Annotated in this window: 82 protein-coding genes and 1 pseudogene (2 of these 83 running past the window's edge); 41 read left to right on the plus strand and 42 right to left on the minus strand. The window is 59.4% G+C overall.

Annotated elements, in window-relative coordinates:
• Positions 1-3,946, plus strand: partial view of a two-component regulator propeller domain-containing protein gene (locus BHV64_RS00380; RefSeq protein ID WP_288115449.1) — the 3' portion only. 77 nt of this gene lie to the left of the window's left edge; 3,946 of the gene's 4,023 nt are visible here — the last part of the coding sequence; the start codon falls outside the window, past its left edge; its stop codon occupies positions 3,944-3,946.
• Between the two features lie 68 nt (positions 3,947-4,014).
• Here the strand turns inward: BHV64_RS00380 and BHV64_RS00385 are convergent, their stop codons facing one another.
• Entirely contained in the window at positions 4,015-5,088 is a 1,074-nt protein-coding gene (locus BHV64_RS00385; protein ID WP_022061283.1) for a mannose-1-phosphate guanylyltransferase, read from the minus strand.
• An 88-nt stretch (positions 5,089-5,176) separates the two neighbouring features.
• On the opposite strand from BHV64_RS00385, the gene pssA reads away from it, so the two are divergent.
• From pssA to BHV64_RS00405, 5 genes and pseudogenes are all read left to right on the plus strand, one after another.
• Positions 5,177-5,896 carry a CDP-diacylglycerol--serine O-phosphatidyltransferase gene (gene pssA / locus BHV64_RS00390; protein ID WP_217727262.1) on the plus strand — a complete coding sequence of 240 codons (720 nt, stop codon included), beginning with the start codon at positions 5,177-5,179 and terminating at the stop codon, positions 5,894-5,896.
• A gap of 57 nt (positions 5,897-5,953) precedes the next feature.
• Complete coding sequence (locus BHV64_RS00395; RefSeq protein WP_195285448.1) at positions 5,954-8,098, plus strand: putative porin; 2,145 nt, start codon at positions 5,954-5,956, stop codon at positions 8,096-8,098.
• Between the two features lie 44 nt (positions 8,099-8,142).
• Complete coding sequence (locus BHV64_RS00400) at positions 8,143-8,835, plus strand: transglycosylase SLT domain-containing protein (protein WP_168949038.1); 693 nt, start codon at positions 8,143-8,145, stop codon at positions 8,833-8,835.
• 170 nt (positions 8,836-9,005) lie between these two features.
• A pseudogene (locus tag BHV64_RS13235) lies at positions 9,006-9,266 on the plus strand (sigma factor); the annotation flags it as partial.
• Positions 9,253-9,576: a sigma-70 family RNA polymerase sigma factor gene (locus tag BHV64_RS00405; protein ID WP_138265984.1), complete on the plus strand. Its 324-nt coding sequence runs from the start codon at positions 9,253-9,255 to the stop codon at positions 9,574-9,576. The pseudogene BHV64_RS13235 and the gene BHV64_RS00405, both read left to right, overlap by 14 nt.
• 55 nt (positions 9,577-9,631) lie before the next feature.
• Here the strand turns inward: BHV64_RS00405 and BHV64_RS00410 are convergent, their stop codons facing one another.
• The 14 genes from BHV64_RS00410 to BHV64_RS00475 form a co-directional block, all read right to left on the minus strand.
• Positions 9,632-10,801 (minus strand): FN3 domain-containing metallophosphoesterase family protein, encoded by a 1,170-nt coding sequence (locus BHV64_RS00410; protein WP_256169020.1) that lies wholly within the window; start codon positions 10,799-10,801, stop codon positions 9,632-9,634.
• A gap of 12 nt (positions 10,802-10,813) precedes the next feature.
• Entirely contained in the window at positions 10,814-11,695 is an 882-nt protein-coding gene (locus BHV64_RS00415) for an endonuclease/exonuclease/phosphatase family protein (RefSeq protein WP_015547934.1), read from the minus strand.
• 35 nt (positions 11,696-11,730) lie between these two features.
• Positions 11,731-12,723: a BT_3987 domain-containing protein gene (locus BHV64_RS00420; protein ID WP_015547933.1), complete on the minus strand. Its 993-nt coding sequence runs from the start codon at positions 12,721-12,723 to the stop codon at positions 11,731-11,733.
• Between the two features lie 21 nt (positions 12,724-12,744).
• The gene (locus BHV64_RS00425; RefSeq protein ID WP_138265952.1) at positions 12,745-14,553 is read right to left on the minus strand and encodes a RagB/SusD family nutrient uptake outer membrane protein; all 1,809 of its coding nucleotides are present in this window, start codon (positions 14,551-14,553) and stop codon (positions 12,745-12,747) included.
• 15 nt (positions 14,554-14,568) lie between these two features.
• The gene (locus BHV64_RS00430; protein WP_288115451.1) at positions 14,569-17,835 is read right to left on the minus strand and encodes a TonB-dependent receptor; all 3,267 of its coding nucleotides are present in this window, start codon (positions 17,833-17,835) and stop codon (positions 14,569-14,571) included.
• Between the two features lie 197 nt (positions 17,836-18,032).
• Positions 18,033-19,229, minus strand: coding sequence for a FecR family protein (locus BHV64_RS00435; RefSeq protein WP_288115453.1), 1,197 nt, complete (start codon positions 19,227-19,229; stop codon positions 18,033-18,035).
• Between the two features lie 128 nt (positions 19,230-19,357).
• The gene (locus BHV64_RS00440; RefSeq protein ID WP_288115454.1) at positions 19,358-21,031 is read right to left on the minus strand and encodes a PCMD domain-containing protein; all 1,674 of its coding nucleotides are present in this window, start codon (positions 21,029-21,031) and stop codon (positions 19,358-19,360) included.
• A 3-nt stretch (positions 21,032-21,034) separates the two neighbouring features.
• Complete coding sequence (locus BHV64_RS00445) at positions 21,035-22,048, minus strand: hypothetical protein (RefSeq protein ID WP_217727267.1); 1,014 nt, start codon at positions 22,046-22,048, stop codon at positions 21,035-21,037.
• A 12-nt stretch (positions 22,049-22,060) separates the two neighbouring features.
• A complete protein-coding gene (locus BHV64_RS00450) occupies positions 22,061-22,873 on the minus strand; it encodes a hypothetical protein (RefSeq protein WP_195285452.1) in 813 nt (270 codons plus the stop codon).
• A gap of 17 nt (positions 22,874-22,890) precedes the next feature.
• A complete protein-coding gene (locus tag BHV64_RS00455; RefSeq protein WP_217727268.1) occupies positions 22,891-25,017 on the minus strand; it encodes a DUF4493 domain-containing protein in 2,127 nt (708 codons plus the stop codon).
• 12 nt (positions 25,018-25,029) lie between these two features.
• Positions 25,030-26,799 (minus strand): DUF4493 domain-containing protein, encoded by a 1,770-nt coding sequence (locus BHV64_RS00460; RefSeq protein WP_217727269.1) that lies wholly within the window; start codon positions 26,797-26,799, stop codon positions 25,030-25,032.
• 21 nt (positions 26,800-26,820) lie between these two features.
• On the minus strand, positions 26,821-27,627 hold the full coding sequence (locus BHV64_RS00465) for a DUF4493 domain-containing protein (RefSeq protein WP_217727270.1): 807 nt from the start codon (positions 27,625-27,627) through the stop codon (positions 26,821-26,823).
• 5 nt (positions 27,628-27,632) lie between these two features.
• Positions 27,633-29,495 carry a fimbrillin family protein gene (locus BHV64_RS00470; protein WP_288115455.1) on the minus strand — a complete coding sequence of 621 codons (1,863 nt, stop codon included), beginning with the start codon at positions 29,493-29,495 and terminating at the stop codon, positions 27,633-27,635.
• Between the two features lie 234 nt (positions 29,496-29,729).
• Entirely contained in the window at positions 29,730-31,871 is a 2,142-nt protein-coding gene (locus BHV64_RS00475) for a S9 family peptidase (RefSeq protein ID WP_288115456.1), read from the minus strand.
• Between the two features lie 48 nt (positions 31,872-31,919).
• Between BHV64_RS00475 and BHV64_RS00480 the strand changes: the two genes are divergently transcribed.
• The gene (locus BHV64_RS00480) at positions 31,920-32,525 is read left to right on the plus strand and encodes an NUDIX hydrolase (protein WP_022061042.1); all 606 of its coding nucleotides are present in this window, start codon (positions 31,920-31,922) and stop codon (positions 32,523-32,525) included.
• Here BHV64_RS00480 and BHV64_RS00485 read toward each other — a convergent pair.
• Complete coding sequence (locus BHV64_RS00485) at positions 32,522-33,229, minus strand: LytR/AlgR family response regulator transcription factor (protein ID WP_138265941.1); 708 nt, start codon at positions 33,227-33,229, stop codon at positions 32,522-32,524. The two genes, BHV64_RS00480 and BHV64_RS00485, sit on opposite strands and share 4 nt — an antisense overlap.
• 205 nt (positions 33,230-33,434) lie before the next feature.
• Between BHV64_RS00485 and BHV64_RS00490 the strand changes: the two genes are divergently transcribed.
• Positions 33,435-33,746, plus strand: a complete 312-nt coding sequence (locus tag BHV64_RS00490) for a hypothetical protein (protein ID WP_015547921.1) — start codon at positions 33,435-33,437, stop codon at positions 33,744-33,746.
• A 113-nt stretch (positions 33,747-33,859) separates the two neighbouring features.
• Here the strand turns inward: BHV64_RS00490 and BHV64_RS00495 are convergent, their stop codons facing one another.
• The 5 genes from BHV64_RS00495 to BHV64_RS00515 form a co-directional block, all read right to left on the minus strand.
• On the minus strand, positions 33,860-35,440 hold the full coding sequence (locus BHV64_RS00495; RefSeq protein WP_288115457.1) for a MutS-related protein: 1,581 nt from the start codon (positions 35,438-35,440) through the stop codon (positions 33,860-33,862).
• A gap of 163 nt (positions 35,441-35,603) precedes the next feature.
• Positions 35,604-36,014, minus strand: coding sequence for a hypothetical protein (locus BHV64_RS00500; RefSeq protein WP_015547919.1), 411 nt, complete (start codon positions 36,012-36,014; stop codon positions 35,604-35,606).
• Between the two features lie 44 nt (positions 36,015-36,058).
• Positions 36,059-36,949, minus strand: a complete 891-nt coding sequence (locus BHV64_RS00505; RefSeq protein ID WP_015547918.1) for a transglutaminase domain-containing protein — start codon at positions 36,947-36,949, stop codon at positions 36,059-36,061.
• A gap of 249 nt (positions 36,950-37,198) precedes the next feature.
• On the minus strand, positions 37,199-37,615 hold the full coding sequence (gene tsaE / locus BHV64_RS00510; RefSeq protein ID WP_015547917.1) for a tRNA (adenosine(37)-N6)-threonylcarbamoyltransferase complex ATPase subunit type 1 TsaE: 417 nt from the start codon (positions 37,613-37,615) through the stop codon (positions 37,199-37,201).
• Positions 37,616-39,166, minus strand: coding sequence for a response regulator (locus BHV64_RS00515; protein WP_288115458.1), 1,551 nt, complete (start codon positions 39,164-39,166; stop codon positions 37,616-37,618).
• Positions 39,167-39,291: 125 nt separating this feature from the next.
• On the opposite strand from BHV64_RS00515, the gene BHV64_RS00520 reads away from it, so the two are divergent.
• From BHV64_RS00520 to BHV64_RS00570, 11 genes are all read left to right on the plus strand, one after another.
• Complete coding sequence (locus tag BHV64_RS00520; RefSeq protein ID WP_240046558.1) at positions 39,292-40,455, plus strand: DUF418 domain-containing protein; 1,164 nt, start codon at positions 39,292-39,294, stop codon at positions 40,453-40,455.
• A 260-nt stretch (positions 40,456-40,715) separates the two neighbouring features.
• A complete protein-coding gene (locus BHV64_RS00525; protein ID WP_015547910.1) occupies positions 40,716-40,988 on the plus strand; it encodes an HU family DNA-binding protein in 273 nt (90 codons plus the stop codon).
• A gap of 386 nt (positions 40,989-41,374) precedes the next feature.
• Positions 41,375-42,931 (plus strand): Rne/Rng family ribonuclease, encoded by a 1,557-nt coding sequence (locus tag BHV64_RS00530; RefSeq protein WP_044054590.1) that lies wholly within the window; start codon positions 41,375-41,377, stop codon positions 42,929-42,931.
• A 3-nt stretch (positions 42,932-42,934) separates the two neighbouring features.
• Positions 42,935-46,273, plus strand: coding sequence for a transcription-repair coupling factor (gene mfd, locus BHV64_RS00535; RefSeq protein WP_217727275.1), 3,339 nt, complete (start codon positions 42,935-42,937; stop codon positions 46,271-46,273).
• The gene (locus BHV64_RS00540) at positions 46,270-47,010 is read left to right on the plus strand and encodes a type III pantothenate kinase (RefSeq protein ID WP_138265936.1); all 741 of its coding nucleotides are present in this window, start codon (positions 46,270-46,272) and stop codon (positions 47,008-47,010) included. Before mfd ends, BHV64_RS00540 begins: the two co-directional genes overlap by 4 nt.
• A complete protein-coding gene (locus BHV64_RS00545; RefSeq protein WP_229094850.1) occupies positions 46,985-48,367 on the plus strand; it encodes an OmpP1/FadL family transporter in 1,383 nt (460 codons plus the stop codon). Before BHV64_RS00540 ends, BHV64_RS00545 begins: the two co-directional genes overlap by 26 nt.
• A gap of 52 nt (positions 48,368-48,419) precedes the next feature.
• Positions 48,420-49,757, plus strand: a complete 1,338-nt coding sequence (locus tag BHV64_RS00550; protein WP_172633824.1) for a tetratricopeptide repeat protein — start codon at positions 48,420-48,422, stop codon at positions 49,755-49,757.
• 36 nt (positions 49,758-49,793) lie between these two features.
• The gene (gene lptC / locus BHV64_RS00555; RefSeq protein WP_276744051.1) at positions 49,794-50,651 is read left to right on the plus strand and encodes an LPS export ABC transporter periplasmic protein LptC; all 858 of its coding nucleotides are present in this window, start codon (positions 49,794-49,796) and stop codon (positions 50,649-50,651) included.
• A gap of 5 nt (positions 50,652-50,656) precedes the next feature.
• Positions 50,657-51,919 carry a hemolysin family protein gene (locus BHV64_RS00560; RefSeq protein WP_149885743.1) on the plus strand — a complete coding sequence of 421 codons (1,263 nt, stop codon included), beginning with the start codon at positions 50,657-50,659 and terminating at the stop codon, positions 51,917-51,919.
• Between the two features lie 160 nt (positions 51,920-52,079).
• Complete coding sequence (locus BHV64_RS00565; protein WP_288115461.1) at positions 52,080-54,110, plus strand: peptidylprolyl isomerase; 2,031 nt, start codon at positions 52,080-52,082, stop codon at positions 54,108-54,110.
• A 286-nt stretch (positions 54,111-54,396) separates the two neighbouring features.
• Positions 54,397-55,539 carry an iron-containing alcohol dehydrogenase gene (locus BHV64_RS00570; RefSeq protein WP_217727277.1) on the plus strand — a complete coding sequence of 381 codons (1,143 nt, stop codon included), beginning with the start codon at positions 54,397-54,399 and terminating at the stop codon, positions 55,537-55,539.
• Between the two features lie 73 nt (positions 55,540-55,612).
• Here BHV64_RS00570 and BHV64_RS00575 read toward each other — a convergent pair whose 3' ends face one another.
• The 3 genes from BHV64_RS00575 to BHV64_RS00585 form a co-directional block, all read right to left on the minus strand.
• Complete coding sequence (locus BHV64_RS00575; protein WP_022061054.1) at positions 55,613-56,215, minus strand: hypothetical protein; 603 nt, start codon at positions 56,213-56,215, stop codon at positions 55,613-55,615.
• Positions 56,216-56,383: 168 nt separating this feature from the next.
• Entirely contained in the window at positions 56,384-58,522 is a 2,139-nt protein-coding gene (scpA, locus tag BHV64_RS00580; protein ID WP_147620573.1) for a methylmalonyl-CoA mutase, read from the minus strand.
• 2 nt (positions 58,523-58,524) lie between these two features.
• A complete protein-coding gene (locus BHV64_RS00585; RefSeq protein ID WP_288115463.1) occupies positions 58,525-60,372 on the minus strand; it encodes a methylmalonyl-CoA mutase family protein in 1,848 nt (615 codons plus the stop codon).
• A gap of 617 nt (positions 60,373-60,989) precedes the next feature.
• On the opposite strand from BHV64_RS00585, the gene BHV64_RS00590 reads away from it, so the two are divergent.
• Positions 60,990-63,146, plus strand: coding sequence for a glutamine synthetase III family protein (locus BHV64_RS00590; protein ID WP_022061144.1), 2,157 nt, complete (start codon positions 60,990-60,992; stop codon positions 63,144-63,146).
• Positions 63,147-63,225: 79 nt separating this feature from the next.
• On the opposite strand, the gene rpsU is transcribed toward BHV64_RS00590, so the two are convergent.
• The 4 genes from rpsU to BHV64_RS00610 all read right to left on the minus strand — a co-directional run bounded on the left by rpsU (position 63,226) and on the right by BHV64_RS00610 (position 66,361).
• Entirely contained in the window at positions 63,226-63,417 is a 192-nt protein-coding gene (gene rpsU / locus BHV64_RS00595) for a 30S ribosomal protein S21 (protein WP_015547895.1), read from the minus strand.
• Between the two features lie 95 nt (positions 63,418-63,512).
• Entirely contained in the window at positions 63,513-64,574 is a 1,062-nt protein-coding gene (locus BHV64_RS00600; protein WP_022061143.1) for a helix-hairpin-helix domain-containing protein, read from the minus strand.
• Positions 64,575-64,740: 166 nt separating this feature from the next.
• On the minus strand, positions 64,741-65,550 hold the full coding sequence (gene murQ, locus BHV64_RS00605) for an N-acetylmuramic acid 6-phosphate etherase (protein WP_195285460.1): 810 nt from the start codon (positions 65,548-65,550) through the stop codon (positions 64,741-64,743).
• The gene (locus BHV64_RS00610; protein ID WP_217727278.1) at positions 65,540-66,361 is read right to left on the minus strand and encodes an ATPase; all 822 of its coding nucleotides are present in this window, start codon (positions 66,359-66,361) and stop codon (positions 65,540-65,542) included. The genes murQ and BHV64_RS00610 overlap by 11 nt, the downstream gene beginning before the upstream one ends.
• 342 nt (positions 66,362-66,703) lie before the next feature.
• Here BHV64_RS00610 and BHV64_RS00615 point away from each other — a divergent pair, with 342 nt between their 5' ends.
• Both BHV64_RS00615 and BHV64_RS00620 read left to right on the plus strand, forming a co-directional pair.
• Positions 66,704-67,078: a BlaI/MecI/CopY family transcriptional regulator gene (locus BHV64_RS00615; RefSeq protein ID WP_015547891.1), complete on the plus strand. Its 375-nt coding sequence runs from the start codon at positions 66,704-66,706 to the stop codon at positions 67,076-67,078.
• Between the two features lie 4 nt (positions 67,079-67,082).
• On the plus strand, positions 67,083-69,050 hold the full coding sequence (locus BHV64_RS00620; RefSeq protein ID WP_217727279.1) for a M56 family metallopeptidase: 1,968 nt from the start codon (positions 67,083-67,085) through the stop codon (positions 69,048-69,050).
• An 83-nt stretch (positions 69,051-69,133) separates the two neighbouring features.
• Here the strand turns inward: BHV64_RS00620 and BHV64_RS00625 are convergent, their stop codons facing one another.
• The 9 genes from BHV64_RS00625 to BHV64_RS00665 all read right to left on the minus strand — a co-directional run bounded on the left by BHV64_RS00625 (position 69,134) and on the right by BHV64_RS00665 (position 84,273).
• Positions 69,134-70,969, minus strand: coding sequence for a hypothetical protein (locus tag BHV64_RS00625; RefSeq protein WP_217727280.1), 1,836 nt, complete (start codon positions 70,967-70,969; stop codon positions 69,134-69,136).
• Positions 70,970-71,221: 252 nt separating this feature from the next.
• Positions 71,222-71,602: a TraR/DksA family transcriptional regulator gene (locus tag BHV64_RS00630; RefSeq protein ID WP_015547888.1), complete on the minus strand. Its 381-nt coding sequence runs from the start codon at positions 71,600-71,602 to the stop codon at positions 71,222-71,224.
• 84 nt (positions 71,603-71,686) lie between these two features.
• Complete coding sequence (gene ileS / locus BHV64_RS00635; RefSeq protein WP_147620578.1) at positions 71,687-75,082, minus strand: isoleucine--tRNA ligase; 3,396 nt, start codon at positions 75,080-75,082, stop codon at positions 71,687-71,689.
• 223 nt (positions 75,083-75,305) lie between these two features.
• Positions 75,306-77,177, minus strand: coding sequence for a PAS domain-containing sensor histidine kinase (locus tag BHV64_RS00640; RefSeq protein WP_015547886.1), 1,872 nt, complete (start codon positions 77,175-77,177; stop codon positions 75,306-75,308).
• A gap of 92 nt (positions 77,178-77,269) precedes the next feature.
• The gene (locus tag BHV64_RS00645; RefSeq protein WP_022061135.1) at positions 77,270-77,836 is read right to left on the minus strand and encodes a sugar O-acetyltransferase; all 567 of its coding nucleotides are present in this window, start codon (positions 77,834-77,836) and stop codon (positions 77,270-77,272) included.
• A gap of 1 nt (position 77,837) precedes the next feature.
• Positions 77,838-79,667: an ABC transporter ATP-binding protein gene (locus BHV64_RS00650; RefSeq protein ID WP_118406578.1), complete on the minus strand. Its 1,830-nt coding sequence runs from the start codon at positions 79,665-79,667 to the stop codon at positions 77,838-77,840.
• Between the two features lie 136 nt (positions 79,668-79,803).
• Positions 79,804-80,268 carry a ribonuclease HI gene (gene rnhA / locus BHV64_RS00655; RefSeq protein ID WP_022061132.1) on the minus strand — a complete coding sequence of 155 codons (465 nt, stop codon included), beginning with the start codon at positions 80,266-80,268 and terminating at the stop codon, positions 79,804-79,806.
• Between the two features lie 103 nt (positions 80,269-80,371).
• On the minus strand, positions 80,372-81,619 hold the full coding sequence (locus BHV64_RS00660) for a peroxiredoxin family protein (RefSeq protein ID WP_254886361.1): 1,248 nt from the start codon (positions 81,617-81,619) through the stop codon (positions 80,372-80,374).
• 17 nt (positions 81,620-81,636) lie between these two features.
• Entirely contained in the window at positions 81,637-84,273 is a 2,637-nt protein-coding gene (locus tag BHV64_RS00665; protein ID WP_217727283.1) for a valine--tRNA ligase, read from the minus strand.
• Between the two features lie 116 nt (positions 84,274-84,389).
• Between BHV64_RS00665 and lon the strand changes: the two genes are divergently transcribed.
• The 4 genes from lon (at position 84,390) to BHV64_RS00685 (ending at position 89,547) form a co-directional block, all read left to right on the plus strand.
• Positions 84,390-86,819, plus strand: a complete 2,430-nt coding sequence (gene lon, locus BHV64_RS00670; protein ID WP_217727284.1) for an endopeptidase La — start codon at positions 84,390-84,392, stop codon at positions 86,817-86,819.
• 160 nt (positions 86,820-86,979) lie between these two features.
• A complete protein-coding gene (kdsB, locus tag BHV64_RS00675; RefSeq protein WP_217727285.1) occupies positions 86,980-87,786 on the plus strand; it encodes a 3-deoxy-manno-octulosonate cytidylyltransferase in 807 nt (268 codons plus the stop codon).
• A 17-nt stretch (positions 87,787-87,803) separates the two neighbouring features.
• Positions 87,804-88,556, plus strand: a complete 753-nt coding sequence (gene kdsA / locus BHV64_RS00680) for a 3-deoxy-8-phosphooctulonate synthase (RefSeq protein WP_288115467.1) — start codon at positions 87,804-87,806, stop codon at positions 88,554-88,556.
• Between the two features lie 25 nt (positions 88,557-88,581).
• Complete coding sequence (locus BHV64_RS00685; protein WP_015547878.1) at positions 88,582-89,547, plus strand: KpsF/GutQ family sugar-phosphate isomerase; 966 nt, start codon at positions 88,582-88,584, stop codon at positions 89,545-89,547.
• A 69-nt stretch (positions 89,548-89,616) separates the two neighbouring features.
• Here the strand turns inward: BHV64_RS00685 and BHV64_RS00690 are convergent, their stop codons facing one another.
• From BHV64_RS00690 to trpS, 3 genes are all read right to left on the minus strand, one after another.
• The gene (locus tag BHV64_RS00690) at positions 89,617-89,961 is read right to left on the minus strand and encodes a PAS domain-containing protein (protein ID WP_015547877.1); all 345 of its coding nucleotides are present in this window, start codon (positions 89,959-89,961) and stop codon (positions 89,617-89,619) included.
• Positions 89,958-91,739, minus strand: a complete 1,782-nt coding sequence (locus BHV64_RS00695) for a chloride channel protein (protein ID WP_015547876.1) — start codon at positions 91,737-91,739, stop codon at positions 89,958-89,960. The genes BHV64_RS00690 and BHV64_RS00695 overlap by 4 nt, the downstream gene beginning before the upstream one ends.
• 110 nt (positions 91,740-91,849) lie before the next feature.
• A complete protein-coding gene (trpS, locus tag BHV64_RS00700) occupies positions 91,850-92,980 on the minus strand; it encodes a tryptophan--tRNA ligase (protein ID WP_015547875.1) in 1,131 nt (376 codons plus the stop codon).
• 116 nt (positions 92,981-93,096) lie between these two features.
• On the opposite strand from trpS, the gene BHV64_RS00705 reads away from it, so the two are divergent.
• On the plus strand, positions 93,097-93,996 hold the full coding sequence (locus tag BHV64_RS00705; RefSeq protein WP_288115468.1) for a hydrogen peroxide-inducible genes activator: 900 nt from the start codon (positions 93,097-93,099) through the stop codon (positions 93,994-93,996).
• Between the two features lie 70 nt (positions 93,997-94,066).
• Here the strand turns inward: BHV64_RS00705 and BHV64_RS00710 are convergent, their stop codons facing one another.
• Positions 94,067-94,618, minus strand: coding sequence for a hypothetical protein (locus tag BHV64_RS00710; protein ID WP_229028796.1), 552 nt, complete (start codon positions 94,616-94,618; stop codon positions 94,067-94,069).
• A 191-nt stretch (positions 94,619-94,809) separates the two neighbouring features.
• Here BHV64_RS00710 and rsfS point away from each other — a divergent pair, with 191 nt between their 5' ends.
• From rsfS to BHV64_RS00780, 14 genes are all read left to right on the plus strand, one after another.
• The gene (gene rsfS / locus BHV64_RS00715) at positions 94,810-95,160 is read left to right on the plus strand and encodes a ribosome silencing factor (protein WP_015547873.1); all 351 of its coding nucleotides are present in this window, start codon (positions 94,810-94,812) and stop codon (positions 95,158-95,160) included.
• A gap of 8 nt (positions 95,161-95,168) precedes the next feature.
• Positions 95,169-97,277: an ATP-dependent zinc metalloprotease FtsH gene (gene ftsH, locus BHV64_RS00720; RefSeq protein WP_217727286.1), complete on the plus strand. Its 2,109-nt coding sequence runs from the start codon at positions 95,169-95,171 to the stop codon at positions 97,275-97,277.
• A 34-nt stretch (positions 97,278-97,311) separates the two neighbouring features.
• Positions 97,312-98,160, plus strand: a complete 849-nt coding sequence (locus BHV64_RS00725; RefSeq protein ID WP_229028797.1) for a phosphatidate cytidylyltransferase — start codon at positions 97,312-97,314, stop codon at positions 98,158-98,160.
• Between the two features lie 19 nt (positions 98,161-98,179).
• Positions 98,180-98,863: a phosphatidylserine decarboxylase family protein gene (locus BHV64_RS00730; protein ID WP_015547870.1), complete on the plus strand. Its 684-nt coding sequence runs from the start codon at positions 98,180-98,182 to the stop codon at positions 98,861-98,863.
• Between the two features lie 4 nt (positions 98,864-98,867).
• A complete protein-coding gene (locus BHV64_RS00735) occupies positions 98,868-99,974 on the plus strand; it encodes an AI-2E family transporter (protein WP_118406678.1) in 1,107 nt (368 codons plus the stop codon).
• Positions 99,974-100,339, plus strand: a complete 366-nt coding sequence (locus BHV64_RS00740; RefSeq protein ID WP_022062580.1) for a riboflavin kinase — start codon at positions 99,974-99,976, stop codon at positions 100,337-100,339. The genes BHV64_RS00735 and BHV64_RS00740 overlap by 1 nt, the downstream gene beginning before the upstream one ends.
• Before the next feature lie 158 nt (positions 100,340-100,497).
• Entirely contained in the window at positions 100,498-101,907 is a 1,410-nt protein-coding gene (ahcY, locus tag BHV64_RS00745) for an adenosylhomocysteinase (protein WP_138265860.1), read from the plus strand.
• 194 nt (positions 101,908-102,101) lie between these two features.
• Positions 102,102-102,659 carry a sigma-70 family RNA polymerase sigma factor gene (locus BHV64_RS00750; protein WP_015547867.1) on the plus strand — a complete coding sequence of 186 codons (558 nt, stop codon included), beginning with the start codon at positions 102,102-102,104 and terminating at the stop codon, positions 102,657-102,659.
• 45 nt (positions 102,660-102,704) lie between these two features.
• Positions 102,705-103,715 carry a FecR family protein gene (locus BHV64_RS00755; RefSeq protein ID WP_015547866.1) on the plus strand — a complete coding sequence of 337 codons (1,011 nt, stop codon included), beginning with the start codon at positions 102,705-102,707 and terminating at the stop codon, positions 103,713-103,715.
• 177 nt (positions 103,716-103,892) lie between these two features.
• A complete protein-coding gene (locus BHV64_RS00760) occupies positions 103,893-107,312 on the plus strand; it encodes a SusC/RagA family TonB-linked outer membrane protein (RefSeq protein ID WP_288115470.1) in 3,420 nt (1,139 codons plus the stop codon).
• Positions 107,313-107,325: 13 nt separating this feature from the next.
• Entirely contained in the window at positions 107,326-108,864 is a 1,539-nt protein-coding gene (locus BHV64_RS00765) for a SusD/RagB family nutrient-binding outer membrane lipoprotein (RefSeq protein ID WP_171024708.1), read from the plus strand.
• A gap of 15 nt (positions 108,865-108,879) precedes the next feature.
• Complete coding sequence (locus BHV64_RS00770; RefSeq protein ID WP_022062574.1) at positions 108,880-109,821, plus strand: endonuclease/exonuclease/phosphatase family protein; 942 nt, start codon at positions 108,880-108,882, stop codon at positions 109,819-109,821.
• 30 nt (positions 109,822-109,851) lie between these two features.
• Positions 109,852-111,858 carry a DUF5689 domain-containing protein gene (locus BHV64_RS00775; RefSeq protein ID WP_015547863.1) on the plus strand — a complete coding sequence of 669 codons (2,007 nt, stop codon included), beginning with the start codon at positions 109,852-109,854 and terminating at the stop codon, positions 111,856-111,858.
• An 11-nt stretch (positions 111,859-111,869) separates the two neighbouring features.
• Positions 111,870-113,012, plus strand: coding sequence for a hypothetical protein (locus tag BHV64_RS00780; RefSeq protein WP_015547862.1), 1,143 nt, complete (start codon positions 111,870-111,872; stop codon positions 113,010-113,012).
• Positions 113,013-113,110: 98 nt separating this feature from the next.
• On the opposite strand, the gene BHV64_RS00785 is transcribed toward BHV64_RS00780, so the two are convergent.
• Positions 113,111-115,343, minus strand: partial view of a M16 family metallopeptidase gene (locus tag BHV64_RS00785; protein WP_288115472.1) — the 3' portion only. 668 nt of this gene lie beyond the right edge of the window; 2,233 of the gene's 2,901 nt are visible here — the last part of the coding sequence; its start codon lies off the right edge, out of view — the gene reads right to left on this strand; the stop codon is at positions 113,111-113,113.

A 115,343-nucleotide genomic window follows, 5' to 3' on the forward strand; every position in this document is an offset into this window, starting at 1 on the left:
TTTGTACTTTACCCATATCGGAGTGGAAGACGGGTTGTGCCAGAATACGGTGTGCTGCATATTGCAGGATCATCTCGGGTTCATTTGGCTGGGAACGAAAGACGGGCTGACGCGGTATGACGGCTACCGGTTCCGGGTATTCAAACACGATGCCGCCGACCCGATGTCGATCGGGAATAATTTCATCCGGGTATTGTACGAAGATGCCGATGGCCTGATCTGGATCGGGACCAATGTCGGTGTTTACATTTATAATCCGGAAACCGAAAATTTCCGGAAATTCGACGTGGCGACGGAGAGGGGCGATGTGATTTCCCGGGAGGTCAGCTCCATCAAATGCGATTCGTCGGGCGATCTGTGGATCGGGGTTAATTGGCAGGGTGTTTTCCGATATGATCGGAGGGACGAATCCCTCGAATTGTATGAACCCGTTCCGGGTGATACGACTTCGCTCAGCTCGGTTCATGTGTGGGATCTGTGTTTCGACGGAGACGGCAATTTGTGGGTGGGCAGCCAGAACGGAGGATTGGACAGGTACGACCGGGAAACGGACCGGTTCGTTCGCCACCGTCTGAAAGGGCTTTCGGATGTCAGCCGGATTGTGCTGGACAAGCAGAATCAGCTGCTTTTAGGTACGATGAAAGACGGCCTGTTTTCATTTAATCCCTATATGGGAACCTGCCAGCCGCTGCTTCTGGATTCCGGGCACAAGGATTTGTTCGTGCGGGCTATCTTTGTCCGCAACAGCCGGGAAGTTGTGGTCGGGACTGAAAACGGCATATACATATATGACTGTGTGACCCGGAAAACGCGGCATGTAAATCAGGAGTTGGGAAATCCCTATTCGCTCTCCTGCAAAGCCGTATATTCCATTTACTGCGATAAGGAGGGAGCCTTGTGGATCGGAACTTATTTCGGAGGCGTCAATTATCTTCCGCCCTCGTCGTCGTTGATTTTCGATAAGTTTTATCCCATCGGCCATTCCGATCGCTTGAGCGGGAAGGCCGTGCGGGAATTCGTCCGGGATGAAAGCGGCATCATCTGGATCGGGACCGAAGATCAGGGACTGAACCGCTTTGATCCCGTATCCGGGAAATTTACTCACTACAACAGCCGTAACAGCGGTCTCTCCTGCGATAACGTTCACGGATTATGCGTGGATGGCGACCGGCTCTATATCGGGACTTTCTTCGGCGGATTCAATATAATGGATCTGAAGACGAATGAGATTGTCGCATTGGGTTCGCAAATGCTTCCCGACGACAGCGTTTTCTCGATATTCCGGGATCACGACGGCCGCATTTGGGTGGGGCTGACTTACGGTCTCTGCCTGTTTCATCCCGAAGACGGGTCGTTCGAACTCGTGAGGGAGATCCCTGAAAATTTGTTCATATACGATATTTATCAGGGAGACGACGGGATCATCTATTTCGCCGCGTATAACCGGGGGGTCATTACCTATAATCCCCATACGGGGAAGTGGGGGCAGGTGGAATCCGGGGATGAAGGCCTTCTCAAACATGTTGTCAGCATCAATGAGGACAGCGCCTTTCATATCTGGTTCGGTACGGAAGGACGAGGTGCGGTGCGCTATACGCCATCTTCGGGCGATTTGACGGCGTATACGACCCGGGACGGACTCCCGAACGATGTCGTGTATAAAGTGATCGAGGATAAAAATAAAAATCTGTGGATCAGTACGAACAAGGGGCTGGCCTGTTATGAACCGCTGTCGGGGAACCTGAAAGTTTATACCTCCGGCAACGGGCTGACCAGCGATCAGTTCAACTATAAGTCGGGATTCAGGGATTTGAACGGCAAACTCTATTTCGGCACGATCAACGGTTTTGTGAGCTTTTCTCCGGAGCAGTTCATAACGAGCTCCAATCTCGCTCCTGTCGTAATGACCGATTTGAAGTTGAACGACCGGTCTTCCGAGATCTGCGGCCCGCGATCTCCGCTGAATGCCTCCATGCCGTATACGGATAAAATCAAACTCCGGTACGACCAATCGCTGTTTACCATAGATTTTGCCATGCTCAGCTACAATGCCTCCAGCCGGAATCAATACCGGTATATCATGCGCAACTACATTGATAACTGGATTGAAATAGAACAACCGAGTGTTACCTTCTCCAATGTGCCTCCCGGGAAATATGTTTTCGAGGTCCGGGGAGCCAATGGAACCGGAATGTGGAACGATCAGCCGGCCCGGCTTGAAATCGAGATTCGCCCGCCATTTTATGCCTCTACGATGGCTTATGTCGTGTACGTGCTGTCCATAGTCGTGATTGTCTGGCTGTATGTCAGCTGGTACGTGCGTAAAACAAGACAAAGGAGCGATTTCGAGATCAGGGAATTGAAGCGGAAGCAGGAACGGCAGGAATACAGGGCGAAGATCGCGTTTTTCACGAATATAACCCATGAAATAAGAACTCCGTTGTCGTTGATCCGGGGGCCTTACGAACAGATCGTCCGCCCGGGGATCAGGCCTTCGGATTATAAGGAGAACCTCAAAATCATGGGTGCCAATATCGACCGGCTGCTGAATCTGTCGAATCAACTGCTCGATTTTCAGAAAATCGACAGAGCGGGATTCGCGCTCAATCGGTCGGATGTGAATTTGAACGATCTGCTGGAAAGATGTATGTTGCAGTTTGCCCAGAAGATGCAGCAGAAGGGAATCCGGTCCTGCGTCTCGGTTCCCGATGACCAGGTCGTGCTCTATGCGGACGAAGAGGCTTTGACCAAGATCGTATGCAATCTGCTGGACAATGCCGTGAAACATGCGCAGAATAGGGTAGGGCTTTGCCTTGAGGCCGCTCCGGAAAGAGACCGGGTCGTCATTTCCATAGAAAACGACGGCGATGCTATTCCCGGAATATACTTCGGGAAAATATTTGAGCCGTTTTTCCAGATAAAGGGCGACGCTAAAGGCGGAACCGGATTGGGCCTGTCGTTGGTAAAGCATCTGGTAGAACAGCATGAAGGTAACATTTCGGTCTTTTCGGATGCATCGTCATCCCGTTTTGTCGTGGACCTTCCCTGGCAGAAGAAAGCAGTTCCCCCCCCCGTCACGGCCGGGACGGATATTCCGCCACGCGGGGAGGGAACGGACCCCGTTCCGGAGATGCCGGCGCTGCTGCGGACTAAAACCGACGGACGGTTATGTCATGTGCTGGTTATCGACGACGATAAGGGGATGCTGGATTTCCTGCGACGGCTGCTGTCGAAATCGTATCGGGTTTCCGTTGCCGACAATGCCGATGAAGCTTTCGGAATGCTGGACAGTGAGGATGTGAATCTTATCATAACCGACGTGATGATGCCTCAAATGGACGGGTTCGAGTTGTGTAAGTTTTTGAAGGCCCGCAAGAATTATTCGCACATTCCGATTGTCATGTTGTCGGCCAAGTCGGACACGGCATCCAAAATAGCCGGGTTGGAAGCCGGTGCGGCCGCATACATTGAGAAACCTTTTTCGGGCGATTACCTGATGGCGCAGATTGCCACGATATTGGAAAATCGGTCGCTGTTCAGGGAAACCCCGCTCATCGGATCTTGTTTTTCCGTAGATCCGAACCGTCTGAATAAAGCGGACCAGCTGTTTTTGAATCGGTTGACGGACATTATAAACAGCAATATATCCGAACAGGATCTCACGGTGAACCACATTGCGCGGTATATGGCGATGAGCCGTTCCAATCTGCACCGGAGAATCAAAGGCTTGCTGCATATGCCTCCTAATGACTTTATCCGATTGATAAAGCTGCAAAAGGCTGCCGAATTGCTGTTGGACGGTGAATACCGGATTAACGAGATTTGTTACATGACCGGATTTAATTCGGCGTCGTATTTTGCCAAGTGCTTCCAAAAACAGTTCGGGGTCTTGCCCAAATATTTCGTAAGCCATATGAAGAAGCGCTCGGGGAGCGGAGAGAAATGATCAAATCCGGATCGGCGCTGCCGCCGGTCCGGATTTTTTGCATGACTGCCCCGTTTCTGGACGAGGAATCAGATGTGCTTGTCGCCGTTGTGGAACTTGACTTCGTCGATGAATTTCTTGATGTTCTGCTCCTCGGAGCGGGGGCAGACCATCAGCACGTCGTCCGTGTCCACGACGATGTACTCCTTCAGTCCGCTGATCACGGCGATCTTGTCCTTCGGGAGCGAAACGATCGAACTGCGTGTGTCGTAGAGGTAACAGCCCTCTTCGGGCACGGCGTTGGCATAGCGGTCCTTGCGCGAATGCTGGTAGACCGAACCCCATGTCCCGACGTCGCTCCAGCCGAACTCGCCGCAGCGGACGTAGACGTTGTCGGCCTTCTCCATGATGCCGTAGTCGATCGAGATGGCGCGGCACTCCGAAAAGGCGATTTCCACGACGTTGCGCTCGGCGTCGGTTCCGATGGCGCGCATCACGCCGCTGAAGAGCGCGTGGTGCTCGGGGAGGTATTTCTCGAAGGCCTCGACGATCGAGCGCACCTTCCACACGAAGATGCCCGAATTCCAGTAAAACTCACCGGATTGCAGGAACACCCGCGCCAGTTCGATGTCGGGCTTCTCGGTGAAGCACTTGACCTTGCTGATGGGCTTGTCGTCCGAGACCTGGATGTAGCCGTAACCCGTGTCGGGACGCGTGGGCTTGATGCCCACGGTCATCAGCGCGTCGTGCTCCGAGGCGAAGTCGAGACACTCGGCGATGATCGCCCGGAAGTCGTCTTCGTTGAGGATCAGGTGATCCGCCGGGGTGACGATCATTTCGGCATCGGGATTGCGTTTCAGCAGCGTGTAGGCCGCATAGGCCACGCAGGGGGCCGTGTTGCGGCCCACGGGTTCGCAGAGCACCTGTTTTTCGCCGATTTCCGGGATGTGTTCGAGAACCAGGCTCTTGTATTTATCGTTGGTCACCACGAGGAAATTCTCCGCAGGAACCATTTTTGCGAAGCGTTCGTAGGTGTGGCGGATGAAGGATTTGCCTGTCCCGAGAATGTCGAGGAACTGCTTGGGCATCGACTGCCGGCTCTTGGGCCAGAAGCGCGTCCCGATGCCGCCCGCCATGATGACACAATATTTATTGCTTGACATGAGTTATTATATGGAGTTAACTTCGACAAAGATAAAAATATTTTAGTAACTTTGCCGCCTATTGGAAAATTAAATTTTCGCCCCGGCAATGAAAATCAAACTCTTCACGATACCCAATCTGCTGACTCTGTCGAACCTGTTCTGCGGTTCGGCGGCGGTGGTTTCGGCGCTGGTTTGGGGCGACCTGAAGCTGGCCTTCGGCCTGATGGTTCTGGCCGCCGTGTTCGACTTTTTCGACGGCTTCGCAGCGCGTCTGCTCAACCAGAGTTCGCCCATCGGGCTGCAACTCGATTCGCTGGCCGACGACATCTCATTCGGACTGGCCCCGGCGGCGATCATGTATTCGCTCTATCAATGGATGCCCGGCATCTGGCTGCCCGAAGGGTATCCGGGGCTGGCCGTTTTCGTCTTTACGGCCTGCGCCGCGTTGCGGCTGGCGAAATTCAATATCGACGACACGCAGCGCACGGAGTTCTGCGGACTGCCCAGCCCGGCGGCGGCGATGCTCTGCGGTTCGCTGGGGCTGTTGTTCGAGACCAGCGGACTGGAGCTTCCGCGCGAGGCGATTTCTGCCATTGCCGTGGTCGTGGGACTGCTGATGATCTCGAATTTGAGGATGTTCGCCCTCAAATTCCACGGCTTCGGCTGGAAAGGGAACGAACTGCGCTACGGATTCATCATCGCGGCCGTCGTGACGGCCGTCCTCCTGCGCGGTTACGCCGTGCCGGCGATCATCGTGCTGTATATCCTCGTTTCGCTCGTGCGGGGGCTTGCCTGCCGGACAAAAGGCTGTGGGAAAGCCGAATAGTTGTATATTTAAAATTTTTTAATTACATTTGCCGCGGATTTCCGCTCTTTGGCTGACATGTCGAGATTTTCGAACCGCATATTGCTGACGCTCCTGCTCGGTCTGTTTTTTGCAGCGCCCGAGGCGGTGCGCTCCCAGGGCTTCGATGCGAAGACCTTGCAGCGCGCGCAGCGCAACGGCCAGACGGGTAACCTCTACGGCAGCAATCCCTACGAGCAGACCGAAGGCGAGGAGGGCGAGAACCAGCAGCCGCAGGACACCACCAAGAAGGAACGGAAAATCCGCAAGCCGCTCGAGTCCTATTTTTTCAATGACTCGATCCGCGCGCTGAACAACTTCAAATGGCACGTGAGCCGCGATTTCAACCGCGTCGAGATCGGGCCTTTGGACACCACGCTGACCGATTACCGGATCGACTATCCGTTCTACCGGGAGGACGTGGGCGACATCGCCCAGGGGGCTTTGGGCCAGACGTCGCTGCCGTTGAACTATTTCCGGCGTCCGCAGTTCTTTGACTTCAGTTTTGCGAGTCCCTACTACGCGTACACCTACAACATGGAGAACGTGCCCTTCTACAACACGAAGAAGCCGATGATCCGGATGAATTACGCAGAGTCGGGGCAGAAGCGTTTCCGTGAGGAGAATTTCGGCATCATGCATGCGCAGAACATCTCTCCGACGACGGGTTTCAACATCGACTACAAGGCGCGGGGCACGCGCGGCCAGTACGTCTGGTCGCGGACCAAGAACCACAACCTTGCGGTGGCCGTCAGCCACACGGGCAGGCGGTATTCGGTCCATGCGGGCTACTACAACAACCACATCGAGCAGCAGGAGAACGGCGGCGTGGTCGGCGAGTGGGCCATTGCGGACACGACGTTCGAGATGCCTTCGGGCGTGCCGATGCGGCTGGCCGACGCCGAGGCCAAGAACCTCTACCGCAACAACGCCTTCTTTGTCACGCAGTCCTACGGCATCCCGCTGCAACGGCTCACGGAGAGCGATTTCTCGATGGCGAACCTCTCGGCGGTGTATATCGGCCATTCGTTCGAGTACAGTTCGTGGAGCAAGGTCTACACCGACAGGAACGAGCCTTATACGAATGAACGGGACCACCGGGACGAGAACGGCGATTTCGTCTCCGCGGAGGGGCATTATTACGATAACTGGTTCATCAACCCTGCGGAGACGCGTGACTCGATCTACGAGCGGAACATTTCGAACCGCTTCTTCGTGCAGGCGCAGCCCTGGGACCGGAACGGAATCGTGGGGACGCTCGACGCCGGCATCGGCATCGACATGCACACCTACTCGCAATTCGAACTGAAAGATTACCTGACGGGGAAGTACACGAAGGTCAACAAGACGAGTTACTTCTTTTACGGCTCCGTCAGCGGAAAGATAAAGAAATATGTCGACTGGGACGGAAACCTCCGTTTCTACCCGTCGGGATACAGAGGCGGAGATCTCTCGATCGGCGCGCACCTCGCGCTGAAAGGCTATCTGCGCGGACACCCCCTGATTCTCGAAGGCCGGTTCTCGATGGACCGCCGCTCGCCGACCTACTGGCAGGAGAATCTGTTCTCTAACCATTATATATGGAACACTCCTTTAAGCAAGGAGAATGAAACTCGGTTCGAGGTCAAGTTTTCGGTTCCCGATTTCGCGTTCGAAGCGGGGGCATGGCAGGGAGTCGTCTCCGACAAGATTTACTATGCGTCGGACAGCAACGTCGCCCAGCACAGCGGCAACGTCAGCCTCACGAGTGTGTATGCTCGCAAAGATTTCCGTTTAGGCGGACTTCATTTGGACAACAGGGTATTGTTGCAGTGGAGCACGGATCAAGATGTTGTACCCGTTCCGCTTTTGAGCGCCTTCCTGTCGTATTACTACGAATTCTGGGTCGTGCGCGATGTGCTGCGCCTGCAGATCGGTCTGGACGGACGCTATAATACCAAGTATTATGCGCCCGGTTACAATCCGGCTCTGTCGGTGTATTACAACCAACGGGAGGTCGAGACGGGGAATTACCCCTATATGGACGCTTTCGTCATGGGAAAGTGGAAGAGAATGCGGATATTCCTGAAATATCAGCATGTGAACAAGGGACTGTTCGGTAACGGAGAATATTTCTCGGCGGCTCGCTATCCGCTCAATCCGGGCATGTTCAAAATCGGTATCTCATGGGGATTCTATGATTGACGTGCTGTTCTGCGCGGTGTAAGCTGCCCGCAAAACAACATTTTATGTTAAAAAAGACCGTATTAACGTTTGCGTTCTTAACCATTCTTACGACATTTTACGGCTTCAACGCCCAGTTCAGCGCACCCGCGACGGACGACGCACTGGACGCACTGGCCGAGATGCACCACTCGCTGCTCCCCGAGGGCAGTTACGTCATTTCGGCCTACGACAATCTGATTCGCAACATCAGCGAAGAGGAGGGCCACGACTGGCGCCTGATGAGCGCCATCGCCTACCACGAATCGCGCTTCACGCCCGACATCACCTCGCGCAGCGGGGCCCGCGGCCTGATGCAGATCATGCCTTCGGTGGCGCGTCAGTTCGACGTCCCCGCGGCCGAGATCACCGATCCGAGGACCAATATCTGGTTGGCCAACAAACTGATGTCGAAGATCATGTCGTCGCTCCGTTTTCCGGAAGGGACACCTGAAAAAGACCGCATGAGCATCATCCTGGCCTCGTATAACAGCGGTATCGGCCATGTGAACGACGCCCGCCGTCTGGCCCGCCTGAACGGGGAGAACCCCAACTCGTGGGAGGTCGTGGCCCGGTACCTTACGCTGAAGGCCGAGCCGGAATTCTACGAGAACGAAGTGGTCAGATGCGGACGATTCACCGGCAGCCGGCAGACGCTGGCCTACGTGAACGACGTGATAGGACGCTACGACAGATACTGCCGCATCGCCGGAAGGTAACGGCGGCAGGATAAATTAAAGGCAGGACCCGCAAGAGCGGTCCTGCCTTTTTTGTGCCTGTGCCCCGCGCAGCGGGGACAGGATGCCCTGCGGTGTGGAATCTACTCGAAGACGGAGATAGTTGGCGGCAGTCCAAATTTTGCAATTTCCCGAATTATCGCTATATTTGAATGATTCGGAGTATTCCGACATATTTTGAGAAAACTGTGGAAAACCATTCGGCGTATTTTCAGCAACTATTCCGCGATCACTATGAACCCTTGTGTGCACGGGCTTTTCAGATGGTCCATGACCGCAAGGCGTCGGAAGACATCGTGCAGGATGTCTTTCTTGCCTTGTGGGAACGGCGGGAGGAGGTGGACTTCGACCGGCCGCTGCTGCCGCTGCTGTTTGTCGCCGTGAAGAACCGTGCCATAGATTTGCTGCGCTCCAAAAAATGGCGGGGGGGGGGAATCCGGACTGGACGAGTTGGATGTCTGTATTCGTACGCTTGTCGCCGACCATATCGAAGAGGAGTTCCAGTTATCGCAGTTGAGCGAGGAGATCGACTGCTGCATTTCGGGACTTTCCGAGCAGTGCCGCCGGGTGTTCCTGTTGAGCCGCACGACAGGCCTGAAAAACCGGGAGATCGCCGAGCGGCTCAACATCAGCGTCAAGACCGTCGAAAAGCATATTGGGGCGGCGCTCTCCCAGCTTCGGCTCCGGCTCAGCCGCAGCGGATTTCTGCGGCTTTTCCTCTGAAAAACAGAAGATGCCCTGCACCGTTTCGGTGCAGGGCATTGTTTTTTCCGCCTCGTTAGCGGAGTGGGAATTCGTGTGTGTGTGCGACGCGTCCGCCGGGACCGACGATTCGGATCGCGATTCGGTCGCCCGTCATGTCGCACCGTATGTAGCTTTGATTGCCGTTGACCACGACCGGGAACCGAACTTCGTCGTTTGCCGGGTGGAAGCCGTAGCGGTGCGTGTGGCCGGAGAACATGATATTGATGCCGGCCTCGTTGAGGATCGGCAGGAACAGATTCCGGAGGTGGTTGCTGCCGTGCCACGTTCCGCCGTCGAGCGGAATATGGAGAAAGACGACGCGTGCCGAGGCGTTGCGGAAGGTTTTGGAGGCCACCGCCCTGCGGAGCCATTCGCACTCTTCGCGGCGATAGGCGTCGTAGTCGGCAAGCCCTCCGTATTCGATGTCCGTGTCAGGCTTGTCTTCGCCGCAGTCGAGCAGCAAGAAACAGACCGATCCGACTTTGCAGAGTTGGTAGTGACGGCCGTTGCGCGTCGGGAAATAGTCGTGCAGACGGTCGGCGAAGACGCCGCGCGTCTCATGGTTGCCGCGGTTGTAGAGTATCGGGGTCTCCGAGGCGTAAAGGTTTACCGAGGCGTCGATGAAATCCCGGAACAACTGCTCCTCATTTTCAATGCTGTTGGACATGTCGCCGTTGAGCATTACGAAGTCGTGTTTGCCGAAATCGATTTCCCGGCACAGTTCGGTCATGTCGTCGGCGCGTCCGTGGATGTCGTTCAGGATGACGAACGAACAGTCGGTTCCCGTTGCCGGGAATGTCCGGAACCGGAACGGTGCGCGTTTGTAGACATTGCTGGCAACGGTCCTGCCGTAGAGGACGTTGTCTCCGTGTTTCCATTCGAGTACCTCCTGCGAGAAGATGCGGTAGCAGTATTTCGTTCCGGGACGCAGGTTGTTCAGCCGCACGGCGTGCAGTGTCTTGTGCGCCTGTTTGCGGCCCGCAACGGTTTCGTAATGGCGGGTATGTTCGGCGGCGTAGAAACTGCGTCCGTCGTCCTCGGTTGCCTCGACCCATGACAAAGCGGGTTTGTTGGTAGTCCACAGGACGGTTACGCCGTCTTCGGTCATGTCGCACAGCCACGGGCCATGCGTGATCTTGAAATCCTGGGCCGGCAGCGTCAGTGCCGCTGCCAGCCCGAGGAGTGTGAATAGCAGTTTTTTCATCTTCCGAACGCTTTATTCCTGATTCTCCGGGAGGTCTTCCTCGGTCTGGAACCGGATGTCGGCCACGACGGGGCGGTGGTCCGAGGCGTCGACGCCGTCGACCTGCTGGTCGCTGCGCGAAACCACTGTGCAGTTCTGTACGCCGAAGTGTCCGATCGGGGCATACAGTATGTAGTCGATCTTGCGGGTGGGATTCTCCGACGGGAAAGTGTATTGGTCGATCGTTCCGACATTGGTCAGGAACGCGGTCATCGTGGCGATGACGTTCGAACTGGGAATGGCGTTGAGGTCGCCCGCAAGGATGAGGTCTCCGTCCAGTTCCGTGTCGCGGATACGGCGGATCTCATTGGCCTGCACCAGGCGGCTCGCATCGCCCGAAAGATGATCGAGGTGCGTCGAGGCGACATAGAGGTCTTTGCCGTCGATCTCGACGCGGATGACGCACAGCGAACGGTCCTCGCCCGGTTGCGAAGCGGCGCAGGGGAGCCGGTAACTGCGGGTCTCTATAATCGGGTGTTTCGACAGCACGGCGTCGCCGTATTCGCCTCCGTCGCGGTCGATGGCTTTCGAGAAGTGCCACTCCATACCGAGTTTGGCTGCCAGGTCGCGGGCCTGGTGTACGTCTTTTCCCGTGCGGTTGGTGAAGACATCCACCTCGTTGAGGGTTACGAAGTCGGGGTCCTGCCGGCGGATTACCTCGGCCAGCGCGTCCAGATCGGCTGCATTGGCGGGGCTTGTGGCGCGTGCGCCGTAGATGTTGTAGGTCATTATGCGGATGATCCTGCCTTTGGGTGGAATGACTGCCTTGTCTCCGTGCTCGTCGTTGTAATTGTCGTCGTTGGTGCATGAAACGACAATCAGGAGCAGCGCCCACAGACATATAGTCTTTTTCATAGTCTTTTGTTTGGTTTAAAAATTTGTTAGTCGGATCAGAATGCCCATACTTCGGCGATGCAGGTCTGGTAGAGGTCGGCCTGCGTGGCGGTGACGAAGATACGGAAATAGCGTCCCGTTGCCTTGTGGTCGAGGTATACCGTGTTCTCGATCCGGTTTTCGACGGTAAAGGTCCCTGCATGGGTCCAGTTTTGGTTGTCGTCGCTCACGTCGATGTTGAAGATACGCGGGTTGCCGCTGCTTTTGGGAACGTCGGAGCCTTCTTTGTCAGACCGTCCGCGGATCGTGAGTCCGTGCAGTTCCTTGGGTGCGCCCATGTCGACGGCGATCCAGTGCGGCGGGCCGGGTTTGGCGTTACGCCACTGCGTACCCCAATAGGTGTTGTTTTCGCCGTCGATGATCGAAACGGCCAATCCGCGGTTGGGGTAGGTCGATGTCGCTTCAGCCTCCTGCGTCGAGAACCCGGCGATCGACCAGCCGCTCCTGTCGTATCTCGGGAACGGATTTTCGGTGTAGTAGCCGTTGATGCGCAGGTAAGCCGTCTGCAACGATTCGTTGACGGCCAGGTCGGGTGTCACATTCTCGATCCGTACCGGCAGCAGGAAGACGCCCACGCCGTCGAACGCCTGGCTGTTGATGGCGATCCGGATGGGCGAGGAGATGTATTTCCCGTTAGGAATCACGGCTTCGAGGTTCTCGATCGTGTAGCTTCCATCAAGCATCATCGGGTAGTTGCTCTGGTGCTTCTGATTGTAGGTATCCACCAGTTCGGGGGCGACGCGAAATTTGACCGTCACATCGCATCCCGGGTTGCGGATTCCGCTCAAGTTGGCGTAGACCATGAGCGACGTGTCGCGTTCGAGCGGGAATGAGAGTGTGTTCTTGGAGGCGTCGTCGACGGCGTTGACCGTGTAAATACGCGTATAGTTCTCGGGGTTGTCCACGTTCAGGTCGTCCTGAATCGGGTTTTCGCAGGCTGCGAAGAGCGTTCCGCAGCAGAGGACAGCCAGGTATTTCGTAAGTTTCATAGTCGTTATTCGTTTTTACGGTTACCATCCGGGATTCTGGACGATCTGCGGATCGCGGTTGATTTCGGACTGGGGAATGGGGAAAAGGTAGAACTCGGGCCGGAACACGCGGGTTTCGAATACGGTTTTCTCGTAGAACGCCTCGTCGGTGAAGCTGTTGCCTGCGTCGACGTTCATGCCGTAGAAGGGGCCTCCGTCGGTCTGGTCGGCGATCAGCCAGCGGCGGGTGTCGAAATAGCGCAGTTGCTCGAAGCAGAGTTCGATGCGGCGTTCCAGGCGGATCTGCTCGCGCATTTGACTCTGGTTGAGATCGCTTTGGACCGGTCCCAGACCGCCGCGCTCGCGGATTTTGTTCAGGTAGGTTTCGATGTCCGCATTCCCGGGATCGTATTCGTTGAGCGCCTCGACGTAGTTGAGCAGTATCTCGGCGTAACGCATGATGACGAAGGGACGCTTGATGTAGTTGCCGTTCTTGGGATTGGACGAGGGCGAAACGTTTTTGATGGCGATGTATCCCGAACGCGGGAAGTCCCACGTGCCTTTCTTTCCCGATCCTCCGGTGTAGTAGAGCTGGATGCGGGTTTTCTGATCGCCGATCCAGTAGGCGCCGTTGAAGCAGATGTTGACGTAGAAACGCGGTTCACGATTGACGAACATGTTGCGCGTACCGGCGGGAGCGAATACCCAGCCCGATTTGGGGTCGGAGTAGTTCGCCTTCGAATAGCCGCTCTCCTTGTCCGGGGTAATGGCCGTGCCGTCTTTCATGCGGAAAGCGTCGACCAGTTGCTGGGTCGCCCCCATGCTTTCATAGCCGCTGAACTGCCGGGGTGAAGCCGACCGTTCCCAATGTTTGAGGTAGTTGCTGATGCGGACCATCATCACCTCGCTGTTCCAGTTCTCCAGGAAAACGTTGCGGCAGGACAGGTAAGGGTCGAGCGTTCCGTCGGTGTGGTACTCCTTGTAGAGGTCGAAAATTCCCAGGTCGATGACATCTTTTGCAGCCTGGGCGGCCTTGTTCCACTTTTCGGGGTCTTTTCGGGTCGAAAAAAGGTGTTTGCCGTCCGTGTTGACCACGTTGGCGTAGGCCGGGTTGCCGTTGAACTGGTCGCTGGCGGCCAGCAGCAGTACGCGGCTTTTGAGTCCCATGCACATGGCCAGTGTCGCCCGGCCGTAATCCTTGTCGGCCTGTACGGTGAAGTGCAGCGGCAGGCGGTTGTTGTCGATCATGTCGTCCAGTTCGCCGACGATGTAATCCACGCACTCGTCGTAGGAACTGCGCGGCAGGTTCATCTTCACATCGTCGCGGTCGAGGTCGCCCGGAAGGACTTCGTCGCCCAGCAGTACACACGGACCGTACTGGCGCAGCAGGCAGTAATAGAACCAGGCACGCAGGAAGCGGGCTTCGTTCTTGTATTGTTCGACGACGATCGGGCCGCGCGTAGGATCGTCGAGCATCTCCTGGTTCGAGCCGATGTGCTGGATGAAGTAGGTTGCCGAGCGGATGCCCCGGTAGTAGTGCGACCAGTACTCGTAGTAGTTCGACGATGCGCTCCAGTTGCCGAGGTTCATCTTGAAGGAGTTGTAATCCTCGCGGTCGTAGGTAACGTCCAGGTCGTCCGAACACGGGTCCCAGGGTACGCCGTCGGTGCGGTGCGACTCGTCGCGGATGTAGCTGTAAACGGTAGCCAGGTATTTCTCGGAGTAGGAGGTGCGCTGGAATACCTGCTCGATGGTGATCCGGTCGTCGGGAACCTGGTCGAAGAAGTCGTCGTTGCAGGCGGTCAGGATGCCGAGGGCGGCCAGTAAAGTGAGTATTGTTTTAAGTTTCATAGCTTGTCGGGGATTTTAGAAGTTGAAATTGATACCCAGGCTGACGGAACCGATGTTGGGGTATTTTGCGCCGCGGCCGTCGCCCAGTTCCACGTCCCACAGTTTGAATTTGCTGAATGTAAGCAGATTGACGCCCTGTATGAAGATGCGCGCATTGTTGATGTGGATGCGTTTCATCCAGCGGTCGGGGAGCGTATAGGAGAGTTCGATGTTTTTCAGACGCAGGTAGCTGGTATTTTTGAGCCACCACGTGCTGGCTTCGTAGTTCATGTTCATGTTACCGATCGAGAGGCGCGGGTAGAAGACATCCTGGCGGGGATTGGCCTCGGTCCAACGGTCGGTGATGTTGCTCAGCAGGTTGCCGCGGCTCGATCCCTGTGCGAAAGGCAGTACGCCTTCGCCGCTGAGGATCGCGTCGACGTGTGCGGCGCCCTGGAACATGGCCGACAGCGAGAGGCCTTTCCAGCCTACGGAGAATCCGAAGCCGTAGATGATTTCGGGGACACTTCCCCAGCCGATGGGCACTTTGTCATATTCGTCGATTTTGCCGTCGCCGTTGATGTCCTTGTAGCGGATGTCGCCCGGGCGCGTGTCGCCGACCTGTACAGGCGCTGCGGCGATCTCCTCCGGACTTTCGAAGAGTCCCAGTGCGATGAGCCCGAACCGCTGGTCTACCTTGTTGCCGATGGTTTTCTGCCAGGGATAGGCCACGGTGCTGTCGTCTTCGAGGACCTTGTTTCGGTTGAACGAGTAGTTACCCATGACGCTCAACGACCAGTCCCGCCACGAATTGGCATAGCTGACCGACATTTCGATACCTTTGTTCTCGACTTTGCCGATGTTGCCGTAGGGGTTGTTGATCATACCGAAATAGGACGGAATGCTTGTGCGGCGCAGGTAAATGCCTTTGCGCGACTCTTTGAAGGCGTCGAATTGCAGGTTGAACTTGTTGTTCAGCAGGCGCATGTCCAGTCCGATGTTGGTTTTGTCGGCGATCTCCCACGTTACGTCGACGGCATATTCGTCGATGGCCGTAGTCCCGTAGGTCTGGTCCATGTTCTTGCCGAACTGGTAACTGGTGTCGTTGGTGTCCTTGACCGTAGCCAGGTAGGCGAAACGGCGTCCGCTGATCTGGCTGTTGCCGACACGACCCCATGTGCCGCGCAGTTTGAGGTACTGGATCACCTCTGTGGCGCCTCTGAAGAAGGGTTCGTTGCTGATTACCCAGCCAAGTCCGACCGACGGAAAGAAGCCGTAACGGTTTTTCGGGGCGAAGTTCTCCGAACCGTTGTATCCGAAGTTGAACTCCCCGAAATAACGGTCGTCGAACGAGTAGGTGAAACGTCCTGCCAGGCCGCGGAAACGGTAGGGCAGCGCCTCTTCGACGTTGGTGGCTTTGGTATTGATTTCGTCGCTCTGGTTAAAGAGCATCATGCCCGATACGGTGTGCCTGCCGAAAGTGTTGCGGTAGTTGACTGCGGCTTCCAGATAGATGGCGCGGTTACCCTTTGCACTGAGGCTGTAGGCCAGGTTTTCGGTTCCCTGGCGGGTTTGCTCGTAGAGCAGGTTGCCGTTGGCGTCGCGTCCTGTGGCGTGGTAGGTGTTCGGGGTTTTGGTGAAACGGTTGCTCGTGTAGTTGTAGGTGTCGAACGAGAACATGCCTGAAACCGAGAGCCCTTTGTAAATCTGCTGCGTGATGCGCAGGTTCGAATAAACCTGGCTGCGCCACTGGTTGGCATAGCCCGTTGCGCCGAGCTGTGCCACGGGGTTTATATCGCCGCCCGAGAAGGCGCCGAGCTTGCCGTCGGGGTAGAGCGGCGCGATATAGGTCGGAGGTGTGAAATAGGCCGATTCGAAGATGCTTGCCTGCGAAGATGCCGGATAGTTGGCGTTGGCCAGGTAGCCCTGGATGCCCAGTTTGATTTCGGTGGTGCGGAACGGGTTGAGCGTGAGGTTCGAGGTGACGTTGTAACGGCGGTAGAAGGTGTTCGAGTTGTAGTCGGCCAGTTTCGTGTCCTTGTACATGCCGTTCTCGTCGTAGTAGGCCAGGCCGATGTAGTAGACCGCCTTATCGGAACCGCCCTGCACGTTGACGTTGGCCGAGCGGTTGCGGCTGAAGTTACGCAGGATATGTTTCATCCAGTCTACGTCGGGATAGAGATAGGGGTCTTCCCCGCGGCGGGTCTTATCAATGATCTCCTGGCTGTATAGTTTGCCGCCGCCGCGGGTGAGCGACGCTTCGTTCGACATCTCCATGTAAGTCGCGCCGTCGGCGAAATCGGTGATCTTGGTCGGTTTGGTGAGGCCTTCGGTATAGCGTACGCTGAATTTGGGGCGTCCTTTCAGACCGCTTTTGGTATTGATGATAATGACGCCGTTGGCGCCGCGAACGCCGTAAACAGCAGTTGCAGAGGCGTCCTTCAGGATCGAGAAACTCTCGATGTCTTCGGGGTCGACGTTGGAGAACGAGCGGGGAACGCCGTCGACGAGCGTCAGAGGGGCGCTCATGCTGGCTGTCAGCGTTGAGATGCCGCGGATGTAGATGTTCGCGTCGTCGAAGCCCGGTTCACTGGTTCGCTGTACCGAGACCAGACCCGATACGCGGCCCGCAAGGCCTTGTGTGAGGTTGGCGACGGGAACTTTCAGTTCCTTGGTCGCTATGGTCTGCTGCGAGCCGATGACGCTGATCTTTTTCTGCACGCCGTAGCCCACCACCTCCACGGCGTCGAGGATGGCGTCGTTTTGCAGCATAACCACGTCGACGATTTCCTGCCCTGCGACCGAAACGTCCTGCGATTTGTAACCTACATAGCTGAATTCCAGTACTTCGTCGGGATAAACGTCGAGCAGGTATTTGCCGTTGATGTCGGTGGCTGTACCGATGTTCGGACGGGCCTTGATGCGGATCGTGACGCCGATGAGCGGATCGTTGTTCTGGTCCCTGACGACGCCTGTGATGCGTGTGATCTTCCGGGGTGTAGCTGCGGCCGCAGCTACGGAGCGTCCGATGACGATCTGCCTTCCCGAGAGTTTCCAGGTGTTGTCGGTTCCGGCGAACAACTGTTTCAGGACAGCCGAAATGGGCTGATTCGTTACTTTCAGGGTGACTTTGCGGTGGATGTCCAAGATGTTGTCGTAGTAAACGAAGATGTAGTCGCTTTGGCGTTCGATCAGTGTGAGGACCTCCTTGATGGGGCGGTTCTGTACGTTGAGCGTGATGGTTTTCGCCGCCTCTGCCGTTTGTGCACTGACGGGCCGGATGAACCCGATTGTTGCCAGCAAAAACAGGAATGTTATCCGGAATAGGTGGAATAATCCCCCATTATCGGCCTTAAAAAGACCGATTTTACCATTTTTGTTGTACATTTGTAAAGATTTGAAGTTTAAAAAGCTATTTTAGATTTTCAATCGCTCCGGATGTCGTTGAGGGACGACATCCGGTCTTTTTTTGGAGGGATACGGGCTGTTACATAGGCAGGTCAGTTTGGGTTGTTGGTAGTCGGGTTATAGTCGATTCGGAAATTCCCGGATCCGGAGATTTGCAGGTTGATAGGGGCTGTTGCGCTCAAGATTTTCAGCACTTCGGCCGGATCGTCTTTGAGTTCGAGTTTGCCCGAGAGCGTCAGCGCTTCGGCTTCGGGCGTACACTCGATCCGACAATTGTAGTAGCGGGAAAGGCGTTCGAGGATGTTCGACAGCGGGTCGTTGTCGAAGGGCAGGTATCCGTGAATCCAACTGATGTAGCTTTCGGCTTCCACTTCGCGGACCTCCAGCGATTCTGAGGTGTCGAGGATGGCTTGTTGGCCGGGAACGATGCGAATTCCGCGGTCGGATCGTCCGGCAGGGGCTACGCTGACGGAGCCGGAGAGCAGGACGACCTCCTGCGTGCGATCGCGGCCGTAGGAGGATATGTAGAATTTGGTTCCCAAAACGCAGACATCCATTTTGCCTGTGTGTACCGAGAAAGGCCGTTCGGCATCGTGCGCCACTTCCATGTAGATTTCGCCTTCGACGTATATTTCGCGCTTCTGCTTTTCGAATACGACGGGGTAGACCAGCCGTGATCCGGCGTTGATCCAGACGCGGGTTCCGTCGGCGAGCGTCAGCGTCGTCTGCTTGCCGTAGGGAACGACCAGCTGGTTGAACGTCGCAGCCTCTTTTTTGGGAATGGTTTTTTCGGCGTTGTTGATCCGGATGGCGGTCGAATCGTAACGGATTGTCGATTTTTGGGTTTCGAGCAGGAGGGTTTTCTGCTCGGACAGCACCAGTTGCACCTCTTTCTGGGTGAATACGGGGGTGTCGGCCTGCCGGATAAACATTTCGATGTCCGGGACGGTCGACGGTTGCAGTCGGTAGTAACCGACAACGGCCAGCATGACGCAGGCTGCCGCTGCGATGCCGATGCCCAGACGGCGCAGTTGCGGCCGCAGGAAAGACCGGGGTCTGGATGCTTCGGCAATCCGGGCCATGACGTTTTCGAGGGCTTGCCCGGTGTTGAACCGGGTTTCCGCAAGGCGGGCGTTTCCCCAGGCTTTGTAAGCCCGGAGAAAGGCGTCGCGGTTGGCTTCGGATGCTTCGAGCCACTCCTGCAGTTCCCGGCGTTCCGTGTCGGTGAGGGGTGTGCCGTCCAGTTGGCGGGTTATCAGATCTTCGATGATATGTTCGGGTCTCTTCATTCTATCTATATCACGGATGAAAGCGCTGAAACCCTACCTCCTCCGGTGTTTTTTTTCGGACCGCCAGGGTAAACAAAAAGCAGAACCGGTGAGGCTCTGCTTTTTGCGGGTTGCGAAAATAGGCATTGTCAATAGACCCACTCGAAATTGTCGACGTAGAGTATGTTCGACTTGCAGCCTGCCATGAAGTCGCCGTAGGCGCTCGTCGAGCAGGAGATCACGATCTGGTACAATCCGGAGGGTTTGGCCTTCGTGTCGTAGAAGTTGAGCGGAAGCTGTACGTCGATCATCTTGCCGCCGGTCGAACTTTGGTCGATGAAAAGCGAGCCGTAGGCGATGATCGGTCCCTCGTCGACCGAAGTGGTCTCTTCCGGATCCCAGGTCCCGGTGGGGGCTTCCGTGCCCGATCCGACCTCGCGGCGGGTGTTCCAGTCCACGATGGCGACCATGATGCGGGCCTTGTCCCGGTCCCCTTCGTGAATCGGGGCGCCGAAATTCTTGTCGATGTCGGCAATGCCGATATGTTCTGCATAGTATTGCAGTTTCAGCGCCTTGGGACGGGCTTTCCAGGCGTAAGGCTGGCCGAACGACACGACGCCCCGGGTCAGGACGTCCTTCTGGAACAGCCCCGAGAAGAGGTTGCCCGAGGCGAGGACTCCCACGGCGGACGTAGCCTGAAGTTTGGCGCGCGTGCCTCCGTCGAAGGGGGCCTGCGTGCAGAGTCCCCTGGTGAAGGTGTTGTTGCCGCTGCCCCAGAACTCCGCGGTCTTGTTGTTCTGGGTCCAGCAGCTCAGCGAGCTGTCCTCCAGGTCGCCGTTGGGAATCGTGTTGCCCGCGGGGGCCGCATATTCCATCAGCTGGGTCTGCTCGCCCCCGACTGTCAGGCGGAATTCGTAGGTGTGCCCTGCGAAGAGACCCTTGTCCGGCACGAAGTTGTAGACGGCAAGCCCGTGGGGGTTGGTCGACGAGCTCCATTCGGGCGCGAGCGTTGCCGTCAGGATGCCGGCCTCGTAGCTGCTCTCCGCCATTCTCTGCCACTCCGTGGCGCCCTTGATCCGGTATTCCAGCGCGGCGCCGGCCGCATACTCCTCGGCGGAGACGAGAGCAGTGGCCGTGGCCGTATTGTTCCACAGGTCGGTTGCCCGGAGGGCGACCTTCACATTGGTAGGCTCCACGTAAAGCAGCCACCGTTCGGTGATTCCGTGGCAGGTGACGTCTACGAAACGCACCGATTCGAAGCTGCTGCCCGAAAGCTCTTCGAGCGAGGGCGAATAGGTCGTGATGTCGGCGGGGCCGAGTTTGAGTTCCGTGACCTCGATATGTGCCAGATCGGTGTCGCTGGGGACGAGGACCCGGGCGATGCGGTTTTTCTCCTCGATCTCCGTGGCGCCGATCTGCCCCGTCACGCTGAAACGGCGCTCGATGGTCTGTGTGGCGCGGATCGTCCATTCGTAATCCTGGTAGAGCGAAAGCGTGGTGTAGATCGGCGAACGCAGGTCGAACGTGCCGGTCAGCTCCCGGGAGCTGCGGATCTGTTGCAGGACCTCCTCCTTGTCGAGCTGGATGCTGTGGATGACGGCGTCGTAACCCACGGCGTCGATCCGCACGTTGCGGATGTCGGTCGCTTCGTCGAGCGAGAGGGTGACCGTCCGCGACGTGACGTTGTTTTCCGAGACCGAGAAGCCCTGGCCTTCGACGCTCGCGATGCGGAGTTCGACGACCGGATAGGGGATGTCGTTGTGGATGCACGACGCGAGGAGCGCCGCGGCTGCAAGGAGTGCTGTTTTCAGGTATCTGGTCATAATTTATTTCTTTTTCTTGTCCCACAGGTGTACCGTCATGCCGAAGTTGATGGCGGCGACGTTGAGCCTGAAACGCATGTTCGAAGCCTTGCGCGTTCCGATCTTGTTGCCGGCGTCGTCCTTCTGCGTGACGGAGGTGTACTGGATGCCGCCCAGCCCGAACGACAGCGTGGCGCAGACGTTGGGGAAGATATAGACGGCAGCTCCCGGATTAAACGCCAATTTGAGCTGCGTATTGTCGCTGAACGTGGTTTTCATGTTGTCGCTGGCGGTGTCGGGCTGGTAGGAGAGCTTCGACGTTCCGGTCGACAGCGAGAGTTCGAACTCGGCGAACAGTCCGAAACGGCCCTTCGGGTCGAGTCCCGCGTAGGAGCGGTGGAAAATGCCGAACGAGTAGTTGTCGCTGTTGAAATTGACCTTCGGAATGCTGCCCGAGGCGTCGTTGCTTTCGCCCAGGTCGTAGCGTGCGGCATCGAGGTTGCCGTCCATGTGGCGGTAGCCGAAACGCACGCCCAGACAGTTGTTGTCGCGGTAGAAATAGCCGATGAAGGGTTTGACGGAGGCCACCGTGCCGTCGGCGTCGATGCCGTCGAGGATGAGCATGATGTCCGTGTCGTCGCTCGACATCGTGCCGTAGGAGGCCGTCAGACCCATGATCACCTCGCCCTTGTAGGCGAATTTGAGCTTGTTGATTTCGCGGTCGATACGCCGGCGTGTGGGCAGGAATTGTTTTTTGCCGCGGATCGGCGACTGAACTTCCGCGGCCTTGAGTGCCTGCAATTGCTTCTGTCCGTCGGCCGGGACTGCCGCTTTCGAGGCCGGGGCTTCGGCGGCCGGCGCATTTCCGGTTGCCGGGGTTTCTTCTTCGGTGGAGATCGTTCCGGCTGCGGCGGGTGCGATTGCGGCTGCCGGAGCGGCTGTTTCCTTCGGATTCCCGGTTGCGGCGGTTTGCCGCGCCAGCGCGTTGCCGCACGAGATAATTATGATCAGCAGGGTGCAGAGTATGCTTCGTGTCATAGTGTGCCGTTTTTAGAGATAGAAGGCCATGCCGAGGCCGATCGAGAAGATATTGACCTTGAAGTTCATCATGCTCGTGTTGCGTTTGCCCACGGTGACCTGATTGTGAACCTGTTTGGCATGGGTATAGCTGATGCCCATCACGCCCACGTTCACTTCGACGGCCATGTTGTTGGTGGCGAAGGCTACGATGCCCGGCGAAATGCCCAGCGAAAGGGTGTAGCCGGTTTCGTAGGTTCCCTTCACGGGCGAGTCGTTGGCGAAGCGCGCCTGCGTGCCTCCGGCCGCGAGCGACATCTCGTTGAACAGCGCGAAGCGTTTGTTGCGTCCCAGCGGGATGTACTGCCGCCAGATCGCCGCCGCCGAATAGGTCTGCTTGAGCGAGTAGAAATCCCTGGCCACGATGTTCGTGCCCGTCTCCTCGTTGCCGAAATGCAGTTCGGCGTTGTCCAGCTTGAGCAGCGTGCGCGAATAGATGAAGCGTCCTCCGAGGGCCATGTTGTCCCGGAAGGCGTAGGCGATCATCGGGCTGACGCGGAAGGTGTAGCCTTTCGAGTTGATTCCCTCGATGACGAGGAACTGATAGCCTTTGTTGGTATGGGTCGAGTAGGAGGCCGTACCGCCGAAAATCCACTGTCCTTTCGGCACGAACAGGTTGTGCGTGTCGGTAAGTCCGCGCTCCTGGCGCATTTCGTTGATTGTTTTCGGACGCTGGTCGGCTGCCGCCGCAGTTTGGGCGGCGGTTGTTTCCTGTGCGCGCAGCGCCTGCGCCGTGCCCGTGAGGCACAGCGCGAGGGCGAGCGTGCGGATGAATAGCTTGCGCATCTGCTTGCGTTTAGTGATTAGTATACCCATTCGAAATCGTCTACGTACATGACATTGCCCAGACAACCGACCTTGAAGTCGCCGTAGGCGCTCGTCGTACAGGAGATGACGAGTGTATATGCACCCGTAGGTTTGGTCGTTCTGTCGTAATATTCGATCGGAATCTCCACGGTCGTCATCGCGTCGCCTGGTGTGGTTTCGCCGATCAGCAGCGATCCGTAGGCGATGACGGGGCCTTCGGCGGTTTCGGCGGTTTTGGCGGGGTCCCACACGCCTGTCGGCGACCCCATGCCGGCGACAGTCGCGTGACGGCTGTTCCAATCGACGATAACGGCGAAGATACGCGAACGGTCTTGGCCGTCCTGAATGTATTCGTGCTCTTCGGTGACGGTTCCCTTATTGACGGCGCCCACGGTGGCGTGGTATTTGAGCCGCAAGGCCGTCGGACGCGCTGTCCACTGGTAGGGCATTCCGAAACTGGCCGTTCCCGAGAGATTCGCAAAACGGAACGTTGCCGAGAAGAGATTGCCCGCGGCGAGCAGGCCGAACGCCGACTGCGATTCGAGCTTGGCGCAGTAGCTGCCGCCCATGCCGGGTTTGGTCGACTGCGCACACAGTCCCGAAGTTGCGGCATTGCCGCTGCCCCAGAACGTCGTGGATTCCGACGTGCTTTTGCCGAAACAGGGGAGCGATCCGCTTTCCATATCCCCGTCGGGGATGACCTGCCCGGCTGCGGCCTGAAACTCTGCCGAGGAGACGGTTTCGCCATCGAGCGCCGCCCGCGCCTCGTAGCTGTTGCCGGCGAAGACGCCGGTGCCTGCGACGGGGGTGTGGACGGTCAGGCCCGCGGCATTGACCGATTCCTTCCATTGGGCCGTGAACGTGGCCGTATAGATGCCCTCGCCGGCGCTTACGCCCTCGGCGTCGGACCACTCGCCGTCTTTGACGCGCAGTCCGAAGGTCGCCGTCGTGACGTTCGGATCGAGGACCAGCGCGCGCAGCGTGAGGCTGTTCGTCCAGAGGTCGTAATCCGTCTTTTCAATGGGCAGAAGACCTTGCAGACGGTATTCCGAGATGGCGGTGGCTTCGGCGCCGGCCGAATCCGTGACGCGGATGCTCACCGGATGGCTGCCGCCCGGACGCCCTGCGAAGAAGGCGTCGGAAAGGGTGACCGTCAGGCTCAAATCGCTCTCCCTGGTCACCTCGACGCCCTCGGTCGTGCCGTTCAGCGCTTCGTAGCTGTCGTCGCCGATGCCTATCACGACGCTCTTTACGGCGGCCATCGTGGTTATCATGTAACGTTTCGGGGCGGTTGTCCCGGGGATGAAATCCTGCGGCTGGTCCATGTCGAAACCGTCGCTTTCGATGCTCGGCTCGGGGCTGAACGGGAACGTGTCGTCGTAGTCGTCGGTCGAGGTGTCCACCTTGACGACGAAGCATTCGATGAAGCCCGGCAGGTCTTTCGAGAACCGGAAGGAGACGCTGTATTTGCCGCCGGTCTGCACGCCTTCGAATCTGGCCTCCCTGACGATGACGCCGCGGTCGGGGTGCGTGCCCTCGAAGCGGGTCGTGAGCGTGGTCGCACCCTCGGGCATGGTGAAGTAGCCCGTGCCGTCGGCCGTGTAGTTCAGCGCCGGGACGCCGCCCTGCTGAACCTGCCCTTCGTCGAACGCGTCGGCGGCGACTACCCACGCATGGAAATTCTCGCCGAAAGCGGCGGAAACCGTGGCGTCGAATTTCACTTCGGCGACGACGTTCTGCCGTTTGCACTCCACTTCGGCGACGGTCGTCTGTCCGGCTGCCACCGTAAAGGTCTTCTCGCCTTTGTAGAAACGTTTGGTGAACGACGCGGGGACGGCTTCTCCCGCATCGACCTCCACGCGGTATTCGCCCGCGAGCAGCTCCAGCCGTGAGGGGAGCGTCTCTGCGGTGTATTGGCGCAGCAGCTCGCCGCTCGCGCGGTAGATGCGTACGGCAAGGCGTTGCAAGGGGTCGTATTCCCCGTCGGCTTCGGCCCGCGTGGCCGAAACCCGCATTTCGAGCGCACCCGTGTCGCCCGTGTCGGCGCTCCCGGCCGTCTCTTTCGAGCAGGCGGCCGTCAGCGCGGCGCAGAACAGCAGGGCGGCGGTAATGTATTTTTTCATAATTCGTCAGCCTTAATTCGCCGGTACGTAATACTTCAGGGTCTTGGTCGTGCTGAGACCGTTGTTCTCCGTCACCGTGAGTATGAAATTGTTGTTGCCGGGGAAGCCTGTCAGCAATCTGGTGAACATCTTGTCGATCTTGAGCCGAATGGACGGTTTGTCCTTGACTGCGTCCTCGATGGGGAATCCGAGGGCTGAAATCGCCTCCCGGACATCTTCGGCCGGATGCATGGTTCCGTTCGTATCTTCGAAGCCTTCGATATTGCAGAGATCGAACCGGGCCGGGATGCCCATCGTGCCGAGTTCCCTGGCGTCGAGGTTGTCGCAGTCGATGGTCACGTCGAGCGATTTGATGCCTGTTTGCGCCGTGATGTCGATCTCCGTGTCGCGGTCTGCGGACGGCGTTTGCGTTTCGTCGATATTGAAATCTACGCCGACAATCGAAGGGCCTTCGTTGGCCGGATCGACCGTGAGCGTCAGCGACGCCCGGGCCGAAAGCCCTTTGGCGTCGGTTATCTCGAAGGCGAATGCGTGCGTGCCCTCGTATGCGGGATAGAGCAGTTTCATGGCTCCTGCGATGTCGAAACTCTTCGAAGTCGCCCCCTTGAGATCGTCGCCCAGCGGGAAGCCGAGGCCTGCGAGAACCGTGTAGGCGGGGTCCGACGCCCCGATTGTGCAGAGGTCGAATTCCGGACCGCCGATTCCGGACACCATGCCGGTCAGCCGGGAGTTGTCCGACGTGATTTTCACCGCGAACGACCCGATGCCGTTGGACGAGGCGAGATTGAATGCGAACGGCCGGGTGTAGTTGCCCTGGGCGTCGAACATCGAGGCCAGAAGCTGGAAGGGTTTCGTGAGGTCGTAGCCCGGACATTCGAGGGTCGGGGCGACGGGAAGTCCGGGTTCGCCGGGGTTGTCGGGATCGTTGACCGGGATTTCGTCGTCCTCCATGAAGTCGTTGACGTCGATGTCCAGTTTGATGTCTCCCTTGTCCGAGTAGGTGATCACGATCGAGAGCTTGCGCCATTGTCCGGCCTTGACGCCCGAGATGCTCTTGTTGATCCGGACGGGTGCGTCGGGCGTATCGGCGAAAGCCCCTTCGAGGTGCAATTTGAGCGTGTTGGTCTCGCCCTGCGGCATGAAGTAGGCCGCGCGGGTTTCATCCTTCAGGAAGGGCATCGTCGTTTCGCCCAGCGTGACGGTCGACTTGGTGTCGGCGGTGAGCTGGTCGGCGAGGTCTTTCGAACACATCAGCGTCACCTTGATGTTGTTCAGCGTGCAGACGACCTCGTTGATGGGCGTGGTTTGGTTCTTCTCGATGACGAACTCCTGCGAACCGAAATAGACGGGGTGTTCCCATTCGGCTGCCGGCGTCGTGGCGGCCTCTTCCGAACGGACCTCCATCGTGTAGCCGCCCACCGGAAGCTCCAGCCTGCCTGCCTCGCCGATCGAGGCCTTCAGATCGCCGTAAGTCTCCTGGAGCGCCAGCTTGCCCGTTGCGTCGCGAATTTCGATGATGAATGTGTCGACGTCGGGCTGCGCCTCGTCGGTGCGCGTCTGGGGCTTCGCCGTCTCGTCTGACGTGTCGTCGGGGCGGGTTTCGGTATCGGTGTCGACCACGACGCGCATGCTCATGTCCGCCAGCGTCAGGTAGCCTTTGGCATTGGGATCGGGCGGAGTGCCCGGCTCGTTGTTCTTATAGGCGGGATCTTCGTTCACACAGCCGGTCGCGAGCAGCGCCGTCGCTGCCGCAGCCGTCAGAATCTTGGTAAAGGTTTTCATATCTCGGTATTTTTATTTGCGTTATTCGGTGGCCTCGTCGTTGAGTTCCACGTCGAGTTCCACGGTCTCGGTGTATCCTTCGCCGAGGGTGACGGTCAGCGTCGCGCTGCCGGCCTTCTTGGCGTCGAGCGTGAAGATGTGGCGCGTGGCTGGGCGTGCCGCTTCGAGCGGCTCGGGGGTGAAGGTGTAGAGCGGCCCCTCCGACGTGCCGTCCTGGCTCTGGCCCCGGGCCGTACCCTTCAAGGTGAGCGGCTTTCCGGCCTGCACCCAGACGGCTTCCGCTTCGGCCGCGTCGCAGGGACGGAACGTGAAGATGCCGCCCGCTCCGGTCGTCACGGTGAACTCCGCGTTGTTGTAGTATTTTTTGAACGACTCGGTGGCGCGCACGAGGGTCTGCGAATTGCCGATCGTCGCCGTGATCTGCGCGGTGCTGGTGCGGCGCGCCGCGACCTCCACTTCGGTCGCGCCTGCGTAGTAGGGTTTGTCCGCGCCTTCGGCTTCGGGATCGCCGTAGGTGACCGTGATCGCGTAGCGGCCTTCGGGGAAGGAGTAGGCGGTCTCCTCGGCGTTATACGCCGCGACCGTCGCCCAGCTTTTGTCGAAATTTTCACCCCGGATGCGGAGCGTGAAATCTTTGCCGTCGGGTTTTGCCGCAGCGCGGGTCGCGCCCTGAACCGCGGCCATCGCCGCAGCGGCATCAATCGTGGCGTCGGCCTCGCAGGCGATGCGGATGGTTCCGCAGCCCTCTCCGGCCGGGGTCTCTTTCTTTTCGGAGCATCCTCCGGCCATGACAGCCGCCGATGCAAGCAGGTAAAGCAGTTTTCTCATGGCGGTTATTCGTTGACGATGGATACTTTGATGTTGTCGAGGTAGAGGTAGTGATTGCCGTTGGCGCCGAATATTCCGGTCCAGGACGATACGTTGCCGATACGGTTGACATTCACCTTCCATGAGATTCTGTGGGCGCTGTTAAAGTCGGCTAGGAATGTTTTGGTGTTCCAATTCGAAAGCGGGGTATTCCACGATTTGTCGGTTTCGAGGGCTATGTCTTCCGCTTCGACGGGGTTTTCAAGATTGTCTCCGCCGTTGGGCTGGCCCGAATTGGTCGTGTAGCCGTAATTGAACGTAGGATTGCCGTATGTTCCGCCCTTATTCTTGTTACTGTCCATCATCCAGGAGTCCTGTCCTCCGACGTAATCGAATGAAACCCGGACTCTGACTGTTTTGCCGGATTTGATACCGCTGACGGGCGGCGAGTCGATACGTCCCGGGTAGCGGGCATACGATGAAGCCTTGCCGACTCCTCCGCCTTCGAACCGGCAGGAGCTTCGGATACATTTCCCGGTTTCCCCGCCCACACGGGCCGCCGTCCATCCGATGGCGCCCTTGTCGGACAGCAGGTGCGCATCCTTGTTTCCGGCGCTGCTGCTGCTTGTTCCCGTTCCGACGTTGCAGTCGTAGTCGAACTGGATGATATTGCTGAAATCCTCCGCCAGCAGGTAGGGGACGCTGAACGTGATGTCGTTGTTGCCGAATTCGGTGATCTGCGGCATCGTCAGCGTGTTTGATACGACAGCGCTTTCCGATTCGTACTGTACCGTGACGGCTTTTCCCGAGAGGTTGTCGGTCCACGAGGGTTTGAGCACCATCGTGTATTTGCCTTCGGCGTCGGGCGTGAACTGGCAGATGTTCGTGCCGTTGTCGAACAGCGAGCCTTCGGGGGCGGTGAGGGTGATCTTTCCGACCGCCTCGCCCAGCGTCGCCATGCCCTTGTCCGCAGGCAGCGAGAAGTTCAGACGCGTGTAATAGCGGCCGATGGCGGGAATGTGGTAGGCGATCGGGGTGGTGTGGCCTTCGGAGAAGTGTTTGCCGGGGATGTCGCGCGGCTCGGATTCCCCGGCTTCGCAGATCGCGGTGATGGTCACCGGCTGCTCGGCGGTGAGTTCCACCGGTGCGATGACGGCGAAGACCACGTCGCCCGCACCCTTCGGAGTGTCGAAACGCAGCGTCAGCGTGTTGTTGCCGTCGGTGAGCGTCGGCGCGGCATCGGGATCGGCGGCATCGACCGTCATGCGCCCCGTGACGGGCTGCGGAAATGCCAGCGTGATCTCCGAGACCTTTTCGCCCAGATCGTTTTTCGGAATGCGTATTTTCAGCACGTGAACTTTGTGGCGGAACTGGAACTGCACCGTCTCGCCGGTGTCGTTCTTCTCCAGAGCCGGGGCCTTGACCGGATCGGCCACCATCACGTCCCAGTCGCCGTTGAAGCCGCCGTCCTGCACGTCAGGGATCAGGTAGGTGGCCTGCGTGCCGTCGCTTTCGGACGGAACGGGCGACACGGCATAATAGGTGTAGGTGTCCGCGGGCATTTGCGGGATGTCTCCCCTGAACTTGGCCGTGTTGTAGTCGGTGTTGTAGTGGTAGAGTTTGAAAGCCTGTTTGCTGAAGACGGTCTCGGATCGGGAGTTGACGGCCCAGAGTGCGATCTGGTCGTCGGAAGCCCATTTGACCGACACTCCGTCTTCGCCGAGCTGGGTGCGGGACTTGTCTTCGGATTCGATGTCGATCTTCGGACCGGAGCCTACCGATACGCTGATTGTTTCGGTCGCGGGCCGGGTGTCCGCATCCGAAGAATCGGAGCATGCCCCGAAGACCAGAGGCAGCGCGAGCCAAATAATCCGGAAATTTATTCGCATAGAATAGATTCTTTTATCTGTAATGTGTACAAAAATAAGTACAGGTTCCCGTTCGCGGAAATAAATTCAACGAACGCCGGATTTTTCATCACGAACAGCCTCCTTTTTGTCCTCACGGATGCTCCTTTCCGGCGGTGCGGAGCGCAAAAAACCTCCCTGCCCGCCGGCAGGGAGGTTTTGCTTTCACCGGAGCGCGGTTCCGGTCCGGGCGGCCCTCGTTCACTGTCGGGTCGGCTATTTTACGTATTTGTCGAGCCAGCCGAAGAATTCGCGGTTCCAGACCAGCGAGTTCTGGGGCTTGAAGACCTGATGCGCCTCGTTTTCGAACGCCACGAGCCGCGCCGGAATGCCCAGCGTGCGGGCCGCCGTGAAGGCTTCGAGCGACTGGGTGTAGGGAATGCGGAAATCCTTCTCGCCGGTGATGATCAGGATCGGCGTGTCCCATTTCGAGACGAACTTGTGCGGCGAGTTGGCGTAGGAACGCTGCGCCGTGGCATTCGCCGTGTCCCAGTAGGGGCCTCCGTAGTCGTTGTTGACGAAGAACAGCTCCTCGGTTTCGCCGTACATCGAGTCGAAATCGAAGATGCCGCAGTGGGAGATGAAGGCTTTGAAACGCTTCTCGTGGCATCCGGCGAGGAAATAGACCGAATAGCCGCCGTACGACGCCCCGACGCAGCCCATGCGCTCCCGGTCGGCCCACGGTTCGCGGGCCACGTCGTCGATGGCCGAGAGGTAGTCGCGGATGTTCTGGCCCGAGTAGTCGCCCGAAATCTGGTCGAGCCACTCCTGTCCGAACGAGGGCAGGCCGCGGCGGTTCGGCGCGACGACGATATATCCCTGCGCTGCCATCAGCTGAAAATTCCAGCGGTAGCTCCAGAACTGCGATACGACGCTCTGCGGGCCGCCCTGGCAGTAGAGCAGCACCGGATATTTTTGCGACGGGTCGAAATCGGGCGGCAGGATCACCCACGTCAGCATCTGCTTGCCGTCGGTGGTCTTGACCCAGCGTTTCTGCACCTCGCCCATCCTGATATTGTCGTAGACCGATTTGTTGATGGCCGAGATTTGCGCCAAAGAGCCGTCCTCCGGATTTATCTCGAAGAACTCCGTGGCCATCGAGATCGTGCACATCTCGGCGGCGATCCGCTCCCCGGCCATCGTGAAGGCGTTGATGTCGTGGTCGCCGCGGGTGATGACCTCCACCTCGCCGACCGACGGCGCGACGCGGCAGATCTGGTGCGTCGCCTCGATCGGGGCGATGAAATAGATCAGGTCGTTGCCGCTCCAGACGACGTTCTGGGCGTTGTAGTCGAAGTCGGCGGTGAGGTCCTGCATTTCGGCGGTGTGGCAGTCGTAGACGAACAGGCGGGCCTTGTCCGACTCGTTGCCTGCGCGGCGCTGCGAGAGGAAGGCGATCTTCGAATCATCGGGCGACCAGACGGGATATTTGTCGTAGCCGACCATGACCGCCTGATCGTTGACGGGTTTGCCGGTATTGAAGTTGGTGGGCTTGCAGATGTTTTGCGTCGCGCCGCTTTCGAGGTCGTAGACGAAGATGTCCGAATCGGTCGACACGGCGTAGGCGGTGCCCGTCAGCGGTTTGCAGGTGTAGGCCAGCATCGTCCCGGCGTTGTTCCAGGCGATCTCGGCCATGTCGAAATAGGGCGCCAGCGGGGCGTCCCACTGCGCGTCGGGCATGATGTCCCTGCCGCCCGTCACGACTCCCTTGCCCAGCTCGCCGACGAAGATGTGGCGGTATTCGCCCTCGTCCCAGTAGTCCCAGTGGCGGGCCATCAGGTCGTCGTAGATGCGGGCTTTCGATTTGTCCATGTCCTTGTAGATGTCCGACGAACGGCGGTCGGCCGTCCGCACGGTCTGCACCCACCAGATGTGCTTTCCGTCGGGGCTTACGCCGAAGCCCTCCACGTCGGGAACGCCCTCGCCGTCGCCGCTGCCCGTGATCTGCGTCGCGTCGCCGCCCGAGGCGTTCATCCGCCACACCTGCATCGAACCGCCGCGGTCCGAGAGGAAATAGATGTGCCGTCCGTCGGCGCTCCACTTCGGCGAGAGGCTGTTCGACGTGAAGTCCGTCAGGCATGTCACGGCCTTCGAGTCCATGTCCTCGACCCGGATCGTCGTCACGCCGCGGTTCTCGGCCATGTTGTAGTCGGTCTGCTGGTAGAGGAGCGTCCGGCCGTCGGGCGAGAGCGACGAGCCGCCCGCGCGGCTCATCTTCCACATCACCTCGGGGGTGAGGCGTCCGGCGGCGATCTCTTCGGCCGTCAGCGCATTGTCGATCTTCAGAGGCTCGGGACGCTTGTCGCATCCGCCGAGGCCCATAGCTGCAATAGCCGTCATCAGGAGAATTTTTTTCATTTTTTGAGGTTTCTTACGTATATTTGTTCACAAATTTCCGATGAAAAGATGAACCGTACCGTTTATTTCGCCGACAGGGCCGTGGCGTTCACGGCCGAAGCTCCCGGCGGGGCGTGGTACGCCGTTGCGGCCGAAGCCTGCGGCGGCATATCACGGGCCAAGATACTGAATTTTCTCGAATCGCACAACTCCGTGGCCGTCGTTTCGGACGATCCCGACAGGGCTTTCGCGGCCTTTGCTGCGGAGTTCACGCCGGTCGAGGCGGCGGGCGGCGTGGTGGTGAACGACTGCGGCGAGTGGCTGATGATCCACCGCAACGGCCGCTGGGACCTGCCCAAAGGGCATCTGGAGTGCGGGGAGCGCATCGAGGAGTGCGCTGCGCGTGAGGTCGAAGAGGAGACGGGCGTGGCGGCTCGGGTCGTGCGGCCGCTGTGCGAGACGCTGCACGCCTACTATTTTCCGAAAACTGCGCGCTGGGAACTGAAACGGACCCACTGGTACGAACTGCATGCGTCCGGGTGCGCCGGTCTGACGCCCCAGACCGAGGAGGGGATCGACTCCGCGGTGTGGTGTGCGCCCCGCGAGGTGGCAGACAATCTGCGCGACGCTTTCCCGACGATCCGCTGCGTGGCGGCGGCTATGGGCCGAAATTAGGCGTTTGCGGCCTGCTCTGTGAGCCGTCGGCGCGCGGCCTCCCGGTATTTGCGCGAAATCTCGATGGTCATTCCGCCGATCTCCACGTGTGCCGGGCAGCAGCGGTCGATGCGCGCCGTGTTGACGATGAACGAGCGGTGGATGCGCAGGAAACGGCTGTCCAACTGTGTCTCCCATTGCGAAATGCGGGTTTTGGTGCGGTAGGCGAGGCCCCCGGCGGTGTGAATCCACACTTCGCTGTCGTTCGATTCGACGTAGCTGATTTCCGCGGGGTCGAGCGTGATTTTGCGGCGGTCGGAGACGAAACTGATCGAACGGGCGTAGGGACAGCGGCGTTCGAGGTGTTTTTCGAGAGCTATTTCCGGAGCGATGAGGGCCGTCAGGACCAGCAGGATGAAGGGCGGGTTGAGCAGCAGCCCCGGCATTCCGCCTTCGCCGGCGCCGAGCACCACCGCATGGCCCAGCATCAGCGAGAGGTATTCGATGCCGAGGATCGCCAGCGCAAGGTAGACGGTGTCGAGGATTCCCTGCCGCCGGTTTTCGAACGACAGCTGCGGCACGAAGTAACGCGCCGTGAGCATTCCGGGCAGGAACAGCACTCCGAGCAGGAGGGCGTCGGCGAAGAGATACCCCAACCCCACGAGGACAAAGGCGATGACGAGCGTGGCCGTGAGCCACCAGACGACGGGCAGAAACTGTTTCATGCGGAATTTCCGTTTTTACAAATATAGGTAAAATCAGTCTCCGGTGTCCCCGCCCGGCCCCGCAAAAAACGCTCCCGGGGCCGATCGGCGGGATTCGACGGCGTAAGAGCGGGATTCGACGGGCGGTTTTTTTGTGGTTTCGGCCTGCGGCAGCCTATCTTTGCCAGACGGGAATGGTTCCGCGATGACTTAAAACTTTTGCGTTATGTTCGATTTGTTTCTTCAGGGCGGGACATGGATCATGTCGATCCTGACCGTGGAATTGATTTGTCTGTTGTTTGCCGCGTGGAAAGCCCCGGCATGGGTCAGGGAGATCGGCCTGCTGGTGTTGGTGACCGACCTGATCTGGCAGTTGAAAGGGATGTTCAATGCCGCTGAAGTCGTGCAGCAGGTAGGCGACGTTCCTTTGACGCTGGTTGCCGGCGGCTTGAAGGTATCATTCATATCGCTGATTTACGCCCTGCTGATCTATGCCGCCTCGCTGGTGATCCGCATGTTGCAGAAGCCGCGGATATAGCCCGGTTAGGAACCGGGGCGTATGGGCGGAAGATGGCCGCCGGGCTTCCGGTCCGGTTCTGCGCCCTTTCCGGTTTCTGAACGGATCGCGCCCGGTTATAAAACGGGCGCGATTTAACCTTTGCCGAGCAGTTTCTGCTGCGTGTCGTACGCCTCGGCGATCAGTTCGGGCGGGTAGTCGTACAGCTCCAGAATGCGGATGGCGTTGCGCGTGGTGAGGGGACCGGTGTGCAGGCAGTAGTCGAATACCAGCCGCCCGTTGGCCACCTCTTCACGGAAGTGGTGCAGTTCGTAGCCGTCGCCGCGCAGCAGTTCGGCCAGTTCGATGTCGTGCGTGGCGGCCAGCACGATGTGCGGTCCTCGGTTGAGGCGCGCCAGCACGGCTTTCCCGGCCGCGATACGTTCGGTGGTGTTCGTGCCCTTGAACAGTTCGTCGAGCACGAAGAGGCACGCCGCGGGCCGGTCCGCGTCTTCGAGCAGCCGCTTGACGGTGAGCACCTCCTGCAAATAGTAGCTCGTCCCTTCGGTGATGTCGTCCGAAATGCGGATCGACGAGTGGAGCCGCATGTAGGGCGCCGTGAACCGCTCCGCAAAACAGGTGCAGAGGGTCTCGCCCAACAGGGCGTTGAGCATCACCGTCCGGATGAAGGTGGTTTTGCCCGACATGTTCGACCCGGTGAGCAGCAGCCCCGTGCCGTCGAGCGTCAGGGTGTTCGCTGTGCAGCCCTCGATCAAAGGATGCACGACCTGCACGGCTTCGAGGTATTTGCCGTCGGTGAACGTCGGGCGGCAGGTCTTCGCGGCGCGGCGCAGGCGCATGACCGAGATGGCCGCGTCGGTCCGGCCGATGAAGCGGAACACGTCGTGGATGGCGTCGCGGTGAGTCGCGATGCTGCCGGTGAAGCGGTGGAAAAGAATCACCTCGATGTTGAACGCGATCTTCACCAGCTCGAATGCCAGCCATCCGACGGCCGCCAGTTCGTTGCCTCCGTCGCCCTGCGTGCCGACGATGCGGCTGCGGTGCTCGACCTCGGCGACCCGGCGGATCGGCCGTGCGGCTTCGTCCGAGCCGGGAACCCCCTCTGCCGCAAGGTGCCGCGCGGTTTTCAGGGCCGTGGAAAGCTGCTTTACGGCCGATGTGTAGAGGGAGATGTTGATTTTGTTGCTGTAATGAATATACATGTTGACCGCGTAGATCGCCACGAAGAGCAGCAACAGCGCCGGATAAAACGGCGCGAGAAGCAGCGCGGCCGCGGCCGCAGCGGTCAGCGCGTAGATCAGTCCGATGCGGCGGACCCGGACCGGGGTGTCGAAGATCAGCCGGCAGAGGTCGTAGGCGTCGTCGCCCGCGAGGCGTGCAAGGTGTCCGGCGCACCGTTGCGTCAGCTCGTCGTCGTTTTCGAAAGCATCGACCCGGCGGTCGAAATCCGCGGCGTCCTCCTCGCTCCGCAGCGTCCGCAGCCGGGCGTAGAGGTATTGCTGGCCGACACGTGAGGTCGTGCGGTCGATCTTTTCGAACACGGCGTTCAGGTCGAGGTCGGCCGTCGTCTCGGCGTCGACGATCTGAAAGACTCCCTCTTCGGCCGGGCAGTTGTAGAAATAACTGCCGATCGGATCGAAGTCATATGCCGCAGACTCCCCTCCGGGGCCTCCGGAAGGCTTGAACAGCGAAGCGATGTAGTCGGTCGGTCTCATGTCTGCGGTTGTCTTCTGAAAATTTTTACGCTGCGGAAGCGGCGGTCGGGGTCGGAGGCCGTGTCGTCCTGCGATTGCTTTTTTAAGCAGGCGTCCTACGCTGCGAGTGCAATGGTCGGGATCGGAGGCCTGCCGGCCTGGGGTCGCCCCTAAAGCTGGCGTCCTACGCCTGCGCCTGCATCGCGCGAGCGATGCCTTCGGCGATCTGGTCGATGGCGCCCTGGAGCTTGCCGCCGATCATCATTTTCATCATCATGTTCAGCTCGATGTGCAGCACCAGCCGCATGCGGGTGTCGGTGTCGGAGACTTTGTGGAGCTGAATCCAGAAGGCGAAATCCATCGGGATTCCCCCGTCGTCGCCCACGATCTTGACGTGGCGCGGTTCGATGCGCTCCTCCATGCGGAGACGGACGGTGAAGCCTTTGGCCTTGAACGAACAGGTCTCCTCGGTGGCCTGCCACTCCTCGACGCGGTCGGCGACGGCCGGGGTGAGGTTGTCGAAGCGGCTGATGACGGCGTAAATCTGTTCGGCGGGACGTAAAATCCGGTGTTGTTTCGAAATGTATTCCTGCATATTGCGCGTTGAAAATTATAAGTTGAAAGTTTTGCGGGCCCGGATCATTCCGCCGGCTGCGGGGCGGCCCAGAAACGGTCGGCGTCGGAGGTCCGGACGGTGGATTCATTCAGCGAGAATCCCTCGAACCCCGGGGGCAGCAGGGCGATGGCGCGGCCTTCGTATCCGACCTCCTTGTCGTATCCGGTCTGCTCCCAACAAGTGAACCAGTAGAGGTTCTTGGCCCAGTAGGAGAGGTAATTCTCCGGGTCGCGTGTTCCGAGAAGCCGGTGTACGGCCATCGGCTCTCCGGCGACGGTGCGCTGCCGCATCTCTTCGAGTGAGAGCGCTTCGCCTTCGGGCGAGGCGACGTAGGATTGCATGTCCGAGTCTATCATCGCCCATTTCTCGCATTCGGGCAGCCAAACGAGGTTGACCACGTGGCAGTCCCGATCGAGCGAGTCGGCCGGAAGGCACGTCACGAAGCGGTTGACGATCCCTTGCGAGAGCAGCAGCTCGTGGAGCAGGATCGAGTGCAGGCGGCAGTTGAAAGCCGGTTCTACGGTGCGGGTATACTCCCACAGTCCGATTGCGTTGCGCGTTTCGGGGTGGACTTTCTGATTGGCGTGGGGAATGTTCCGGGCGACGAACTGCGCCAGCGCGCGGGCGTTGTCCCAGGTCGTCGCGGCGGGATTCACGAGGGTGTCGAGCCGGAAGTATTCGCGGATTTCACGGGCGCGGACGGTGTCCTGTTTATAGGTGAAGCGATACTGCACGGTGTCGGCGGCGTAAGGGCCTGCGGCGCGGAGCAGCTCCACGCGCTGCTGTTTTTCGAGACCGGTCAGATAGTCAATGGCCTGTTCGCGGAAGACGAAACGGGCCAGCAGAAAGATTGCCAGCAGCAGGCCGATGAGCGAAAGCAGAGCGATACCTGCGATTTTGAAGAGTTTTTTCATGGGCGGCGATTATGTCCGCTGCAAAGATAGGGATTTTTCCGGTGGCGGCAAACGAACGGGACGAACCTTTGCGGGGTTCGTCCCGGGATGCGGTTGCGAAGCGGCAGGGCCTTGCGGAAACGGGGGCGGGGCCTTGGAAAAACGGGCCGGCGATATGGGGGCTGCGCACGGACAGCTCCCGACGGCGTGATCCGGGGTTGGCGGTCTTTGAATCCGGCCGGTTCTGAATCCGGCTTTTCAAGCCGGCGGTCAGTCGATCTCGAAGGTGCGTGCCGTGTCGCTGTCTACGGTGATGCGCACCGTCATCGTGTTGTCGGGCAGCAGCTGTTCGATCTTCTCGGGCCACTCCACCAGACACAGGTCTCCCGAGTAGAAATACTCCTCGTAACCGAAGTCGAAGGCTTCCCGCAGGTCGTTGATGCGGTAGAAATCGAAGTGGTGGATGCGTCGGTTGCCCTCGCCCTTGTATTGGTTGACGATGGCGAACGTGGGGCTGGTCACGGTGTCGGCGGCCCCGAGTTCTGCGGCGATTTCACGGATGAGCGTGGTTTTGCCCGCGCCCATCTCGCCGCGGAAGGCGACCACCGTACGGCGGCCCAGCGAGCCGATGATCGCCCCGGCGACCTGCGGAAGCTCGTCCTGCGAGGTGATGTGAATGGTTTTCATCTATTGTTTTGGCTTTAGAACGATATACGGTACGATCATTTCCTCCATCGAAATTCCGCCGTGCTGGAACGTGTTGCGGTAGTAGCGGATGTGGCGGTTCGCGTCGTTGTTGTAGACGAGGAAATCGGTGTTGTAGGCGAAGATGTAGTTCGACGTGAGGTTGCTCGACGGCAGCTGCACGTCCTCGGGTTTCAGGATTTCGTAGACTTCGCGGGAGTTGTACGCGAGGTTGCGGCCCGTCTTGTAGCGCAGGTTGGCCGAGGTCTCGCGGTCGCCGGTCACCTTCACCGGGTTGTCCACGCGGATCGTGCCGTGGTCCGAGGTGATGACGACGGTGTGTCCCCGCTCGGAGAGGAGCTTGAGGATGGTGTAAAGGTCCGAGTGCTCGAACCACGAGCGCGTCAGCGAGCGGAACGCCGCGTCGTCCTCCGTGAGTTCGCGGATGATGTCGGTCTCGGTACGTGCGTGCGAAAGGATGTCGAGGAAGTTGTAGACGATGACCGAGAAATCGGCGTTGTAGACCTTCTGGATGTTGTCCACCAGCTTGCGCCCCTGCTCCGGGCGCACCAGCTTGTCGAACGAGAACTTCCAGTTCTTGCCGTTCTGGCTCATCAGCCGCTTCAGAAACTCCTCCTCGTACTGGTTCTTGCCGCCCTCCTCGTTGTCGTTGAGCCACTTGTTGGGCATCAGACGGTCGATGGCCAGCGGCATCAGCCCCGCGAAGACGGCGTTGCGGGCGTACTGCGTGGCGGTGGGGAGGATGGCGCAGTAAAAGTCGTCCTGCGCCACGTCGTACCAGCCCCGCAGCAGCGACGAAATCGACCGCCACTGGTCGTAGCGGAAGTTGTCGATCAGCAGCAGCGTGGTCTTGGGGTTCTCGTCGACGACGGGGAAGACGTTGGTGCGCATGAGCGTGTGCGACATCACGGGGGTGTCGTCCGAGCGCTTGTTGATCCAGTTGTAGTAGTTGCGGCGCACGAACTTGCAGAACTCCTGGTTGGCCTCGCTTTTCTGGTAGGTCAGCACCTCCTTGATGCTCTGGTCGGTGGATTCCGCCAGTTCGACCTCCCATGCGGTGAGCTTGCGGTAGAGCGCGCACCAGTCCTGGAACGTGTCGGCCATCTGGAGCGAGGACGAGATGCGGCCGAACTCCGAACGGTAGTCGGCGGTGGTCTGCTCGGTCACCAGCTGTTGCTGGTGCACGTTCTTCTTGATCGAGAGCAGCACCTGGTTGGGGTTGACGGGCTTGATGAGGTAGTCGGCGATCTTCGACCCCACGGCCTTGTCCATGATGTTCTCCTCCTCGCTCTTGGTGACCATGATCACGGGCGTCGTGGGGCGCACCTCCTTGATCTTGGGAAGGGTTTCGAGTCCCGTCATGCCGGGCATCATTTCGTCGAGGATGATCAGGTCGTAGGCTCCTTCGGAAGCCATGTCGATCGCGTCGTATCCGTTGTTGCAGGTGTCCACTTCATAGCCCTTCTGCTGGAGGAACAGCACGTGGGGTTTCAGCAGTTCGACTTCGTCGTCGACCCAGAGTATTTTGACCATACCGTTATCGGATTTAGAATTTGCAAAATTAATGTTTTTATCATCAAACGCAAAAACCCCGCGGTTTATTGGCCCGGCTGCCGATTAAATGCTACCTTTACTCCGAAAAAAACAAAATAACGGTCATTGTGCTTAAAACAGAAAAATCCCGTATCGACGCGGTGGATGCTTTGCGCGGCTTTGCCGTGATGGCGATCCTGCTCGTACACAGCCTCGAACATTTTATCTTTCCGGTTTATCCGGCTTCGTCGCCTGCGTGGCTCGCGGCCCTCGACGAAGGTGTCTTTGCGGTCGTGTTCGCGCTTTTCGCAGGCAAGGCCTATGCGATCTTCGCGCTGCTTTTCGGCTTCACCTTCCATCTGCAATACGCCTCCCGGCAGAGCCGCGGCGAAGACTTCGGAGGCCGCTTTCTCTGGCGGCTGCTGTTGCTGGTGGGGTTCGCCACGCTCAACGCCGCCTTTTTTCCCGCGGGGGATGTGCTGCTGCTGTTCAGCCTCGTGGGCGTGGTGCTGTTCGCCGTCCGGCGTCTGAACGACCGGACCGTGCTGGCGCTGGCCCTGCTGTTTCTCGTGCAGCCCGTCGAATGGTACCATTGCTTCCGTGCGCTGGCCGACCCGGGTTTCGCTCCGCCCGATCTGGGCGTCGGAGCCATGTACGGCGAGGTTGCGGCCTATACGAAAGCCGGGGATTTCTGGCAGTTCGTCGCCGGGAACGTCACGCTCGGGCAGAAGGCGAGTCTGCTGTGGGCCGTCAATGCCGGACGGTACAGCCAGACGGCGGGCCTTTTCCTGCTGGGTCTGCTGCTCGGCCGTCGAGGGCTTTTCTCGGATTCGGCGGACAATGCGCGCTTCTGGGTGCGGACGCTGATCGTCGGGGCCGTTGCCTTCGTGCCGCTCCAGGCCCTGCACGGGCTTTTCGGCGAAGCGACGGCGGCCCGCATGGCTGCGACCGTGCTCGACATGTGGCAGAAACTTGCCTTCACGGCGGTGCTTGCGGCTTCGTTCGTGCTGCTCTACCGCACGGCCCGTTTCCGCCGGGTGACCGACGGCCTGCGCTTCTACGGGCGGATGAGCCTTACCAATTATATCGCGCAGTCCGTCGTCGGCGCCCTGATCTTTTTCCCGTTCGGACTCGGTCTCGCCTCCCGGTGCGGATATGCGCTGAGCCTGGTGATCGGCGTTGCGGTCTTCGTTTTGCAGGCGGCTTTTTGCCGTTGGTGGCTGCGCGGCCACCGGCAGGGACCGCTGGAAAGTCTCTGGCACCGTCTGACGTGGCTGGGCGCGAAGTGATGCGTAACGTATTGTTTCGCAGCTTTTTGCCGATTGTCGGGGCGGAAGAGGCGCAGTGCGGAATAAATAACTGATATAGAATATTTTAATTTTGGCCCGGGTTTTGCCCGATATTTGTTATCGTGTTGTGAACGTGCAGACTACACTGCCGCGGGAAAAAAGTGAAAAAAAATTGCCGATTATTGGCGGATATGTAAATAAAGCGTATATTTGCACTCCGAATCATTTTGGATGAACTTAATTTTAAATACTATATAAACATGACAAAGGCAGATATCGTAAGCGAAATCGCTAAAAGCACCGGCGTTGAGAAGGTGCAGGTGCAGGCTATCGTCGAGGCTTTCATGGAGAGCATCAAGACGTCGCTCACCCAAAAAAATAACGTGTATCTCCGTGGTTTCGGCAGCTTCATCGTGAAGAAGCGCGCCAAGAAGGTTGCCCGCAACATCTCGAAGAACACGACGATCACCATTCCCGAACACAACATCCCCGCTTTCAAGCCCGCAAAGAGCTTCGCAGCGAAGGTGAAATAACGGATAATAAGAACCTCTTAAAATTTAAGGACTATGCCAAACGGAAAGAAGCATAAGCGTCACAAGATGGCTACCCACAAGCGGAAAAAACGTCTTCGTAAGAACCGTCACAAGAAAAAGTAGGGTAGCACCTTTGTGCTAACGATAGATAAAGCTAAAGGGGCCAAAGGGTTCTTTTAGCTTTACCTATTTTCGGGTTTCCGATTTTTCGGGCGGTTTTTCCGCCTTTTTCGCGGGTTTTCCGGACGCCGGGCCCCGCGTTCCGCCGGACGTTTCCGGCATCCATTTTTCCCTTTGGAGTTCGCCGCCACTTCACAGCAAAACGCGGCTTCAGTACTAATTTCAGCCATACCGCGCCCGGTTTCCCGGAGCGCGACACACGATAGATGAACAGAGAATTAATCGTAAACGTAACCCCGACCGAGATATCAATCGCCATGTGCGAGGACAAGGTGCTCGTCGAACTGAACAAGGAGCAGTGCCAGACGGGCTTCGCCGTGGGGGACATCTACCTCGGGAAGGTGCGCAAGATCATGCCGGGACTGAACGCGGCATTCGTCAACATCGGACACGAAAAGGACGCCTTTATCCACTACCTCGACCTGGGGCCGCAGTTCCCCTCGTTGCAGAAGCTCGTCGCCTCGCAGCAGCCCGGAAAACGCGGGTTCCGCGTCGAGAGCATGAAACTCGAACCGCCCGTCGAGAAGACCGGGAAGATCGGCGAATACCTCCAGGTGGGGCAGCAGATCATGGTTCAGGTGGCCAAGGAGGCCATTTCGACCAAAGGTCCGCGCCTGACGGCCGACATTTCGCTGGCCGGCCGCAACGTGGTGCTGGTTCCCTTCACCTCGAAGGTTTTCCTTTCGCAGAAAATCCGCTCGGCGGACGAGAAGAAGCGTCTCAAGCGCATTGCCGCGGCTGTGCTGCCGAAGAATTTCGGCGTCATCATCCGCACGGCGGCCATGGAGGCCAAGGACGAGGACATCGAGCACGACATCCAGACCCAGATCGACCGCTGGCGCAAGACCTGCGCGGCGATCAAGAAGAACGCGGCGTCGGCCCCGGCGCAGCTGATGAGCGAGATGAACCGCGCCAACACGATCATCCGCGACTCGCTGAACGGCTCCTTCTCGCAGATCGCCGTCGACGACGAGGCGATGTACAACGAAATCCGCGGCTACATCCGCCAGATCGAACCCGAGAAGGAGAAGATCGTCAAACTCTACAAGGGCAACGTGCCCATTTTCGACAACTTCGACATCTCGAAGCAGATCAAGTCGCTCTTCGCCAAGTACGTGTCGCTCAAACGCGGCGCCTACCTCATCATCGAGCGCACGGAGGCCATGAACGTCATCGACGTCAATTCGGGCAACCGCACCAAGGCCGAGGACAACCAGGAGCAGACCGCCATGGACGTGAACCTCGCCGCGGCGAAGGAGATCGCCCGCCAGCTGCGGCTGCGTGATTTGGGCGGTATCGTCATCATCGACTTCATCGACCTGCACAAGGCGCAGAACAAGCAGGCGCTGTTCGACGAGATGGTGAAGCTGATGGCCACCGACAAGGCCAAGCACACGGTGCTGCCGCTCACGAAATTCGGCCTGATGCAGATCACTCGTCAGCGGGTGCGTCCCGTGGCCGTCGAGAGCGTTTCGGACGTCTGCCCGACGTGCAACGGTTCGGGCAAGATCGAACCTACGGTGCTGCTGGACAAGAAGATCGAGAATCAGATTTCGTTCCTCACGCAGGACCGCGGACACAAATTCATCAAGCTGGTCGTCAGTCCTTACGTGGCGGCGTTCCTCCGAAAGGGCCTTTGGTCGCTGCGCCGCCGCTGGGAGTGGAAGTACAAGGTGCGCCTTGAGATCGCCGAGGACCAGAGCATCGGGATCGTCGAGATCCACTACCATGACAAAAAGGATAACGACCTTATAACCAAATAAGGCATGGCAACCGCCCGCGAGCAGCTGGCGCAGTTCGCCGCCGGGTCGAAAGCCCTCGGCAGACTGTGCCGCGAATATAAAAACAGAAGTGCTACCGTCCACCTCGAAGAGCTGGTCGGCGGCGCTCTTTCGTTTTATGCCGCGGCGGCCGTGGCCGAATCCGGGGGCGTGCATGTCTTTGTCGCCGAGGATCGTGACGCCGCAGCCTACCTTCTGAACGACTTCTACAACCTGCTGGACGAACGGCAGGTTTACTTCTTTCCCTCGTCGTGGAAGCGTTCGGCGGCCTATGGCGCCGAGGATGCGCAGGGCGTGGTGCAGCGCACGGCGACGATGCACGCCGTGCGGAATTTCTCGGGGAAGGGCTACCTGGTGGTCTGCACCTGCCCCGAGGCGCTGGCCGAGCGGGTCGCCGACGCCGAAGCCCTGCAACGGGAGACGATCACCGTGAGGGTCGGCGACCGGATTTCGATCGAGGTGCTGGAGCAGGCGCTTGTCGATGCTTCGTTTACGCGCGTGGATTTCGTCTACGAGCCTGGCCAGTACTCGGTGCGCGGCGGTATCGTCGACGTCTTCTCCTATTCGGAGAGCAAACCCTACCGACTGGATTTCTTCGGCGACGAGGTCGACTCGATCCGGCGGTTCAACATTTCGAGCCAGCTGTCGTCGGACAGGCTGGAGCGCGTGGAGATCATCCCCGACCTGAACGCCGGGACGCCCGCCGCGGCGAAGGTCTCCTTCGCGCGGTTTGCGGGCGCGGAGGCTTCCTGGTGGTTCTACGACGCCGATTTCGTGTTGCGGAGGGTCAACGACATCCGCCGCAGGACGCTCTCGGACATGGAGCATCCCGATGAGATCGACTCGCTGCTGACGAGCCGCAACTCGCTCGTGGCCGACCTTTCCGGAAGCCGGATTTTCCTGCTGCGCGACAATCTTCCCGAGCGGCCCGCGGCCGCAACGGTGAAGTTCGCGACGTCGCCCCAGCCGAAATTCAATAAAAATTTCGAGATGCTGGCCGACGACATGATCCGGGGTGCGCTGCGGGGTTACGATACCTATATACTTTCGGAGAACAAGGCGCAGGTCGAGCGTCTCGAAAATATTTTCCACCAGATCGGCCGCGGACAGGCCGTCGTGCGGTCGCTGTCGACGACCCTGCACGAGGGGTTCGTGGACAACGACCTGAAACTGTGCCTCTACACCGACCATCAGATTTTCGACCGCTACCAGCGTTACCGCATCAACGGCGAGATCCGGCGCGACGAGCAGATGACCGTCGCCGAGCTGAACCAGCTGCGCCCGGGCGACTACGTGGTGCATATCGACCACGGCGTGGGCCGTTTCGACGGGCTGGTGAAGATCGCCGCGGGCGACGGACGCATGCAGGAGGCGATCAAGCTGGTCTACAAGGACGGCGACGTGCTGTTCGTCAACGTGCACTCGCTCCACCGCATTTCGCGCTACAAGTCGGGCGACGGCGAGCCGCCGAAGGTCTACAAACTGGGCAACGGCGCCTGGCAGAAGCTGAAGAACGCCACCAAGAAGGCCGTCAAGGACATTTCGCGCGAACTGATCGCCCTCTACGCCAAACGCAAGGCCTCGAAGGGCTACGCCTTCTCGCACGACAGCTATTTGCAGCACGAGCTGGAGGCGTCGTTCCGCTGGGAGGACACCCCCGACCAGCAGTCGGCCACGGCGGCCATCAAGAAGGACATGGAGTCGGACCAGCCAATGGACCGGCTGGTGTGCGGCGACGTGGGCTTCGGAAAGACCGAGGTGGCGATCCGCGCGGCGTTCAAGGCCGCCGTCGACGGCAAGCAGGTCGCCGTGCTGGTTCCGACGACGATCCTCGCCTTGCAGCACTACCGCTCGTTCACCGAGCGTCTGCGCGATTTCCCGGTGAGGGTGGAGTACATCAACCGCACCAAATCCACGAAGGAGGTCAGCCAGATCCGTGAGGATCTCGCCTCGGGGAAGATCGACATCCTGATCGGCACGCACAAGATGCTGGGCAAGCAGATCGTGTTCCGCGACCTGGGGTTGCTGATCATCGACGAGGAGCAGAAATTCGGCGTCGCCGCCAAGGAAAAGCTCACCGAGATGAGCGTTTCGGTCGATACGCTGACGCTCACCGCCACGCCGATTCCGCGCACGCTGCAATTCTCGCTGATGGGTTCGCGGGACTTGTCCGTCATTTCGACCCCGCCGCCCAACCGCCAGCCGATTCTCACCGAGTCGCACGTATTCTCGGAGGAGATCATCCGCGACGCCGTCGAGGCGGAACTCGCCCGCGGCGGCCAGGTCTATTTCGTCCACAACCGCGTCGAGGACCTGCCGGCCCTCCAAGGGCTGATCACGCGCCTCTGCCCGAAGGCCCGCGTGGCCGTCGGGCACGGCAAGATGCCGGCCGAGCAGCTGGAGAAACTCATCATGGACTTCATCTACGGGGAATTCGACGTGCTGGTGTCGACGACCATCGTCGAGAACGGCATCGACATTCCCAACGCCAATACGATCATCGTCGACAACGCCCAGAACTTCGGTTTGAGCGACCTGCACCAGCTGCGCGGCCGCGTGGGGCGTTCGAACCAGAAGGGCTACTGCTACCTGCTTTCGCCGCCCGACGAGCTGCTGTCGTCCGACGCGCGGCGGCGTCTGCGGGCCATCGAGGAGTTTTCCGACCTGGGTTCGGGGTTCAACATCGCCATGCAGGACCTCGACATTCGCGGCGCGGGCAACCTGCTGGGCGCCGAGCAGAGCGGGTTCATCGCCGACATCGGTTTCGAGACCTACCAGAAGATTATGAACGAGGCGGTGGCCGAACTGCGTGCCGAGGGGCTTCATGTCCCGGGCCTGAGCGACGGGGAGCAGGAGGTCGTGGAGCAGATGCGTTTCATCGACGACGCGCACATCGACATCGAGGTCGAGGCCGCGCTGCCCGACGCCTACGTTTCGCAGCAGGCCGAACGCCTGAAACTCTACCGCGAACTCGACTCGACGAAGGACGAGGAGGCTTTGCAGGCCTTCGAGAGCCGTCTTGCGGACCGCTTCGGTCCCCTGCCGCGCGCCGCGAAGGAGCTGTTGAACGTCGTGCGCCTGCGCTGGGAGGCCATTCGTCTGGGCATGGAGCGCGTGAAGGTCAAGAACGGGCTGATGATCGTGCATTTCGTGGGCGAGGAGAACTCGCCTTTCTACAAGAGCGAGGCCTTTATGACCCTGTTGCAGCGGGTTACGCAGCGGCCCGACCGATTTGTGCTCAAACAGCACAATAATCGGTTGGCGATGACCGTTAGGAATGTCAAAGACGTGGAAGACGCATACAAAACGCTGCAGCAGCTTTGAATCTGATCGTAGACATAGGCAACACCCTTGTCAAGTTGGCCGTTTTTGACGGCGGACGGATCGTCGCCCAGCGCTGCGTGGAGCGGCTGCATCCGTCGATGCTCGGCGAGTTGCTGGAGGGCCGCAGGGCCGCGAAGGCCGTCGTCGCCTCGACGCGCGGCGAAGCGGACGACGTGATCGAAACGGTCAGACCCTATGCGGATTACCTGCTGGAATTCACCTCGCAGACCCCCGTGCCGGTTGCCAACGCCTACCATACGCCCGAGACGCTGGGCCGCGACCGGCTGGCCGCCGCCGTGGGCGCCACGGTGCTTTATCCGGGGCGCAACGTGCTGATCGTCGATTTCGGCACGGCCGTCACGATCGACCTGGTGACGGCCGACAACACGTTCCGCGGCGGGTGCATTTCGCCGGGGATGAAAACCCGTTTTCGGGCGCTCCACGACTACACGGCCTGCCTGCCGCTGTGCGGTCCGACCGAAAGCGGGGAGTTGCAGGGGCTCACCACCGAAGAGGCCATCCGCCTGGGGGTGATGAACTCGCTGACCTTCGAAATTGAGGGCTATATGGCCCGGATGGAGAAAAAAATCGACGATTTATGCGTAATTTTTACCGGCGGGGACGCGAAATACTTTGCGAAAAGAATTAAAAACACGATATTTGCAAATTGTAATCTGGTCTTTTGCGGATTGGATCGAATTTTAGAGTACAATGCAAGTGAAGAACACCTTGATTAAGCTGGTTGTCGCGGCTGCAGCGATGTTTCCTTTTGCCGTTTCGGCCCAGACAAGCAGTATTAACGCATTCTCGCCCTATACGATGTACGGCATCGGCGAACAGAATACCCCCGGTACGCTGCAGATGCGCTCGATGGGCGGTGCGGGTGTGGCCATGCGTTCGGTGAGTACGGTCAACCTGCTCAACCCCGCGGCTTACAGCGCGGCTCCGCAGAAGACTTTCCTTTTCAACTTCGGGTTGGAGGGGCAGAACTACTACAACGCCCAGACGGTCGGAGGCGTCGGGAAACGGACGGCCTACAACACGTTCAACTTTCACGACATCGCTTTCCAGATGCCGGTGGCGAAGCGGCTGGGACTCGGTTTCAGCCTCACGCCTTACAGTTCGGTGGGTTACAGGACCAAGTATTATCACGAATACGATCCCGAAGACCCCATTTACGCCAACGTCGGCAATATTCAGTACAACTACCAGGGCGAGGGCGACGTGACGGAGGTCAAGGTCGGCCTGGGCTGGGAGCCGTTCAAGAATTTTTCGGTGGGTATCGCCGCACAGTATTACTGGGGCGACATCGACCGTACGTTCGTGATGACCCCGACCGCCATTACGGGCGAGGGAACCTTCACCTCGACGGTGGGGCAGGACAATTACAGCATTTCGAGCATCAAGGGGCAGGTCGGCGTGCAGTGGAACGCGATTCTGAACGCGAAGCGCATCCTGACCTTCGGCGCGACGTACGACTTCGGCGGCGACCTGAACCCGGAGGTGACGAAAAAACTCTATATCGGCGACCTGTACAACACGGTCGTCAAGGGCGATACGACGCACCTGAAGCTGGTGCTGCCCCGGCAGCTGGCCGTGGGGGCCTATTACCAGACCGGCAGGTGGGCCGTCGGCGTGGATTATGTGTTCCAGAACTGGGGCGGCCGCAACTCGGGCTACGAGATGACGGGAACCAGCGGCAGCGGGGAGAACAAGACGGAATACAAGGTGGCCTACACCAATACGAGCACGATCAAGATGGGTGTGGAATACACCCCGAACCGTTACGATGCGCGTCACTTCCTCAAACGCTGGTCCTACCGTGCGGGTTTCCGCTACGGAGCCTACAACCAGACGTTCAACGGGGACAAGCTCGCGCAGTACGCCGTGACGGCGGGCATCGGCATTCCGGTGAGGCGCGGCGCCTTCTCGGCCATCGACATCGGCGTCGAGTACGGTCGCCGCGGTTACAATATCGCCGACCGCCTGGGGCTGGTCCGGCAGCAGTATTTCAAGTTTGCGATCGGCTTCACGCTCTTCGCGGGACAGATGGAGAACGGCGAATATTGGTTCATGCGCTCCAAGTTCGATTGATGTGACAGGCAAGCAAAAATAAAAGATAGAAACACAAAAATTAATCTGACCGATGAAAAACGTTAAATTCCTGCTTTCTGCTGCGTGTGCGCTTTTTGCAGTCGCAGCGATGGCACAGCAAGATTTCAGTGATCCGAAGTACGCGGTCTGGGGTGACACTCCTCAGGAGCGGGAGCAGAACATTCTGAACAGCAACTTCCTCAAGGAGTCGCTCGACAACAAGGATTACAACGCTGCCGCGCATTACCTCAAGGAGCTGCTCGACAAATGTCCGAAGGCTTCGCAGAATACCTTCGTGCGCGGCATCACGCTTTATAAGAACAAGATCGCGCGCGCCAAGAGCATCGCCGAGAAAAACACCTACACCGACTCGCTGATGATCGTTTACGACCTGCGCAACGAGTATTTCGGCGACCATCCCAAGTACGGCACGCCCTATATCCTCGACCGCAAGGCCCGTGAGTATCTGATGTACAAACCCGCCGACCGCAAGGGTATCCGCGAAGCGTTCCGCGCAGCCATCGAGGCCGGCGGCGACAACACCGATCCCGAGACCGTCGTGGCCTATTTCTCGAACCTCTGCGACGATTACAGAAATACCGACGAGGTGATGCCCGACGAGATCATCGCCGAGTACGACCTTCTGACGCCGTTCTTCGAGAAGAACCCCGCTGCCGCCGAGTACAAGAGCCAGTTCGACGCTGCGTTCGGATTGAGCGGCGCCGCAAGCTGCGAGAATCTCGAAAGACTCTTCAAGGGCAAGCTGGCCGCCGCTCCCGACGACGAGGCGCTGCTTTCGCAGGCCGTGGCTCTGATGTCGCGCGCCAAGTGCGACGGTGATTTCTACTTCTCGATCGCCGAGAAATACTATCAGGTGAAGCCTTCGTCGGAGACGGCCATGTTCCTGGCCCAGGCTTTCCAGAACAAGAAGGACTATGCAAAGGCGAAGACCTACCTGAACGAGGCGCTGGATGTCGAGAAAGACCCCGCCGAGCGTCAGAAACTGCTCGTGCGCATCGCGCTGGTGGGCCTCGTGTCCAACGACATTCCGGGCGCTGCCGCTGCTGCGCGCCAGGCCCGCGACCTGGACCCCGAGGACGGCGTTCCGTACTTCATCCTGGCGCAGTGCTATGCTTCGTCGGCAGGTTCGTGCGGCGGTTTCGCCGGTCTGGCGACCTATTGGGCCGCTTACGATACGATGGCCAAGGCGGTCGAACTGCTCCCGGCCGATTCGGAGTACATGGAGCACGCCAAGAGTTCCCTCGGCAAGTTCCGTTCGGTTTTCCCCAGCTCGGAGGAGTGCTTCTTCAACGAGTTGCAGGAGGGTGCGCGCTATACGGTAACCTGCGGAACGGCCGCCGGTATCACCACCACCGTCCGTGCCCGCTAAAAAACACGCTCCCGACAGGCTTCGATGGGAAAACGCATGACAAGAACGATCAGGGTAGCACTCTCCGTGACGGGGAGTGCTATCTTGCTATTCTCGTGTGCGGACAAGGATGCGGGCCGCGCTTCGGCTTCCGAGGAGACGATGATGACCGAATACAGCGAGGACCTTTCGGTCGTGATGTCGCAGAACGGCCGCCGGTCGTACCATTTCGTCACGCCGCTGCTCGAAGGTTATTCGCTGGCCCGCGAACCTTACCGCGAATTCCGCAAGGGCGTGAAGATCACTACCTACCAGAACGATTCGCTGACCACGGTGGACGCCGTGCTGACGGCCAACTACGCCATCTATTACGAGAACCGCGAACTGTGGGAGGCCAAGGGCAACGTCGTCGTTGAGAAATCCGACGGCAAAACCCTCTACACCCAGCAGTTGTTCTGGAATGCGCGGACCAAGAAAATCTATTCGAACGTCGATTCGAAGATCGTGCAGAACAACGGCCGCGATGTCTTCATCGGCGAAGGTTTCGAATCGGACGAGGAGTTCAAGGACTGGCGTTTTCGCCGCATGAAGGGCCGTATGGAGGTCGAGATGAAGCAGAGCGCCGACTCCGCGGCCACGGATTCCACGTCCGTGCGCCCGGTTCCGAAACCCTCCGACAGCCGGCCCTCCGACAGCCGGTCCGCCGTCCGGACGCCCGAATCCGGGAGGGCCGCTGATGGGCCTGCGGCCGCTCCGGCCCGGGAGATTCCCGCCGGGCTGGCTGAAAGGCAGGTCGGAAGACCCGAGGCGGAGGTTGAGCGCCGGCCGCTGAAAATGCTGGACGGCTCCCGGGAGGAGGCGCGTCCGGTCCTGCGGGAGGAGCAGGTTTCCGTCGAACCCAAACTCAAAAACTGAAAGCGATGCTCACCACCGTCGTCCTGATTGTCGTAATGCTGTTGCTGTCGGCTTTTTTCTCGGGGATGGAGATTGCCTTTACGAGCAAGAACCGTCTCAAGCTGGAGATCGACCGCAAGCAGAACCGCATGTTCGACCAGATTGCCGAGGTTTTCGCCCGCCATCCGGGGCAGTATATCACCACGATCCTCGTGGGCAACAATATCGCGCTGGTCGTCTATTCGCTGTCGATGTCGCTGCTTCTGCGCAGCATTTACGCCTCGCTGGGGTGGGAGCAGCTCGCCCGGAGCGGCTCGGTCGCCGTGGACACCGCCGTTTCGACGGTCATCATCATCTTCTTCGCCGAGTTTCTCCCCAAGTCGATTTTCAGGAACAATCCCAATTTCTATTACCGCGCGCTGGCGCCGGTGATCTATTTTTTCTACATCGTACTCTATCCGGTGGCGCGTTTCACGACGCTGCTTTCCCACGGCATTCTGCACCTTCTGGGCCGCCGCGTCGAGGAGCGGAACATCACTCCGAGTTTCGACCGCGAGGACCTTGCGGCGCTGCTCGACACGAACAGCCCGGAGCAGCATTCGGAACCGGACAACGAGCTGAAACTCTTCCAGAACGCGCTGGATTTCGCCGACCTGCGCGTCAGGGACTGCATGGTTCCGCGTGTGGACGTCGAGGCCGTGGACATCGACGACACCTCGATCGAACAGCTCACGGCGCGTTTCGTCGACTCGAAATATTCGCGTATTTTCGTCTGGCGCAAGTCGATCGACAACATCGTGGGCTACGTCAATTCGAAAAGCCTTTTCACGCGGCCCCGGCAGATCGCCGACGTGATGATGGAGGTCAATTTCGTGCCCGAGACCATGCCTTTGCAGCTGATGCTGGAGAATTTCATCAAGCACCGTTCGAACATCGCCGTCGTGATCGACGAATTCGGCGGCACGGCGGGCGTCATTTCGCTCGAAGACGTGCTGGAGCAGATTTTCGGCGAGATCGAGGACGAGCACGACATTCCGGACCTCACCGAAAAGCAGGTCGGCCCCGACGAGTATGTTCTCTCGTGCCGCCTGGAGGTGAAATACCTGAATGAAAAATACAACCTCGGCATCGAGGAGAGCAAGGAATACGACACGCTGGCCGGTTTCATCATCTTCAATTACGAGGGTATTCCCACCGCCGGGGAGACGGTTTTCATCGGCGGTCTGCAATTGCGGATTCTCCGTACGACGCGTTCGCGCATCGAACTGGCGCGGGTGAAGAAATTGTAGCGTGGGCCGGATTCCGCCGCCTTTCCGGTAAATTCCCGCTCCGGTGGGGATTACGGGGGCGAAGCGTGCGTATATTTTTACTTTTATTCTGTTCTTTTTACAATTAATTTTACTACCTTTGGCTGATAATTCGAAACAATACGAATAATTAACAATTTATATGGCAAGTTTAAACACTTTACGAACCAAGTTCGGCATCGTGCTTTCGATCATCATCGCACTGGCCCTCTTGGCATTCATCCTCTCTCTGAAGACTGAAATGGGCTTCTCGGGCAACGACCCGCGTGTCGGTGTGATCGACGGCGAGAAGATCAACTATTCGGAGTACTACGACCAGTACGAGACAATCAAGTCGCAGAACAACATGCAGGAGAGCGACGAGCAGCAGTCGGCCATGCTGGCCAATGCCGCCTGGCAGGCGCTGATCGCCAAGCACGTGCTGACGCCCGGTTTCGACCGGATGGGACTTCGCGTCACCGAGCCGGAGCGTCTGGCGATGGTCAGCGGACAGCATCCTTCGCAGGCTTTCTACAATGCTTTCGCCGATCCCCGCACGGGCGAGTACAGCGTGGCTGCCATCAGCCAGTTCCTCGCGCAGGCCGAGACCAACCCCGAGGCGGCCAATGCCTGGGCGCAGCTCAACGAGCAGGCCCGTCTGGAGCGCGAGGTGCAGAAGTACTTCGGACTGGTGAAGGGCGGCGTTTACGTCAATTCGCTGGAGGTCGCCCGCGGTGTCGAGGCCGCCAACAAGTCTTTCTCGGGCAAGTGGGCCGGCAAGAAGTTCTCGGCCGTTCCCGATTCGCTCGTCAAGGTGTCGTCGGGTGATGTGAAGGCTTACTACAACAGCCATAAGAACCAGTTCAAGCAGACCCCGTCGCGTACGATTTCGTATGTCGTATTCGAGGTCTCCCCCACGGACGACGACCTGCTGGCGCTTGAGAAGAGCGTGACGGAGGTGGGCCGGGAGTTCGCCGCCGCCGAGGAGGTGAAGACCTTCGTCCGCGCCAACCGCAACGGCAAGATCGCCGACAGCTACGTTTCCGCCGCACAGCTCTCCGACGAGGAGGCCAAGGCGCTGATGGCGGGCGAGATGTACGGTCCCGTGCTGAAGAACAACGAGTGGACGATGTCCCGCGCGCTCGATTCGAAGATGGTTCCCGACTCGGTGGGCGTACGTCATATCGTGCTGCCCTATGCGCAGGAGGCGCTTGCCGACAGCCTGCTGACGGTGCTGAAGAAGGGGGGCGATTTCGCGCAGACCGCTGCCCGTTATTCGGTTTACGACGCTACGGCCGCCAACGGCGGTGAAGTGGGAGTGCTGCCTTTCTCGGCCTTCACGGGCGAGTTCGCCGCCGCTTTGGCCAATGCCAGACAGGGCGACATCGTGAAGATCGCTTCGGGCGACGCCATCCAGCTGATGCAGGTATACCGTGCCGACAAACCTTCGAAACACGTGCAGGTGGCTACGATCACCTATCCCGTGGAGGCTTCGGCCGCCACGCGCCGCGACGTGCACAACCAGGCCGGTTCGTTCATGGTCAACGCCAAGGGTTCGGCCGCCGCATTCGCAGATGCCGCTTCGACGGCTGCCGTGACGCCCCGCGTGGCTGCGATTGCCCAGGGCGACCGTACGATCCGCGGCCTTGAGGATTCGCGCGAGGTGGCCCGCTGGGTCTACGGAGCGAAGGAGGGCGACCTTTCGGCGATCTTCAACGTGGGCAAGGACTACGTGATTGCCACGCTGACCGAGATCGACGACAATGAGTACGCACCGCTGAATAAGGTTTCGGCCCAGATCCGTTCGCAGCTTCTTCGCGACAAAAAATACGATTATATCGTCAAGAGCCTTTCGGGTTCGACCCTCGCCGAGCAGGCTGCAAGTCTCGGCTCGGAGGTGGAGGACTTCTCCGATGTGACTTTCGGTTCGTTCTACGTGAACGGCGTGGGCATGGAGCCTCGTCTGGTGGGCGCCATCGCATCGGCCGAGAAGGGTGCCCTGTCGGCTCCCGTGAAGGGACTTTCGGGCGTCTATGTCTTCGAGGTCGGGGATGTCAAGACCGACGACAAGCAGACCGCCGAAGGCGAGAAAGTTCGCGCCCAGGCCATGGCCGAGGGCATGGCCCAGCAGTTCGCCATCCCGGCTATCCAGCAGATGGCCAAGATTCAGGACCTGCGCGGCAAGTACTTCTAAACGATTGATTTTACGGTGCATCTTTGCACTTGCTCCTGCAGGGCGCGAATGGGACGTACTTCGGTACACCCATCCGCGCTCTGCTTCGTTTAAGCACAAACCGGCAGCTTTCACCGCAAAGATTGAAAATTAGCGGAGAATTCTCTGCGCAGTCCGGCTTTTTTCGTATCTTTAGAGGCGTAACGGCTCTTTTAGCAGCCGGAGGCCCTGTCAAACCAGGTGCAATCCGGTTTCGGAGCCGTCCGGTCATTCATTCTCTTCGTAATAGGATAAATAAATATTCGCCATGAACAACTTCATCTATCACAATCCGACCAAACTGGTTTTCGGCAAGGGCCAGATCGCCCGTCTGCCGAAGCTCATTCCCGCCGGAAAACGCATCATGCTGACCTTCGGCGGCGGAAGCGTCAAGCGTAACGGCGTCTACGATCAGGTCGTCGCCGCACTCGAAGGCCGCGACCTGGTCGAGTTCTGGGGCATCGAGGCGAATCCGTCGGTCGAGACCCTGCGCGAAGCCATTGCGCTGGGCAAAGAGCGGAAGGTGGACTTCCTGCTGGCTGTCGGCGGCGGGTCGGTCATCGACGGTACGAAACTCATCGCTGCGGGCCTTCTCTACGACGGCGATGCATGGGACATCGTGCTCAAGGGGCAGGCCGGCAAGACCGTGCCGCTGGCTACGGTCCTCACCATGTCGGCCACGGGTTCCGAGATGAACTCCGGGGCGGTCATTTCGCGCTACGAGACCAAGGAAAAATATGCTTTCTACGGCGATTATCCGGTCTTCTCGATCCTCGATCCCGAGACGCTCTATTCGCTGCCGAAGCGTCAGGTAGCCTGCGGACTTGCGGATACTTTCGTGCATGTGCTGGAGCAGTATATGACTACGCCCCATCAGTCGCGGCTGATGGACCGCTGGGCCGAAGGCATCCTGCATACGGTGGTCGAAATCGCTCCCAAAGCGCTGGCGGACGAGCGCGATTACGACACGATGTCGGAATACATGCTTTCGGCGACGCTGGCCCTGAACGACATGATCCGTATGGGCGTGACGCAGGACTGGGCGACGCACATGATCGGCCACGAGCTGACGGCGCTGCACGGCTTGACGCACGGTGCGACGCTGGCCATTGTCATCAACGGTAAGCTGCGCGTGCTGCGCGGGCAGAAACGCGGCAAACTGCTGCAATACGGCGAGCGTATCTGGGGCATTGCCGGCGGTTCGGAGGAGGAGCGCATCGACCGCACGATTGCGGCCAACGAGGCGTTCTTCCGTTCGCTGGGCCTCTCGACACGCCTTTCGGAGGAGGGTATCGGCGAAGAGACCATCGCCGAGATCGAACGCCGCTTCACGGCTGCGGGCGATCGGTTCGGCGAGGCGCAGAACGTCGACGGCGCCATGGCCCGCCGGATTCTGGAGGCCTGCCTGTGATCCCATTGCCGGCTGCCGAAAGAACAATCCCCGCAACCGAGGTTGCGGGGATTGTTTGTCATGGAACGCGGGTTTATTCGTCCACCCCGAATGTCGAAACGTTGAGACTGCCCAGCGCATCGACCGTGATGCCGTATTCTCCGGTCTCGACGCCTTTCAGGATGATGAGGTAGGAGCTGCTTCCGAACCGGCGCGAGGTGAAGGGCTGCCGTTCCAGCGTGTTGCGCTGCTGGTCGCCGAAGGTTCCGACCGACGCGTATTCGGCGATCCGCATCTTCTTCTTGACCTTGAACCGGAAGACGCTGATCACCGACATCGGGTCGATCAGGTTGTCCGGAACGCGGATGATAAAGGCGATGCCGTCGCTCTTCCGGAGCCGGACGGGGGACTGCGCGCCTTTCAGCGTCATTTCGTCGATGTGGTTCTTTCCGATGCCGAACAGTTTCTGCCCGGTGGACGAACGGTGGCGGGGAGCCAGGCTCTCCTGAACGAGCTGCTCGGTTCTGTTGTCGGGCCGGATAGCCAATGCCTGGCCGATGAATTCAGGTTCGGGGAATGTCAGGGTGCTGTCGGTCCGGGTTACGGAGGGTTCCGGTGCGGCGGCTGCCTCCGGAGTCTGCGCCTGCGACCGGATGCAGGCACAGCAGGCAAGCAACAGAATGAGGGTTTTCTTCATGCGAATGGAACGTTGGAATGAATGAATTTGTGTATTTCAGTCGTAAAGATAATGCAAAAACTCCCGTTCCGGTCTTTGGCGGGTGAAAAAAGTCCCTCCCGAAGTGCTCCGGAACAAAAAACGCCCCGGTCTTGCGACCGCGGCGTTTCTCTTGTCGGAGCCGGGAATTTACTCGGCGAGCAGGATTTCGAGGATCTTGATGGCTGCCGTGGCGATCGGCGTACCGGGGCCGAAGATGGCGGCGGCGCCGTCGCGGTAGAGTTCATCGTAGTCCTGCGCGGGGATCACGCCGCCGACGATGACGATGATGTCCTCGCGGCCCAGCTTCTTCAACTCGGCGATGATCTGCGGCACGAGCGTCAAGTGGCCGGCGGCCAGCGACGATACGCCGACTACGTGTACGTCGTTTTCGACGGCCTGCTTGGCGGCCTCCTCCGGAGTCTGGAACAGCGGACCCATGTCGACGTCGAAGCCGATGTCGGCATAACCCGTAGCGACCACCTTGGCGCCGCGGTCGTGTCCGTCCTGGCCGAGCTTGGCGATCATCACGCGCGGCTGACGGCCCTCTTTCTTGGCGAATTCGGCGCACAGCTCCTTGGCGCGCTCGAAGGATTTGTCGTTTTTCACTTCTGAAGAGTATACACCTGAAATGGAACGGATAACAGCTTTGTAGCGGCCTACGACCACTTCGCAGGCGTCGGAGATTTCGCCCAGCGAGGCGCGGACCTTGGCGGCCTCGACGGCCAGTTCGAGCAGGTTGCCCTGCTTGGTCTTCACGCACTCGGTGATGGCGGCCAGCGCCTTCTTCACGGCAGCTTCGTCGCGGTTGGCGCGCAGCTCCTTGAGCCGCTTGATCTGGCTCTCGCGCACGGCCGTGTTGTCCACGGCGAGAATGTCGATCGGGGCCTCCTTCTCCAGACGGTATTCGTTGATGCCGATGATCTTCTCCTCGCCGGAGTCGATGCGGGCCTGCTTGCGGGCCGACGCCTCCTCGATGCGCATCTTCGGAATGCCGGTCTCGATGGCCTTGGCCATACCGCCCAGCTTCTCGACCTCCTCGATGCGCTCCCAGGCTTTGTGGGCGATCTCGTTGGTCAGTGTCTCGATGTAGTAGGAACCTGCCCACGGGTCGACCTCGCGGCAGATGTTGGTCTCCTCCTGAATGTAGATCTGCGTGTTACGCGCAATACGCGCCGAGAAGTCGGTCGGCAGGGCGATCGCCTCGTCCAAGGCGTTGGTGTGCAGCGACTGGGTGTGTCCCAGCGCGGCGCCCATGGCCTCGATGGCCGTGCGGGCCACGTTGTTGAACGGGTCCTGCTCGGTGAGCGACCAGCCCGAGGTCTGCGAGTGGGTGCGCAGCGCCAGCGACTTGGGGTTCTTGGGGTTGAACTGTTTAACGATCTTGGCCCACAGCATACGTGCGGCGCGCATCTTGGCGATCTCCATGAAGTGGTTCATGCCGATGGCCCAGAAGAACGACAGGCGCGGTGCGAAGGCGTCGACCGACATGCCGGCATTGATACCTGCGCGCAGGTACTCCAGACCGTCGGCCAGCGTGTAGGCCAGCTCGATGTCGTTCGTGGCGCCCGCCTCCTGCATGTGGTAACCCGAAATCGAGATTGAGTTGAACTTGGGCATGTTCTTCGAGGTGTACTCGAAGATGTCGGCGATGATCCGCATCGAGAACTCGGGCGGATATATATAGGTGTTGCGCACCATGAACTCCTTGAGGATGTCGTTTTGGATCGTACCGGCCAGCTGGTCGAGCGTGCAGCCCTGCTCCAGGCCCGTCACGATGTAGAAGGCCAGGATCGGCAGCACGGCGCCGTTCATGGTCATCGACACCGACATCCGGTCGAGCGGAATGCCGTTGAAGAGCACCTTCATGTCCTCCACCGAGCAGATCGACACGCCGGCCTTGCCCACGTCGCCCACCACGCGCGGGTGGTCGGCGTCGTAACCGCGGTGCGTTGCCAGGTCGAAGGCCACCGACAGACCTTTCTGTCCGGCGGCGAGATTGCGGCGGTAGAATGCGTTGGACTCCTCGGCGGTCGAGAATCCGGCGTACTGACGGATGGTCCACGGACGCATCACGTACATCGTCGAATAGGGACCGCGCAGGAACGGGGCGATGCCTGCCGCGTAGTTCAGGTGCTCCATGCCTTCGAGGTCTTCGGCCGTATAGGCGCCCTTGACGGGGATGCGCTCGGCCGTCAGCCACGGCTCCACCTGTCCGCAGCCTTTCGAGGCGCAGCAGCTCTTCTGCCCGCCTGCTTCGTATGTCAGTTCTGAAAATTTAGCTCTCATGATCAGATGCCCATTTCTTTAAGATAAAACTTCAGAGTCTCCAGGACGTTCGACTTCACCGAGATGAAGTTCGTGATGCCCTGGGCCTCCAGTTCGGGTGCGCATGCGGGAGCGCCTGCGACTACGAGAATGGCTTTGCCGGCGAGCAGCTCCTTCACCTTCGGTGCGGCCTCTGCGTAATCGTCGTCCGAAGCGCAGACCACCACGATCTCGGCTTTCGATTCGAGTGCGGCCTTCACGCCCTCCTCGATCGACTTGAAGAAGGTGTTGTCCTGCACGCGGATTCCGGCGCAGGCGAAGAAGTTGCACGAGAACTGGGCGCGGGCGCGGGCCATCGCCAGGTTGCCGCAGGTGAGCATGAACGCCTTGGGCTGTTTGCCCGAGCGGTCCACGTGCAGGCGCATCGCCTCGAAGGCCATGGCGCCGCGGTAGGGCGTGAGGACGTTGCCTTCGGCAGCGGGACGGGTGACGGCTTCGGCGGTGATCTCCTTCGGGGCCACCTCCGTGAAGTTGGGGAACTGGTTGGCGCCGAGCAGCGTCTGGCGGCGCGTTGCGATGGCCTTGTCCTTGGCGGCGGCCGAAGCCTCCACGCGCTCCTTGATGAAGCCGGCCTTGTAGGCCTCGGCGTAGCCGCCCTTCTCCTCGATTTCGAGGAAGAGCTTCCAGGCCTCGGCGGCGATCGACTGCGTGAGGTTCTCCACGTAGTACGAGCCGCCTGCGGGGTCTACCACCTGGTCGAAGTGCGATTCGTGCTTCAGGAGCAGTTCGACGTTGCGGGCGATGCGCTTCGAGAACTCCGTGGGGCTTTCGAACGCGGCGTCGAACGGCGTCACCTCCAGCGAATGTACGCCGGCGATGGTGGCCGACATGGCCTCCGTCGTGCCGCGGAGCATATTGACATAGGGATCGTAAACGGTCTGGTTCCAGTCTGCCGTGCGGGCGTGGATGTGCATTTTGCAGGCGCAGTTCTTCGAGGGGTTGTAACCCTTGACGATGTTGGCCCACAGCATGCGCGCCGCGCGGAACTTGGCGATTTCGAGGAAATAGTTCGAGGTGACCGAGAACGAGAAGCGCAGCTTGCGGGCCGCCAGCTCGGCGTCCACGCCGGCGTCGGTCAGGCGCGCGATGTAATCGTTACCGGCCGAGAGGGCGAACGCCAGCTCCTCGACGATGGTCGATCCGGCGTTCGAGAAGATGCCGGCCGAGACGGTCACGATACGGATGTGCTTGTACTCGCGGGTCTTTTCGATCAGCGAGGCGATCTTCGCGAAGCACTTTTTGCCGTTGGGCGAGCAGAAGTCGCCTTTCTGCGACAGTCCCTTGACCAGCGGGTCGATCGAGAAGGCCACGTGCGCCTCGGAGGCAGTGCCTTCCTTTTCGAGCTTGGCGATCACCAGTTCGGCGATGCTGCCCGTCTGCGCGCCGCAGAAGACCATTTCGATGGCCGGGATCGAGATTCCGGCGAGCAGCTGATCGAGTTCTTCGGCCGTGAAGCCTTCCTTCGCGATCGAGAAGCCCAATGAATCGACGCCCGAGTTGAGGAGTTTCAGCGCCTCGGCGTTGGCCTCCCTGGGACATTTTACCTCGACGGTCTGATGCACGCGCCAGCGATTGTGGCTGCGCGTACCTCTGACGTACGGGAACTCGCCTGCCTGCGAGCCCAGAAAACGGATGCCTTCGAGGTTTTCGGCGCGGTAGTAGGGGCGGACGTTGAATCCTTCTCCCGTACGCCACACCAGCTTGCGCTCGTAATCGGCTCCTTTCAGGTCGGCTGTAATCACCTCTTCCCACTTTTCGGTCGGGACCGGCGGGAACTCGGTGAACAGCTTTTCACGTTTGGTATTTGCCATGACTATTTAGAGATTAGTATGTGTGTAGTTTCGTTCTGTTTCAAAATTGCACGTAAAGTTACAAATTAATTACCGAATTGTAACAAGAAATTGTTACGAAAATAACAGTGCAGCGGAATTTTTCCGGATTTCGCCGCCCGCCGCATTTCCGGACGGCCCGGCGCGGATGCTGTCTTCGGTGTGGTTGAATGGTTGAAAAATGGTCTTTATTTCTGCTTGTTTTGGAAAAAAACGAAAAAATGTATTTTGGGGATTTTTCGTGAAAAATGAGGCTGTTTTTCGAAAAATGACTGAAATTTTCGGGTGTATGCGGCGAAAAACGGTTGTTTTTTCGGGAAAATGATGAAAAAAACGGCTGTTTTTTGAAAAAACGGTGATTTTGTAAAAACAACGTAACGGAATAATTCGTACATTTGTAGCCGGAACGAAAGATGTACCGCAGCGGGGGAGCGGCCCCGGGTTAGTTAGGTCGGCAGGTCCTGCCGGGAGGCAGTTGTCCGGTTGAATTTCAGGTTAGGTTTTAGTTTGCAATTATCGGGTCCTTCCCCGCGCGGTTTTTTCTACGAACACTAAACCCTTAATCAGTCAGGTATATGTCATCATTACTCAGATTCAAGATGGTCGATGCGGCCATAAATCACACGGCCGTCGAGGTGAAAGTTCCCGAGGGACGCTCGTCGGACTACTTCGGAAAGAAGGTATTTGGACGTGCGGCTATGCGGAAGTATCTCGACAAGCGCACCTATGCGGCCCTGCTCGACACGATGGAAAAACGCACGCCGCTTACGCGCGAAGTTGCCGACAGCATCGCGGCGGGTATGCGCCAGTGGGCGCTGGAGCACGGTGCGGACCACTATACCCACTGGTTTCAACCCCTGACGGGCGGTACGGCCGAGAAACACGACGCCTTTGCCGAGCCGGACGGTCAGGGCGGCGTGCTGGAGGAGTTCTCCGGCAAGCTGCTCGTGCAGCAGGAGCCCGACGCCTCGTCGTTCCCCAACGGCGGCATCCGCAATACGTTCGAGGCCCGCGGCTACTCGGCCTGGGACCCCACGTCGCCCGCCTTCATCGTCGACACGACGCTCTGTATCCCTACCGTCTTCATCGCCTATACGGGCGAGGCGCTCGACTACAAAGTGCCCCTGCTGCGCTCGCTGACGGCCATCGACAAGGCCGCCACGGAGGTGTGCCGCTATTTCGACAAGAATGTCGAGAAGGTCTTTTCCTACCTGGGCTGGGAGCAGGAATATTTCCTCGTGGACGAGAGCCTCTGGGCCGTGCGTCCCGACCTGATGCTCACGGGGCGTACGCTCATGGGACACGAGTCGGCCAAGAACCAGCAGTTGGAAGACCACTATTTCGGGGCGATTCCGACGCGTGTGATGGCCTTTATGAAGGACCTCGAATACGAGTGCCTGAAGTTGGGAATTCCGGTCAAGACGCGCCACAACGAGGTGGCTCCCAGTCAGTTCGAGCTGGCTCCGGTTTACGAGGAGGCCAACCTGGCCAACGACCACAACCAGTTGCTGATGACCATTATGGACAAGATCGCCCGCCGTCACCAGTTCCGCGTGCTGCTGCACGAAAAACCCTTCAAGGGGATCAACGGATCGGGCAAGCACAACAACTGGTCGCTGGGAACCGATACGGGCGTGAACCTGCTCGGTCCGGGCAAGACCGCTTCGGAGAACCTCCAGTTCATCACTTTCCTGGTGAACGCCATTTCGGCGGTTTACAAGCACAACGGCCTGCTGAAGGCGTCGATTATGAGCGCGACGAACGCTCACCGGCTGGGCGCCAACGAGGCGCCTCCCGCCATCATTTCGACCTTCCTCGGAACGCAGGTGTCGGCCGTGCTGGACAAGCTGGCCGCATCGAAGGGCGACGATGCCATCCGTTTCGACGCCAAGAACGTCTTCAAGATGAGCGGCATTTCGCACATCCCGACGCTGCTGCTGGACAACACCGACCGCAACCGCACCTCGCCGTTCGCCTTCACGGGCAACCGCTTCGAGTTCCGCGCCGTGGGTTCGTCGGACAACTGCGCCGAGGCGATGATCGTGCTCAACTCGGCGATGGCATACGAACTGACCGAGTTCAAGAAGGCCGTGGACGCCAAGATCGAGGCCGGGGCCAAGAAGGAGAGGGCCATTTACGAGGTGCTCAAGCAGATGATCAAGGCCTGCAAGGCCATCCGGTTCGACGGCAACGGCTATTCGGACGAGTGGAAGGCCGAGGCGAAGCGGCGCGGTCTGGACTGCGAGACGTCGACGCCGCTGATCTTCGACCGCTACCTGGACAGGGAGAGCCTGAAGATGTTCGGCGATATGGGGGTTTTCACCAAGGTCGAACTCGAAGCCCGCACCGAGGTGAAGTGGGAGACCTATACCAAGAAAATCCAGATCGAAGGCCGCGTGCTGGGCGACCTGGCGATGAACCACATCGTGCCGATCGCTTCGAAATACGAGGCGCAGTTGCTCGACAAGGTCTATAAGATGCATCAGATCGGAGGGCTGAACGCCTCGTCGGACATTCTGCTTATCAAGAAGATTCAGGACCATACGGCCTCGATCCAGAAACTCACCGGCGAGATGATCGACGCCCGCAAGGTTGCCAACCGGATCGAGGACCCGCGTGAAAAGGCCATTGCCTACCACGATACCGTGGCTGTCTGCTTCGACGAGATCCGCCGCCATATCGACAAGCTGGAAGAGATCGTCGACGATCAGATCTGGCCGCTGCCGAAGTATCGCGAACTGTTGTTCCTGCGCTGATCGGGCTGATTACGGCATAGAAAAACCGGGAACATTCCTTTCGGAGTGTTCCCGGTTCTGGTTTCATATCTTGCGGAAATTATTCGTCGTCGCGGTACATGTGTTCCACGTAAATGGCGTGCTGCATCGCCTCGCGCTTCGCGATCGAAGGCTTGGTGAAGTACTGGCGGCGGCGAAGCTCCTTCAAGACGCCCGTGCGCTCGTATTTACGTTTGAACTTTTTCAGGGCGCGCTCGATGTTTTCGCCCTCTTTTACCGGCATGATAATCATAATATTCTTTGTTTTTTGTTGTTTTGAATCTGTTTGTTCGTTCTGAAAACTGCGGGGTGCGCATCCTCGATGCATCTTCCCCAAAAACGGTCGTTTTATTCGTCGGCAGGTCCGCTGTCCGACCCGAATTGCAGATAAGGAGCCAGCCGTGCTGCCTCCTCGCGGGTCAATATGTTCTGTTCCACCAATTCTCCAGCGGTACTCCAACCTCCTTTCAATTGTCTTGCTTTCAGCAATTTTCGTAATGCCTGCGGTGCTATGTAGGGGTGTTTCCCCAGCACTTTCGGGCTTGCAAAGTTAATATCAATTTTCCGAATTTTGCAACTATCGCAGTAAATTTGTTTCAAAATTTTTTCATAATTGCGTTCCCGCACTCCCGGAACCTCTGCGAGTTGCTCCGCGCGGACGAATCCGCCGAGCCGTTCGCGGTAGTGCATGATCGCCACGACGGTCCTGGGACCGATGCCCACAACCGAGCGCAGCGTCGCCGAATCGGCCGTGTTCAGCTCCACGGGCTGTTCGATCGGCCGCGCCTTCCGTTCCGGGAAGATGACGTAGGGTTCCAGCGCCGCGGCCACCGAGTCGCTCACGACGTAGCATTCGCGCAGGTCCTCCATGTCGTAGATGCCGCTCAAATCCCGCCAGCGGATGAACGCCTCGGCCTGACGCTTCGACAAGGCCCCGATGGCGCGCAGGTAGCGGGCGCTCACGGTGTCGATGCGGAACGGCCCGGGTGCGAGCGGTTCGGGGAGAATGCGTCCCGTGCGGTATTTTTCGGGTGCGATGGCGTATTTGCGGCCGATGCGCACCCAGGGTTCGAGCCGCCGGTAGAGCGAGTCGCTGATGCCGTAGCAGAGCGTCAGGTCCTCGGGAATGCGGAACACTTTGCCCGCGGCGCGGTATTTCAGCAGGCTCACCGCTTCGTGCTTCGTAAGCCCGAGTCGCCGCAGGTCGTCGAACGAGGCCGTGTTGGGGTCGAAATGCGACATCACGACGCTGTCCGCGGGCAACGCCTCCTCCATCTCGGCCTCGGCGCGGCGGGCCGCTTCGGGGTCGGCTGCCGGGCGTACGAGCATCAGGGCTATGATCAGCAGCCCGGCCAACGGCAGGAATACCGCAATGGCGCGTATTTCGCGGTCGGAAAAAAGTTTAGCCATTGTTCTGTTTATGCGGTCATATGCTTTATCGTTTCAACTGCCGGGAGCATGCGTCGTCTCCCTTCCGGAGGGAGGCCGGGGCGGGGCCATGCTTGTAGATGGCTCCGCAGGCGGCAATGACGGCGGTCGAAAGCGATTTGTACGTCGAAGTGTGTATTCGTTTTGTCTATTTTCCGATCTCCTCCAGTGCCCGCTTCACCGAACCCCAGCGCAGCAGCAGTTCGCGGGCCTCGGTTTCGTCAAGCCCCGACGCCTCGGCGACCATCCGCGTTCCGCGGGCCACGAGCTTGTCGTTGGTCAGCTGCATGTTGACCATGCGGTTGCCTTCGACGCGTCCCAGCCGGATCATTACCGCCGTAGACAACATGTTGAGCATCAATTTCTGGGCCGTTCCGGCCTTCATGCGCGTCGATCCGGTCACGAACTCCGGTCCTACGACCGCTTCGAGCGCATACTCCGCTTCGGCAGCTACGGGCGACGCGGGGTTGCAGGTGATCGAGCCGGTCAGCAGTCCGTGGCGCCGCGCCGCGCGCAGTCCGCCGATCACGTAGGGCGTCGTTCCCGATGCTGCGATGCCGATCAGCACATCGCCGGCCGTGGGGTGGTAGGGCGCCATGTCGCGCCAGGCCCCTTCGGTGTCGTCTTCGGCGTGCTCCACGGCCCGCCGCAAAGCGCCGTCGCCTCCGGCGATCAGCCCGATCACCCGGTCGAACGGCACGCCGTAGGTCGGGGGCAGCTCCGAGGCGTCGGTGACCCCCAGCCGGCCGCTCGTCCCGGCGCCGATGTAAAACATCCGGCCTCCGCGCTGCATGCGCTCGACGATGCGTTCGACGAGTAGCTCCATGACGGGGATGGTCCGCCGCACGGCTTCGTGCACACGGGCGTCCTCGCGGTTGATGCCCGTCAGGATGTCGTGCACCGACATCCGTTGCAGGTCGTCGTAGGCCGAATCCTGTTCGGTGATTCTATCTTCCATAGTGGTATTTCAAAAGCCCTTCGGCGGGCGATTCTACGATGGTTTCCACGCGGCGGCCCTCCGCTTCCAGCGCCTCGCGCAGCAACGCCTCGAAGTGGGCCGCCACGCCGCCCAGCAGCGATACGGGGAGTTCCGCCGGATAACGGCTCAGGTTGCGGGACGCAAAGTCGCGGAACGACCGGAGTACCAGCTCCCGGATCTCCGGGCGGTCGATATGCGCGCGTATGAAAGGTGCGAACGAGGCCAGAAAGCGGTTGGCGTAAGGCTCGCGGTAGACGCGGCGGATGATCTCCTCGTAATTCAGCCCGTGCGCCGCGAGAAACTCCTCTTTCAGCGGAATGTGCCCCTTGAAGATGCCGTTCACCAGGTTGCGCCCCAGCACGGCCCCGCTGCCCTCGTCGCCCAGCACATAGCCCAGCGGTGGGACGTTTTTCAGGATTTCGCCGTCGCGGCACAGGCAGGAGTTCGATCCCGTGCCGAGGATGCAGGCGATGCCCTCTCCGCGGCCCCAGAGCGCCCGCGCCGCGCCCAGCAGGTCCGATTCGACCGTAATGTCCGTCGTTCCGAAGTGCGCTTCCAACTCCCGGCGCAGCTTCTCGCTCGCCTCCGGGAAGGTCTCGCCGCACCCCGCGCCGTAGAATCTCACGCTCGTCACGCCGTCGCATGGCGGCAGTTCCGCGAGGGCTTCGCGTATCTGTTCGGCCGAGTGCTGCACGGCGTTGATCCCCCGCGTGCGCACGTTTGTCGTCCGTGCGCCGTCGCTGGCGATCCACGTGCATTTGGTCGATCCGCTGTCGGCTATAAGTACCATAATTCAAAGATACGGATTAATCTTCAAATTCCGGAAAAAAGCCATAACTAAATTTTTTAGTTTAAAAACTATGTAAAATAGTTGCATGTGAATTTTTTTTAGTTACCTTTGCTCCCGGGTGCATGAAAAAGGACCGATGAAGCGATGGGCGGCTGTTCCGGAGGGAGCATTTCCGGCCGGGCGTGTCCGGAAAGTCGTGGGACGAATCCGGCGGGATCGTCGGCCGCGAGGGCGCTGTTCGCCGCATCGGGACCGGACCGGGCGTTTTGCTGCGCCGCCGTATGCTGGAATGCCTCCGTTTCAACTGAAAACGATACCTGATAACGCTTGTTTGAGTGAAATATGAAAGAGAATCCTGAAAAACTGACACGCAGGGAAGAGGAGCTGATGCGCTGCTTCTGGGAGCACGGTCCGCTGTTCGTACGCGAACTGGTGGCCCTTTCGCCCGATCCCAAACCCCATTTCAACACCCTTTCGACGATGGTCCGCGCGCTCGAAGCCAAAGGCTATGTCGCCCACAACTCCTTCGGCAGCACCTACCAATACTATCCGGTGGTGAGCGAGGAGGAGTTTTCGCGCTCGACGCTCGGCAGCGTGATCAGCCGCTATTTCGAGAATTCCTACCTCGGGGCGGTCTCGGCACTGGTCGAGGAGGAGAAGATCTCGCTCGGCGAACTGCGCAGCCTGATCGACCGCATCGAAAATCAAAACCGATAGCGCCATGTACGACCTGATGATTTACAGCCTGAAAGTCGGCGTCTGCCTGGCTGTCTTCTACCTCTTTTTCAAATTGCTGTTGAGCCGTGAGACCTTCCACCGCTTCAACCGGATCGTGGTTCTGGGGGCGATGTTCCTCTCGTTCGTGCTGCCGCTGTGCGTGATCACGGTTTACCGCGAAATCCCCGTCCTGCCGGAAATCCCGGACGGGGAGGCTGTTGCGACGGCCTTCGCCGAACCGCTTTCCGAACCTTTTCCGTGGGAGATGCTCGCCGGGGCGGCATTCCTGCTCGGGGCGGCCGCCACGCTGCTGTGGACGCTTTGTTCGCTCATCGGAGTCCTGCGTCTGATCCGCGGCGGACGTCGCGAACGGCTGGAGGACGGGGCTGTGCTGGTGCGCACGGAACGGCCCGTGACGCCTTTCAGCTGGGGACGCTATATCGTGATGTCCGAGAGGGACCTGGCGGAAAACGGCGGGGCGATTCTGCTTCACGAACGGGCGCACCTGCGGCTGCGCCATTCGCTCGACCTGATCGTGACCGACGTTGCGGGCTGCCTGCAATGGTTCAACCCCGCGATGTGGCTGCTGCGCCGCGAACTGCGGGCCATCCACGAATATGAAGCCGACGAGGCGGTGCTCGACAGCGGCGTCGACGCCCGGAGTTACCAGATGTTGTTAATAAAGAAAGCTGCCGGCGGGAGGTGGTACTCGATTGCCAACAGCTTTAATCACAGTAAACTTAAAAACCGTATTACCATGATGTTGCGTAAAAAATCGTCGCGGTGGGCCGGGGCCAGGGCGCTCCTGCTCCTGCCGCTCACGGCCGTCGCCCTGGGGGCTTTCGCCGAAACCGCTTATGTCTTTCCTGAAGACAAAGGTAAAAAAGAAACCAGTACGATTTACATTCGGGGGTCGAAATCTTTTTCCGATGGGCAACAACCGCTGATTCTGGTCGACGGCCGGGAGGTGAAGTCGATGGACAGCCTCGCTGCCGACCGGATCGAGGCGATCACCGTGCTCAAGGATTCCGTTTCGATGGCTGTGTACGGCGAAAAGGCCGCCGACGGCGTGATTCTTGTAACGCTCAAAAAGACCGGAGAACCGGGCGATGGGGCGCAGGTCCCGGGACTGAAAGGCAAAGTCGTGACGGTCACCCGGGCGGACAGCGCCGGGACGAACGAGTCGACAACCGTGCGGGTGATCGGTCACGGTACGAGGCCGAAAGACGGAACGGTTGTGGTGAATACGGCCGGAATCGCGAAATCGTATCGGTTCAAGGTCGAGAACGGCTCGTCGGTCGAGTCGAATCCTGTATTTATCGTCGACGGCGTACAAGTGTCTGAAATCGAATCGCTCGACCCGGATCAGATTGAAAGCATGTCGGTGATCAAAGGCACGAATCTCCCCGGGGAGTTTGCCGACAAGGGGTATGAGGGCGTGATAACGATTACGACCAAACAGGCGGCTGCCGCGCAAAGAGCCGCCGCGAAGTCGGCCCGGGAGGGTATCGAAGCCGGGAGAGCCGGGATCGAAGCCGCCCGCGAAGGGTTGAAACTGGCCCGCAAGTATATGAGTTCCGATGACTGGAAGCAGGCCCAGAAAGCGCTCGACAAGGCCCAGAAGGAGCTTGAAGCGGCCCGCAAGGAGACTTCGGCACAGCTTTCCGAAGCGCAGAAAGCGGTGGGAACGTCGCTTAAACTTTCGGCGGACGCCGGGCATGCCGATAAGGTGACCATTCAGGGCACTCCGGAAAGTTCGGTGTCGGTTTATAAGGGACAGGTTACGCTGAAAGGCGGATTTCCCGACGGCATGCTGATCCGTATCAACGGCAGGGAGGCCTCGAAAGAGGATGTTGAACGGCTGGAATCCGGGAAGATCAAGCGCATGGAGGTCTACAAGGGCGACGAGGCCGTGAAGCGTTACGGCGAGAAGGGGCGCAACGGCGTGGTCGAGATTCGCGCCCGCAGGTAAAGGCTTAAAGGAAAAACCATAAGCAGATAAAAAGTTCACGAAGGCGGGGGATTCCACGGAATCCTCCGCTTTTTTGTGCGTGCCTATTTGAATTCGACGATCTCGGGCCGCGTCGGTCGGTAGCGGTACTGCTCCATGCGTGTCGGGTTCGAAAGGCGGAAATATTCGCTCTCGACCAGTCCGCGTTTGCCGAAGGCCACGCCCAGCCGGATCTGGATCGTGTTGAACACCAGCCGTTCATTTCGCAGCCGCACGCCCAGTCCGAACGAGGTGAAGAAGTCGTTTTTGAAGATATTGGGCGAATAGCCGATCAGCCCGAAGTCGGCGAACCCGAAGACGGCGATGCGGAATCCCAGCGGCTGGTAGGGGGTGAATACCACCGTCTCGGTGTTGAGGATCATGCGGTTGGTTCCGATGATGTACTCCTTGAGGGCTTGCAGGCCGTCGGTGCGCGTGAAGCGGATGCTCTCGTCGCTGCCCGTCGCACGGTTCCAGCCCTGCGTGTAGTTGAAGGCGAGGAACTGGCGGATGCGGCTGCGCTTGAACAGGAAAAGGTTGGAGAACCACCGCAGGTCGACATCTACGGCGCTGCGCTGCCACATGCCGTTTTCGAGGTCTATGTAGCTTCCGAGCGTGAAGCCGCCCATGATGTAGCCCAGTCTGCGGAATCCACCCGTTTCGTAGCTCGCGCCGAGGTAGAGGGCGTCGTTGAATTCGCCCCACGAATAGCCCGTCGTCACTTCGGCCTTGTAGCCCGTCGCGAGGTACTCGCGCGTACCGAATCCGTAGATCATGTTGGCCGTGTAGAATTTTTCGCGGTAGAGACCCCCGCCGACCAGCAGGGCGTCCTGGTCGTGCAGCGCGGGGTTGTAGTCCGGGGCTACGAGGGGCCTGCGGCTCACGCGCCGGTAGTTGTAGCGTCCCGAGAGATAAACGCTCGATTTGATCCCGCGCAGGTAGTGCGAGTAGCCGCTCCAGACGTCGAGGTTGCGTTCCTTCACCAGCAGCGACGTGTCCTGTTCGATCATGTAGCGCTTGGCTTTGATGTCGCTGTATGTAAGGCCTATCTCGTAGTCCGTGGGTTTGAGGAACTCTTTGCGCAGCCCCATGTTGAGCGTCGAGTTGTAGAAGTCGCGCCCTCCGCCGATCTCGGCGGTGTAGAAGGTCCCGAGCAGGTTGGGGATTTCGTATTCGACCATGTTGCCGCCGTAGGAGAAGTCCTTGCGGCTGAAGTTGGTCATAAATTTGAGTTTGTTGCCCGATCCGAAGATGTTGGCGTCGGAAAGCCCCACCATCGTCCGGCCCTCGGAATGCCATCCTCCGTCGACGGAGATGGTCCAGCTGTCGCGCGTGGTGATCAGGAGGTTCACGCGTGTCGAGTCCACCGCGTCGGGGAGCACCGTGACGTCGATGTCCGAGATGTAGTCGCGCGAGCGGATCAGCTGCTTGTTGCGCACGATGAGCTGCGGGTCGAGCTTGTCGCCCGAGCGGAACAGCAGGTCGCGCCGGACGACGCGGTCGCGGGTGAGCATGTGGGTTTTGTTGGCCATGCGTTCGAGCCGGTTGCCGCCGGGGTCGAAAACCTGCTGGCGTTCGATGGTGATGTCGCCGATGGTTTTCCCGGCGTAGGGTTCCAGCAGGCGGCTCTCGTCGGTGACGCGGCCGCTCATCGTGGTGTCGAGCACGGGTTTTACGAAGAGCATCCGGTAAAGCATGCGCGGCACGGCGCGCCGGCTGGTTTTCGACTGGATGCTGTCGTAGAGGCGCTGGTTGCGCGCCGATGCATCGGGATTCGTCACGCGGGCACTGTCGGGCGTGAACCGGTCGGGGGCGTGCGTGCCGGGTCCTGCGGCACGGACCGAGAGGACCGTTGCCGCCCCAATCAGGATCAGGGAAAATATGCAGAACCGGGCGAACATTGTGTCAAAGATAACGGATTTTTTCGGCAAAAAGTGCGACACAGGGGCCTAAATTGAGGATTCGATACCCATATCCCGATTATTCCGTCTCGGCGGTGGGTGCAGCTCCCCGCATGGCTTATAATCGGTGTTTTCCATCCCTCTCTTTTCTTTGCCGCGACATCCTCCCCCGGAGAAGACGAAAAAGACGGCCCGAAGGTCGTCTTTTTCCATTTTCCGTTCAGCGTGGAATGGGGTCATCCCTTCCCCGCCTTATCTGCGGCCCTCTTTGGCCTCGATGCATTCCGTGGCGTGGGGCACTTTCATCAGCCGCTCCTTGGGAATGAGCTTTCCGGTCGTTTTGCAGATGCCGTACGTCTTGTTCTCGATGCGTACGAGCGCCATTTCGAGGTTGCGGATAAATTTCATCTGATGGGCAGCCAAACGACCGCTTTCCTCTTTGGAAAGAGTTGCGGCGCCCTCCTCCAGCACCTTGAACGTCGGCGATGTGTCTTCCGTATCGTTGTCGGCGGTATGGGTGATCGTGGCGCGCAACAGCTCGTAGTCCGCACGCGCGTTCTCAAGCTTTTTCAGGATAAGCTGCCGGAACTCTTCGAGTTCGGCGTCGCTGTATCTGGTTCTTTCGTCTGCCATAATAATCTCCTCTCTTTTAAGGTTTACTGTAAAATTAAGCAATAATTCCGATATTACCAAATTTTACCGGAATATATCAAGGGGCTATATCCGCGTCACGGCGATGCGCAGCGGTTCGTCGTCCACGTCGGTTTCGACGACTGTTTCGCCTGCCGGTTCCGCTGCCGGACGGACCTCCACGGCGAGGGTCTGCGAAGCGATGTAACCGGCGAATCGGGCGATTGCGTCGGCCACCAGGGGCTTCTGTTCGATCTCTGCGCGGATCTTGTCCGTGACCTCGAATCCGGAGTCCTTGCGGATATTCTGGATGCGGTTTATCAACTCGCGTGCCACACCTTCGGCTTTCAGCTCCTCGGTGACGGTAATGTCGAGCGCCACGGTGAGTTTTCCCTCCGAGGCGACGAGCCATCCGGGCATGTCTTCCGAGGTGATCTCGAAGTCGGCGGGCGTCACGGTGATCCGCTCCGCTCCGAGGTCGAGCACCGTTTCCGGCGCGGCCTCCACCTCGGCGATACGTTCCTGCGAGAACTCCGCGACGAGGGCGGCGATCTGCTTCATCCACTTGCCGTAACGCGGCCCGAGGGTCTTGAAGTTGGGCTTGATGCGTTTGGTAATCAGCCCCGTGGTCTTTTCGATCAGCTCGATCTCCTTCACGTTGACCTCGTTCATAATGAGGTTCTTCACGGCCGAAATATGCTCCGCCGTCGCGGGGTCGAGCACCGGGATCAGGATTTTGGTCAGCGGCTGGCGCACCTTGATCGACACTTTGCGGCGCAGGGCCAGCACCATCGACGAGACCTTCTGCGCCAGCGACATCATCTCTTCGAGGCGGGCGTCGATCAGCCGTTCGTCGGCCGTCGGGAACGCCGCGAGATGCACCGATTCGTCCTTGTGGCGACCGCTCACGGCGTTGAGGTCCGTGAAGATGCGGTCGGAGATGAACGGCGCGAACGGCGCTGCGAGCATCGTGACGGTCTCAAGACAGGTGTACAGCGTCTGATAGGCCGCCAGTTTGTCCTCCGACATGCCGCCTCCCCAGAACCGCTTGCGGTTGAGGCGCACGTACCAGTTCGAGAGGTTTTCGCCCACGAACTCCTGAATGGCGCGGGCCGCCGGAGTGGGGTCGTAGTCTTCGAGAGATTCGGTAACGTTCTTCACCAGCGTATTCAGGAGCGAGATGATCCAGCGGTCGATTTCGGGACGCTTCTCCATCGGAACCTCCTCTTCACGGCCCGTGAAGCCGTCCACGTTGGCGTAGAGGGCGAAGAACGAGTAGGTGTTGTAGAGCGTTCCGAAGAATTTGCGGCGCACTTCGTCGACGCCGTCCCTGTCGAACTTGAGGTTGTCCCACGGCTGCGAGTTGGAGATCATGTACCAGCGCGTCGCGTCGGCTCCGTAGGTGTCGAGCACCTCGAACGGATCGACGGCGTTGCCCAGGCGTTTCGACATCTTGTTGCCGTTCTTGTCCAGCACCAGACCGTTCGAAATGATATTCTTGAAAGCCACCGAGTCGAAGAGCATCGAGGCGATGGCGTGCAGCGTGAAGAACCAGCCGCGCGTCTGGTCGACGCCCTCGGCGATGAAGTCGGCGGGGTAGACCTGGCCGAAGCCCTCCTTGTTCTCGAACGGGTAGTGCACCTGCGCATAGGGCATGGCGCCCGAGTCGAACCATACGTCGATCAGGTCCGATTCGCGCCTCATCGGCTCGCCCTTCGACGAGACCAGCACGATCGAATCGACATAGGGGCGGTGCAGGTCGATGTTCTCGGTCGAGTAGTTCTCCTTCGACATGTCGCCGACCCTGAAATTCCTGTACGGGTTTTCCTGCATGACGCCCGCCGCTATCGAACGCTCTATTTCGGCCATCAGCTCTTCGACCGAACCGATGCACTTCACCTCGGAGTAGTCCTCCGTGGCCCATACGGGCAGCGGGGTTCCCCAGAAGCGCGAACGCGAGAGGTTCCAGTCCACCAGTCCTTCGAGCCACTTGCCGAAGCGGCCCGTTCCGGTCGATTCGGGTTTCCAGCGGATCGTTTTGTTCAGTTCGATCATCCGCTCGCGCAGCGCCGTGGTGCGGATGAACCACGAGTCGAGCGGGTAGTAGAGCACGGGTTTGTCCGTGCGCCAGCAGTGGGGGTAGGAGTGGGTGTGCTTCTCGATCTTGAAGGCCTTGTTTTCGGCTTTCAGCATCACCGCGATGTCGATGTCCAGCGTCGGGTCGGTCTCGCTCAGCCGCTCGTCGTAGGCGTTCTTCACGTAGCGGCCCGCATACTCCCCGTATTTCGCGGCGTCGACGTGCGTCTTCACGAACTCCGGGTCGAGGTCTTCGATCAAAAAGAATTTGCCCTGCCTGTCGACCATCGGCTGGTTCTTGCCCGCGCGGTCGACCATGAAGAGCGGCGGGATGCCGGCGGCCTTGGCCACGCGGTCGTCGTCGGCGCCGAACGTCGGGGCGATGTGCACGATGCCCGTACCGTCCGAGGTGGTCACGTAGTCGCCGACGATCACGCGGAAGGCGTCGCCTTCCGGCTTCACCCACGGGATCAGCTGCTCGTAGCGGATGCCTTCCAGCTCGGGACCTTTCCAGCTCCCCTCCATGATCTCGTATGTGCCTTCCATCTTCTTGGTGAAGTAGGAACCCAGTAGCTCTTTGGCCAGGATGACCGTCTGCGGCCGGTCGGTGTAGGGGTTGCGGCACTTGACCTTCACGTATTCGATCGCAGGGCCTACGGCCAGCGCCGTGTTCGAAGGCAGCGTCCACGGCGTGGTGGTCCAGGCCAGGAAATAGAGTTCACCTTCGACCCCTTCGAAGAGTTTCTCGCTCTTCGCGTCGCGGATCACGCGGAACTGCGACGTGCAGGTCGTGTCCTTCACGTCGCGGTAGCAGCCGGGCTGGTTCAGTTCGTGGGTCGAGAGACCCGTTCCGGCGGCGGGCGAGTAGGGCTGGATGGTGTAGCCCTTGTAGAGCAGTCCCTTGTCGAAGAGCTGCTTCAGGAGCCACCACAGCGTCTCGATGTATTTGTTGTCGTAGGTGATGTACGGGTCGTCCATGTTGACCCAGTAGCCCATCTTGCGCGTGAGGTCCTCCCACTTGCCCGTGAACTCCATCACCGCCTCGCGGCACGTGCGGTTGTACTCCTCGATGGAGATCTTCTTGCCGATGTCTTCCTTGGTGATGCCGAGCTTCTTCTCGACGCCCAGTTCCACGGGCAGTCCGTGAGTGTCCCATCCGGCCTTGCGGTGCACGAGGTAGCCCTGCTGCGTCTTGTAGCGGCAGAATACGTCCTTGATCGTGCGGGCCATGACGTGGTGGATGCCGGGCATGCCGTTTGCCGAGGGGGGACCCTCGTAGAATACGAACGTGGGATGGCCCTCGCGGGTCGTGATGCTTTTGTGGAACGTGTCGCGTGCGTCCCATTCGCCGAGCACGTCGGCGGCTATGCCTGCCAGGTCGAGGCCTTTATACTCCTTGAACTTCATATCGGTAGAAATTTCTTCGCTAATTTTCTGACAATTGGCAAAGATATAAAAAAGATTTGAAAAACGGGTCTGAAGCGTTCGATTTATGGATGTCCGTTCCGGGAAGCGGGGTCTGCGGGGGCCTTCCCTTCGTCGGGGCTGTCCGCGTCCGGCTTCGGGGCGATGACCGTCCCGGTCGTTTCCCGTCCGGTTCTGCGCCCGGGACGGACGCGGGTTTTGGGGATTACTCCCCCGCGGGAATGTCGATCCGGAAACAGGAGCCTTCGCCCGCCACGGAGTCGACGCCGACCGAGCCGCCCAGCTGTTCGGCGATCGACTTGCAGATCGACAGCCCGAGCCCGGTCCCCTGGGTGAAGGTGTCGAGTTTGACGAAACGTTCGAAGATGCGTTCCCGGTCTTCGGGCGCGATGCCGATGCCCGTGTCGCGGACGTAGAAACGGATGTGGCCGGGAATCCGGCGGAATCCGATCGTTACCGATCCTTTTTCGGTAAATTTCAGTGCATTGCGCGTAAAGTTGTTCAGCACCTGGGCAAGCCCCTTCCTGTACTCCGTGACGGGGAATTCCGGCAGCCCTTCCTCGACGCGCAGTTCCACGCCCGGCCGGCGCTGGAGGCGGAGCGAGTCGGCGACCTCCCGGCATAAGTCCCGGGCGTCGAACTGCGTGCGCTCGATGTCCGTGCGTCCCGACTCGATGCGCGCCAGATCCAGCACGTCGGAGATGATTTGCAGCAGCAGGGTGTTGTTGCGCAGGATGATGTCGGTGTACTCCCGGCGGGTTTCGTGCCTGCTTTCGTCTGCCAGCAGCTCCGAGAATCCGACGATGGCGTTCAGCGGGGTGCGGATTTCGTGGCTCATGTTGGCCAGGAACGCCGACTTGAGTTTGTTGGACTCCTCGGCGCGCTTCTTCGCTTCGCGCAGCTCCTCCTCCTCGGTGCGTTTGAGTTCGCTGATGTCGTAGTTGACGCACGCCAGGTCGATCACGCCCTCCTCCGGACGGTAGTCGCGGCAGAGCAGGTGGATTTTGATCCAGCGCATCGGCTCCTGATCGCTCACGATGCGCACTTCGTTGACGAAAGTCCGGATTTCTCCGGTTTTGAGGCGTTCGAACTCCTCCTCAAGGTGTTGCCGGTCGTCGGGATGGACCTGCCGCCAGTGGCCGAGAATCTGTGAGGCGGGCGTGTTTTCCGCTTCGCCGTAATTTTTGGCCCAGGGACCCTTGGTGTAACCCTCTCCCGTAAGGGGGTTGTAGCTGACGCAGCCCACGTGCGCGAAGTCCGAAACCAGGTTGAAGAGATGCTCGAAATCGTCCAGCTGTTCGCGGCTGCGCGTGGCGTCGGTGATGTCTTCGAGCAGGATGACCAGTTCGTCGTCGCCCGGCGTGTTGTAGATCAGGAAGCGGCAGGTGCGTTTGCCGTCCGGGCTTTTCCCGGTCTGCTCCCAGAAGGAGCAGGAGGGGATGTGCTCGAATGTGGGAATGTGTTTCAGGGGATCTATTCCCACCTCGCGGGCCGTCTTTCCGGCATGGCCCTGCGTGTGGATGCCCAGTATCCTGCCGGCCTGCTGGTTGATGTACGAAAGCAGGTAGTCGACCGCTTCGCCCGATTTGTCGCGCAGGATGTTGACGCGCAGGTAGCCGATCGGCAGGTGTTCGATCAGTTGTGCGAGGTGGCTGTAATTGCGTTGCGTCGCCTTGTAACTCTGATTGATGGAGGCCAGTTCGGCATTTTCGGGAGTGCCTTCCGTAACGCGGCGGACGGTTCCGAAAACCGAGCGGACGCCCGTCAGCGGATCGTTGGCGGCAGCCACGGCTCTGACTTGCAGGCATCTGTCGCCGTTGGCCGTGACGAACGTTTCGTCGAGCGAGTCGGAGACCTTGAGGGCGGCGCAGCGGGTGTAAATGCGCGCCCGGTGCTCCTCGCCGGGCAGCAGGTAGACCTCCTCGAACGAAATGCGGGTGCGATCTGCGCCGAAAAGGTCCGCCGCCAGCCGCGAACAGGTCATTTCGCGCTGTCCGAAGTCGAGCTGCCACCATCCGACGCCGGAGGCGTCGAGTGATTTTTGCAGCAGGTCGGGGGCGGCTTGTTCGGAGTGCATGGCAGAAATTACCCTTTTTTCGATGTTTCTGCAAAAATAGAAAATTTCGGGAGAAAACGAATTTTGTCCGGATGATTTTTTGCGCGGCGGCGCTATTCGGTTTCGTCCTGCCGCGTCAGCGTGCGGATCACGCGCGCCGGATTTCCCACGGCCACCGAGTCGGCCGGGATGTCGCGCGTCACGACGGCTCCGGCGCCGATGACCGAACGGTCGCCGATGGCGACGCCCGGGCAGACGATCACCCCTCCGCCCAGCCAGCAGTCGTCGCCGACGGTGATCGGACGGCCCGCTTCGAGTCCAGTGCGGCGCTGTGTCGCGTCGAACGGATGCAGGGCGGTGAGCAGCTGCACTTTGGGACCTATGAGCGTGTGGCGGCCGATGCGGATCGGTGCCAGGTCGAGGAACACGCAGTCGAAATTGACGAACGACCCTTCGCCGATTGAGATGTTGAGTCCGTAATCGCAGCGGAACGGTTCGCGGATGAATCCTTCGCAGCCGGGGCACAGCTCGCGCAGTGCGGCGCGGTAGGCGTCGTCGTGGCCGCAGAGTTCAACGTTGAGGCGGTGCATCAGGCGCGTGGCGTTGTCCCGGATGGCGGTGAGTTCCGCATCCCGGGGGTCGAACCACCCGCCGGCGAGCATCTTTTCCCGCTCGGTCATTTTAGTCGAAGGATTGCATTTCGATCAGCTTGGCGTAGATGCCGTTGCGTTCCATCAGCTCGTTGTGCGTGCCCTGTTCGGCGATGCGGCCGTGGTCGACGACAACGATCAGGTCGGCGTTGTGGATGGTCGACAGGCGGTGGGCGATGACCACCGACGTGCGGCCTTTGAGCAGGTTGTTGAGGGCGTCCTGCACGAGTTTTTCGCTCTCGGTGTCGAGTGCCGAGGTGGCCTCGTCGAGGATCAGGATGTCGGGGTTCTTGAGCACCGCGCGGGCGATCGAGAGCCGCTGGCGCTGGCCGCCGGAGAGTTTCACGCCCCGGTCGCCGATGTTGGTCCCGTAACCGTCGGTGCATTCGCGGATGAAGCAGTCGGCGTTGGCGACCTTCGCCGCCTCGACCACCTCTTCGTGCGTGGCGCCGCGCTTGCCCATGCCGATGTTGTTTTCGATGGTGTCGTTGAAAAGCACGGTGTCCTGCGCCACGACGCTCATATGGGCGCGCACGCTCTCCTGCGTGTAGTCGCGCAGCGAGATGCCGTCGATGAGTATTTCGCCCGCCGAGGGGTCGTAGAAGCGGGGCAGCAGCTCGCTCAATGTCGACTTGCCGCCTCCCGAGGGACCGACCAGAGCCACGGTCTGCCCGCGGCGTATCTCGAACGAAATGCCGTCGATCACTTCGCGCTCCCCGTCGTAGGTGAAGTGCACGTCGCGGAATTCGATTTTCTCTTTCAGCCCCGTGAGTTCCCGGGCGCCGGGTTTGTCCTGTATTTCGGGTTTCGTGTCGATGATCGAGAAGATGCGCTCTCCGGCGGCGATTCCCTGGTTGATGTTGGCGAACTGGTCGATGAAGGTGCGCACGGGGCGCGTGATCTGCGAGAAGATGGCGATGAAGGCGATGAATCCGCCGGGGTCGAGCACGCCTTTGGCCACGAGCGAACCGCCGAAGACGAGGATCACGCCCACGGCCGTGATGCCGAGGAACTCGCTCATCGGCGAGGCCAGCTGCTGCCGGCGGGCCATCGAGAGGGTCAGGCGCGCCAGGTCGGCGCTGATGGCGTAGTATTTCTGCTTGATGTATTCCGTGGCGTTATAGCTCTTGATGACCTTGATGCCCGAGAGCGACTCGTCGAGCGTCGAGACCATCTCGCCCATGCGCTGCTGGTTGGTGCGGGCCGGGTGGCGGAGTTTCTTCACGATGCTGCCGATCAGCAGGGCCACCACCGGGAGGAACAGCACCGAGAAGATGGCCAGCTCCCACGAAATGGCCACCATCATCACGATGTAGCCGATGATCAGAAACGGTTCGCGGAACGACACCTGGAGGGTGTTGGTGATGCAGAACTGCACCACGCCCACGTCGGAGGTGATTTTCGAAATGATGTCGCCCTTGCGCTGGTCCGAGAAATAGCCCACGTTCATGTCCATCACGCGCGAGAACATTTCGTTGCGCATGCGTTGCAGGGTCCGCGTGCGCATGTTCTCCATGGTCCATGCGCCGAGGTAGCGGAACAGGTTGCTCATCAGGCTGATGCAGATGGCTACAATGGCCAGCAGCATCAGTACGTTCTGGCGGTCGTATTGTTCGAAGATGTGCGAATAGGCGAAGTTGAAAAGTGTTGCGAGGTAGTCCTGATTGAGTTCCAGGGGAGGCAGCTTTTCGACGTATTCGAAGGAGTAGTTCGCGTCGAACATGGTGTTCAGGATCGGGATGATCAGCATGAACGTCAGCGAGTTGAACAACGCGTAGAAAAGCGAGTAGAAGAAGTAGGGGATCGCGTATTTCTTGATCGGCCGGGCAAAACCCAACAGCCGCATGTATGTTTTGAACATTCGGAGCGTATGTTTGTTGGTTACGCAATTCGCGGCGTAAAGATAGGAATAATAACCCGAAAAGCGAAAAATGTACGATAATTCGATGGATTATGGTGGACTTTGTGCCGAAAAAACGGTGCGGCGGCCTTCCGTTTTACCGCTCTGCGGGATCGTAGCCCGTGTCTTCGAGCCAGTGCGCCTTGTCGTTGGCCGCCGCCACGGCCAAACAGTCGCAGCGGTTGTTCTCGACTGTTTCGGCGTGGCCCTTGACCCAGACGAAACGGACGTTGTGGCGGTTGTACACGCGCAGGAAACGCATCCAGAGATCGGGGTTTTTCTTGCCCGCGAATCCCTTGCGGACCCAGCCGAAGACCCAGCCTTTCGAGACGGCGTCGACGACGTATTTCGAATCGGAGTAGATGACCACGTCCGAACCCTCGAACTTGAGCGTTTCGAGCGCCACGCACACGGCCATCAGCTCCATGCGGTTGTTGGTCGTGAGGCGGAATCCCTGCGACAGCTCCTTGCGGTGGTGTCCCGAGAGAAGCACTGCGCCGTAGCCGCCCGGCCCGGGGTTTCCGAGGGCCGAGCCGTCGGTGTAGATGGTGATCGGAGACAAAATATGCGTAGATTAGAGATCAAACATAGAGTTTATGACGGGATGTTCCGGTCCGGTTTTCCGGGGCTTGCGCCTGCCGCACCGCCGCCGGCCGTTTCGCGGTTCATTCGGCGGCCGTTCCGCCCAGCTCCTTGTCCAGAATCTTTTTCGCCTGGTAAAAGGCATTCGTGTAATTGCGTGCCAGTATGGTGCCGTCCGGACCGATCAGAACGAAGAACGGCCGGCCTTCGATGGCATACGTTTCCATGATCTGCCGGTTTTCCGGATGACCGGTTTCCAGTTCCGCTTCGATCCATCCGTGTTCCAGCATGCCGGCCAGCACGGGGCGCATGTCGTCCACACCCGGCGACGGCGTTTTTTTGCCTGCGGGCAGACTTTCGTATACGCTCCGGATATCGGCGATGGATTCGGTCAGTCCCACCACCTGCAATCCTTTGTCCTTGTACTTTTCGAACAGATCGCTCACCTGCCGGTCGATATGGATCGAGCCGGGACACAATCCCCAATGGTAGAGCAGCAGGTATCGGCCTTTGAAATCAGCCTTGGCGACAGTACGGTCTTCGGTCGTTGCCAGTGTGAAATCCGGCGCCGGTTTTCCTTCGGCGAGTTGTTCCATTCTTGCCATGCAGTCTGCGTACATCCGGCCGAAATAGCTCGTTTTCAACCCTTCGGACAATGTCTTGTAAAACCTGTGCGCCTCCTTGGCCGGGGTGTACGACAACTTGGGTATCCTGTCGATCAACAGGTACAGGCTTCCGTGCGGATTGGCCGCTTCGTAGGCTTTGCGCAGCATATCCTTTCGTTCTACGCCGGGATTGCCGTTGTAAAATCGGTTGAATTTTCCGCCCCATTCCCGGCTGGCTGCCGTATCGTTCCGCTCCGACGCTTCCCGTGCATTTTCCAGATAACGCCCCCGGACCCGGCCGAGCGAATCATCGACCGCCAGCAGGCTCGACAGCATGGGCTCGTCGTAAATTCCTCCGCCGAGACGGCAATAATAGATCGCATCCGTCGAGCCGGTCATGCCGATCCTATCGCCGGGCCTGACGATGACGGGTTTGCCTCCGCGATCCCCGGCTGCGGCTCTTCCGGCTTTCGGGCGGTAGGTCATCAGGTAGTACTGGTCGTGTTCCGACTTCCCCCGATGACGGAATGCGCCCGGTTTGCGGACCACGACGTCGAATCCCGGGCCGTACTTCCATGAAGGCAGGAGAATACGCTCGAAACGGAGGGTGTCTCCGGCTTGCAGTCCCTCGATCCTTCCCTCCAGTCTGAATCCCCGGGCATAGGCACAGGCTGCCGCCATGGTCAGGGCGCAGCATGACAGGAAGAGTTTGTATCGTAGGGCCATGATAGCTGTTTTAATGCTTATTTGCCGGATTCGAGCGCCGCCAGCTGTTCGCGGATCGCCGTGATCTTGGCTTCGGCGTCGGCCTGCTTGGCGCGCTCGTTGGCCACCACCTTCTCGGGCGCCGAGGCGACGAACCGCTCGTTCGAGAGCTTCTTCATCACCGAGGCGAGGAATCCCTCGTAGTAGGCCAGATCGTCCGCGAGTTTTTTGCGCTCGGCCTCGGCGTCGATCTTTCCGGCCATCGGCACGAAGTACTGCGTCGTCTTGACGATGAACGCCGCGGCCGCCGGGTCCTTCTCCGCCACGGTCTCGATGGCCGTGAGGTTGGCCATCTTCATCACGACGGGGGCGAACTCCGCGGGATAGTTCTCATCGGCGATGACCCGGAGCGTCAGCGCCTCTTTCTGCGGCAGGCTCTTCTGGTTGCGGATGTTGCGCACCGAGGTGATGATCTCCTTCGCCAGTTCGAAGCGCGCCAGCATCGCGGCGTCTTCGGCCGCAGGCTCGGGCATCTGCGCCACGCAGATCGAAGCGCCTTCGGCGCGGGGCGCGAGGTCCTGCCAGATCTCTTCCGTGACGAACGGCATGAAGGGGTGCAGCACGCGCATCAGGGCGTCGAAATAGCCCTTCGTCGCCTCCATCGTCGGGGCGTCGATGGGCTGTCCGTAGGCGGGCTTCGCCATCTCGAGGTACAAGCCGCTGAAATCGTCCCAGAAGAGGCGGTAGGCCTCCTTGAAGGCCTCCGAGATGCGGTATGACTTGAAATCCTCGGCGATCTGGCGCAGCGAGCGGTCCAACGCCTGCCCGAACCACGCCACGGCCAGACGGTTGTTCTCGCTTTGCGCCGCCGCGGCGTCCACCGCCCAGCCGTTCAGGAGGCGGTAGGCGTTCCAGATTTTGTTGCCGAAGTTGCGGCCCTGCTCGCACAGCGCTTCGTCGAACATCACGTCGTTGCCGGCCGACGAGGAGATGAGCATCGCCATACGCACGCCGTCGGCGCCGTACTGGGCAATCAGGTCCAGCGGGTCGGGCGAGTTGCCCAGCTGCTTGGACATCTTGCGGCCGATCTTGTCGCGCACGATGCCCGTGAAGTAGACGTTCGAGAAGGGCTTTTCGCCGCGGTATTCGTAGCCGGCCATGATCATGCGGGCCACCCAGAAGAAGATGATGTCGGGACCGGTCACCAGATCGTTGGTGGGGTAGTAGTAGCCGATCTCCCTGTTGTCCGGGAAGCGGATGCCGTCGAACACCGAGATGGGCCACAGCCACGACGAGAACCATGTGTCGAGCACATCCTCGTCCTGCCGCAGGTCCGTCAGCTGCAACGAGGCGTCGCCGGCCTTCTCGCGGGCCTTTTCCAACGCCTCTTCGGCCGTCAGGGCCACCACGAAGCCGCCTTTGGGAAGATAGTACGCCGGAATGCGCTGGCCCCACCACAGCTGGCGCGAGATGCACCAGTCCTTGATGTTCTCCATCCAGTGGCGGTAGGTGTTCTTGTATTTCTCGGGCACGAAACGGATCGCGTCCTCCATCACGGCTTTCGTCGCCGGTTCGGCCAGCTCCTGCATCGAGAGGAACCACTGCATCGAGAGTTTCGGCTCGATGGCCACGCCCGTGCGCTCCGAATAGCCCACGTTGTTGGTGTAATCTTCGGTCTTTTCCAAAAGGCCCGCCGCGTCGAGGTCCTTTTCGATCTGCCGGCGCACGTCGAAGCGGTCCTGACCCACGTACATGCCCACCTTGTCGTTGATCGTGCCGTCGTCGTTGAAGATGTCGATGGTCTCCAGCCCGTATTTCTCGCCCAGCATGTAGTCGTTCACGTCGTGGGCCGGAGTCACCTTCAGGGCGCCCGTTCCGAACTCGATGTCGACGTATTCGTCGCGGATCACCGGGATCGACCGTCCCACCAGCGGCACGACGACGCGGGCGTCGGCGGGCAGGGCCTTGTAACGCTCGTCATTGGGGTTGACGCACAGCGCCGTATCGCCCAGAATGGTCTCGGGGCGCGTCGTGGCGACGATGATCGCCCGGTTGGTTCCCTCGACCTTGTAGCGCAGGTAGTAGAGCTTGCCGTGCGACTCCTTGAAGACCACCTCCTCGTCCGAGAGGGCCGTCTGCGCCGCGGGGTCCCAGTTGACCATCCTTACGCCGCGGTAGATCTTGCCTTTCTCGTAGAGGTCGCAGAAGACGCGCAGAACGCTCTCCGTGCGGGCTTCGTCCATCGTGAAGCACGTGCGGTCCCAGTCGCACGAGGCGCCCAGTTTGCGCAGCTGTTTGAGAATCACGCCGCCGTATTTCTCCTTCCATTCCCAGGCGTGGCGGAGGAACTCCTCGCGCGTGAGCGACGACTTTTCGATGCCCTTTTCGCGCAGCATCGCCACCACCTTGGCTTCGGTGGCGATCGACGCGTGGTCCATGCCCGGCACCCAGCAGGCGTTCTTTCCCGACATGCGGGCGCGGCGCACCAGCACGTCCTGCAACGTGTTGTTGAGCATGTGCCCCATGTGGAGCATGCCCGTCACGTTGGGGGGAGGGATGACGATCGTGTAGGGTTCCCGCTGGTCGGGTTCCGAGTGGAAAATATGCTGTTCGATCCAGTAGTCGTACCATTTGGATTCGATCTGCTGCGGTGCGTATTTGTCTGCGATTTGCATGGCGCGTTGAATTTTACTTTGTTTTCAGGGATGCAAAGTTATTAACATTCTGTCAAAGATAAAATAAAATTTCTAAAAAATCGTTATATTTGCACCATTATATATCTGTATATCCTATGAGCAAAAAAGATAAGATCAAAACCATCGAAGTAGACGACGTGAATCTCGTCCCCGAGCTGCTCGACGGCAATCACCGCGTGATCCCCATCGTGACCGGCGGCGACGAGCCTGTGGAGGAGGTCGAAGTGCCCGAAATCATACCCATTCTCACGCTGCGTTCGTCGGTGCTTTTCCCCGGCGCCATCACGCCCATCACGGTGGGCCGCGACAAGAGCATCAACCTCGTGCGCGCCGTGAATGCCGAAGGCGGCATCCTGGGCGCCGTGTTGCAGCGCGAAAGCGACGTCGAGGACCCCGCGCCGGACGACATGTACAAGGTCGGCACGGCCGCGCGGATCATCAAGATCCTCGAAATGCCCAACGGCAACCTCACGGTGATCCTGAACGGCCTGGAGAAGGTCGAGATCACGGAGTACATCACCACCGAGCCTTATTTCAAGGCCCGGGTGACGGCCCTGCACGATTCGACTCCCGATGTGAAGAGCATCGAGTTCGAGGCTTTCGTGGACTCGATCCGCGACGTGGCGCTGAACATCATCAACGTGTCGCCGTCGATGCCCAAGGAGGCGGCTTTCGCCATCAAGAACATCGACTCGAAGCGCGGCATCATCAACTTCATCTGCTCCAACATGGAGCTGACGGACGAAGACCGCCAGTCGCTGCTGGAGGCCCCCGGCCTGCTGGCCCGCGCCCGCAAGCTGCTCGAAATCCTGATCCGCGAGCAGCAGCTGGCCGAGCTGAAGAACCAGATTCAGGAGCGCGTCAAGCAGGAGATCGACAAGCAGCAGCGCGACTACTACCTCCAGCAGCAGATGCGTACGATCCAGGACGAACTGGGCGACGGCGCCGATGCCGACATCGAGAAGATGCGCGAGGAGGCCAAGAAGAAGAACTGGCCCGCGGAGGTGGGCGAAACCTTCGAGAAGGAGTTGCAGAAGGTCGAGCGGCTGAATCCCGCCGTGGCCGAATATTCGGTGCAGATGACCTACCTGCAGCTGCTGCTGGAACTGCCGTGGAACGACGTGACGAAGGACAACCTCGACCTCAAGTGCGCCCGCGAACAGCTCGATCACGACCATTTCGGTCTGGACGAGGTGAAGGAGCGGCTGCTGGAGCACCTGGCCGTCATCAAGCTCAAGGGCGACCTCAAATCGCCGATCCTCTGCCTCTATGGCCCTCCGGGCGTGGGTAAGACCTCGCTGGGCAAGTCGGTGGCCGCGGCGCTGGGCCGCAAGTTCGGCCGTATTTCGCTGGGCGGCCTGCACGACGAGTCGGAGATTCGCGGACACCGCCGCACCTACATCGGCGCCATGCCGGGCCGGATCATCCAGACCATCAAGCGGTGCGGCTCGTCGAACCCCGTCATCATCCTCGACGAGGTGGACAAGGTGACCGTTTCGAACCACGGCGACCCGTCGAGCGCCCTGCTGGAGGTGCTCGATCCGGAGCAGAACACCACGTTCCACGACAACTACCTCGACATGGAGTACGACCTGTCGAAGGTGCTGTTCATCGCCACGGCCAACAACGTGGCCAATATCGCCCCGGCGCTGCGCGACCGCATGGAGATGATCAACATTGCCGGTTACCTCCTGGAGGAGAAGGTGCGCATCGCGCTGGACCACCTGCTGCCCAAGCAGCGCGAGGCCCACGGCATCAAGGAGCAGGAGATGACGATGACCCCGGAGGTCGTCGAGAACGTCATCGCCTGCTATACGCGCGAAGCCGGCGTGCGTTCGCTGGACAAGAATCTGGCGAAGATCGCCCGCGCCCGCGCCAAACAGATCGCTTTCGACGAGGCTTTCGCGCCCGAGATTTCGATGAAGGACGTCGAGAAAATCCTCGGCATGCCCAAGCTCCTCAAGGAGGAGTACGAAGTGGGCGGCATGACGGGCGTCGTGACGGGCCTTGCGTGGACCGAGGTCGGCGGCGACATCCTCTACATCGAGTCGGTGCTGACGCCCGGCAAGGGCAAGGTGAGCCTCACGGGCAACCTTGGCGACGTGATGAAGGAGTCGGCGACGATCGCCCACGAGTGGACGATGGCCCACTACAAGGAGCTGGGCATCGACCCCAAGCTGTTCGAAACGAACGACATCAACATCCACGTTCCCGAGGGTGCGATCCCGAAGGACGGTCCTTCGGCCGGCATCACGATGGTCACTTCGATCGTGTCGAGCTATACGGGCCGCAAGGTGAAGGAGCGTATCGCCATGACGGGCGAGACCACGCTCCGCGGACGGGTGATGCCCGTGGGCGGCGTGAAGGAGAAGATCCTGGCCGCCAAACGCGCCGGCATCACGGAGCTGATCCTCTCGGAGGAGAACCGCAAGGACATCGCCGAGATCAAACCCGAATATATCGCGGGCCTCACGTTCCACTACGTGAAGACCAACGAGGAGGTGTTGCAGCTGGCTCTGGAATAGTTTTTTCGTGATGGCGGCGAACTCTGGCGCTTCCTTCGTCGGCTTCGGCAGCCACATACCCCGTGTATGCTTCTGCCTTGCCGGTTTCACGAAGTCCCGGATTTCATCCGCCCTGACGAAAAAACGGGAGGCTGTAATTATGAATTTTGAATTCTGAATTATGAATTTTTTGGCAATCATCCCCGCGCGCTACGCTTCGACGCGCTTTCCCGGGAAGCCGCTGGCGCGGCTGGGCGGCAAGCCCGTCATCCAGCGGGTCTACGAGCAGGTCGCCGGCGTGCTGGACGATGCCGTGGTGGCCACCGACGACGAGCGCATCCGCGACGCCGTGCGGGCCTTCGGGGGACGGGTCGAAATGACCTCCCCGGACCACCGGAGCGGCACCGACCGCTGTTGGGAGGCCTACTGCAAGCAGGGCCGCGAATACGACGTGGTGGTCAACGTGCAGGGTGACGAACCTTTTATCCGTCCTTCGCAGCTGGAGGCCGTGAAACGCTGTTTCGACGATCCCGCGACCGACATCGCCACGCTCGTGAAACCCTTCACCGAGGCCGACGGACTGGCGGCCCTCGAAAATCCCAACTCGCCCAAGGTGGTCCTCGACGCGCAGTCGCGGGCCATCTATTTTTCCCGCTCGGTGATTCCCTACCTGCGGGGCGTTCCGCGCGAAGAGTGGCTCGCGCGCCACACGTTCTACAAGCATATCGGGCTTTACGCCTTTCGCGCCGACGTGCTGCGGGCGGTGACGGCGTTGCCGCAGTCGCCGCTTGAGCTGGCCGAATCGCTTGAACAGCTGCGCTGGCTGGAGAACGGTTACAAGATCGGCGTGGGGATTTCGGAGGTCGAGACCATCGGCATCGACACGCCCGAGGATCTGGAGAAAGCGGAACGCTTTCTCCAATTAAAAATGAAGAATGAAAAATTAGGGATTGAAAATTCTCCGGAATTCTTAATCTTTAATTTTTAATTTTTAATTCGAATTTTATGGCAATAAAATTTATCGCAGGTCCGTGCGTCATCGAATCGGCCGAACTGCTGGACGCCGTGGGCGAAAGGCTTGCGGCCATCAACCGCACCCTCGGCACGGAAATCATCTTCAAGGCCTCGTTCGACAAGGCCAACCGCACCTCCATATCGTCGTTCCGCGGCCCGGGACTCGAAAAGGGGTTGCAGATGCTTTCGGACGTGCGGGCGAAGTGGGGGCTGCGGCTGCTCACCGACATCCACGAATCGTGGCAGGCCGCACCCGTCGGCGAGGTCGTCGACGTGATTCAGATTCCGGCCTTCCTCTGCCGCCAGACCGATCTGGTGGTCGCCGCAGCCCGGACCGGCAAAACGGTGAATGTCAAGAAGGCCCAGTTCCTTTCGGGCGCGGACATGCGCTATCCCTACGAAAAGGCCCGCGAGGTGGGGGCCGGTGAAATCTGGCTGACCGAGCGCGGCAACTCGTTCGGCTACAACAACCTCGTCGTCGATTTCCGCAATATCCCCGACATGCTCAAAATCGCCCCTACGGTCGTGATGGACTGCACCCACTCGGTGCAGCGCCCTGGCGCGGCGGGCGGCAAGACGGGCGGCAACCGCGAATTTGTGCCCGCCATGGCGCATGCGGCCAAGGCGTTCGGGGCCAACGGTTTCTTTTTCGAAGTGCATCCCGATCCCGACAAGGGGTTGAGCGATGCGGCCAACATGCTGCGGCTCGACGATCTGGAGACCCTTGTGAAAAGCCTGCTGTAAAATACCCATCTAACTCTCGTTAAGCATGACAGATACGACCAAGGCGCAGATTCTGGAGGTTGCCCGCAAGGCGATCCATACCGAAATGCTGTCGCTCAAACGCATGGAAGACACTCTCGGCGACGAGTTTGCCACGGCCGTGGAGATGATCCTCGGAAGCCGCGGCAAGTGTATCGTTACGGGCATGGGCAAGTCGGGCCTCGTGGGGCGCAAGATCGCCGCGACGCTCGCTTCGACCGGAACCCCGAGCTTCTTTCTCCACCCCGGCGAAGCCTTCCACGGCGACCTGGGCATGATTTCGAAGGAGGACATCGTGGTCGCGCTCTCCTATTCGGGCGAGACGGACGAAATCCTCAAGATCGTCCCCTTCATCCACTCCAACGGCAACAAGCTGGTTTCGATGACCGGAAACCCCGACTCGGCGCTGGCCAAGAACTCCGACGTGCATCTCGACGTGGGGGTGAAGGAGGAGGCTTGCATCCTGCATCTCGCACCCACTTCGTCGACCACGGCGCAGATCGCCATGGGCGACGCGCTGGCCGTGTCGCTGATGCAGATGCGGGGTTTCACGAGCGTCGATTTCGCGCGCCTGCACCCGGGCGGAAGCCTCGGGCGGCGTCTGCTGATGACCGTAGGGAACGTCATGCGCGACCACGATCTGCCCGTCGTGGCGCCCGACTGCCCGGCTGCGGAGATGATCCACGCCATTTCGAAGGGCGGATTGGGGCTGATCGTGATCTGCGAGGGCGAGCGGATCGAGGGCATCGTCACCGACGGCGACGTGCGCCGCGCGATGGAGCGCCTGCGCGGGGAGTTCTTCAATATCAGGGCTTCCGACATCGCCACGCGCAATCCCAAGACCATCTCGCCGGACGAGAAACTGATCGAGGCCGAGAAGATGATGACCCGCAACAAGGTCACCTCGCTGCTCGTGACGGACGCCGCCGGCAAGCTGACCGGAGTGATTCAGATTTACGACATCAAGTTGTAGCAATGCTGCCGGTTTCGGACTGTTTCCGTAAAACGAGGGGAGGTTTTCAAAAAACCTCCCCTCGTCTATTTATTTCCTTATGTAGTGCGGCATTTCGTCCGGCAGCTCCATCGAGATTTCCACCAGCCCGCGGATTTCGCCGCGCTCCCTCCACGCCGTCTGGTAGATCATCTTGCGCACGCCCTGCTTTTCGATGGTGTAGGCGTTCGTGCCTCCCGATGCGAGCATGCGGCGGATCGTTTCGCGCGACCGTTCGTTGTGGCAGTCGAACAGGTTCCGGCCGATCAGGTCGCCGTGTTGGGCGAAGGTCGCACGCGCCTTTTCGTTCATGTAGAGGATCACGCCTTCGGTGTCGCACACCGTGACGGCGCAGTCGGCCTCTTCGGCCCAGGGAAGGGCATTTTCCGTTGTCATTGCTGTATTTTTACGAGTTGTTCGCGGTATGCGTTCAGAATGCGCGACTTGGAGATGAATCCCAGGTAGCGGCCCTGCTTGTCCACGACGGGCAGCATCCAGGCGTGCTTGTCCTCGAATTTCTCCATGACGCTCAAAATCGCCTCGTGTTCGATGATCTTGTCCGGCGGCGGAATCATGTAGTCCGAGATCGGGTGCCCGTACTTCTCGTGTTTGAACATGTCCTCGCGCAGGTCGTCCAGCTGCACCACGCCGATCAGCCGGCCGAAGTTGTCGATCACGGGGAAGATGTTGCGGCGGGCCGTCGAAATGATGTGCACGATGTCGCCCAGGGTCATGTTCTCCTTGATGCGCAGGAAATCGGTCTCCATCAGCTCTTCGAGTTTCAGGAAGACGAACACCGACTGGTCCTTGTCGTGGGTCAGCAGTTCGCCCTTCTGGCGCAGCTGCTTGGTGTAGATCGAGTCGGGGTCGAGGTAGTAGTCCACGGCGAACGAGATGCAGGCGGTGATCATCAGCGGGATGAACAGTCCGTAGCCGTTCGAGAGTTCTGCGATCAGGAAGATCGAGGTCAGCGGGGCGTTCATCACCCCCGACATGACGCCCGCCATGCCGACCAGCGTAAACGAGACGATCGACACCTCCCATCCGAACAGCGTGTTGCACACCAGCGCCAGCGAGGCGCCCGTGAAGGCTCCGACGAACAGCGACGGCGCGAACGTACCGCCCACGCCTCCCGCGGCGTTGGTCGTCGACATGGCGATGACCTTGAAGAACATCGTGGCGATGACGAAGAGGATGATCACCCAGTCGATGTCGCGGAAGCGGTAGAAGAGCGAGTTGTTGAACAGCTCCTGCGCGTTGCCGTGCATCAGGGAGGTGAATCCCTCGTAACCCTCGCCGTACAGCGGCGGGAAGACGAAGATCAGGATACCCAGAATCGCACCGCCCCACAGCCATTTCTTGTACTGTTTGTCGATGCTCTTGAAGAAACCTCCGACCCGCGAGTTCATCGACGTGAAATACCACGCCATCAGCCCGCACAGCACGCCGAGCAGGATGAACAGCGGTATCTGCCACAGCTCGAAGGCGTCCGCGGGGGCCAGCGTCACGGCCAGAATCGGGTCGAAGCCGCGCAGCATGAAGGCCATCGTCGTCGCGGTGATCGAGGCGATCAGCAGCGGGATGACCGACCCGGCGGTGATGTCGAGCATCAGGATTTCCAGCACGAAGACCACGCCCGTGATCGGGGCTTTGAAGATCGCCGCGAGGGCGGCGCCCGCGCCGCAGCACAGCAGCAGCGTCGTGTGTTTGTAGTTGAGGCGCGCCAGCCGTCCGATGTTCGAGCCGATGGCCGCTCCCGTGAGCACGATCGGGGCCTCGGGTCCCACCGAACCGCCGAATCCGATGGTCGTCGCACCGCCCACGATCGAGGTCCAGCAGTTGTGCCGGGCGATGCGCGAATTGCGGCGCGACATGGCGTAGAGGACGCGCGTCACGCCTTCGGAGATGTTGTCGCGGACGATGTATTTGACGAACAGCGTCGCCAGGATGATGCCCACGGCGGGGTAGATCAGGAAGAGGATATGTGCGCTGTCCACCGGGAACCAGCGTATCAGCCCGCTCTTGATGCCGTGCAGCAGCATTTCGAACAGGTAGGCTCCCAGCCCTGCGAGCACACCGACCACCACGGCCAGCAGCATCATAATCTGCTGGTTGGAGAGTCTCCGGGTCAGCCGGAGAAACTCGAGGTAGATGCGGTCGGCGCGGAAGGACATAAAAAGTTAAAAGTTAAAAGTGAAACATTGCGATTGACCGAGACCGGGCGGTTTGATTTCATCCTGTACGATGCCCGGTGTGCAAGTCAAATGCCTTTGATTTTCAATTTTTAATTTTCCGTTTTCAACTTGAAATGCTCGGTCTGGCCGTCGATCAGCTCGCGGTCGTCGAAATAGTTGATTTTCATGGCCGCACGGACATCCGCCAGGGTTTCGGCGGCCGCTGCGCGGGCCTTGGCCGAGCCTTCGCGGAGGATGTCGTACACCTCGCCGATGCGCGTCTCGTAGTGGCGGCGGCGTTCGCGGATCGGGTCGAGCATCTCGTTGAGAATGGCGATCAGCAGGCGTTTCACCTTCACGTCGCCCAGCCCGCCCCGGCGGTAGTGGGCCTTCAGCTCGTCGAGCGAAGCGTATTCGGGCAAATATTTCGAAAAATGCTCGGGGCGGCTGAAAGCGTCGAGGTAGGTGAACACTGTGTTGCCTTCGACCTTGCCCGGGTCCTCCACGCGCAGGTGGTCGGGGTCGGTATACATGCCCATCACCTTCTTCTTGACCTCCTCGGCCGTGTCCGACAGGTAGATGCAGTTATTCAGCGACTTGGACATCTTGGCCTTGCCGTCGGTTCCCGGCAGGCGCATGCAGGCCGCGTTCTCGGGCAGCAGGATTTCCGGCTCGACGAGCGTTTCGCCGTACACCGCGTTGAATTTGTGGACGATTTCGCGCGTCTGCTCGATCATCGGCTCCTGGTCCTCGCCCACGGGCACGGTCGTGGCCCTGAAGGCCGTGATGTCCGACGCCTGGCTGATGGGGTAGGTGAAGAATCCGACGGGAATGCCCTGACGCTGGGTCGTGTCGCCTTCGGCGGCGCCCTCGGCGAATCCGCGCAGGGCGATCTCGGCCTTCACGGTCGGGTTGCGCTGCAAACGCTGCACGGTGACCAGGTTCATGTAGTAGAACGCCAGTTCGCACAGTTCCGCCACCTGCGACTGGATGAAGAGCGTCGATTTCGCGGGGTCGAGACCCACCGAGAGGTAGTCCAGCGCCACTTCGATGATATTCTGACGCACCTTTTCCGGGTTGTCGGCATTGTCGGTGAGCGCCTGCGCATCGGCGATCATAATGAATATTTCGTCGAACTCGCCCGAGTTCTGCAGCTCGACGCGGCGGCGGAGCGAACCCACGAAGTGGCCCAGGTGGAGCCGGCCCGTGGGACGGTCGCCGGTAAGGATGATTTTTGCCATATTTTTAGAGAAAGTACATTTTGCAGGCGAAGATACGAAAAACTATGCGGCAATGCGAAAAAGTTGTCCGATATAGATTTTTTTTATATCTTCGCTTTCTCAAATAGACGCCTGTTATGACAATCATCCAACTCGAATATCTGCTGGCCGTGGCCAACTGCGGGAGTTTCTCGCTTGCGGCCGAACATTGTTTTGTGACGCAACCTTCTTTGAGCATGCAGGTTAAGGCGCTTGAAGAGGAGCTTGGCGTGGTGCTTCTGGACCGTTCGAAAAAGCCCGTCATTCCCACCGAGGCGGGCGAGGTGGTGCTGGAACAGGCGCGCGAGACGATCAAGGCGTACAATTACATCAAGGAGGCCGTTTCGGAGCTCAAGGGCGAAACCGCGGGCAAACTGCGGCTGGGCGTCATCCCGACCATCGCGCCCTACCTGCTGCACAAATTCATTCCGGCCTTCGTGCGCGACTACCCGAAGGTCGAGCTGGAAATATCCGAGATGATCACTTCGGACATCGTCGAGGCGCTCAAGCGCGACCGTATCGACGCGGCGCTGGTCGCCAGCGGCACCTGCGGCGAGGGCATCCTCGAGCAGGAGCTTTTCAACGACCGCTTCTACGCTTACGTGTCGCCCGAAAATCCGCTCTATGAGCGGCAGAATATCCGTATCGAGGAGATCGACCTCAAGGACCTGGTGATCTTGAGCCCCGGCAACTGCATGCGCGACCAGATCATCGAACTCTGCCAGGCCCGGCGTTCGATGCCGTCGCACTATTCGTTCGAATCGGGTTCGCTGGATACGCTCATGCGGATCGTCGACTGCACGTCGTGTCTGACGATCATTCCCGAAATGGCCGTCGAATACATCCCCTCGGACCGCCACGACCGGCTGAAAACCCTTTCGAAAGGGGCTACGTCGCGCAAGATCGCCGTCGCCGTGCGCCGCACCTACGTCAAGAACTCGATCATCCGGGCCTTGACCGAGACCATTCTGGCCAATGTCCCGGGTGCGAAGGCATAGCTTCCGCTCTCTGAAAGAATGCGCCCGGCCTGCAAAACGCAGGCCGGGCGCATGTCGATTATCCGGTCGGTTATTCCGGAATCGTTACTTTGGTCGCTTTTCCCGTCCAGTCGGCGAAGATTGATTTGCCGTCGGAAAGTTTAACGGAGAGTTTGACGGAGAAATTATCCCCGTCTCTGGTGACAGTGAGCATTCCGTAGGAGACTGTTGCCGAAGAGATGTCGTCTCCATTGCTTACCGTAATTCTTTCAAACGAGTGTACGATGTCGAACTCTGTTTCACCGATTGCCCCGACGGAGAGGTATGGTCTGAGAGGCCCGGTTTGGGTAACGGGTTCTGTGAGGTCGATAGTTTTGCCTATCAGGGATTCAGAAACTTCTATATCGACACCGTAGTCGGACATTGTAAACGGTAATGTCGAAAAATACTCTCTGAATAGAATGAGGTCGTATGAGGTTTCCCATTGCTCGTCGGCTTTTTCTTCCACATAGAAAGCGCTTTTGACCTCGCAGATCTGACCATTGACGGTGATCGTCTGCATGGTGGTTACTTTTTCGTCCTTGCAGGACGTCGTGGCCAGTGCGAGTGCGCCGGTCAGACAGAACATGAAGATTTTTCGCATAAATTGAACTTGGGTTAGTTGGAGTATCTCCAAAAGTAGGGATAAAAAACGAATCCGGCGACAAAAAGGGCGAAATAATGAATCGTTTCCGGAACAATATGCCCGCTTGCGGCGCGATTTTTACCGCGTTGCTTTCAAATCTCATTCTCTTTTCATACCTTTGCAAGGTTATAGATACCTATTGAACATTTATGGATAAACTGATCGAAACGATCGTCAGCGCGATTGAAGATAAAAAAGGTAAGAATATTGTATCGTTGGACCTCTCGGGATTCGATGGAGCGATCTGTTCGCATTTCGTGGTCTGCAACGCCGATTCCACGACGCAGGTGTGCGCCATAGCCGCCGAAATCGAGGAGAAGGTGTTCGAGAAATTGGGCGAGAAGGTGTGGCGCATCGAAGGCCAGCAGAACGGCGTGTGGGTCGCCATGGACTATGTGGACGTCGTGGTGCACATTTTCCAGACCGAGCTTCGGAGCTTCTACAAGCTCGAGGAGCTGTGGGCCGACGCACCGCTGGTGAAATATGAATACGAAGAGTAATCCGGATTATGGCACAGAAAAGCAAGAACAACAATAAAATGAATATGAACATGCCGCGGCCTTCCTTTTTATGGATTTATGGCTTGATTGGTGCGTTCATTCTCGGGTATTATTTTTTTAATCCGACTAATGATCAGCCTATTAAGAGCGATTGGACGCTTGTTGGATCAATGATTGCACAAGGAGATGTGGAACGGGTGCAGATTGTTGGTGAGTCTCGGGCGTTGATTTTTCTGAAAAAAGGGGCAGTTGAAAAGTATCGGAATGCCCCGGAAAATAAAAATAAACAATTAGGTAGTATTCCCGATAACCCTCCCCAGCTATTTTTGATTACGGGGCCGATTGAACCGTTCATTGCAGAACTTAATAAGGTAGCGCAGGAGGCGGGATATAATATTCCTATCGAGTATTTGGAGCCGGAGAAGGACACTTGGACCTCGATTCTGATCAACCTGCTGCCGTGGATAATCATCATCGGAGCGTGGTTCTTCATCATGCGCTCCATGTCGCGCGGCGCGGGCGCCGGAGGCGGCGGTGGCATTATGAACGTCGGCAAAGCCAAGGCGCAGGTCTTCGACAAGGACAACTCCAAGCGCGTGACGTTCAAGGATGTGGCCGGCCTGGAGGAGGCGAAGGTCGAGATCATGGAGATCGTCGATTTCCTCAAGAAGGCCGACAAATACAAGGAGCTGGGCGCCAAGATTCCGAAGGGCGCGCTGCTCGTAGGCCCTCCGGGAACGGGCAAGACCCTGCTGGCCAAGGCCGTCGCAGGGGAGGCCAACGTGCCGTTCCTCTCGATTTCGGGTTCCGATTTCGTCGAGATGTTCGTCGGCGTGGGCGCCTCGCGTGTCCGCGACCTGTTCGAGCAGGCCAAGCAGAAGGCTCCGTGCATCGTCTTCATCGACGAGATCGACGCCATCGGCCGCGCCCGCGGCAAGAACGCCGGATTCTCGGGCAACGACGAGCGCGAAAATACGCTGAACCAGCTTCTGACGGAGATGGACGGCTTCCAGACCAATACGGGCGTCATCGTTTTGGCCGCCACCAACCGGGCCGACATCCTCGACAAGGCACTGATGCGCGCCGGGCGTTTCGACCGCCAGATCGAGGTGGGACTTCCCGACGTGAAGGAGCGCGAGGAGATTTTCAACGTCCACCTGCGTCCGCTGAAGCTCGATCCGCAGTTGGACCGTTCGTTCCTGGCGCGCCAGACCCCCGGTTTCTCGGGCGCCGACATCGCCAACGTCTGCAACGAGGCCGCGCTGATCGCCGCGCGCCACAACAAGAAATTCATTTCGAAAGAGGACTTCCTCGCCGCCATCGACCGCATCGTGGGCGGCCTGGAGCGCAAGAACAAGATCATCACCGACGAGGAGAAGCGCGTGATCGCCTTCCACGAGGCGGGACACGCCACGGTGAGCTGGATTCTGGAGCATGCCAGCCCGCTGATCAAGGTGACGATCATCCCGCGCGGCAAGGCGCTGGGCGCCGCCTGGTATCTGCCCGAGGAACGTCAGATCACCACGCGCGAGCAGATGATGGACGAGCTGGCCGCTACGCTCGGAGGCCGCGTTTCCGAGCAGCTGACCTTCGGCGAGATTTCGACCGGGGCGCTCAACGATCTGGAGCGCGTCACCAAGCAGGCTTATGCCATGGTGGCCTACTACGGCATGAGCGAGAACGTCGGCACGCTCTCCTTCTACGACTCCACGGGCCAGAGCGACATGGCCTTCACGAAGCCCTATTCGGAACTGACGGCCCAGCAGATCGACGCCGAGGTCAAGCAGGTGATCGAGAAGGCCTACAAGATGGCCGAGAAGGTGCTCCGCGAACATGCCGACGGCCTGAAAGAGCTGGCCGAACTGCTGCTCTCCCGCGAGGTGGTCTTCACCGAGGACGTCGAGCGCATCTTCGGCCGCCGCAAGAAGGACATCGAACGCGAACGCCGCGAGGCCGAGGCGAAAGCCAGGGCCGAGGGCGGCAAACCCGCCGGAGAGGAGCCGCAGGCCGGCAAGCAGGCCGCCGCGGTCGCCGATCCTTCGGCCAAATCGGATAAGTCCGAAACGGCCGAACCGGCTCCCGTAGCTCCGGCCGTTGCCGCGCCCGAAACCGAATGACCCCGTTGAAACCCAACTACACCCTTAAAAAACAATGAGTGAAAAAATGAAGAACCTCTGGGTGCGCACTGTGAGCGGGGCCGTCCTCGCCGTGGTGATGCTGGGGGCTATCGCATGGTCGCAATGGAGTTTCGGCCTGCTGCTGGCGGCGTTGCTGGTCGTCGGCATGACGGAGTTCTATTCCCTGGCCGGGGAGCAGGGCAGCAATCCCCAGCGGATCGTCGGACTGGCTGCGGGACTCGTGCTTTTCGCCCTGAATTTCGCATTCGTGTCGGACGACATCCAGATACTCGGCAGCGCCCGGCAGGCTTTCGCCTGCGGAATGGCCCTTCTGCTGTTGCTGCTGCCCGCCATGTTCATCTGCGAACTTTACCGCCGTCGGGAGAATCCCGCCGCCAATATCGGCATCACTTTCATGGGCGTCGTCTACGTGGCGCTGCCGTTCTCGCTGATGTGTTACATTCCGATCATCGGCAGCGAGACGTGGAGTCCCTGGATGATGATTTTCTACGTTTTCATCATCTGGGCCAACGACGTTTTCGCCTATCTGGTGGGCATGTCCGTCGGCAGGCACCGCCTGTGCGAACGCCTTTCGCCCAAGAAGTCGTGGGAAGGGTTCTTCGGCGGTATCGCCGGGGCCGTTGTCCTGGGACTCGTCGCCGCCCGCGTGATGGACGGCAGCTGTTGGGTGTGGGCCGGGCTGGCGCTCGTCGCGGCCGCTACGGGGGTTCTGGGCGACCTGGTGGAGTCGATGTTCAAGCGCGCCGCCGGGGTCAAGGATTCGGGAACGCTGATTCCCGGTCACGGCGGAGTGCTGGACCGCTTCGACGCCATGCTGCTCTCGGCGCCGTTCGTCTTCGTCTATATGCTTTTTGTGATGTAACTGCAAACTTAACCGTGTTATGAGAATCAATAAGGAAGGATACAAAATCATCGGCATCTCGGGCGCTGTCTGCCTGCTTCTGTGGTGGCTGTTTTACCATTTGCTGGTCCACGATGCGAACGTCTCGCTGCTGTGGTTCAGCACCCTCGTGCTGCTGCTGTTCTGGTTCTTCATCGTAGCCTTCTTCCGCGAACCCCGCCGGGTGCGCATCCACGATACCGATCTGGTCTTCGCTCCCTGCGACGGCCGCGTGGTCGTGACGGAGGTCGTCTCCGAGGACGAGTACCTCAAGGAGGAGATGTTGCAGATTTCGATCTTCATGTCCATTACGAACGTCCACATGAACTGGGTTCCCGTGGGCGGCGAGGTGGAGTATTTCAAATACCATCCGGGGCGTTTCCTGGTGGCCTGGCACCCCAAATCCTCGACCGAGAACGAACGCACGACGACCGTGGTGCGGATGCCCTCGGGCCAAAAGGTGCTCTTTCGCCAGATCGCGGGACTGATCGCCCGGCGCATCATCTCGTATATGACCGTCGGTCATCAGGTCGAGCAGAACAGCGTCTGCGGATTCATCAAGTTCGGCTCGCGCGTCGACGTGCTCGTCCCCAAGGACAGCGAACTGCTGGTGGAGATCGGCGATCCCACGGTGGGTTCGCAGACTCCGATCGCCCGGCTGCGCAAGAACCTCGAAAACGAATAACGCCATGAAGGCGACGCCCCAGACCTTCCTGCGGTTCATCGCGGGCGCGGCGGTTGCCGCGGCCGTGCTCTTTCTGGTCTGGTATTTCTCCTCGATCGTCGTCTACATCCTCGTTTCGGCCGTGCTGGCCGTCATGGGCAATCCGCTCGTGAAGTTTCTTTCGGGGCTTCACTTCAAGGGCTGGCAGGTTCCCCGCTGGCTGGCCGCGCTGGCGACCCTCGTGGTGATCTGGGTCGTCCTGGCTACGCTGTGTTCGTTGTTCGTGCCGCTGGTCTTCAACAAGATAAACCAGTTCGCGCACGTCGACTTCGCGGCGGTCGTGGGGAGCATCGGCGAGCCGATCGCCCGGATGCAGCACGATTTGCAGGCGCTTTTCTCCCTGCCCGAGAGCACTTTCTCGCTCTCCGACGAACTGACGGCCGCCCTCCGGCAGATCATCGACATCAATTCGCTCAACACGATTTTCTCGTCGGTCATCAACCTCGTGCTTTCGTCGGTGATCGCCATTTTCTCCGTTTCGTTCATCACCTTCTTCTTCCTCAAGGAGGAGGGCCTGTTCTACGCGATGGTCACCTCCGTTTTCCCGGAACATTATCACGGCAACATCACCCGTGCGCTGGATTCGGTGACGGTCCTGCTGGCGCGCTACTTTACGGGTATCCTTTCGGAAAGCCTGCTGCTCACGATCGCCGTGACGCTGGTGATGATGGCCTTCGGGATGAAGGCCGCCGACGCGGGGTTCATCGGCCTTATCATGGGTGTGATGAACGTCGTGCCTTACGCCGGGCCGCTGATCGGCGGCGTGGTCTCGGTCTTCGTGGGCATCGTCTCGCCGATCGAGGGCATGAGCGTGGGGCATACGGCTTTCGTGATCGCCGGGTCGCTGCTGATCCTCAAGGGTATGGACGATTTCATCCTCCAGCCGACGCTCTATTCCGAACGAGTGAAGGCGCATCCGCTCGAAATCTTCCTGGTGATTCTCATTGCCGGGTCGCTGGCCGGAATCCTGGGCATGCTGCTGGCGATACCTTCCTATACGGTACTGCGTGTCTTTGCCAAGGAGTTCTTCTCGCAGTTCCGGCTGGTGCGTAAACTGACCGAAAAAATCTGATGGAACGGATTCTGATCGAAGGCGTTGTGGAGCACGGACGCCGACTCGGACGTGAGTTGGGTTTTCCGACGGCCAATCTGGCCGTTCCGGAGGACGTCGCCGCTGCCGACGGGGTCTACCGTTCGCGTGCGGAGGTCGGCGGGAAAGTCTATGACGCCATGTCGAACCTGGGCCGCAACCCTTCGGTCGGGGGTGTCGAGCGGCGTTTGGAGACGCATATTTTCGACTTCCGCGGCGAACTTTACGGCCGTCGGCTGCGGGTCGAACTGCTCGAAAAGATCCGCGACGAACGCCGGTTCGCTTCGGTGGAGGAACTGCGCGGGCAGATTGCCAGGGACAAGGAATATATTTTAGGATTGAAATAATGTGTCCGTATTTTGGTCAAAAACCCGGTTGCGTTGCGACAAGCCCCTCCCGAGGGAGGGGTTTGGGGTGGGGTCAGACTTGTAAACGCGGCGGTACGCCGCGGGTCTCAACCGGGCAGATACGGACGAACGATGCGATAACTTAAAAACATACTGCTATGTATATTGACAACACTCTTCCCTATAAGGTTGCCGACATGTCGCTGGCCGAATGGGGCCGCAAGGAGATCGAGATTTCCGAGCATGAAATGCCCGGCCTGATGGCCGTGCGCCGCAAATACGGACCCGAAAAGCCGCTGAAAGGCGTACGCGTGATGGGTTCGCTGCACATGACCATCCAGACGGCCGTTCTGATCGAGACTCTCGTGGAGCTGGGCGCCGACGTGCGCTGGTGCTCGTGCAACATCTTCTCGACGCAGGACCATGCGGCCGCCGCGATTGCCGCCGCAGGCGTCCCGGTCTTCGCGTGGAAGGGCGAGACGCTGCCCGAATACTGGTGGTGCACCGCCATGGCCCTTTCGTTTCCCGGCGGCAAAGGCCCGCAGCTGATCGTCGACGACGGCGGCGACGCCACGCTGCTGATCCACAAGGGTTACAAGGCCGAGAACGACGCCTCGACGCTCGATTACGAACCTTCGTCCTACGAAGAGGAGGTGATCCTCGGCACGCTGAAAAGCATTTTGGCCGAGGACCCCGAAAAATGGCACCGCACGGTCGCCGAATGGAAGGGCGTGAGCGAGGAGACCACCACGGGCGTACACCGCCTCTACCAGATGCAGGAGGCCGGCGAACTCCTGGTTCCGGCCATCAACGTCAACGATTCGTGCACCAAGTCGAAGTTCGACAACCTCTACGGCTGCCGTGAGTCGCTGGCCGACGGCATCAAGCGCGCCACGGACGTGATGATCGCCGGCAAGGTGGTCGTCGTGTGCGGCTACGGCGACGTGGGCAAGGGCTGCGCCCGCTCGATGCGCTCCTACGGCGCCCGGGTGATCGTCACGGAAATCGACCCCATCTGCGCCTTGCAGGCCGCCATGGAGGGCTTCGAGGTGAAGACCGTCGAGAGTGCGCTCGCCGAGGGCAACATCTATGTCACCTGCACGGGCAACTGCGACATCATCACGCTGGAGCACATGGAGCGGATGCGCGACCAGGCCATCGTCTGCAACATCGGCCATTTCGACAACGAAATCCAGATGGCGCGCCTCGAAACGTCCGGGGCCGTGAAGTTGAACATCAAGCCGCAGGTCGACAAGTTCACTTTCCCCGACGGCCATTCGATCTTCATTCTGGCCGAAGGCCGTCTGGTGAACCTCGGCTGCGCCACGGGGCATCCTTCGTTCGTGATGTCGAACTCCTTCACCAATCAGTGCCTCGCGCAGATGGAGTTGTGGCAGAAGGAGCACGCGGTCGGCGTCTACCGCCTGCCGAAGCGCCTCGACGAGGAGGTGGCGCGCCTGCACCTGGACAACCTCGGCGTCGAACTGACCCGCCTGACCCGGCGTCAGGCCGACTACATCGGCGTTCCGGAGGACGGTCCCTACAAGGCTGAGCACTACCGTTATTGATTTCAGGGGCTTGCCTCTTTCGTTTGTCCGGCCCGGATGGAACATATGCTCCTCCGGGCCGGACTGCGTTCGCATTCTTCTCCCGAAACCCTGTCAGCAGGGCGGTTTTTCCGGATTGTTTCCCGTTATTCGCATAAAAACACCTCTCCGATTAAGAACTTTTGCGATTTTAGGGTACTTAATCAATAGAAAGCATGGACCCGACCGACATCCGTTACATCCTCGACGACCTGGCCTGCAATGCTTCCCAGGAGGCTTTGCAGGAACTTTATATGCTTTATTACAAGCGTATAGCCCGTTATATCGGATTGTATGTCCGCTATGACGGGGCTGTTATGGAACTGACTTCCGACGTGTTCTTCGCGGTCTGGGAGAACCGTCTTGAACTTCCCGAAATCCGGAATTTCAATGCTTATATCTACCGGATCGCCAAATTCAAGGCATTGAATTATCTCCGGAAACGCAACCTGCCCACCGTCAATCTGGACGAAATGCCGCTGGACCTTTTCGCCCGCACCAGCACGACTCCCGAGGACGACTGCATTTCCGCCGAGACCGTCCGCGAGATAAACCGTGCCATCGAGTCGCTGCCGCCCAAATGCAAGCTGGCCTTCAAACTGGTGCGCGAGGACCGGATGTCGCACCGCGAAGCGGCCGAGACGCTCTATATCTCCGTCAAAACCCTTGAAGTGCACCTGGGCCATGCCGTGCAGAAGATCCGCGAGGCTCTGCGCAAGAAAAATATTTGCTGATCCGTTAAGAACATTCCGCCGTTTCCGGTACTTAATCCATAAGACATGAAATCAAAAACAGACATACGCACCCTTTCGGAAAAAGAACTCAACGCCCGGCTTGTCCGTGATCTCACGGAGGTTTGCCCGGCCGGTGAACGCGAAGCCCTCGCCGCCTGGCGGGCCGCCGATCCCGCGCATGAAGAGGAATACGCTCGGATCAGGAGCTATTGGAACGCCCGCGTGACGACGACCCGCAGCATTGACCCGGAGCGGGAGTTCCGGAAATTGCAGCGGCGGATCGCTGCCGGCTCCGAATCGCGCAGGAGCGGCATGCTGCGCCTGCTCGCCACTCGTATGGGGCGTTATGCGTCGATGGCCGCCATGCTGGCCGTGGGACTGTTCTGCGGATGGGCGCTGTCCGGTCCCCGTGCTGCCGAAAGGTTCGCCTTCATCACGGGCAGCAGCATTTCGTCGTTCGAGCTGCCCGATGGCAGCCGCATTACCCTCGATAAGGAGAGCCGTCTGGAGTACGACGGTGATTTCGGCAGGGACGAGCGGAACGTGCGGCTTGTCGGCAAGGGCTTTTTCGAAGTCGAGAAGATGCCGGACAAACGATTTGTTGTCGAGATGGGCGATGTGCAGGTCTCCGTGCTGGGCACGACTTTCGATGCCAGCAACCGGACTGAAGAGGGCATTGTCAGCGCTTCGCTGGTCGAAGGGTCGGTCGCGTTCCGCGCCGGAAATCAGAATCTGCGGTTGACGCCTTCGCGCCGGGCCGTTTATCATGTCGGGAGCGGCGAAATCACCGTCAGCGAATTCGATCCCGAGATCACGACCGCCTGGAAGGACAATCTGTTCCGCTACAAATCGCTCACTCTGGAGGAGCTCCTCGAACAACTCTCCGCGCGTTACGACGTCCGCATCATCACCGATGCGGGAGACGTCGGCCGGACCCGCTTTTCAGGTGCGCTCGAAACACGGCTGTCCGTCGAGCAGGCGCTCGACATCGTGAGCCGGCAGACCGGCATGGAGTGGAGCAAACTCGACAATGTCTATTTCGTTACCAAACGCTGAAAATCCAACCCGATAATACCGAACTCCTAAATTTTCCGATGCCTATGAACTGACAAGATCCCTGTCTTCGCCTTTCCGATTTTTGCAGCTTCCGCCCGAACGGATGCCGTTCTGCTTCGGTCCGATGCCCCGATCGCGGCAACGTACCAATACCTTTAAACTTCCAACCCGGAAACAATGAAACCAAACTTTACCAACGCATTTTTTCAGAAGACACGCTGCTTGCGCACCGTCCTGCGCCGTGCGGTCGTGTGCATGCTGTTGCTGGGCACGACGGTCGTTCACGCCCAGGAACGGAAAATCACCGTGGATACCCGACAGGAGGTGACGCTCGTGCAGCTTTTCCGTCAGGTAGAAGCCTCCAGCGACTATCTGTTCAATTACAAGGACCAGGATGTGGCGGACATCCGTGTTTCGGTGAAGGTCGCCGACGCCTCGATCCAGGAGGTGATGGATCTGGCATTGGCGCGCACTTCGCTGACCTATACCGTCAAGGGCCGCCATGTCATCATCGGACAGTCTGCAGCGCGGTCTGCCGGAACCCCCCCCCGCACCGATTCCCGGCCGGTGGCCCTGACGGGGCGTGTTACCGATGAAAAGGGCATGCCGTTCGTCGGCGTCACGGTCATCCAGGAGGGAACCACCAACGGATGCGTCACCGATGCCGACGGCAACTACCGCATCAGCGTCCCGGTCGGGGCGTCCGTTTCGTTCAGTTATATCGGCTACAAGACCCAGCGGACGCATGTCGGCGTGCAGACCCGTGTGGACATCCGTCTCGAACCGTCGGACATTTCGCTGGAAACGGTCGTGGTCACGGCCCTCGGCATCAAGAAAGCCGAGAAGAGCCTGGGATATTCGCTCCAGCAGGTCAACTCCGACGCTTTCGACAAGGTGAAGACCGATAATCCGATCAACGCCCTGAACGGCAAGGTTGCCGGACTTACGGTCAATACCCGCGCCGGCATTCTGGAAGATCCTCCGATCAAGCTGCGTGGCGAGACCCCGATCTACGTCATCAACGGAACGCCCGTGACCTATTACCGCGGCGTTTCGTCGGACGACATCGAATCGATCACGGTCCTGAAAGGTCCGCAGGCGGCCGTGCTTTACGGTTCGCGCGGCGCCAACGGTGCGATCCTGATTACTACCAAGACAGGCGACGACATCGGCGAGAAGACCGAGATCACGCTCAACTCCTCGACGATGTTCACCGCCGGGTACCTCACCCTGCCCGAGCAGCAGAGCATCTACGGTACGGGCGATTTCGGCCAGTATTCCTACCTCGACGGCAAGGGCGGCGGCGTATACGACGGTCTGTGGACCTGGGGCCCGAAACTCGACCAGAAGGACCCCACCACGCCGAGCGGTTATTTCGAGACCGTACAGTACAACAGCCCGATCGACCCCAAGACGGGGAAGCGGATTCCGACGCCTTTCGTCTCCCACAAGGACAATTTCCGCAATTTTCTGCAACAGGGCCTCACCACGAGCAACAACGTCAGCATCTCCCATAAATTCAAGGAGGGGTCGTTCCGCATCAGTCTCAACCAGCTCTACCGCCGGGGGCAGACTCCCAACACCGATCTCAAGCGCTTCGGCGTCAATATGGCGGCCAACTACAACATCACCAGGAAGCTGCATATCAATGCCAGCATGATCTACAACTATACCTATTCCAAAAACCGTCCCTGGTCCGGTTACGGCAATTCGCATCCGTATTACAACATTCTGGTGTATATGGGCGCCAACAACGACATCCGCGATCTGCGCAATTACTGGGAGGAGGGGCAGGAAGGCTACGCCCAGCGTAACTGGAACCACGTGTGGTTCAACAATCCCTGGTTTGTGGCCGAGGAGTACACGCGTCCTTACAGCGAACCCGAACTGATCGCTTCGGCGTCGCTGGACTACGACATCACCGACGACCTCAATTTCATGGTCAAGGCCGCCACCGACTCCAAACACCAGAACCAGGAGGAGTGCAAACCTTACGCCTGGGTGGGCAACGACCGCGGTCTCTATTCGGTCGGCAGCGACCGCCGCGTCGACGTCAACCTCGACGCCATGCTCTCGTACAAGAAACGGTTCGGGGAGTTCGACCTCGACGCCATGCTGGGTGTTTCGCTCTTCAACTACCAGCGCAATTACCTCTTTTCGACGACCGAGGGCGGACTCCAGCAGCCCGATCTCTACAACCTTTCCAACTCGCAGAACACCCCGTCGACCACTTCGAAGATCGAACGCCGCCGCATGGCCGGCGCTTACGGGTCCGTCACGCTGGGTTACCGCGATGCATTCTACCTTTCGTTCACCGGCCGCAACGACTGGTCGTCGACGCTCAACAAGAACAACCGCTCCTTTTTCTATCCGTCGGTGGCGTTCAGCGCACTGATCACCGAGGCGGTCAAGCTTCCGAAGGCTGTTTCCTTCTGGAAAGTCCGCGCCTCGTGGGCCAAGGTCGGGTTTGACCAGTCGACCGTCTACATGTTGCAGGACACCTATTCGTTCAATACCTACTGGGACGGCAATGCCGCGTTCACGCCTCCGACCACGATCATCAATCCCAATATCAAACCCTATTTCACGAGTTCGTTCGAGGTCGGCACGGACCTGCGCTTTTTCGGCAGCCGCCTGCGTTTCGACTTCAGCTATTACCGCACCTACGACGAGGGCCAGATCCAGAAGGTCGACATCAACCAGTCGAGCGGCTACGAGGAGATGCTCACCAACGGCAACGACTACCGCCGCGAAGGATACGAACTGATGGTCGGGGCCACGCCGATCAAAACCAAGGATTGGAAATGGGACATCAGCTTCAACTGGTTCCAGACCCGTAAGTACCTCGACAAGATTTACAACGGGGCCTATAACTACAACAACCTCAAGGTGGGCGACCGTGCCGATGCGCTCTACGAGAGCGTCTGGCAGCGTGATCCGCAGGGCAATTTCATCGTTTTCGAGAACAACGGGCGTCCCATCGAAGACCCCTTCAAGCGTGTGATCGGCTATGCCGGCGCCGATTGGGAGTTCGGCATCTCGTCGACGCTGCGTTACCGCAACTGGAGCCTGTCGTTCGACATCGCGGGCCGTGTCGGCGGTGTCATCCGTTCAGACCTCAACGCCCGTATGATCGAAGCCGGGACCCACAAGCTCACGGCCGCTCCCGAGCGGGAGCTGGACTGGACGAAAACTCCGTCGTACATCCCTTCGAACGCCGTGGTGGTGGTCGACGGCGACATCGAGTATGACGATCACGGCAACGTGCTCTACGATACGCGCGGCTACGCCCCTTCGACTACGCCTGTCTATTTCAAAAGCTGGATCGGCTACATGGGTAAGCTCAACGGTCCCTACACGATGGGTTACAACCTTTTCAAGGGCGATTTCATCAAACTCCGCACGATGTCCGTCGGCTACGATTTTTCGGATTTGCTCTCCGGCAGCCGGATTTTCAAGGGGCTTGAACTTTCCGTTATCGGCACCAACCTGCTCATCTGGAAGAAGCTCGACAACGAAGACCCCGATGCGGCTTATAAGAATTTCTCCTATCCGACCGAACGCATGATCGGCTTCAATCTTACCCTCAAACTCTAATACGGATATGAATATGAAACGCTTTCTCTCGATATTTTTCGTCCTGCCGTTGGTGTTCGTTTCCTGCGACCTGACCATGGACGAGGTGAGCCAGGACGTGAACAAGCCGACGCAGGTGCATCCGAAAACCATCCTCACACAGCTCTGCATCACGACTTTCGGCATCGAATACTACGGTGTGCAGCCCTACCGGCTGGCCTGGCAGTGGGATCAGCGCGGTGGCGGCGGCCATTTCAACTTCCAGCGCCGCAATTTCATCAGCGAATACCGCCGTGTGACCTGGTGCTACGACATGGTCCGCGAAGCCGAACGCCTCAACGATCCCCGTTACATCCACCTTGCGGCATACTTCCGTGCCAGCTGGATTTTCGACACCACCCGACTGTTCGGCGACGTGCCTTACACCGAGGCTGCGCAGGGACGCTTCGACGATCCGAACTTTTCTCCCAAATACGATCCCCAGGAGGAGATCGTGGCCGGGCTGCTGCGGGAGCTTGCAGCGGCCAACGAGGCCCTGGGGGACTACGACAATACCAAAATCGACGGCGATGTGATCTTCGGCGGCGACATTCGCAAGTGGCGTCAGCTGATCAATCTTTACCGCCTGCGCATCCTGATCAACTGCTCGATGAAGCAGACCATCGCCGGGGAGCGTGTCGGCGAACTGTTCGCCGGCATCGTCGGCGATCCGGAGGGCAACCCGATCATGGGGGCGTTGTCCGACAGCGCCATCCGCGACGAAAAGGGCAATATGGAGAATTACAAGTATTACAACGACAACAATTTCGTTTCGTCGTACCGGATCTCCAAGTTCGTCGTCGACTGGATGCGGGAGCGCGGGGACATGCGCCTGCCGAAACTGGCCGAAATGATGATCAAGCTGGACGGCAAGAATGCCGATCCCACGGACCTTGCGAATTACAAGGGCGTCATTCCCAATCCCGGCGCTACGGGAGACAACAACAATACCGACATGGAAAACGGGTCGCAGTCGCGCTTGAAGTCGAAATGGTATCTGGAGCCGGTCGGTCCTTCGGCCATGAACATCGGCTATCCCGAGCAGGAATTCATTCTCGCCGAAGCCGCCCTGCGGGGCTGGACCGACGACGATCCGGAGACCCATTACCTGAACGGCATCCGCGCTGCGCATGAGTTCCTGGGGGTGAGTTCTGCCGACACCCGGGCCTACCTGGGGCACGAAAAGGTGCAGTTCAAGGGCAGCGACACCGAAAAACTGGGTAAGATCATCACGGAAAAATACCTCAATTTCTTCATGCAGGGCGGCAACGAGGCCTATTTCGAACTGCGCCGTACGGGCTATCCCGATTTCTCGGCCTACCTGACGCACAACACCGACCAGATTTACAACGACGGCTACCTGCCTCTGCGCTACCGCTATCCGCAGTCGGAGATCGACAACAACAATGCGCAGGTTTCCGAGGCGATCAAGCGTCTGGACAAGGGCGACGACCGCAATTCACGGATGTGGCTGTTGCAGGGTTCCGATCCGCTCTTCAACCCCGCTCCGTTCCCGTTCCGATATAAAAACTGATAAAAGCAAAACACCATGAATACTTTCCATATTACGAACCGACTTCTGAAATCGACCCTTTTTTGCGGACTTCTGCTGTTCAGCTCCTCGGCCCTCTCGTGCAGTTCGGACGACGACGGCGGCGGCAACGGCGGCACACAGCTGGAATGGCTCGAACCCATCCGCGTGGCGAGCTACAACATCCAGTACGACAACCGCAACGAGGAGGCCGGACGCTGGGAGAACCGCAAGGAGATCGTCTGCCGGCTGCTCGAAGCCGAGGATTTCGACATCTTCGGTGCGCAGGAACCCTACAAGTTCCAGATCGAGGATATGGCCGCCGCCCTTCCCGGATACACCTGGATCGGCACGAGCGTGACGGGCGAAGACAATGTGGAGCGCCGTCATTTCAATCCGATATTCTACAAGACCGACAAATTCGAAGTGCTCGAAAGCGGTTCGTTCTGGTATTCGGAGACGCCCAACGTTCCCAATACGAAATTCTCCGACTCCTATTCCCCGCGCATGTGCAATTGGGCGCATTTCCGCGTGAAGGCCACGGGCAAGGAGTTCTTCCTCTTCAACTCGCATTTTGACCATATCGGAACCGTCGCCCGGGCCGAGAGCGCCAAGCTGCTGATCGAGAAGGTCGCGGAGATCGCCGGAAAGACCCCGGCCTTCTGCACCGGTGACTTCAACTCGAACCAGCAGACCAACGTCTACAACACGATCGTTACCTCCGGGACGCTGGTGGACAGCTATGCCCGTACGACCGATAAGGTCAACGCCGACTGGCCCTCCTACAACGGTTACAAGTATATCTCCACACCTCCGGCCAAGGCTTCGCGCATCGACCATATTTTCGTGACCAAGGGCCGGACGAAGGTGCAGTCGTGGGCGATTGTCAACACCTCGTATTCGCAGAAGTACCCTTCGGACCATTTTCCGGTGGTCATCGAGTGGTCCTTTGCCAAATAACGTATATCCATGCCTAAAAGAAACTGAACAATGAACACATACTTCATCAAGCGGTTTATCGCCCGTACGGCGGTCGTGTTGAGCGCCGCGGCGCTCTTCTGCGGCTGTTCGGACGACGACGAGACCTCCACGCTGCATTTCGACAAGCCCGAGGTCGTCATCGGCCCCGAGAGCAGCACCGCCTCTTTCATCCTGCGTTCGGACACGTCGTGGAAACTCCACAGCGACGCGGACTGGTTCACACTCAACCTGACGAAGGGCGCCAAAAGCGCCTCGGTGATCATCACCTACTCGGAGAATACCTCGATGACCGAGAAGCGTACGGCCGTCATTACGGCCACGACGCTCTCGGGCGACGCCAGCGACTCGTTCATCCTTTCGCAAATGCCCGTCGAGTCGTATATCCGTCTCGAAACCGAAGCCCTGCCGATTTCCGCCACGGCAGCACACCACGAAATCGCCGTTGAAACGTCCGTCGATTCGGGCATCGACCTCTCGGTCAGCTACGGGGACGAGGAAGGCGGGGCATGGATCGAAAACCTGACCCTCGCCGACGGAAAACTCGCATTCGACGCCGGGGAGAACGGCTCGTCTGAACGGCGCATCGCGGTGATTTCGCTCCTCTATCAGGATGAGTTCGGCCGCACGACCGAAGCGGCCGTACGTATCACCCAGTCTTTCAGCATGAATCCCTCTGCCGCCACGGAAAAGGACTTCGCCTTTGCGGCAGCCCTCGGGACCGGCGACGTGGAGGAAAACGTCTACGTCACGGGGCAGATCGTGCTCGACGGACGCAATGCCAACTTCCCGAATCGGCGTTATTCGATTCAGGACGCCGAAGGCCGTGCGCTGCTCTTCGAGTCGACGATCGACCTGGGCGTCGCCCGCAACGACCGCGTAAGGCTCTGGCTGCTGGGCAGCACCGTGAAGGAGGTTGCCGAAGGGACGTTCACCTATAAAGTTTTCACGGGTATCGCCGCCGAACATATCATGCAGAAAGAGGCCGGTTCGCCCGTACAGCCCCGCGAGGTTTACATCCGCGATCTGACCGACGAGATGCTTTTCTCGCTGGTCCGGCTGCGCGACGTGGAGATCGCGATGCCTTACGGCGGTCTTGTCAACTACGACGAGTACTATGTATCCGGCGGCGGCGTCAATGTCTACGGCAAGAATCTCACCAAGTACTACGGCACGTGCCTGCGCGATATCAACGGCGACCATCTGTACATGTTGACCAATTTCGGCGTGGATTACCGCCGTCATTCGCTGCCGATGGGTTCGGGAACCGTCACGGGCATCCTGACCCGCGAGTACAACTCCAATTTCGGGGAGATGGGCGCTTTCCAGATCCGTCACCTCACCCAGGCGGAGATCGCCCTCGACCCTTCGCGCGAGAACAGCTTCAGCAAGGTGCTCGTCGAGTGGACCTGTGTCAAACCCGCCGGATTCAAGGAGGGCGTGACCCACGTCGCCCCGACGACCGGCCCGGCGTCCGCCTCGCTCTACAAGAGCAATGCCGACGGTTTCTACAACGCCTTCCTCGCCGGCAGCGGCCGCATTTATTTCGGCAACAAGCCGCGCGGCGACGTCGACTCGAACGGTCAGGGTACGGCCAATACGGTCAAGGGCGGCGGTATGTATTCGGCGCTGTGGGATACGGACACCTACTGGCTTATCAGCAACGTCTCGACCTCGGGAATCCGTTCGCAGCTGTCGTTGCAGATCGAGACCAATTCGCTGCTGGCTACCGGACCGCGCGATTTCGTAGTCGAATATTCGACCGACGGTACGTCGTGGACGGCCGTTCCGGGCGGCAGCTATACCGTCATCGGCCAGTGCGACTCGAAAAATGCGCTGCCTCATTACATGCCCGGCTTCAAGGTCTTCGACTTCGCCCTGCCCGCCGCTTTGCAGGACAAGGCGTCGGTCAGCATTCGTCTGCGCTGCGCCAGCCTGACCGGAACCGACGGCAAGTCGTCGGTCGTGCCCAACGCCACGAACCGGCTGGGCCACGTATCTATCAAGTATAACAAGTAAATGACGATTCCATGAAATTCCAGAATATCCTGTTGCTGCTCACGGCCTGCCTGCTGGCAGGTTCGTGCAGCGACGACGACAACGACGGCGCCTGGTTCCTGCCGCGCACGCTTCAGGTGATGGACGCCAAGACCGACGCCCCGCGTGCCAACGAGCCGCTCACGCTCAACTTCATCGGCGACGACGGAGAACTCTACTCCCACCGGCACACCACCGACGAGAACGGCTGCATCCATTTCAAGGGAAGCACCCGGGGGGAGTACCGCGCTGCGTTCAGCTACTTCCCCGGTACGGCCAGCGACTGTTTCCATTCGTTCCGCCTGGATTCCGGCGATGAGGCGCCCATCATTATGACGGTCGAGCCTTTGGCCAAGGAGTTCCGCAGCGCCATCGTCATTACGGGCATGCTGGCCGACGCCAAGGGTAGCGACACGAACAACGAATACATTCAGTTCATGGCCCTCGAGGAGATCGACTTTGCGCAGACGCCCTACTGCGTTATCGCCTGCCGCAACAACAAGGTCAACGCCAAGGGCTGGGTGCAGGGCAGTTACGTTACCTACAAGTTCAACCTCACCTCGGGCCGTGCGGCCAAGGGTACATTCTTCTATGTCGGCGGTGTCAACAAGCGGCTCAACGGCAATTCGAGTGCGGACATCAGCGGCGCCAACTGGATTTGCAGTGTCGACTACAATACGCAGGCCGGGGCCGACGGCATCGGCGACAAGACCACCGGATTCCTTCACAACTACAACAGCAACGGCAATAAAAATATCGCCGACGGCATCGCTGTTTTCAAGGGTACGGAGGTCGACGAAAAGAGTGTCCCGTGCGACGCGGTCTTCTACGGCGCCACCATTACCACGGACGTCTACAACCCGGCCGGTTACGGCTACCGGATTCCCGACAACGATCTTTACAGCACGAAGAACCTCCTGTCGGGCGTCGGTCAGCCCTTCTTCGGGCAGGGAACCAATACGTTCCTCTTTCCCGACGGCGGCAACGATGCCGGGGAGTTCGTTTTCTTCGGCGGCAGTTTTACGCAGGGCGGTTACTATCGCGGCCGTTCGGCTGTCTGCCGGAAGCTGGCCGCCGATGCTTCGGGATCGCTCGCCGACATCGAAAGCGGGGACGGCGTTACGACTTATCTCTGATTCCGGAAGGGGAGCGCGCTGCGCCTCCTCTTTGTCCGGACTGCCTGAAAAAAGCCCTTTCCGAAAGGAAAGGGCTTTTTGGAACATCTTTTGCCGGTTTAATACCCGAATATCTCCTCCTGCGAGACGGTCCGGATCGGACCGAGCGTCTTGAGGTAGTTGAGGTCGAGATCCTGGATGTCGCCCAGGATGCCGTAGACGTATTTGCGGTTCTTGACCCACTTCTCCTGCGCGGCCTTCACGTCGGCGAGCGTCATCGCCTGCACCTTTTCGAAAATCTGCTTGTCGCGGTCCTCCTCAAGGCCCAGGTTGCGCAGTCCGATGAAACTCCACAGCACCTGTTCCTTCACCGTGCGGTCGGTGCGCAGGCGCGAGATCAGTCCCTCTTTGGCGATTTTGAACGCAGTCTCCGATTCGGGCATGTTGTTGATGATCTCGTCGAAAGCTTCGATCGCCATCTGCATCTTGTCGTTCTGCGTGGCGATGAAAGCCATGTAGCCGTATTTCGTGTCGGCGTAGTTCGGCTGCATGATGCTGGCCTGCGCGGTGTAGGCCAGGCCGCGTGCCTCGCGCATCTCCTGGAAGACGACCGAGTTCATGCCGCCGCCGAAATACTCGTTGTAGAGCGTGATTTCGGGGTCGGCCGCGACGTCGAACTGTTTGCCGAGGTTTGCATATTGCAGGTAGTAGAGCTGCTTGGCGTCGTATTGGGCCATCAGCACTTTGCTTTCGTCCGTGGGCAGCAGTTGCAGGTGCTTCTTGTCGAGCGGCTGAAGCTCCGCAGACGTTTTGTGGTGCATGGCCAGCGCCTCCGTCACCTCCTTCTCCGACTGCGGGCCGTAGTATAACACCTTGTGCTGTTTGTCCATCAGTTCGCCTATCTTCGCCAACAACATTTCGGAACTCATCGCTTCGAGCGCCGGGTTGGTGAGCGTCGTGCGGCGGATGAAGTCGGAACCGTAGAACATGTAGGTTTGCAGGGCGCCGAAGCAGCGGCTCTGGTTGAGTTTGGCGTCGGCGCGGCTCTTGATCATGTCGGCCTTGAGGTTGGCGAGAATCGCCTCGTCGGGCTTGGGCTTGTTCAGCAGTCCCTCGACGATTTCCATGGCTTCGGCCATATTCTCTCCCAGTCCCGTAATCGAGATGCGGCACGAGGTGGGGTCGGCCTGCATCGAGAACGAGCAGGCGATGCCGTACATCTTCGAGGCAATCTGCTCGGCCGTCAGCGACTCGGAACCGAGGTAGCCCAGGTAGTCGAACGCCAGATTGAGCGCCGGATCGTTCTCCGTGCCCGTGTCGAACACATAGGTCAGTGTGAAGATGTCGTTCGACTCGTTTTTCTTATAAAGTACGTCGATTCCCTTGCGGGCCTCGAACTGCGACATGTCCTTCTTGTAATCCACGAACACCGGTTCGATGGGTTTCACCTCCGTGTTCTGGATTTCGGTCAGGAATACGCTCTGCGCGTCGCGGTTGGTGGCGATGGGCGTGATTTTCGGGGCTGCGATCTTCTGCTCACCGGGGTCCTTGCCTTCGCGTTTGTAGACGATGGCGTAACTTTCGGGACCGAGGTATTTGTTGGCCCAGTCCACCACATCCTGCTTGGTGATCTTTTCCATGCGTTCCAGTTGGCGGATGTCGTCGGCCCACTCCTTGCCGTAGATGAACGAGTAGACGTAGAACATGGCGCGCTGGTCGTATTTGTCGAACTCCTTCATCAGCTGCATCTTGTAGTTGTTGACCGAAGCCTCGATCAACCCTTCGTCGAACTCTCCGGCGCGAATCTTTGCTGCTTCGGCCAACAGCAGGTCGCGCACTTCGTCCAACGACTGCCCGGCTTTCGGATTGCCATCCATGAGGAACATTCCGTAGTCGGGCTGCGCAGAGGCGTAGGCATAGGCCGAGAGCACCTTCTGCTGCTGGTTCAGGTCGAGGTCAATCAGGCCTGCCTGCCCGTTGTAGAGGACCGAACCTACGATGTCCGCCACGTCGTTCGAGGGGTCCGTTGCGGCCGGCAGCCGCCAGCCCAGCATGACGCGCGCGGCCTCGGGGCCATAGACCTCCTTCACCACGGGCGCGGTGATCGGCTCTTCGGGCTTGAATTCCAGTTTCGGCAGGTCGGGGTTGGGCTGCATGTCGCCGAAGTACTTGTCGATCGTTGCGATCATCTGGTCGGGATCGAAGTCGCCCGAGACGCAGACGGCCATGTTGTTGGGCACGTAGTAGGTCTTGTGGTAGTTCTTGACGTTGGTGATCGACGGGTTCTTGAGGCTCTCCTGCGTTCCCAGCACGGTCTGCGTGCCGTAGGGATGGTTGGGGAAGAGCGCGGCG

Source organism: Alistipes sp. 56_sp_Nov_56_25, assembly GCF_001915285.1.
In the GTDB taxonomy this organism is placed as follows: Bacteria; Bacteroidota; Bacteroidia; order Bacteroidales; family Rikenellaceae; genus Alistipes; species Alistipes shahii.

Excerpts from the sequence above, each read along its gene's own strand:
- BHV64_RS00600 (WP_022061143.1), bottom strand. The coding sequence starts at position 64,574 with ATGGCTAAACTTTTTTCCGACCGCGAAATACGCGCCATTGCGGTATTC.
- ileS (WP_147620578.1), bottom strand. The coding sequence starts at position 75,082 with ATGAAGTTCAAGGAGTATAAAGGCCTCGACCTGGCAGGCATAGCCGCC.
- BHV64_RS00625 (WP_217727280.1), bottom strand. The coding sequence starts at position 70,969 with ATGTTCGCCCGGTTCTGCATATTTTCCCTGATCCTGATTGGGGCGGCA.
- BHV64_RS00610 (WP_217727278.1), bottom strand. The coding sequence starts at position 66,361 with ATGGTACTTATAGCCGACAGCGGATCGACCAAATGCACGTGGATCGCC.
- BHV64_RS00445 (WP_217727267.1), bottom strand. The coding sequence starts at position 22,048 with ATGACACGAAGCATACTCTGCACCCTGCTGATCATAATTATCTCGTGC.
- BHV64_RS00695 (WP_015547876.1), bottom strand. The coding sequence starts at position 91,739 with ATGTCCTTCCGCGCCGACCGCATCTACCTCGAGTTTCTCCGGCTGACC.
- BHV64_RS00480 (WP_022061042.1), top strand. The coding sequence starts at position 31,920 with ATGAACCGTACCGTTTATTTCGCCGACAGGGCCGTGGCGTTCACGGCC.
- BHV64_RS00550 (WP_172633824.1), top strand. The coding sequence starts at position 48,420 with ATGAAAAACGTTAAATTCCTGCTTTCTGCTGCGTGTGCGCTTTTTGCA.
- BHV64_RS00685 (WP_015547878.1), top strand. The coding sequence starts at position 88,582 with ATGACAGATACGACCAAGGCGCAGATTCTGGAGGTTGCCCGCAAGGCG.
- BHV64_RS00570 (WP_217727277.1), top strand. The coding sequence starts at position 54,397 with ATGAACAACTTCATCTATCACAATCCGACCAAACTGGTTTTCGGCAAG.
- BHV64_RS00725 (WP_229028797.1), top strand. The coding sequence starts at position 97,312 with ATGAGTGAAAAAATGAAGAACCTCTGGGTGCGCACTGTGAGCGGGGCC.
- BHV64_RS00630 (WP_015547888.1), bottom strand. The coding sequence starts at position 71,602 with ATGGCAGACGAAAGAACCAGATACAGCGACGCCGAACTCGAAGAGTTC.
- BHV64_RS00455 (WP_217727268.1), bottom strand. The coding sequence starts at position 25,017 with ATGAAAAAATACATTACCGCCGCCCTGCTGTTCTGCGCCGCGCTGACG.
- BHV64_RS00450 (WP_195285452.1), bottom strand. The coding sequence starts at position 22,873 with ATGCGCAAGCTATTCATCCGCACGCTCGCCCTCGCGCTGTGCCTCACG.
- BHV64_RS00410 (WP_256169020.1), bottom strand. The coding sequence starts at position 10,801 with ATGAAAAAACTGCTATTCACACTCCTCGGGCTGGCAGCGGCACTGACG.
- BHV64_RS00735 (WP_118406678.1), top strand. The coding sequence starts at position 98,868 with ATGAAGGCGACGCCCCAGACCTTCCTGCGGTTCATCGCGGGCGCGGCG.
- BHV64_RS00660 (WP_254886361.1), bottom strand. The coding sequence starts at position 81,619 with ATGGCCCTACGATACAAACTCTTCCTGTCATGCTGCGCCCTGACCATG.
- BHV64_RS00690 (WP_015547877.1), bottom strand. The coding sequence starts at position 89,961 with ATGACAACGGAAAATGCCCTTCCCTGGGCCGAAGAGGCCGACTGCGCC.
- BHV64_RS00645 (WP_022061135.1), bottom strand. The coding sequence starts at position 77,836 with ATGACCGAGCGGGAAAAGATGCTCGCCGGCGGGTGGTTCGACCCCCGG.
- BHV64_RS00470 (WP_288115455.1), bottom strand. The coding sequence starts at position 29,495 with ATGCGAATAAATTTCCGGATTATTTGGCTCGCGCTGCCTCTGGTCTTC.
- kdsA (WP_288115467.1), top strand. The coding sequence starts at position 87,804 with ATGGCAATAAAATTTATCGCAGGTCCGTGCGTCATCGAATCGGCCGAA.
- rsfS (WP_015547873.1), top strand. The coding sequence starts at position 94,810 with ATGGATAAACTGATCGAAACGATCGTCAGCGCGATTGAAGATAAAAAA.
- BHV64_RS00495 (WP_288115457.1), bottom strand. The coding sequence starts at position 35,440 with ATGAGACCGACCGACTACATCGCTTCGCTGTTCAAGCCTTCCGGAGGC.
- BHV64_RS00565 (WP_288115461.1), top strand. The coding sequence starts at position 52,080 with ATGGCAAGTTTAAACACTTTACGAACCAAGTTCGGCATCGTGCTTTCG.
- BHV64_RS00640 (WP_015547886.1), bottom strand. The coding sequence starts at position 77,177 with ATGCACTCCGAACAAGCCGCCCCCGACCTGCTGCAAAAATCACTCGAC.
- BHV64_RS00775 (WP_015547863.1), top strand. The coding sequence starts at position 109,852 with ATGAACACATACTTCATCAAGCGGTTTATCGCCCGTACGGCGGTCGTG.
- BHV64_RS00560 (WP_149885743.1), top strand. The coding sequence starts at position 50,657 with ATGCTCACCACCGTCGTCCTGATTGTCGTAATGCTGTTGCTGTCGGCT.
- BHV64_RS00705 (WP_288115468.1), top strand. The coding sequence starts at position 93,097 with ATGACAATCATCCAACTCGAATATCTGCTGGCCGTGGCCAACTGCGGG.
- BHV64_RS00485 (WP_138265941.1), bottom strand. The coding sequence starts at position 33,229 with ATGAAACAGTTTCTGCCCGTCGTCTGGTGGCTCACGGCCACGCTCGTC.
- BHV64_RS00665 (WP_217727283.1), bottom strand. The coding sequence starts at position 84,273 with ATGCAAATCGCAGACAAATACGCACCGCAGCAGATCGAATCCAAATGG.
- trpS (WP_015547875.1), bottom strand. The coding sequence starts at position 92,980 with ATGGCAAAAATCATCCTTACCGGCGACCGTCCCACGGGCCGGCTCCAC.
- BHV64_RS00755 (WP_015547866.1), top strand. The coding sequence starts at position 102,705 with ATGAAATCAAAAACAGACATACGCACCCTTTCGGAAAAAGAACTCAAC.
- BHV64_RS00615 (WP_015547891.1), top strand. The coding sequence starts at position 66,704 with ATGAAAGAGAATCCTGAAAAACTGACACGCAGGGAAGAGGAGCTGATG.
- BHV64_RS00760 (WP_288115470.1), top strand. The coding sequence starts at position 103,893 with ATGAAACCAAACTTTACCAACGCATTTTTTCAGAAGACACGCTGCTTG.
- BHV64_RS00585 (WP_288115463.1), bottom strand. The coding sequence starts at position 60,372 with ATGGCAAATACCAAACGTGAAAAGCTGTTCACCGAGTTCCCGCCGGTC.
- kdsB (WP_217727285.1), top strand. The coding sequence starts at position 86,980 with ATGAATTTTTTGGCAATCATCCCCGCGCGCTACGCTTCGACGCGCTTT.
- BHV64_RS00385 (WP_022061283.1), bottom strand. The coding sequence starts at position 5,088 with ATGTCAAGCAATAAATATTGTGTCATCATGGCGGGCGGCATCGGGACG.
- BHV64_RS00770 (WP_022062574.1), top strand. The coding sequence starts at position 108,880 with ATGAATACTTTCCATATTACGAACCGACTTCTGAAATCGACCCTTTTT.
- mfd (WP_217727275.1), top strand. The coding sequence starts at position 42,935 with ATGGCAACCGCCCGCGAGCAGCTGGCGCAGTTCGCCGCCGGGTCGAAA.
- BHV64_RS00730 (WP_015547870.1), top strand. The coding sequence starts at position 98,180 with ATGAGAATCAATAAGGAAGGATACAAAATCATCGGCATCTCGGGCGCT.
- BHV64_RS00650 (WP_118406578.1), bottom strand. The coding sequence starts at position 79,667 with ATGTTCAAAACATACATGCGGCTGTTGGGTTTTGCCCGGCCGATCAAG.
- BHV64_RS00505 (WP_015547918.1), bottom strand. The coding sequence starts at position 36,949 with ATGAAAAAACTCTTCAAAATCGCAGGTATCGCTCTGCTTTCGCTCATC.
- lon (WP_217727284.1), top strand. The coding sequence starts at position 84,390 with ATGAGCAAAAAAGATAAGATCAAAACCATCGAAGTAGACGACGTGAAT.
- BHV64_RS00395 (WP_195285448.1), top strand. The coding sequence starts at position 5,954 with ATGTCGAGATTTTCGAACCGCATATTGCTGACGCTCCTGCTCGGTCTG.
- rpsU (WP_015547895.1), bottom strand. The coding sequence starts at position 63,417 with ATGATTATCATGCCGGTAAAAGAGGGCGAAAACATCGAGCGCGCCCTG.
- BHV64_RS00440 (WP_288115454.1), bottom strand. The coding sequence starts at position 21,031 with ATGACCAGATACCTGAAAACAGCACTCCTTGCAGCCGCGGCGCTCCTC.
- BHV64_RS00750 (WP_015547867.1), top strand. The coding sequence starts at position 102,102 with ATGGACCCGACCGACATCCGTTACATCCTCGACGACCTGGCCTGCAAT.
- BHV64_RS00460 (WP_217727269.1), bottom strand. The coding sequence starts at position 26,799 with ATGAAAACCTTTACCAAGATTCTGACGGCTGCGGCAGCGACGGCGCTG.
- ftsH (WP_217727286.1), top strand. The coding sequence starts at position 95,169 with ATGGCACAGAAAAGCAAGAACAACAATAAAATGAATATGAACATGCCG.
- BHV64_RS00435 (WP_288115453.1), bottom strand. The coding sequence starts at position 19,229 with ATGAAGAGACCCGAACATATCATCGAAGATCTGATAACCCGCCAACTG.
- BHV64_RS00425 (WP_138265952.1), bottom strand. The coding sequence starts at position 14,553 with ATGAAACTTAAAACAATACTCACTTTACTGGCCGCCCTCGGCATCCTG.
- BHV64_RS00525 (WP_015547910.1), top strand. The coding sequence starts at position 40,716 with ATGACAAAGGCAGATATCGTAAGCGAAATCGCTAAAAGCACCGGCGTT.
- BHV64_RS00765 (WP_171024708.1), top strand. The coding sequence starts at position 107,326 with ATGAAACGCTTTCTCTCGATATTTTTCGTCCTGCCGTTGGTGTTCGTT.
- pssA (WP_217727262.1), top strand. The coding sequence starts at position 5,177 with ATGAAAATCAAACTCTTCACGATACCCAATCTGCTGACTCTGTCGAAC.
- BHV64_RS00620 (WP_217727279.1), top strand. The coding sequence starts at position 67,083 with ATGTACGACCTGATGATTTACAGCCTGAAAGTCGGCGTCTGCCTGGCT.
- BHV64_RS00515 (WP_288115458.1), bottom strand. The coding sequence starts at position 39,166 with ATGGTCAAAATACTCTGGGTCGACGACGAAGTCGAACTGCTGAAACCC.
- tsaE (WP_015547917.1), bottom strand. The coding sequence starts at position 37,615 with ATGAAAACCATTCACATCACCTCGCAGGACGAGCTTCCGCAGGTCGCC.
- BHV64_RS00465 (WP_217727270.1), bottom strand. The coding sequence starts at position 27,627 with ATGAGAAAACTGCTTTACCTGCTTGCATCGGCGGCTGTCATGGCCGGA.
- BHV64_RS00710 (WP_229028796.1), bottom strand. The coding sequence starts at position 94,618 with ATGCGAAAAATCTTCATGTTCTGTCTGACCGGCGCACTCGCACTGGCC.
- BHV64_RS00590 (WP_022061144.1), top strand. The coding sequence starts at position 60,990 with ATGGTCGATGCGGCCATAAATCACACGGCCGTCGAGGTGAAAGTTCCC.
- BHV64_RS00780 (WP_015547862.1), top strand. The coding sequence starts at position 111,870 with ATGAAATTCCAGAATATCCTGTTGCTGCTCACGGCCTGCCTGCTGGCA.
- BHV64_RS00420 (WP_015547933.1), bottom strand. The coding sequence starts at position 12,723 with ATGAAACTTACGAAATACCTGGCTGTCCTCTGCTGCGGAACGCTCTTC.
- lptC (WP_276744051.1), top strand. The coding sequence starts at position 49,794 with ATGACAAGAACGATCAGGGTAGCACTCTCCGTGACGGGGAGTGCTATC.
- BHV64_RS00415 (WP_015547934.1), bottom strand. The coding sequence starts at position 11,695 with ATGAAAAAGACTATATGTCTGTGGGCGCTGCTCCTGATTGTCGTTTCA.
- murQ (WP_195285460.1), bottom strand. The coding sequence starts at position 65,550 with ATGGAAGATAGAATCACCGAACAGGATTCGGCCTACGACGACCTGCAA.
- BHV64_RS00530 (WP_044054590.1), top strand. The coding sequence starts at position 41,375 with ATGAACAGAGAATTAATCGTAAACGTAACCCCGACCGAGATATCAATC.
- ahcY (WP_138265860.1), top strand. The coding sequence starts at position 100,498 with ATGTATATTGACAACACTCTTCCCTATAAGGTTGCCGACATGTCGCTG.
- BHV64_RS00475 (WP_288115456.1), bottom strand. The coding sequence starts at position 31,871 with ATGAAAAAAATTCTCCTGATGACGGCTATTGCAGCTATGGGCCTCGGC.
- BHV64_RS00500 (WP_015547919.1), bottom strand. The coding sequence starts at position 36,014 with ATGCAGGAATACATTTCGAAACAACACCGGATTTTACGTCCCGCCGAA.
- BHV64_RS00740 (WP_022062580.1), top strand. The coding sequence starts at position 99,974 with ATGGAACGGATTCTGATCGAAGGCGTTGTGGAGCACGGACGCCGACTC.
- BHV64_RS00545 (WP_229094850.1), top strand. The coding sequence starts at position 46,985 with ATGCAAGTGAAGAACACCTTGATTAAGCTGGTTGTCGCGGCTGCAGCG.
- scpA (WP_147620573.1), bottom strand. The coding sequence starts at position 58,522 with ATGAGAGCTAAATTTTCAGAACTGACATACGAAGCAGGCGGGCAGAAG.
- BHV64_RS00400 (WP_168949038.1), top strand. The coding sequence starts at position 8,143 with ATGTTAAAAAAGACCGTATTAACGTTTGCGTTCTTAACCATTCTTACG.
- BHV64_RS00490 (WP_015547921.1), top strand. The coding sequence starts at position 33,435 with ATGTTCGATTTGTTTCTTCAGGGCGGGACATGGATCATGTCGATCCTG.
- BHV64_RS00575 (WP_022061054.1), bottom strand. The coding sequence starts at position 56,215 with ATGAAGAAAACCCTCATTCTGTTGCTTGCCTGCTGTGCCTGCATCCGG.